Below are 115,343 nucleotides of genomic sequence, written 5' to 3'. Positions count from 1 at the left end.
GTCTGGACGTCGGTTGATTGAGATAGATGTCTCGAATGCCGGACGGGGGATAGAAACCTCCGTCCGGTGAGTGAGACTGGTCCACACCGTAGAAGTGAGAGAAGCGAGGTCGGATGATGCGTACGCGTCCGCTGAAGGTGGCGCTGCTGGGCTGTGGAGTGGTCGGCTCAGAGGTGGCGCGCATCATGACGACGCACGCCGACGACCTCGCGGCGCGGATCGGCGCACCCGTGGAACTGGCCGGGGTGGCCGTCCGGCGGCCTTCGAAGGTCCGGGAGGGAATCGACCCGGCCCTCATCACCACCGACGCCACCGCCCTCGTCAAACGCGGTGACATCGACGTCGTCATCGAGGTCATCGGCGGCATCGAGCCCGCCCGTACGCTCATCACCACCGCCTTCGAGCACGGCGCGTCCGTCGTCTCCGCCAACAAGGCGCTGCTCGCCGAGGACGGCGCGACCCTGTACGCCGCCGCCGAGCAGCACGGCCGGGACCTCTACTTCGAGGCCGCCGTCGCCGGTGCGATCCCGTTGATCAGGCCCCTGCGCGAGTCCCTCGCCGGCGACAAGGTCAACCGGGTGCTCGGCATCGTCAACGGCACGACCAACTTCATCCTCGACAAGATGGAGCGCTCCGGCGCGGGCTACTCCGAGGCGCTCGACGAGGCCACGGCGCTCGGATACGCGGAGGCCGACCCGACCGCCGACGTCGAGGGTTTCGACGCCGCGGCCAAGGCCGCCATCCTCGCCGGAATCGCCTTCCACACGCGCGTACGCCTCGACGACGTCTACCGCGAGGGTCTGACCGAGGTCACGGCGGCCGACATGGCCTCCGCCAAACGCATGGGCTGCACCGTCAAGCTCCTCGCGATCTGCGAGCGTGCCGCCGACGGGCGGTCCGTCACCGCGCGGGTCCACCCCGCGATGATCCCCCTCAGCCACCCGCTCGCCTCCGTCCGCGAGGCGTACAACGCCGTCTTCGTCGAGTCCGAGGCCGCCGGGCAGCTGATGTTCTACGGACCGGGCGCGGGCGGTGCGCCGACCGCGTCCGCGGTCCTCGGCGACCTCGTCGCCGTCTGCCGCAACAAGCTCGCCGGGGCCACGGGCCCGGGGGAGTCCGCGTACACCCAGCTGCCCGTGAGCCCCATGGGCGACGTGGTGACGCGGTACCACATCAGCCTCGACGTGGCCGACAAGCCGGGCGTCCTCGCCCAGGTCGCGACGGTCTTCGCCGAGCACGGGGTGTCCATCGACACCGTCCGCCAGCAGGGTAAGGACGGCGAGGCGTCGCTCGTCGTCGTGACCCACCGGGCGCCGGACGCGGCCCTCTCCGGGACCGTCGAGGCGCTGCGCCAGCTCGACACCGTGCGCGGTGTCGCCAGCATCATGCGTGTTGAAGGGGAGTAACCAGCAATGACCCACCAGTGGCGCGGCATCATCGAGGAGTACCGGGACCGGCTTCCGGTGACGGACACGACACCGGTCGTCACACTCCGTGAGGGTGGTACGCCGCTCGTCCCGGCTCAGGTCCTCTCCGAGCGCACGGGCTGCGAGGTGCATCTCAAGGTCGAGGGCGCGAACCCCACCGGTTCCTTCAAGGACCGCGGGATGACCATGGCGATCACCCGTGCCAAGGAAGAGGGCGCGAAAGCGGTCATCTGCGCCTCCACCGGCAATACGTCCGCGTCGGCCGCCGCCTATGCCGTACGCGCCGGAATGGTCTGCGCGGTCCTCGTGCCGCAGGGGAAGATCGCGCTCGGGAAGATGGGGCAGGCGCTCGTCTACGGCTCCCGGATTCTCCAGGTCGAAGGGAACTTCGACGACTGTCTGGATCTGGCCAGGAATTTGTCCGAGAATTATCCGGTGGCCCTGGTCAACTCGGTCAATCCGTACCGTATCGAGGGCCAGAAGACCGCGTCGTTCGAAATCGTCGACGCGCTCGGCGATGCCCCCGACATCCATGTGCTCCCCGTCGGCAACGCCGGGAATATCACGGCGTACTGGAGGGGGTACCGCGAGTACGCGGCGGACGGGATCTCCACTCACACGCCCCGGATGTGGGGTTTCCAGGCGTCCGGCTCCGCGCCGATCGTCCGGGGCGAGGTCGTCAAGGACCCCTCCACCATCGCCACCGCGATCCGGATCGGGAACCCCGCCTCCTGGCAGCAGGCGCTCGCCGCGCGCGACGAGTCCGGCGGCTTCATCGACGAGGTGACGGACCGTGAGATCCTGCGCGCCTACCGGTTGTTGGCCTCGCAGGAGGGCGTCTTCGTGGAGCCCGCCTCCGCCGCGTCCGTAGCCGGTCTGCTGAAGGCCGCCGAGGCCGGCAAGGTCGATCCCGGCCAGCGGATCGTCTGCACGGTCACCGGCAACGGGCTCAAGGATCCGGACTGGGCCGTCGCGGGCGCGCCGCAGCCCCTCACCGTCCCGGTGGACGCGGTGGCGGCGGCGGAGCACCTCGGCCTCGCCTGAGCCTGAGCCGGATCTGGAACCGGAGCCGGAGCCTGATCCGGGCTCTCGGTTTCGCCTGAGCCCGGGTCGGAGTCGGTCCGGTAGGGGATCCGGGCTCTCGTTTGAGCCGGATTCCGGACTGATATTCATGTATTCATGGCTGGAATGAGGGGGCCGGGCCCGGATCCCTCGCCAGGACCGTTGAAACCGGAATCGGAACCGGAATTCGCGGCCCGGCCCGCCGGGACCGGGCCGCAGGGGATTCCGCCGGACACCGCCCCACCACCTCGTGGAATCCCACCCCGCCCGCGCCGCTGTGCGGCCGAGGGAAGCCTGCCGCGCCCGTACCCCGGTGGAAAGCATGCCAAGCCGGGCATCGGCGCACGTAGGGGCACAGGAGGCTCGCGACACGCATCGTGCGCCTCCTGTGCGCCCTATGTCGCCACAGAACTTTCCTTCGATAGGCTGTACCGAACCCGCCCCGCCGCATATGCCGCGGTGTAGTCGCCGTTACGGCCCACGGGTGTTCCCGCCTCTCGAATCCCGCAGTCAGAACCCCGTAGCCAGAACACAGCCAGAATCAAGGAGTGTCATCGAGCGATGGCCGGTCCAGCGTTCCGCGCCGCCGCCGTACGGGTGCGCGTCCCCGCCACCAGTGCCAACCTCGGCCCCGGCTTCGACGCCTTCGGGCTGTCCCTGGGGCTGTACGACGATGTCGTCGTCAGGGTCGCGGACTCCGGTCTGCACATCGACATCGCGGGCGAGGGCGCGTCGACGCTGCCCCGCGATGAGAACCATCTCCTCGTACGCTCCCTGCGTACGGCCTTCGACCTGCTGGGCGGTCAGCCGCGCGGTCTGGAGGTCGTCTGCGCCAACCGCATCCCGCACGGCCGTGGCCTCGGATCGTCGTCGGCCGCCATCTGCGCCGGCATCGTCGCCGCCCGCGCCGTGACGATAGGGGGCGACGCCAGACTCGACGACACCGCCCTGCTGGAACTGGCCACCGAGATCGAGGGCCACCCCGACAATGTCGCCGCCTGTCTGCTCGGCGGCTTCACCCTCGCCTGGACCGACAGGGGAGCGGCGCGCGCCATCAGGATGGACCCCGCCGATTCCGTCGTTCCGGTGGTTTTCGTACCAGAGAAGCCGGTGCTCACCGAGACGGCCCGCGGACTTCTGCCGCGTACCGTCCCGCATGTGGACGCCGCCGCGAACGCCGGTCGCGCCGCCTTGCTGGTCGAGGCTCTGACCAGGCGTCCCGAGCTGCTGCTGCCCGCCACGGAGGACCGGCTCCACCAGGAGTACCGCGCCCCGGCGATGCCGCAGAGCGTGGACCTTGTCAACCGACTGCGCGGCGACGGCGTCCCTGCAGTCATCTCCGGTGCGGGCCCCACGGTGCTCGCGCTGGCCGAGGAGAGTGCGGCCGACAAGGTCGCACGGCTCGCGGGCGAGGGGTGGGCGGCCAACCGTCTCGCCTTCGACGCCGTGGGCGCGAGCGTGCTGCCGCTCGTCCCGCCCGGTGTCGCGCCGTCCGGAGCCGGATCGCCCGAAGGGGAGCCGATCTCCGAGTGAGCCGAGTTCGGAGTGGGGCGACTTCTCGGGATTCCGCGCGAATCACCGCGCTTCTCGAGGAATCGCGGCGATTCGCGGGGACACAAGATTGCCGGTGAAGGAGAGGGGGAATGTTTGTTGGAGCCGGTAGTGTTAACCTCAAGTCTGCAACCGAAGCCTTTGTGGCTCGGAGCTTTGCGTCCCGAATCGGGATCACCATTCTTCCGGGAGCCTCCCCAACTGCCTGAGCAGCCTGCCTGAGCAGTTTCGAGCACGCTCCGGAACCGGCACGACACCTCCCGCTCCGCCATGGAGTGGGCCGAGCAGGGGGATCTCGGGCCGGACTTGCATGTATCTCTGCTTCTCCGCCGTATCAGACCCGGCGGGGACCACCGCCCCGGCACGGTCACACACCAGGACCGCCGTCGGACAGCACAACCGGTCGCCGAGCCAGATGGCCGACGCCCGCTCCAGGGAAGGACCCTTCGTGAGCGACACCACCGATCTGATGGGCGTGACTGCCGACAACAACGTCGACACCTCCGCGCCCGCCGCAGGTGCTGCCTCCGGCACCACGTCACGGCGCCGCCGTTCCGGCACCGGCCTCGACGGCATGGTCCTGGCCGAGCTGCAGCAGGTCGCGTCCGGCCTCGGCATCAGGGGCACCGCGCGTATGCGCAAGAGCCAGCTGATCGAGGTCATCAAGGAGGCGCAGGCCGGCGGCGGAGCCGCCACGGCCAAGGCCGCCGAGACCAAGGCCCCGGCGGCCAAGAGCGCGGAGGCCGAGACCAAGCCGAAGCGCCGCGCCACCTCCAAGGCGCGCACGGGCGACGCGTCCGCCGTCGCCGACGCCACGCCCGCGGCGGCCGAGAAGGTCGTGACCCAGCAGCAGATCGACATCCCCGGCCAGCCGGCCAGCGACGACCAGCCGGCCGTCGAGCGCCGCCGCCGTCGCGCCACCGCGCAGGCGGGCAGCCCCGAGGCCCAGGCCGAGGCCCCCGCCGAGGCGCAGGACACCAGGACGGAGGCCCAGCCGGACGCCAAGGCCGAGTCGGCCGTCGCCGCCTCCGCGCAGGCGCAGGACGGCGACACCCGCAAGGACCGCGGTGAGCGGGGCCAGCGCGGCGACCGCCGTGACCGCCAGCGCGAGCGCGGCGACCGCGACCGGGACCGTGACCGCGGGGACCGGGGCCGGGGCAAGAGCGACGACCAGCAGGGCGGCCAGCGCCAGCAGCAGGGCGGCCAGCAGCAGCGCCAGGGCGGCGGCCAGCAGCAGGACGACGACGACTTCGACGGTGGCCGCCGTGGCCGTCGTGGCCGCTACCGCGACCGCCGCGGCCGCCGTGGCCGCGACGACTTCGCGAGCGGCGAGCCGCAGGTCGCCGACGACGACGTCCTGATCCCCGTCGCGGGCATCCTCGACATCCTCGACAACTACGCGTTCATCCGCACGTCCGGCTACCTGCCCGGACCGAACGATGTGTACGTCTCCCTCGCCCAGGTCCGCAAGAACGGCCTGCGCAAGGGCGACCACGTCACCGGCGCGGTCCGTCAGCCGAAGGAGGGCGAGCGCCGCGAGAAGTTCAACGCGCTGGTCCGGCTGGACTCGGCGAACGGCATGGCGGCCGAATCCGGCCGTGGCCGCCCGGAGTTCAACAAGCTGACCCCGCTCTACCCGCAGGACCGGCTCCGTCTGGAGACCGACCCCGGCGTGCTGACCACCCGGATCATCGATCTCGTGTCGCCGATCGGCAAGGGCCAGCGCGGTCTGATCGTGGCCCCGCCGAAGACCGGCAAGACCATGATCCTCCAGGCCATCGCCAACGCGATCACGGTCAACAGCCCCGAGTGCCATCTGATGGTCGTCCTCGTCGACGAGCGTCCCGAAGAGGTCACCGACATGCAGCGGTCGGTCAAGGGCGAGGTCATCTCCTCGACCTTCGACCGTCCGGCCGAGGACCACACCACCGTCGCCGAACTGGCCATCGAGCGCGCCAAGCGTCTCGTCGAGCTGGGCCACGACGTGGTCGTCCTGCTGGACTCCATCACCCGCCTGGGCCGTGCGTACAACCTCGCGGCCCCCGCCTCCGGACGCATCCTGTCCGGTGGTGTCGACTCGACCGCGCTCTACCCGCCGAAGCGCTTCTTCGGCGCCGCGCGCAACATCGAGGACGGCGGCTCGCTGACCATCCTGGCCACCGCGCTGGTCGACACCGGCTCGCGCATGGACGAGGTGATCTTCGAGGAGTTCAAGGGCACCGGCAACATGGAGCTGAAGCTCGACCGGAAGCTCTCCGACAAGCGCATCTTCCCGGCGGTGGACGTCGACGCGTCCAGCACCCGCAAGGAGGAGATCCTGCTCGGCAGCGACGAGCTGGCCGTCGTCTGGAAGCTGCGCCGGGTGCTGCACGCGCTCGACCAGCAGCAGGCGATCGAACTGCTGCTGGACAAGATGAAGAAGACGAAGTCGAACGGCGAGTTCCTGCTTCAGATCCAGAAGACCACTCCGTCCGTCGGCGCCAACGGCGACTGACATGCGGTGATCGGTACGCGGCTGTGCCCCGCCACCCCAAGGGTGGCGGGGCACAGCCGTTCTCTTTGTGGCTCGGTTCTCCCCCGGACTCCGTCCGGGGGGACCCCCACGGGGAGCTCCCGGCACCCGCGCGGCCCTTCAGTCGACTCGCCCCGGGTGAGAGTTCAAAGGCCCTTCTCACCGCCCCGTACGCCCCCGAAACCGCAGGTGAACGCCTGGGGACGGCACCTCGACCGTGCCCCGTCCGGCACCGCTCCCAGCCGCTTTCTCGCCGCTTTCTCACGGAGTTCTCACACCCGGATGCAACCCTTTGCGGCGCAGGCTCGTCTCTCCAGTGGCGGAACAAAGATTGACATATGCAGACAATCCGCACCTGGCCGACAGCGAGGAGTAGAGGAGTAACGGCACGCGGACACGGAAGCGGACAACCTGACGGGAACCGAGGAGACCATGGCCGGGCAGAGCAGAGGTGGGGGCCGGATACGGGACGGCCGACGTGGGCCGCGACGCTCCAGGGGGCGCCGGGCGGCGGTCTTCGTCGCATGGTCGGTGGCCGTACTGCTGCTGATCGGCGCATCCGGACTCGGCTATGTGTACTTCAAGCTCAACGGCAACCTCCGCGGCATCGACATCAACGCCCAGCTCGGCAATGACCGGCCCAGCAACGTCGACAACGGCTCGATGGACATCCTGGTCCTCGGCTCGGACTCCCGCTCCGGAGCCAACGCGAAATACGGCAGGGACGAGGGCGGCGCACGCTCCGACACCGCGATGGTCGTCCACGTCTACGAAGGCCACCGGAGCGCGAGCGTCGTCTCCATACCCCGCGACACCCTCGTCGACCGCCCGCAGTGCACCGACAGCGACGGCAAGAAGGTCCCGGGCGAGCAGCGCGCCATGTTCAACACGGCGTACGAGGTCGGCGGGCCGGCCTGCGCGGTGAGGACCGTCGAGAAGATGTCCGGCATCCGCATGGACCACTACATCGAGGTCGACTTCACCGGATTCAAGAAGCTGATCGACGAACTCGGCGGAGTGGAGGTCACCACCACGGAGCCGATCAAGGACCGCGACAGCCGTCTGGACCTCGCCCCCGGCACCCACACCCTCGACGGGGAGCAGTCACTCGGCCTGGTGAGGACCCGCAAGAGCGTCGGCGACGGCAGCGACCTCGGACGGATACAGCTCCAGCAGGCGTTTGTGAAGGCGTTCATCGGCCAGGTCAAGGACATCGGCATCCTCTCCGACCCCACCAAGCTCCTGGGCGTCGCCGACACGGCCACCCAGGCGATCACCCCCGACTCCCAGCTCGACTCGGTGGCGGAGCTGATGAGCTTCGCCCAGAGCCTGAGCCGTCTCGGTCCCGAGGACGTGGAGATGGTGACCCTGCCGGTGGAGTACGACCCGGCGGACCCCAACCGCGTCGTTCCGATCGAGGCCGCCTCCCGGCAGGTCTGGACGGCGCTCGCGCAGGACCTCCCGATACCTCCGTCCGCGCTCAAGGACTCCGCCGGCGACAAGAGCGACGCCGGGATGGCCGTCCGGGGAGCCAACGTACCCGCGCAGACGAGGCAGACCCCGTAGACGGCCGGGGAATAGTTCCGCCCCGACCCCGGTTTTGGGAGATACGGCCGGTCCTGGCAGACTGGTACGTCGGCCCCGGTTCACGCACGAGCACTCCGCTCCTGCGACCCGGCGCCCTCCCGGAACTAGGAGAGACCTTGAAGCGCGACATCCACCCCGAGTACGTCGAGACCCAGGTCAGCTGTACCTGTGGCGCCTCGTTCACCACTCGCAGCACGATCGGCACCGGCAGCATCCGCGCCGAGGTCTGCTCCGAGTGCCACCCGTTCTACACGGGCAAGCAGAAGATCCTCGACACCGGTGGCCGCGTGGCCCGCTTCGAGGCCCGCTTCGGCAAGGCCGCCGGCTCCGCCAAGAAGTAGCGAGCCGACTGCGCCGGTCCTCGGCCGCCCCTGCACCGGGCGGCTGGGACCGGTGTTTTTGTCGCTGGGGGTCCGGGCCGCGCGGCCCCTGCCGCTGACGCCACAGCCCCAGGGAAGGCACGACGCCGTCCCCGCAGTCACTTCGTTCAGAACCAGGAGCCCCCGATGTTCGAGGCGGTCGAGGAACTGATCGGCGAGCACGCCGATCTGGAGAAGAAGCTCGCCGACCCTGCCGTCCACGCCGACCAGGCGAACGCGCGCAAGCTGGGCAAGCGGTACGCCGAGCTGACACCCATCGTGGGCACGTACCGCTCCTGGAAGCAGACCGGGGAGGACATCCAGACCGCGCGCGAACTCGCCGCAGAGGACCCCGACTTCGCCGCCGAGGTCAAGGAGCTGGACCAGCAGCGCGAGGAGCTGACCGAGAAGCTGCGGCTGCTGCTCGTACCGCGCGACCCCAGCGACGACAAGGACGTCATCCTTGAGGTCAAGGCGGGCGCGGGCGGCGACGAGTCCGCCCTCTTCGCCGGCGACCTGCTGCGGATGTATCTGCGCTACGCCGAGCGCGTCGGCTGGAAGACCGAGATCATCGACGCCACCGAGTCCGAGCTGGGCGGCTACAAGGACGTCCAGGTCGCGGTGAAAACCAAGGGCGGCCAGGGTGCCACCGAACCCGGTCAGGGCGTCTGGGCCCGGCTGAAGTACGAGGGCGGGGTGCACCGCGTCCAGCGGGTGCCCGCGACCGAGTCCCAGGGCCGTATCCACACCTCCGCCGCCGGTGTCCTGGTGACGCCCGAGGCCGAGGAGATCGACGTGGAGATCAACCCCAACGACCTCCGTATCGACGTCTACCGCTCCTCGGGCCCCGGCGGCCAGTCCGTCAACACCACCGACTCCGCCGTGCGCATCACCCACATCCCGACCGGTGTCGTCGCCTCCTGCCAGAACGAGAAGAGCCAGCTCCAGAACAAGGAGCAGGCCCTGCGCATCCTGCGCTCCCGGCTGCTCGCCGCGGCACAGGAGGAGGCCGAGAAGGAGGCCGCGGACGTGCGCCGCAGCCAGGTCCGCACGGTCGACCGCTCCGAGAAGATCCGTACCTACAACTTCCCGGAGAACCGCATCTCGGACCACCGCGTCGGATTCAAGGCGTACAACCTTGACCAGGTCCTGGACGGCGATCTGGACGCCATGATCCAGGCGTGCGTGGACGCCGACTCCGCCGCGAAACTCGCCGCCGCGCAGTAAGCGCATGTGACCTTCCGTACGAACCGGGTGGAGGACGACCAGTGAACCTGCTGCTTGCCGAGGTGGCCCAGGCCACCCAGCGGCTGGCCGACGCGGGCGTGCCGTCGCCGCGCTTCGACGCGGAGGAGCTGGCCGCGTTCGTGCACGGCGTGAAGCGGGGGGAGCTGCACAACGTCAAGGACGAGGACTTCGACGCCCGCTACTGGGAGGCCGTCGCCCGCCGCGAGGCCCGCGAACCGCTCCAGCACATCACCGGCCGCACCTTCTTCCGCTATCTGGAACTCCAGGTCGGTCCGGGCGTCTTCGTGCCCCGCCCGGAGACCGAGTCCGTCGTCGGCTGGGCCATAGACGCCGTACGCGCGATGGACGTCGTCGAACCGCTGATCGTCGACCTGTGTACGGGATCGGGCGCCATCGCCCTCGCCATGGCGCAGGAGGTTCCGCGTTCGCGCGTCCATGCCGTGGAGCTCTCCGAGTCCGCGCTGGACTGGGCCCGGAAGAACGCGGAGGGCTCCCGCGTCACCATCCACCAGGGCAACGCGCTCACCGCGCTCCCGGAGCTGAACGGCCAGGTCGACCTGGTCATCTCCAATCCGCCGTACATCCCGCTCACCGAATGGGAGTACGTGGCCCCCGAGGCCCGTGACCACGACCCCGAGATGGCGCTCTTCTCCGGCGAGGACGGCCTCGACACCATCCGCGGCATCGAACGGACCGCGCACCGCCTGCTCCGTCCCGGCGGACTGGTCGTCGTCGAGCACGCCGACACCCAGGGCGGCCAGGTCCCGTGGATCTTCGACGAGGAATCCGGCTGGGCCGACGCCGCGGACCACCCGGACCTGAACAAGCGGCCGCGGTTCGCGACGGCGCGCAAGGCGACACCGTGACGCCGCCGGGGCCGACGACGCCGGGGCCGACAACCAGGCCGTCGAGGCCGCCGTCCGTGTGCGGTGCGGGCCGCCGGCGTACGGCCCGCATGACACACGGACGGCGGCGCGCCACCCCGCTGGGGGTCCCCCGGGACGGAGCGCCGGGGGAAAATCGAGTGCTCGAAAACAGAGAGGCTTCCTGATGGCCCGGCGATACGACTGCAACGACGCGACCGACCGTACGACCGGCCTGCGTGAGGCCGCGTCCGCCGTCCGCCGGGGTGAGCTGGTCGTGCTGCCCACCGACACCGTGTACGGGCTCGGAGCGGACGCCTTCAGCTCCGAGGCCGTCGCCGATCTGCTGACCGCCAAGGGCCGGGGCCGCAATATGCCCACACCCGTCCTCATCGGCTCCCCGAACACCCTCCACGGCCTCGCCACGGACTTCTCCGAGCAGGCGTGGGAACTCGTCGACGCGTTCTGGCCGGGCGCGCTCACCCTCGTCGCCAGGCACCAGCCGACCCTCCAGTGGGACCTCGGGGACACCCGCGGCACCGTCGCGATCCGGATGCCCCTGCACCCGGTCGCCATCGAGCTGCTGACGGAGGTGGGCCCCATGGCCGTGTCCTCCGCGAACCTCACCGGGTACCCCGCGCCCGAGAACTGCGACGCCGCCCAGGAGATGCTCGGCGACGCCGTCTCCGTCTATCTCGACGGCGGTCCTACGCCCGGCATCGTGCCGTCCTCGATCGTCGACGTCACCGGCGAGGTCCCGGTCCTGCTGCGCGCGGGCGCGCTCGATGTGGACGAGCTGCGGAAAGTCGTACCCGACCTCGAGGTGGCCCCTTGATCGCCCCTGAGGGGCGTGGCATAGGCACGGACGACAGTTTCCGCATCCTCCACGTCAGCACCGGCAACGTCTGCCGCTCGCCGATCACCGAGCGGCTGACCCGCCATGCCCTCGGCGTCCGCCTCGGCGATCTGATGACCAGCGGTCTGATCGTGGAGAGCGCGGGGACGTGGGGGCACGAGGGTGCGCCGATGGAGGCCAACGCGGAGATGGTCCTCGCCGACTTCGGCGCGGACGCGACGGGGTTCGTGGGCCGTGAACTGCTCGATGAGCATGTGATCCGCGCGGATCTCGTCCTCACCGCCACACGGGACCACCGGGCGCAGGTCATCTCCATGGGCCACTCGGCGGGCCTGCGTACGTTCACGCTGAAGGAGTTCACCCGTCTCGTACGGGCGATAGACCCGGCCACGCTGCCGGACCCGCGGGACGAGGGGGTCGTCGAGCGCGCGCGTGCGCTGGTGAGGGCGGCGGCGGCGCTGCGGGGGTGGCTGCTCGCGCCCAGCCCCGACGCGGACGAGGTCTACGACCCGTACGGAGCGCCGATCACGTTCTTCCGCTCGATCGGCGACGAGATCAACCAGGCCCTGGACCCGGTCCTCACGGCCCTCACGGGCATCCCCACCGGCTCCCACTCCTGACCCGCCCCCGCAGCGGTGTCGTCCTCCGTTGTCGGACGCGCTGCCTGCCGCTTTCCAGTCCCTCCGGCGCACCTCGGCACCTCCGGCGTTTGAGGAGCGTGGATTCGGGGGCAGCACCCCTGACAGGGGTCTGCGTCGGGGCGCGAGCGGTGGTGCATTTCAGCCCCTCCGGCGTTTGAGGAGCGGGGGTTCGGGGGCAGCGCCCCCGACAAGGGCCCGTGCCGGGGCAGGGCGGGTGGTACGAGGCGGTGCCCGCGGGCAGCCGTGCCGCCGAACGGACCTGCGGTCCAGGCGGGCCGTACGAGCCGCTGCGGGGCTCGCCCACCCGGCCCGCACCCGCAACCGCGCCCCGCGCATTCGCGTACAGCAGAGGCGTCCCACCCGCCCCCGCCCTACATTGGAATCGCAGCGACCCTCCGCGCACGGAGCCCACCATGCCCACAGCCCCGACGGCCCCCGTAGGTCCCACAGACCGCACCGCCCCAGCAGCCCCCACAGACCCGACGGACCCCACCGCCCGTACAGCTTCCGCGGCCCCCGCAGGCCCCAACACCCCCACTGCCCCCACGGGCCCCGGGGCCCGCCCCGCGTTGGACGCCCTGCGGCGGCAGGATCCCGAGGTCGCCGAGGTGATCCTGGGGGAGACGGCACGGCAGACCCACACCCTGCAACTGATCGCCGCGGAGAACTTCACCTCGCCCGCCGTCCTCGCCGCACTCGGCTCGCCGCTGGCGAACAAGTACGCCGAGGGCTATCCGGGCGCCCGCCACCACGGTGGATGCGAGTTCGCGGACGCCGCCGAGCGGATCGCCGTGGACCGGGCGAAGACCCTGTTCGGGGCCGAGCACGCCAATGTGCAGCCGCACTCCGGATCGTCCGCCGTCCTCGCGGCCTACGCGGCGCTGCTCAAGCCGGGCGACACCGTGCTCGCGATGGGGCTCTCGTACGGCGGTCATCTCACCCATGGCTCACCCGCGAACTTCTCCGGCCGCTGGTTCGACTTCGTCGGCTACGGCGTCGACGCCGAGACCGGACTCATCGACTACGACCAGGTCCGCGCCCTCGCCCATCGGCGCCGGCCCAAGGCGATCGTGTGCGGTTCGATCTCCTACCCCCGCCACCCGGACTACGCGCTCTTCAGGGAGATCGCGGACGAGGTCGGCGCGTATCTGATCGCGGACGCGGCCCATCCGATGGGGCTGATCGCGGGCGGAGCGGCCCCCAGCCCGGTCCCGTACGCGGATGTGGTGTGCGCCACAACCCACAAAGTGCTGCGCGGACCGCGCGGCGGCATGGTTCTCTGCGGGGCGGAACTCGCGGAACGCATCGACCGCGCGGTGTTCCCGTTCACCCAGGGCGGCGCCCAGATGCACACCATCGCGGCCAAAGCGGTCGCCTTCGGCGAGGCGGACACACCGGCGTTCACGGCATACGCCCATCACGTCGTCGCCAATGCCCGCGTCCTCGCCGACGGCCTGGCCGCCGAGGGCTTCGCGGTGCTCACCGACGGCACCGACACCCATCTGATCAGCGCGGATCCCGCCCCGCTCGGTGTGGACGGCAAGACCGCGCGCGGCCGTCTCGCCGCGGCGGGGCTGGTCCTCGACACCTGCGCCCTGCCGTACGGGGACGGACGCGGCATCCGGCTGGGAACCGCCGCCCTGACCACCCAGGGCATGGGCGAACCGGAGATGGAACGGATCGCCGCACTGTTCACCGCCGCGATCCGCGAGGAGGGTGATGCCGCGGTGACGCGGGCGACGGTCGCTGCGGAAGTGACGGAGCTGGCAGGTAGATTTCCTCCGTATCCGGGTTAGCCGGGGGCGTGCGCAACCGTCATCGGCTTCCGGATGTCCTCACCCATGGGGCCACCACGGCTAGGGTGTGGGGCTGAGATGGCCGGCGAATTCTGGGGCAGCCCGTGCGTGATTATCTCCTGACGCTCTGTGTCACGGCCGCGGTGACCTATCTGCTGACGGGTCCGGTGCGCAAGTTCGCCATCGCGACCGGAGCGATGCCGGAGATCCGCGCCCGTGACGTACACCGAGAACCGACACCGCGACTCGGTGGCATCGCCATGTTCTTCGGGCTCTGCGCGGGACTGCTGGTCGCCGACCATCTGCAGAATCTGAACAGCGTCTTCGAGCTGTCGAACGAGCCGCGGGCGCTCCTCTCCGGCGCGGCCCTGATCTGGATCATCGGCGTCCTGGACGACAAGTTCGAGATCGACGCCCTGATCAAGCTCGGCGGCCAGATGATCGCCGCGGGCGTCATGGTCATGCAGGGACTGACGATCCTGTGGATCCCCGTCCCCGGCGTCGGCACGGTCTCGCTGACCTCCTGGCAGGGCACCCTGCTCACCGTGGCCCTCGTGGTGATCACCATCAACGCGGTCAACTTCGTGGACGGTCTGGACGGTCTGGCCGCGGGCATGGTGTGCATCGCCGCCGCCGCGTTCTTCCTGTACTCGTACCGGATCTGGTTCGGGTACACGATCGAGGCCGCCGCTCCCGCGACCCTGTTCACCGCGATCCTGATGGGCATGTGCCTGGGCTTCCTGCCGCACAACATGCATCCCGCGCGGATCTTCATGGGCGACTCGGGGTCGATGCTGATCGGTCTGGTGCTCGCCGCCGCCGCGATCTCGGTGACCGGACAGGTGGACCCGGACGCCCTGAAGATCTTCGAGGGCGGTACGCGTGAGGCCACCCACGCCGCGCTGCCGGTCTTCATTCCGCTGCTGCTGCCGCTGACGATCATCGCGATCCCGGTCGCCGACCTGGTGCTGGCGATCGTGCGCCGGACATGGAACGGGCAGTCGCCGTTCGCCGCCGACCGCGGCCATCTGCACCACCGGCTGCTGGAGGTCGGGCACTCGCACAGCCGCGCGGTCCTGATCATGTACTTCTGGTCGGCGCTGATCGCCTTCGGGGTCGTCGGGTACTCGGTGCACTCGACGTCGCTCTGGATCGTGATGATGATCGTCGGGCTCAGCGCGGTCGGGCTGGTGCTGCTGCTCCTACCGCGCTTCACCCCGCGCGCACCCCGCTGGGCCGAGGCGTTCGTACCGCCGCGGTACCGCCGTCGCAAGCGCCGGCCGACCCCGCCGGAACCGGCGCCCCAGGCCGCGCACGGACCGGTCTCCGAGGACGCGGCGCTCTCCCCGCTCCAGGAGTCGGAACGGGAGCCGATGCGGGTCCCCGCGGGTGTCAACGGAGCCACCGCGCTCGGTGCGCGTTCACGTTTGTCGGACCGCAGGAAGGCCGGAACGCCGGGCTGACGACCCCCGTTCTCCGTTGCGATACCAGCGCGATACCAGCGCAATACCAGACGAATCGCTGCCCTTTCGTGCACACACGCGCACGTTGGCCCTCATGTGTGATAGTTGGCACACCCCTGGGTAAAGACCTCTTCAAATAGTTTGTGATACCGTTCACGAGAACCGGCGACAGAGCCGAAAGACCGTAGTGCGACGGTCTGTTGGCCCCGAGGACCCAACTCGGATCCGGATTACGCTCGTCCATGACGACACCACTGCCCCCACCAGCAAGCGGAGCTGCCGCCATGCCGTCCAACGACGCGCGCACCCTGATTCACACCGCCGTACCCACAGCCGCAGCCGGCGTCGTCGCCGTCGCTGTCGGCGCGGGTTTCGCCGGTGGCAAGGGTGCGCTCGGGGCGACGGTCGGCACCCTGGTGGTGATCCTCTTCATGGGGATCGGGCTGGTCGTCCTCCAGCGGACGGCGAAGTCGCTCCCGCACCTGTTCCAGGCCATGGGGCTGATGCTCTACACGGCCCAGTTGCTGCTGCTGTTCATCTTCATGGCGGCCTTCAAGGACACCACCCTCTTCGACTCGAAGGTCTTCGCCCTCTCGCTGCTGGCCACGACCCTCGTCTGGGTCGCCGCACAGGCCCGTGCCTACATGAAGGCCAAGATCCTTTACGTGGATCCCGAGAGCGCGAAGGGTGACGAGCCCCGGAGGGCGGGTTCGCCGACGTGAAAGGTAGGGGCGGAATAAATTGCCTTTCATGTTCCTGCTATCGTCCGGTGCCAACTGCGGCATTGCGGGCGCGGGCATCTGAGCTGACGCCCGCTCATCCGCGCGGCTCGCTGCCCGTCCGCCGCCCCCACACCCGTTACACCAGTCCCGTGCCGAACTGCGGCCGCGCGCCGCGCCGACACCACGAGGTTGCCGTACCTATGCGCCACGCTGAAGGAGCCCGCGGTGAGTGCTGAAGCCCAGATGCTCGCCTTTGAGGCGGACTGTCAGATCTTCTCTGACACCAAATGTGGATTCCCCGCCCCCGGCCTCCACACCTTCATGTACGAGCCCCTCTTCACGGTGGGCGGCTTCGAATTCGACAAGCCCATGCTGCTCGCCTTCACGAGCACGCTCGTCGTCGTCGGGTTCTTCTGGGCGGCCTTCAACAAGCCCAAGGTGGTGCCGGGCAAGCTCCAGCTCGTCGGCGAGGCGGGTTACGACTTCGTCCGCCGCGGTGTGGTCTACGAGATCATCGGCAAGAAGGACGGCGAGAAGTACGTCCCGCTGATGGTGTCGCTCTTCTTCTTCATCTGGATCATGAACCTGTGGTCGATCATCCCGATCGCCCAGTTCCCGGTGACCTCGCTGATCGCCTACCCGGCGGTGCTCGCGATCATCGTGTACATCGTGTGGCTCAGCATCACCTTCAAGAAGCACGGCTTCGTGGGCGGCTGGAAGAACATCACCGGCTACAACAAGGAACTCGGGCCGATCCTTCCGCTGGTCGTCGTGCTGGAGTTCTTCTCGAACCTCCTGATCCGCCCCTTCACCCACGCGGTGCGGCTGTTCGCGAACATGTTCGCCGGCCACCTCCTGATCGTGATGTTCTCCCTCGCGACCTACTACCTGCTGAACGGCATCGGCATTCTGTACGCCGGCACCTCGTTCATCCTCGTGATGGCCATGATCGTCTTCGAGCTGTTCATCCAGGCCGTCCAGGCGTACGTGTTCGTCCTCCTGGCCTCCAGCTACATCCAGGGCGCGCTCGCCGAGCACCACTGAGCCTCAAGCCTCCGTACCACACCCACACCCAGACGTCCGGTGGCCAACCCCCACCGGGTCCTTGAAAGAGAAGGAAGAACCGGCATGTCCGCTCTCCAGACCCTCGCCGCCGTCGAAGGAAATGTCGCCTCCATCGGATACGGTCTCGCCGCGATCGGCCCCGGCGTCGGTGTTGGCATCATCTTCGGTAACGGCACCCAGGCCCTCGCCCGGCAGCCCGAGGCCGCCGGTCTGATCCGTACCAACCAGATCATGGGTTTCGCCTTCTGTGAGGCGCTCGCCCTCATCGGCATCGTCATGGGCTTCGTCTACTAAGACGGCGACCGGACAGCCCACACTTATTCACGGAAGGCACTGATGTGAGCGCTCTGTTCAATATCGCGGCAGCGGGGGAGGAACAGCCTCCGCTCATCCCGCATCCCGACGAGCTCGTCATCGGCCTGATCGCTTTCGCCATCGTCTTCTTCTTCCTTGCCAAGAAGCTCCTCCCGAACATCAACAAGGTTCTGGAACAGCGCAGGGAGGCCATCGAGGGCGGCATCGAGAAGGCCGACGCGGCGAAGAGCGAGGCCGAGAGCGTACTGGAGCAGTACAAGGCCCAGCTCGCCGAGGCCCGTCACGAAGCCGCTCGGCTGCGCCAGGAGGCGACCGAGCAGGGCACCGTGATCATCCAGGAGATGCGGGCCGAGGGCCAGCGCCAGCGCGAGGAGATCATCGCCGCCGGTCACGCCCAGATCGAGGCCGACCGGAAGGCGGCGTCCGCCGCGCTCCGCCAGGACGTGGGCAAGCTCGCCACCGACCTGGCCGGCAAGCTCGTGGGCGAGTCCCTCGAGGACCACGCCCGTCAGAGCCGGACGATCGACCGCTTCCTCGACGAGCTCGAAGGCAGCACGTCGAAGGCCGAGGTCATCCGGTGAACGGAGCGAGCCGCGAGGCGCTGGCCGCCGCACGGGAGTCCCTCGACGCGCTGACGGACAACACGTCCGTCGACGCGGCGAAGCTCGCCGCGGAGCTGGCCTCCGTCACTGCTCTGCTCGACCGCGAGGTCTCGCTGCGTCGGGTCCTGACCGACCCGGCGCAGGGTGCCGACGGCAAGGCCGAACTGGCCGGGCGGCTGCTGCGCGGACAGGTGGGCGGCGAGACCGTCGACCTCGTCGCCGGAATGGTCCGCTCCCGCTGGTCGCGCTCGCGCGACCTGGTCGACGCGGCCGAGGAGATGGCGGCCGTCGCAGACCTCACCGCGGCCCAGAAGTCGGGCGCGCTCGACGACGTCGAGGACGAGCTGTTCCGATTCGGCCGGATCGTCGACTCCAACCCCGCGCTGCGGGCCGCGCTGACCGACAAGTCCGCGACGACCGCCGCCAAGGGCGAGCTGCTCCGCGGCCTGCTGGGCGGCCGGGCGAATCCGGCCACCGAGCGACTGGTCGTCCGTCTTGTTACCGCGCCCCGGGGACGTAGCCTGGAACAAGGACTCGAATCCCTGTCCAAGCTCGCCGCGGCGCGCCGGGACCGGACGGTGGCGGTGGTCACCTCGGCGGTACCGCTCACCGATCAGCAGAAGCAGCGCCTCGGTGCGGCGCTCGCGAAGCTGTACGGCCGGGCGATGCACCTGAACCTGGACGTGGACCCCGAGGTCCTCGGCGGGATCTCGGTGCGGGTCGGCGACGAGGTCATCAACGGCACCATCGCGGACCGTCTCGACGAGGCGACCCGCAGGATGGCCGGCTGACGGCCGCCACCAACTGAACACGGCACCACAAGCAGTGACAGCGGCCCGGTTGGGCCGTGCAGAAATTGCAGAAGATTCCTGGGGGTCGCCCCCAGACCCCATTGAGAAACTTCGGGCCCAACAAGGAGAGCAGGGAACCCAGATGGCGGAGCTCACGATCCGGCCGGAGGAGATCCGGGACGCGCTGGAGAACTTTGTCCAGTCGTACAAGCCGGACGCGGCCTCGCGCGAGGAGGTCGGTACGGTCAGCGTGGCCGGCGACGGCATCGCGAAGGTCGAGGGACTTCCCTCGGCCATGGCGAACGAACTGCTGAAGTTCGAGGACGGAACCCTCGGCCTCGCCCTCAACCTGGAGGAGCGCGAGATCGGTGCGGTCGTCCTCGGCGAGTTCAGCGGCATCGAGGAAGGCCAGCCGGTCACCCGTACCGGTGAGGTCCTGTCCGTAGCCGTCGGCGAGGGCTACCTGGGTCGCGTCGTCGACCCGCTCGGCAACCCGATCGACGGCCTCGGCGAGATCGAGACCGAGGGCCGCCGCGCCCTCGAACTGCAGGCCCCCGGCGTCATGATCCGTAAGTCGGTGCATGAGCCCATGCAGACCGGCTACAAGGCCGTCGACGCCATGGTGCCGATCGGCCGCGGCCAGCGTCAGCTGATCATCGGCGACCGCCAGACCGGCAAGACCGCCCTGGCCGTCGACACGATCATCAACCAGCGCGACAACTGGCGCTCCGGCGACGTCAACAAGCAGGTGCGCTGCATCTACGTCGCCATCGGCCAGAAGGGCTCCACCGTCGCGTCCGTGCGCGGCGCGCTGGAGGAGGCCGGCGCCCTGGAGTACACGACCATCGTCGCCGCCCCGGCGTCCGACCCGGCCGGCTTCAAGTACCTGGCGCCCTACACCGGCTCGGCCATCGGTCAGCACTGGATGTACCAGGGCAAGCACGTCCTGATCATCTTCGACGACCTGTCGAAGCAGGCCGACGCCTACCGCGCCGTCTCGCTGCTGCTGCGCCGCCCGCCGGGCCGTGAGGCGTACCCCGGTGACGTCTTCTACCTGCACTCGCGTCTGCTGGAGCGCTGCGCCAAGCTCTCCGACGACCTGGGCGCCGGTTCGATGACCGGTCTTCCGATCGTGGAGACCAAGGCCAACGACGTCTCGGCGTTCATCCCGACCAACGTCATCTCCATCACCGACGGACAGTGCTTCCTGGAGTCCGACCTGTTCAACGCAGGTCAGCGCCCGGCTCTGAACGTCGGTATCTCCGTCTCCCGAGTCGGTGGCTCCGCCCAGCACAAGGCCATGCGGCAGGTCTCCGGCCGACTGCGCGTGGACCTCGCCCAGTTCCGTGAGCTGGAGGCGTTCGCCGCCTTCGGTTCCGACCTGGACGCGGCCTCCAAGGCGCAGATGGAGCGCGGCAAGCGCATGGTCGAGCTGCTGAAGCAGGCCCAGTACCAGCCGATGCCCATCGAGGAGCAGGTCGTCTCCATCTGGGCCGGCACCACCGGCAAGATGGACGACGTCCCCGTCGAGGACATCCGCCGCTTCGAGGCCGAGCTGCTGGAGCACCTGCGCCGTGAGCGCAAGGAGCTGCTGAGCAGCATCGCCGAGGGCGCGAAGATGTCGGACGACACCATTCAGTCCGTCGGCGACGCGATCGCCGCCTTCAAGCGTCAGTTCGAGACCTCGGACGGCAAGCTTCTGGGCGAAGACGCGCCGGTCAGCACGGGCAAGTGACGACGGAAGGGACCTGACTCATGGGAGCCCAGCTCCGGGTCTACAAGCGTCGCATCAAATCCGTCACCGCGACCAAGAAGATCACCAAGGCGATGGAGATGATCGCCGCCTCGCGCATCGTCAAGGCGCAGCGCCAGGTGGCGGCCTCCACTCCGTACGCGACCGAGCTCACCCGCGCTGTGACGGCGGTGGCGACCGGGTCGAACACGAACCACGCCCTCACCACCGAGGCGGAGAACCCGGTCCGTGCCGCGGTCCTGCTCATCACGAGCGACCGCGGTCTGGCCGGCGGCTACTCCTCGAACGCCATCAAGGCGGCGGAGCAGCTCTCGGAGCGCCTCCGGAGCGAGGGCAAGGAGGTCGACAGCTACATCGTCGGCCGCAAGGGAGTCTCGTACTACGGCTTCCGTGAGCGCAAGGTCACGGATTCGTGGACCGGCTTCACCGACAGCCCGACCTACGCGGACGCCAAGAGGGTCGCGGGTCCGCTGATCGAGGCCGTCCGCAAGGACACGGCCGAGGGCGGCGTCGACGAGCTGCATATCGTCTTCACCGAGTTCATCTCGATGCTGACGCAGAACCCGGTCGCGAACCGGATGCTGCCCCTCAGCCTCGAGGCGGCCGCGGAAGAAGGCGGGACCAAGGGCGAGATCCTGCCCCTGTTCGACTTCGAGCCGTCGGCGGAGGACGTCCTCGACGCCCTGCTGCCGCGCTATGTCGAGAGCCGGATCTACAACGCGCTGCTCCAGGCGGCGGCCTCCAAGCACGCCGCCACCCGCCGCGCGATGAAGTCGGCGACCGACAACGCCGGAGAGCTGATCAAGAGCCTCTCCCGGCTTGCCAACGCGGCCCGCCAGGCCGAAATCACCCAGGAAATCAGCGAGATCGTCGGTGGAGCCAGTGCCCTGGCCGACGCGACCGCGGGGAGTGACAAGTAAGTGACGACATCAACCGTTAACGCGGCGTCGGCCGTTGCCACGGGCCGCGTCGCCCGGGTCATCGGCCCGGTCGTCGACGTGGAATTCCCCGTCGACGCGATGCCGGAGATCTACAACGCGCTGACCGTCGAGGTGGCCGACCCGGCCGCCGACGGTGAGCTGAAGACCCTGACCCTCGAGGTCGCGCAGCACCTCGGTGAAGGCGTGGTCCGGGCCATCTCGATGCAGCCTACCGACGGTCTGGTCCGCCAGGCCCCGGTGACCGACACGGGCACGGGCATCACCGTGCCCGTCGGCGACTTCACCAAGGGCAAGGTGTTCAACACCCTCGGCGAGGTTCTCAACGTGCCCGAGGCGAACGCCGAGGTCACCGACCGCTGGCCGATCCACCGCAAGGCCCCCAGCTTCGACCAGCTCGAGTCCAAGACCGAGATGTTCGAGACGGGCATCAAGGTCATCGACCTGCTCACCCCGTACGTCAAGGGTGGAAAGATCGGTCTCTTCGGTGGCGCCGGTGTCGGCAAGACCGTGCTGATCCAGGAAATGATCTACCGCGTCGCCAACAACCACGACGGTGTGTCGGTGTTCGCGGGCGTCGGTGAGCGTACCCGTGAGGGCAACGACCTCATCGACGAGATGAGCGAGTCGGGCGTCATCGACAAGACCGCGCTGGTCTTCGGCCAGATGGACGAGCCCCCGGGCACCCGTCTCCGCGTCGCGCTCGCCGGTCTGACCATGGCGGAGTACTTCCGCGATGTGCAGAAGCAGGATGTTCTCTTCTTCATCGACAACATCTTCCGGTACACCCAGGCCGGCTCCGAGGTGTCCACCCTGCTCGGCCGTATGCCGTCCGCGGTGGGTTACCAGCCGAACCTGGCCGACGAGATGGGTCTCCTCCAGGAGCGCATCACGTCGACGCGCGGTCACTCGATCACCTCGATGCAGGCGATCTACGTCCCCGCGGACGACCTGACCGACCCGGCCCCGGCCACCACGTTCGCCCACCTCGACGCGACGACGGTTCTCTCCCGTCCGATCTCCGAGAAGGGCATCTACCCGGCCGTGGACCCGCTGGACTCCACGTCCCGCATCCTGGACCCGCGCTACATCGCGCAGGAGCACTACGACGCCGCCACGCGCGTCAAGGGGATCCTGCAGAAGTACAAGGACCTCCAGGACATCATCGCGATCCTCGGTATCGACGAGCTGGGCGAAGAGGACAAGCTCGCCGTCCACCGCGCCCGTCGCGTGGAGCGCTTCCTGTCGCAGAACACCCACGTCGCCAAGCAGTTCACCGGCGTGGACGGCTCGGACGTGCCGCTCGACGAGTCGATCGCCGCGTTCAACGCGATCTGCGACGGTGAGTACGACCACTTCCCCGAGCAGGCGTTCTTCATGTGCGGTGGCATCGAGGACCTCAAGGCCAACGCCAAGGAGCTGGGCGTCTCCTAGACGTCCACCGTATGACCGGTCGTGTGACAGGGGGGCGGGCCCGTCCCGCCCCTCTGCCATACGCCCACCCGGCCTCCGGCCGGACCGGGGTCGGGCGTTTCGCGCTCCGCGGCCCCACTAGACTTATGACCCAACACCCGGCGGAACCGCCGGGTGGTGACCCGAGGAGCCACCCTTGGCTGCAGAGCTGCATGTCGAGCTGGTCGCCGCTGACCGCCAGGTCTGGTCCGGCGAGGCCACCCTGGTCGTCGCGCGCACCACGTCCGGCGACATCGGCGTCATGCCCGGTCACCAGCCGCTGCTCGGTGTGCTGGAGTCGGGCCCGGTGACCATCCGTACCAGCTCCCCCGAAGGGGCCGGAACGGTCGTCGCCGCCGTGCACGGCGGATTCATCTCCTTCGCCGACAACAAGCTGTCGCTGCTGGCGGAGATCGCCGAGCTGGCTGACGAGATCGATGCCCAGCGCGCCGAGCGTGCGCTGGAGCGTGCCAAGTCGGACTCGGACGCCGCCGCGGAGCGGCGTGCCGATGTACGGCTGCGCGCGGTGGCGGTGCGCTGAGCGCCCCGCCGACAGTCGTAACCCTCAGCCGCGGCCCGGTTTGGAATCCTCCAGACCGTGCCGCGGCTGAGGCAGTGCAGGTGCATATGGGATCGCGATTCGGTACGAGGACGATGCGAGGAGGTCGGTGAAGATGTTCCTCGCTGTGCTGGTGGGCGTTCTGGTCGTCGTCGCACTGGTGGCGCTCGGGCTGTTCGTCTTCGGTCTTCGCCGTCGGCTGATCCAGCGCTCCGGTGGCACCTTCGACTGCTCCCTCCGGTGGAACGTCCCGGAGGAGGCCGACGTCCCCGCCGGCAAGGGCTGGGTGTACGGGGTGGCCCGCTACAGCGGTGACCGGATCATGTGGTTCCGTGTTTTCTCGTACGCTCCGAGGCCCCGCCGGATTCTGGAACGCTCGTCGATCGAGGTCGTCGCCCGCCGTACGCCCGAGGGCGAGGAGGAGCTGGCGCTGCTCTCCGACGCGGTCGTGCTCGGCTGTCTCCACCAGGGGACCCGCCTGGAGCTGGCGATGAGCGAGGACGCGCTGACGGGCTTCCTGGCCTGGCTGGAGGCCGCGCCGCCCGGCCAGCGGGTGAACGTGGCGTAGGGCTGCGTGCCGCCTGCCGTGCGTCGCCTCTAGGGGGTCCGGCCGTCCGCTCCCCTCCGTCCGCCCCCCTGCCATCCGCTGAGCACCGCTTCCTCCGCGTGTCTGTCGGGTCTGTCGTGCCGTTCCGGGCCCTGGCGTGCTGTCCGGGCCTGTTCCCCGCGTACGGGAGGAGGGCGACCGGTCCCGCCGCGCTCCGGAGATACGGCGGAGGGCTGTCGCCGCTCTGCGGACCGCGCGAGACCCGGCGAGGCACCGGGCGCGCGGGAACGTACGGCGCGGCGCGGCGAGGGCGCGCGGGCACGCGAAAGCGGCCGGGGAGAAGGTTCTCCCCGGCCGCTTCACCTATCGGTGATCAGTCGTGACTCCGGTCGACTACTGGAGTCCGTTGCTGACCGCGCCGACCAGCTCACCGTTGCTGGTGTCGCCGCTGAACTCCCAGAAGAACGCGCCTCTGAGGTTCTGGCTCTTCGCCCAGCTCATCTTGGTGCCGATGGTCGCCGGGGTGTCGTAGCCCCACCAGTTGCTGCCGCACTTGGCGTAGGCGGTGCCACCGATGGTGCCGGTGGCCGGGCAGGTGTTCTTGAGGACCTTGTAGTCCTCGAAGCCCGCTTCATAGGTGCCCGGGGCCGCGCCGGTGGCGGTGCCTCCTGGCGTGGCCTGGGTCACTCCGGTCCAGCCGCGACCGTAGAACCCGATGCCGAGGAGCAGCTTGTTCGCCGGCACACCCTTCGCCTTGTACTTGGCGATCGCATCGGCCGAGTTGAAGCCCGCCTGCGGGATGCCGGTGTACGAGTTGAGAGGCGAGTGCGGGGCCGTCGGGCCCTGCGCCGCCCAGGCGCCGAAGAAGTCGTACGTCATCACGTTGTACCAGTCGAGGTACTGTGCCGCGCCACCGTAGTCCGCGGCGTCGATCTTGCCCCCGGCCGACGCATCCGCGGTGACGGCGGCGGTGACCAGGTAGTTCGGGCCGAACTTCGTGCGGAATGCCTGCGCCATGGTCTTCATCACGGCGGGGCCGCTGCTGTCGCAGGTCAGTCCACAGGCGTTCGGGTACTCCCAGTCCAAGTCGATGCCATCGAACACATCGGCCCACCGAGGGTCCTCGACCAGGTCGTAGCAGGACTGGGCGAAGGCCGCCGGGTTCTGCATGGCCTGGGTGAAGCCGCCGGACCAGGTCCAGCCGCCGAAGGAGTAGAGGATCTTGATGTGCGGGAACTGCTTCTTCAGCTTGCGGAGCTGGTTGAAGCTGCCGCGCAGCGGCTGGTCCCAGGTGTCGGCGACGCCGTCGACGGACTTGTCGGCGGTGTACGCCATCTCGTAGTCGGACCACGAGTCACCGATGGTGCAGCGGCCGCCCTGGACGTTGCCGAAGGCGTAGTTGATGTGGGTGATCTTCGCCGCGCTGCCGGAGGTGACCAGGTTCTTCACGAAGTACTGGCGGCCGTAGACGCCCCAGTTGGTGAAGTACCCCATCTTGATCTTGGCGCCGGGGTCGATGACGCCCAGAGTGCGGACGGGTGTCGCGCCGCTCTCCTTGCCGAGCTGGTTGGCGGTGTCGCGCGCCCTGATCGTGTACACGTAGTCGGTGGCCTTGGTGAGGCCGGTGTTGGTGTACGTGGTGCCGGTGACCGTGGCGACCACGGAGCCGTCGCGGATGACGTCGTAGTTCTGGATGCCCTTGTCGTCTTCCGCGGGGGTCCAGGTCAGCGTCGCCTGGGTCTCGGTGATGCCGCTGGCCACCGGGGTGCCGGGCGGGCCGGGCGGGAGGTCTCCGGGCGGACCGCCGTCACAGGTGGCGTTGTTGAGCAGGCAGTTGGACGGGGAGCCCGGACCCTGGCCGTTGAAGCCGAAGGTGACCGTGCCACCCGGAGGCAGCGGGCTCGCCCATGACTTGTTCTTGGCCGTCCACCGGTTGCCGACGTTGGTCACGTCCGCGTCCCAGGCGGAGAGGACCCGTGTGCCGGTGGGGAAGTCCCACTCGAGGTTCCACGTGCTGATCGTGGTGTCGCCGGTGTTCTTGATCGTCCACTTGCCGTCGAAGCCGGTGCCCCAGTCGGAGCCCCTGGTGAAGGTCGCTGTGGCCGAGGTCGCCGCCTGGGCGGGTGTGGCCAGTGCGACCATGGCGGCCAGCGGGACGACCAGGGCGGTGAGGATCGCGATGATCTTCGATCTTCTGGTGACTTTTGATCTGAAGCCGTGCATTGGTGGGGGTTGAGTGCTCACGGGTGCTCCTTGTGAAGGTCCGGACAGTGGGGTAGGACCGTGCACCGCACTCTGCGTGGCTCACCGCAGCGTGTGTAGCGGTGAGAGTAGGAAGGTCTGGACCAATCGTCAATAGGTCTGGACCACTTACGTCAAAGGATGATGGAAGGGCCGAGGGAGGCTCGGATCAGATGCCCAACTCCTGTGCCAGCACGGCGGCTTGGACCCTGCTGCGCAACTCCAGCTTCCCCAGCAGACGGCTGACATGCGTCTTCACCGTCGCCTCCGCCATCCGCAGCCGGACGGCGATCTCCGCGTTCGACATCCCCTCGCCCAGACAGGAGAGCACCTCGCGCTCGCGCCGGGTGAGGACGTCGAGCATCGTGGGATCGGGTGCGTCGGGGGAGCGCACCGGCCGGGGCGACGCGAACTCGGCGATCAGCCGACGGGTCACGGCCGGGGCGATCAGCCCTTCGCCGCGCGCCACCGTGCGTACCGCTTCCAGCAGATCCCCGGCGTCGGTGTTCTTCAGGAGAAAGCCCGCGGCTCCCGCCCGCAGCGAGCCGAAGACGTACTCGTCCAGATCGAAGGTGGTGAGGATCAGCACGTCCGAAAGCTGTTCGGAGACGATCTGACGGGTCGCCGAAACCCCGTCCAGCCGTGGCATCTGAATGTCCATCAGCACGAGATCGGGGCGGAGTTCACGGGCCAGCAGGACGGCGTCCTCGCCGTCCACGGCCTCGCCGACGACCTCGATGTCCGGTGCGCTGCGGAGGATGAGGACCAGTCCGGCGCGTACCGCGCTCTGGTCCTCCGCCACCAGGACGCGTACGCGCCGCGGTTCGCCCGGATCGTCGGCGCGGGGCGCTTCCTGGATCATGCCGATGGCTCCTTGGTCATGCCGCTGGTTCCTTGCTCATGCCTCTGGTTCCTTGTCGTCCCGTACGGGCAGCACCGCCCGTACGCGCCAGATCTTCTCCGGACCGTCGGGCGCTCCCTCGGCCGGGCCCGCCTCGAACTCTCCGTCCAGCAGGACCACCCGCTCGCGCATGCCGACCAGACCGGCCCCGGAGCCGGGCGCGCGGGGGCCGGGCCGGGAGCCGAACGGGCTGGTGACGGTGACCGTCAGATGCCGGCCCGCGGCATGGCTGAGAGTGATGACCACCGCGCCCTGTCCGGCGTGTTTGAGCGCGTTGGTCAGGGACTCCTGGACGATCCGGTACACCGCGAGTTCGACGGGAGCGGGGATGACGGCGCCGTCCCGCCCGGTCCTCTCCTCCCTCCTGGCTCTGCCGTCCGGTCCGGCCTTCCCGTCCGGAGCCGGACCCGTATCGCGGCGGTCGTCGAACGTGAAGGTCAGACCGGTGCCGACGGCGTTCGCACGCGCCTGCGCGACCAGCGACTCAAGGCCCGAGAGCGTGGGGCGGGCGGCCGGCGCGTTGTCGTCGGAGTTGTCCCGGAGCAGTCCGATCAGGCGTCGCATTTCAGCCAATCCCGCGACGCTGTTCTCCCGGATGACCTCGAGCGCGCTCCGGGTGGTCGCCGGATCGTCGAGGGAGAGCGCGGCGGTGGAGTGGATCGCGATCGCGGACAGGTGGTTGGCGACCATGTCGTGCAGTTCGCGCGCCATCCGGGAGCGCTCGGCGGTCACCGCCTGCGCCCGGTCCATCTCGGCGAGCAGCGCGGTCTGCTCGGCCCGCAGCTTCGCCGCCGCGGCCGCCTCCCGGTGGTTGCGGGTGACCGCGCCTGTGGTCGCCGGGGCGAAGGTGATCAGACCGATGAGCACACCGAGCATCAGCCCCGCCGGATCGCGCAGCAGCGCCAGCAGACTCACGGCCGAGGCGACCGAGAACAGCCCCGTGATCACCGGGATCCGGCGTGCCGCCGCGGGCGGCCCGTAGACCACTGATACGTACACGACATCCGTGAACAGCACGACCGTGGCGAGATTGCCGACCGTGAACTGATCGGCGACCAGCGCGAGCGTGCCGATCAGCAGACCGGTCATCGGCAGAACCCGGCGGAACGCCGTCTGGACGCAGATCACCGTCAACGGCACCAGCGTCGCCCAGGCGGGCAGCACCTGCCGGCTCCCCTGCACGTAGAGCCCGAGTGACCACAGCAGCAAGCCGCCGAGCAGTCCGACGGCGGCGATGAACACGTCGTCGCGGTGGGGGCGGGGAAGCATCACCACACCATCAAACAGGGAGACGGCCCGCCACCGCCTCACCGGGCGGAGTGAGCCGCCGCTACATCGAAAGATGCACCGCGAATCGTCTCCGGCGACGACGAGCGGCGGTCCGGCGGCCGGGAAGCTGGAAGCGGTGAGAGGAGACCGCTGTGATCGTCGCGTTGATCGTGATCTGCGAGGTCGGATTCTGGGTGCTGCTGGCGGCGGGGCTCGCGGCGCGCTATCTGCTGAGGATGCCGCGTCTGGGCTTGGGCCTGCTGCTGTGCGAGCCCCTGCTGGAGGTCGTACTGCTGGCCGCGACGGCGATCGACCTGCGGAACGGGGCGCAGCCGGGCTGGGCGCACGGCCTGGCCGCGCTCTACATCGGCTACACGGTCGGCCACGGCCACCGCACGGTCAAGTGGCTCGACGGCCATGCGGCCCACCGCTTCGGGGGCGGGCCGCCGCCGGTGAAGCCGCCGCGGTACGGCGTGGCGCGCGGCCGGTACGAGATCAAGGTCTGGCTCGGCACGGTGGTGGGCGCGGCGGTCGCGTCGGGGCTGCTCTGGCTCGCGATCTGGTACGTGGACGACGCGAGCCGCAGCGGTTCGCTGGAGAGCTGGATGTACCAGTCGTGGAAGATCGCCGGTATCCACGGTGTCATCACCCTGACCTATCTGGTCTGGCCAAGGCAGGACCCCGGGGGCGGAGACGGCGGCGGAGCGAAGAGCGGCGGGGGCAAGGTGACCGTCGAACACCGCTGAACCGGCCGGTACGGCTCCGCCCCCCCCCGGCGGGCCCGCGGTTCTGGTGATCCGGAGCGGCCGGCCGCCGTCCGGCCGCCGTCCGGCCGCCGTCCGGCCGCCGTCCGGTCCGCGGAGCCGGCGGGGCCGTCGCGCTACCGCAGATGCGCGCCGCACTGGCACGCCTTCCGGCGTCTGCCCGCCTTGACGATGATGTACGCGGCCGCGGTGACGGCCGCCGCGACGACGAGTTCGCCCACCGCCACGGTCGGCTCGTCCATCGGTGTCATGGCGGCGACTACGACGCCCTGGACGCCCTGGAGGAAGAGGTAGACGACGAGTATGCGCTGAAAAATGGTCATGAGGCGTGAACGTAGTGCCCCGCGGGTTGTGTGACGAGCCTTCCGCCGGATCTGCGTGACGCCGCCCGCCCGGTGGCGAACAGTGCCCCCGCCCGGTGGTGAACAGTGCCCGCTACCGCTCCCCGCCCGGCACCCACAGCACATCGCCGCGCTCCTTGTTCGCCACCCTCGCCAGGATGAACACCAGGTCCGAGAGCCGGTTGAGGTACGTGGCCGTCAGCGGGTTCATCGTCTCGCCGTGGACCTCCAGTGCCGACCAGGTGGAGCGCTCGGCCCGCCGGACCACCGTGCAGACCTGGTGCAGCAGGGCCGCGCCCGGGGTTCCTCCCGGAAGGATGAAGCTGCGCAGCTTCTCCACCCGCTCCAGGAACCGGTCGCAGTCCGCCTCCAGCCGGTCGATGTAGAACTGCTCGACCCGCAGCGGCGGGTACTTCGGCTCCGCCACCACCGGTGTGGAGAGATCGGCGCCCACGTCGAAGAGGTCGTTCTGCACCCGGACGAGGACTTCGACGACATCGTCCGGGAGCTTCCCCAGCGCGATCGCCGTGCCGAGCACCGCGTTCGCCTCGTTGGCGTCCGCGTACGCGGCGATCCGCAGGTCCGTCTTGGGCACCCTGCTCATGTCGCCGAGCGCCGTGGTGCCCTGGTCGCCGGTACGGGTGTAGATACGCGTCAGATTGACCATGAACCCCAGAGTAGTTACGCCCCGGCCCTGCGGGAGACACCTGTGCCGACCGTCACGGTCCGGGCCGCGAGGCCGGGGGCGGCCGGCCTGCCCCGGAGCGTGGAAGCCGTCGCGTGCCCGCCGGTGTACGCGTCCCGTGTCGCGTCCGCCGAACGGCGGAACGGCATGACCGGCGGCGTCCGGTCGAGCCGGTCCGGGCGCGCTGTCGTCGGCGGCGTCGGCCGGGACCGGGGCATGGACGGGCGGTCGGACGAGCGGCGCGGGTGTGATGTCCGTCATCTGAGACGTGACGCGTGTCTCTTCGGCGTCATATGGCCCGCCACGAGCGCTAATCTCCGCCCGAGAGGTGAAAAATCAAACAGCTGTTAAGGGGTGCGGAAGTGGCCGGGAAGCTCGCCGTCATCGGAGCCGGACTCATGGGGTCCGGTATCGCGCAGGTCTCGGCCCAGGCGGGGTGGGACGTCGTACTGCGTGATGTCACCGACGAGGCCCTGACCCGCGGCAGGAACGGCATCGAGGCGTCGTACGACAAGTTCGTCTCCAAGGGGAAGCTCGAAGCTGCCGAGGCCCAGGCCGCCTTGGCGCGCATCACCACCACGACCGAGCTGGACGCCGTCGCCGACGCGGACATCGTGGTCGAGGCGGTCTTCGAGAAGCTGGAGGTCAAGCACGAGATCTTCCGTACGCTCGACGGGCTCGTCCGCGACGACGCCGTCCTCGCCTCCAACACCTCCGCCATCCCGATCACCAAGATCGCGGCCGTGACGGAGCGTCCGGAGCGCGTCATCGGCGCGCATTTCTTCTCGCCCGTGCCGATGATGCAGCTCTGCGAGCTCGTACGCGGCTACAAGACGAGCGACGAAACCCTCGCCACCACACGGAAGTTCGCCGAGTCCGTGGGCAAGACCTGCATCGTCGTCAACCGTGATGTCGCGGGGTTCGTCACCACCCGGCTCATCTCGGCGCTCGTCGTCGAGGCCGCCAAGCTGTACGAGTCGGGCGTCGCGTCCGCCGAGGACATCGACACCGCCTGCAAACTGGGCTTCGGCCATGCCATGGGCCCGCTCGCCACCGCCGACCTGACCGGTGTGGACATCCTGCTGCACGCCGCCTCCAACATCTACACGGAGTGCCAGGACGAGAAGTTCGCCCCGCCGGAGCTGATGCGCCGGATGGTTGACGCGGGTGACATCGGCCGCAAGAGCGGGCAGGGCTTCTACACGTACTGAAGGAGCGCCGATTTCCTTCGGTCACCCTTAGGGGTGAATTCGGTATCGGTTCGCTTACAACTAGCAACTGTGTCGGTTCTTTCGCCGTCAGTTGTTGAAAGACCGAAGTGTCGCCAGTGCCGGCAGAGGCGCCAGCGCGGCAGGAGACGCAAGCCACAGGGCAATGAAGCACTCTTGGGGAGCGCATATGCACATCAGGGGCGACCACACCGAGCTGGTCGTCGGGGGCCGCCTCGACGTCCGCAGCGCGGCGGACGCCCGTACGGTCCTGCACTCGGCCGTCGACGACGGAGACGGTGATCTGGTGCTCGACCTGACCGGTCTCGACTCCTGGGACGCCACCGGGCTCGGGGTCATCATGGGCGCCCACCGCCGGGCCGGCCGATGCGGCCGAAGGCTCGTACTGCGCGGGGTGCCACCGCAGATGCAGCGTCTGCTGGTGGCCACCCGGCTGCACCGGATCCTCGCGATCGAGGGCGGCCTCGCCGCTGAATCGCTTCCCCGCGTCTGAGCTGGGCCCGGAACCGGAACCCGGACCGGAATGCGTACCGGAACGCGAACCGGCTCCGAGCCCGGCCCGGCCGGAGCGCACCGGGGTCGTCAGGGGGTGTCAGGGGCGCGTACAGGGGTCGTACAGGGCGCGTACCGGACCAGGGGCCGCCACCGGTCGGCCGACCGGCTGAACCGGAGCGGGGTGCGAACCGTATGACCTGGGGCGGGAACCGTACGACGCTCGCAATTCTCACGGGATCGTGATGTCGCGGACGGGGTGATACCCCCCTGCTTGGGGGATACGCTGCCAGCGTCTAGGGTTCGGTTCCACCCGTCGCTTCGGCGCGCCCACACCGCGCCGCACGACGGGAGCGCCGGACACGGACCGGAGCGACAGCGGGCCGTGCGGAGAGACCGGGAGGGGATGTCCGCACACCTTGCTCCGCCATGGATCCACCGTGAATCCCGGCGGGGACGAACCTGTGCGACAGCGCATCTGGGGGCTTGAACCATGGAGAAGGACAGTTTTGGCGAGGACGCGGGCCGACCACGCGCCGAGCGTGATCCGGGCACGCCGGACTTCGGACGGCCCAGCGCCTCGGAGGCATCGCCCGCCCGCACCGTTCGGATCGTTTCCGGGGACCTCCTGCTCACCGTCAACCCGGTCGACGGAAGCGAGATCGAACCCTGCCCGCCCGGCGGCGCCCCTGAAGACCAGGGCTGGCCGTCCGGACCCCGGCGGCGCACCAAGGCCGAACGCGCCGAGGCGGAACGCCTGTCCCGGCCGCCCGCGCCCGCGGGACCCGCCGCGCCGCGGCTCGCCCTGCTGGAGCGCGACGACGCCCGTGAGCGCCTGATCCGGCTGCTGGGCCGCGGCCGTTCCGTTCGGCTCACCGGCCCCGCGGGCTCCGGACGCACCGCCCTGCTCGATCTCGTCGCCCGGGACTGCGCCGACCTCGCGCCCGACGGGGTCGTACGCCTCAACGGACTGCACCGCACGGCGACCGAGTTGCTGTACGAACTGTTCGCGGCCGTGCACAAGACCCCGCGATACCGGCTCGGCCGCGCCGAACTCCTCACCCGTGTACGGGAGATCGGCGCCGTCGTCGTCCTCGACGATCTGGAGTTCGGCGGGACGGCCCTCGGTGAACTGCTGGACGCGGCGCCCGAGTGCGCGTTTCTGCTCGCCGTCACCCCCGACGTCCCCGAACCGGCCGCCGGCGCGCACCTCGAGGAGATCGGACTCGACGGGCTCAGCCGCGCCGCCTCGCTGGAGCTGCTGGCACGCGCCGTCGACCGCCTCCTCACCGAGGACGAGACGAACTGGGCCGGAGACCTCTGGTTCGAGTCCGAGGGCCTGCCCCTGCGGTTCATCCAGGCCGGCGCGCTCCTGCGGCAGTGCGACGAACTGCGCTCCGACCCGGACGCCGTCGAGGACAGCTCGCCCTTCGAAGGCGCCAGAAACACCGATGTGGCGCTGCCGACGCTGGGTCAGGGAGCCGCGCCCGCCGCGCTTCTGGCCTCCCGGCTCAGCCCGTCCGCCCGGCAGACCCTGCGCTTCGCCGTCGCGCTCGGCGGCGAGGTCCCGCACCAGGCGCATCTCCCCGCCCTCATCGGAGACACCCACGCGGACGCCGCGCTCGGCGAACTGATGGGGTGCGGGCTGCTCTCACCCGTCGGCGGACGCTACCGGCTCGCCGCCGGCGCGGCGACGCAACTGACCGAGAAGGGGTATGCGGACGAGGCCGCCACGCACGCCCGGACCGCCGCCCGGCACTACGCCTGGTGGGCCGGGCACCCCTCCGTCGCCCCCGAGAGGGCCGCGGGCGAGGCGGACGCCGTCCTCGCCGCCCTGACGACCCTCGTACAGAGCCAGGAGGCGGGACGGGCCGCGGCCGCCGTCCTGCTGGCCCGCACCGCAGCGCCCGCGTTCGCCGCCGGGCTGCACTGGGGGGCCTGGGAGCGGGCGCTGCGCGTCGGATCCGAGGCCGCCCGAATAGCGGGCGAGGTGGCCGAGGAAGCCTACTTCCACCATGAGCTGGGCGTTCTCGCGATCTGCGGTGGGAATCCGGACCGGGCGCGCGCCGAACTGGAGGCGTCGATCGGCATGCGCGGGGCCCTCGCCGACAAGAAGGGCACCGTCGCGGGACGGCGGGCCCTGGCCCTCGTCGCCGACCGGGAGAACGGCCGCGTCCCCGCCGGCGATGTGACACCCGCGGCTGCCGCTCGGAACGAGCGGGCCGATTCGGCGTCCACTCCGCTCGCGCTGCCGCCCGGACCGCTGACGGGCATCGGACCGCCCTCCGAGGGCGAGCCGCCGACGGCCGAACAGCTCGTGCCCGCGACCCTCGTTCCGCACGGCGGGCCGTACGATCCCGGACCGTACCCCGCCGAGCCGTACGCCGACGGGCCGTACAACGCCGACGCCGACGGACCGTACGCCGGCGGCCCGAAGGCCCGCCGTCGCCTCCCCCTCCTCCGCGGAGCCCGGCGCAATCTCGCCGCCGCCGGCGTGGGCGCGCTGCTCGCGGCCGTCCTGGGCACGGCGGCGACGCTCGCGGCCACCTCCGACAAGAGGGACGCACCCGGCACACGGGTGGGAACCGGACAGTCCGCGAGCGAGGACGACAGCGAGCAGACGCTGGACGCGGAAGAGCCCGTCTCCCAGGACCTGCCGCCCACCGAACCTGCCCGTGTCCCGGCCCGTGTCGGCGTCGGCTCGACGGCACCGGGCTTCCAACCCCCGGCCCGACCGTCCCGGACGGCCGGGAAGCCGTCACCGGGCCCGTCGCGGCCCCAGAAGCCGTCGCCGGACGCACCACCGGGCGCCCCCGGCACGGGGAAGCCGCCGACCTCGACCAGGCCACCCGGCACCGGCTCCCCGACCAGCGAGTCGCCGTCCGGCTCGCCGTCGGACACCCCTTCCCTCTCGCCGAGTTCCTCCGCCGCCTCCGCCTCCCAGACCAGCAGCACGGAGCCTACGGCCGAGCCGACGACCGAACCCGCCTCGGAGCCCCCGTCGGCGGCGTCGCCCGTCATCTGACGACGTCACGGAAGACGGGTACGGCCCCGGAGGCTTCCGCCGTCCGGGGCCGTACCCGTTCCGCCTGTGACATCCCCCTACGCCGTGGACCTGGGACGGCCCGTGCGTGCGGGGCGGGCGCTCAGAAGAGCCTGAGCTTGTCGTCCTCGATGCCCCGCAGCGCGTCGTAGTCCAGCACCACGCACCCGATCCCTCGGTCCGTCGCCAGCACCCGCGCCTGCGGTTTGATCTCCTGCGCCGCGAACAGCCCCTTCACCGGAGCGAGATGGGGATCGCGGTTCAGCAGTTCCAGATAGCGGGTCAGCTGCTCCACGCCGTCGATCTCGCCCCGGCGCTTGATCTCCACCGCCACGGTCGCGCCGTCCGAATCCCGGCAGAGGATGTCCACCGGGCCGATCGCGGTCGGGTACTCGCGGCGGATGAGGCTGTAGCCCTGGCCCAGCGTCTCGATGCGGTCGGCGAGCAGCTCCTGAAGATGCGCCTCGACACCGTCCTTGATCAGGCCGGGGTCCACCCCCAGCTCGTGCGAGGTGTCATGGAGGATCTCCTCCATGGTGATGATCAGTTTCTCGCCCGCCTTGTTGACGACCGTCCAGACACTGTCGTCGCCCTCCTTGAGCGTGCACGGAGGCGACATCCAGTTCAGTGGCTTGTACGCACGGTCGTCCGCGTGGATGGAGACGCTGCCGTCCGCCTTGATCAGGATCAGACGGGGAGCCGAGGGCAGATGGGCTGTGAGCCGGCCCGCGTAATCCACGGAACAGCGGGCGATGACAAGGCGCATGGTCGGCCACGCTACTCGACGTACGCCGCCGCGCGCGATTCTCCCTGCGTCCGGCCGTCGTCACACAGTACTGCCCCTGGCTGAGGCACTTCGGGCCGTCCCACTTGTCCCTGTTCGTTTCTGGCTGGTTGTATGCCCAATCTTCTGGTGCGGCCACCTTGGCGCGCTTAACGTGGATGCGGGAGGTTGCCGGTCGCACACGCTGCGTCGTCATGCGTCATACGCATGTCGGTGTATTCGGTGTGCTCCGGCGACTTCTTCCCTGCCCGCAAGGCCCCGGCACCGGGGCCGCGAGAGGAGAACCCATGTCGCTCGACGTCTCACCGGCGCTCTTGGAACAGGCCGAGCGAGGCGAGGTCGACGAAGCAGCCTTCGTCGACTGCGTCCGGACCTCCCTGCCCTTCGCATGGGAGATGATCAGCTCTCTGGTGGCACAGCTGAAGGTCGACGGCGGCGACTTCGCCGACAACCAGACGCCCCCACCGGACGAGCAGGCACGTGGTCAGCTGCTGCGCGCACTCGCGAGTGACGCGATTCGCGGTGCGCTGCAACGGCACTTCGGGGTGCGTCTGGCATTCCAGAACTGTCACCGGGTCGCGGTGTTCCCGCTGGACCCCTCGGTGGACGAGCGGCTCGCCCGCTTTACTTCCGTAAGGGCCCAGCTGCTCAATCAGTCGCCCGAAATGCGCGACTGCTGACGCCTGTTGCTGCCGCTCCGCATCTCGGGAGGTGCGATTGACGCGGAGCGGCAGCGCACGCGGGCGGGAGCGTCCGGCTCCCGCACCGGTCCGGCCGCGCGCCGGGCTCAGGTCAGCAGGGGCAGGACCTCCCGGGCCAGCCGCCGTACGTTGTCCTCGGTCGACGTCAGATCGCCCGAGCCCTCGGCGAGCAGCGCGAAGCGCCGGATTCCGGTGCGCTCGGCGGTGGCCGCGAGCCGGTCGGCGGCGAACCGCGGGGGACCCACCGGGTGCAGCCCGCAGAGCAGTTCCGTGTACTGGCGGGGGTCGCGCATCACCCGATGGCGGCCGTCGACGGTGACATGGGCGCCCAGCCCCTGCTTGAGCCAGCCGGGCATGGCCTTCAGCAGCGTCTCCCTGGCCTCCGACCGGTCATCCGCGAGCTGGACCAGTCCGGCCGACACATGTCCGGCGTCCTCGACCGTCTCGGGGGAGTGGCCCGCCGCGCGGGCGTGCCGCCTCCACATGCCGATCATCTCGGCCTTCTCCTCGTCGCCGCAGTGCATTCCGAGGAGCATCGGCAGACCGCGCTCGGCGGCCAGCCGCACGCCCTTGGGGGAGGTGCAGGCGACCACGACCTCGGGCTGCCGCGGACCGCCGATCAGCTCGTCGGGCCTCGGCACGACCGGGACCTCGCGGAAGGCGAACCGCTCGCCGTCGGCGCCGACGCCCGGCTCCCGCAGCCAGCGCAGCAGCAGGTCCAGCGATTCCGGGAAGCCGCTCTCGTACGCTTCGAGACCGGAGCCGAAGACCTCCAGATCGACCCAGGGGCCACCGCGGCCCACCCCGAGGGAGAACCGCCCTCCGCTGGTGAGGTGCAGCAGCGCCGCCTGCTCGCCGAGCGCCACCGGGTGGACGCTGGGCAGCACGCTCACCGCGGTGCCGACGCGGAGCCGCCGGGTGCGGCCGAGCAGCAGCGCGGCCAGAGTCACCGCCGACGGACAGACGCCGTACGGCACGAAGTGGTGCTCCGCAAGCCACACCGAATCCAGCCCGGACTCCTCCGCGACCTCGGCGGTCCGCACTGCCCGGTGCAGTGCCTCCCCCTGTCCCTGGCCCGGGAATTGGGCCGCCAGAACGAACAGTCCCACGCGCATCGCCTTTGCCTCCTTGCGGCCGACGCGTCACTCCCCCTATCGGCATTAACGTCTGACACGTGCCAAAGGCACGGGCGATAGTGAAGTTCTTGCGATTTTCCGGTAACTGCCCCCAGTAGGTGTCACCGTCTCACGCTGTGCGGTAGGTGTACTCCACACTCCGGCCCGTAGGCTGGACTCGAAAGGAAACGTCCACACTTGCCCCGTGAGGTGCCGCGTGTCCCCCCGCCGCAACCGCCCCAAGGGCGGCGACAAGAACCCCGATCAGACCGGTGAGCCGGGCGACCGGTACGGCGGCTTCGGCCGTACCGAGTCCTGGCAGGGGGAGGAGTGGTCGGTCCGCCATGTCGCGGGCGCAAGTGCCGCGGGCAAGCGGTACCGCTGCCCCGGCTGCGATCAGGAGATCCCGTCCGCGGTTCCGCATGTGGTGGCGTGGCCGGCGCACGGCGGGGTGGACGACCGGCGCCACTGGCACAAGGCGTGCTGGAACGCGAAGGACCGCCGCACCACACGGGTGCAGCGGTCCCGGAACGCCCCCAAGTACTGAGGGCCTACACGTCCCGTGCGTTGAGCGCCGCGTACGCACCGCCCAGCGTCACCGCCGTGACGCCCAGCATGATCCAGACCGGCTCCCAGCCCTGCGGACCCGAGGTGACCACGGAGTTGTCGTAGAGGACGCCTAGCTGGCTGGGGATCGAGTACTCGAAGAGGGCCTGCTGAAAGTCCACGAGCGATTCCGAGAACATGAACATCGCCAGCACGAGCGGCAGCAGCACCACACCGATCATGATGGTGATCGCGCCCGCGGAGTGCCGGATCAGCGAACCGACGGCCAGCGAGAGCAGCCCGAGGATCGCGACGTAGAGGCTGACGCCGATGGTCGAGCGGAACCACTGGGCGGTGCTGGGGGTGCCCTCGCCGAGCATCGCGACCTGGAGCACGGCGACGAGCGATGTCGTCACCGCGGTGACGACGAAGACGAGCAGGAAGAAGACGATCGCCTTGGCGGTCAGCACCCGGGCGCGGCTCGGGCAGGCGGTCAGCGTGGTCCTGATCATCCCGGTCCCGTACTCCGACGCGATCGTCAGCACGCCCAGGGTCATCACACAGAGACTGCCGAGCAGGACGCCGAAGAAGCCGAGGAAGAGGACCTCGTCGCTCTCCAGTTCGCCGTCGGAGGCCGAGACGGCCACGGCGGCGAGGAGCCCGATGCCGACGACCAGCACGATCATGACACCGAGCGTCCACATCGTGGACCGCACCGACCGGATCTTGGTCCACTCGGAGGCGAGCGCGTCGCCGAGGTGGGCCTTGCGGATCGGGATCGGGGAGGAGTACGAGACGGCGGCGGGCGCGCCCGGCTGCTGGTACGGGGTGGTCATCGGGCGTCCTCGGGCTTGGTCAGGTCGGCGGCGGGGGCGGGGGAGGGCGCCGGGGGAGGGGGCGTCGGGGGCGTCGCGGGCGCGGCGGTCGGGGTGGGCGCGGCGGTCGGAGCAGGGCCTGCGGGAGAGGCCGTGGCGGGCGTGGGGCCCGCGGCGGGGCCCGCGGGGGGACCGGCCATCGGGCCCGGAGCGGCCGGAGCGGTGTACGGGTTCTGTCCCGGCGGCGGCGGGGCGTACCACCCCTGCTGAGGCACATCCGGAATCTGCGGCTGAGGCTGCCCCCACGGCTGCTGCGTGGGCTGCGGCATCAGCCCCGCCTTCTGGTCGTCCGTCGAGCGGTAGTCGACCGCGCCCTGCGTCATCCGCATATACGCCTCTTCCAGCGATGCCTGGTGCGGCGACAGCTCCCACAGCCGTACATCCGCGCCGTGCGCCAGATCGCTGATGCGCGACAGCGGCAGCCCGGTGACGCGCAGCGCCCCGTCCGTCTCCGACAGGACCTGCCCGCCGGCCTCGGTGAGCGCGGCCGACAGCTTCTCGCGCTGCTGCGGTTCGTCCCGCGGCGTGCGCACACGGGCGAAGTCGGCGGAGTTGGCCGAGATGAAGTCCCTGACGCTCATGTCCGAGAGCAGCTGTCCGCGACCGATCACGATGAGATGGTCGGCGGTCAGGGCCATCTCGCTCATCAGATGGGAGGAGACGAAGACGGTACGCCCCTCGGCCGCGAGCTGTTTCATCAGGTTGCGGACCCAGAGGATGCCCTCGGGGTCGAGCCCGTTGACCGGTTCGTCGAAGAGCAGCACCTGCGGATCGCCGAGCAGTGCCGCCGCGATCCCGAGGCGCTGCCCCATGCCGAGAGAGAAGCCCTTGGAGCGTTTTCTGGCCACTTCCTGGAGCCCGACGACCCCGAGCACCTCGTCGACGCGCCGCGCCGGGATCCCGGAGAGCTGCGCCAGCGACAGAAGGTGGTTCCGCGCGGTGCGACCACCGTGGACCGCCTTGGCGTCCAGCAGCGCCCCGACCTGGCGGGGCGCGTTCGGCACCTGCCGGAACGGCCGCCCGCCGATCGTCACCGAGCCCTCGGTCGGATTGTCGAGCCCGAGGATCATACGCATCGTCGTCGACTTGCCCGCGCCGTTCGGGCCGAGGAACCCGGTCACGGCACCGGGACGCACGTGGAAGGAAAGGTTGTACACGGCCGTCTTGGCGCCGTAGCGCTTCGTCAGGCCGATCGCCTCGATCATTCTCCAGCCCCATCGACTTCTTGTCGTCGGGGCCCAGGCTGATGCCGTACGCCCCCCGTAAGGCTTGAGAGGATATCCGGCGCTTGACGGTTCCAGCGAAGCAGTAACGATCGACTCACGATCGCGGCGGCGCCGGGTCCCCTCCCGCCGTCGGCTCGATTCCGCCGTCGACTCCCGGCGGATATGGCGCTAAGCGTCCCGCTTCTTGATCACCAGATACGCGCCGATCATCGCCGCCACCACCCACAGCGCCATGATCCCCAGCCCCGCCCACGGCCCGTACGGAGCCTTGGAGCCGCCCATGGCCTCGGGGACCACCTGCATGATCTTGGAGCCCGCCTGGTCGGGGAAGTAGCGGGCGGCCGTCTTGACCTTGGGGACCGCCGAGAGGATCTGCGAGACCAGGAAGAAGAACGGCATCAGGATGCCGAGCGCGAGCATCGAGCTGCGGAGCATCGTCGCCACGGCCATCGAGAACAGCGCGATCAGCGCCATGTAGAGGCCGCCGCCGATCACCGCCCGCAGCACGTTGTCGGCGCCGAGGGTGGTGCGGTGGTCGCCGAGGAGGGCCTGGCCGAGGAAGAAGCTGGCGAAGCTGGTCGCCATGCCCACGGCCAGGGCGAGGGCGGTGGCCACCGCCATCTTGCCGAAGATGAAGGTGGCGCGCTGGGGGACCGCCGCCAGGGAGGTGCGGATCATGCCGGAGGAGTACTCCGTGCCGACGACCAGGACGCCGAAGACGACCATCGCCAGCTGCCCCAGGATCATCCCCGAGAAGCTCGCGAACGTCGGATCGAACGTGAGCCGCTCCGTCGGCGAGAGCTGGTCGAACGTCGCGTTGAACACCGCGGAGAGCGCGGCGCCGATGGCGACCGTGACCACGAACGCCGAGGCCAGGGTCCATGTCGTCGACGACACCGTACGGATCTTGGTCCACTCCGACTGGAGGACCGCGGGCACCGAGGCCATGGTCAGGCTCCCTTGCTGCTCTGGTAGCTCTCGCCCCACCGGGGAGCTTGCTGCCGCTCCGGCGGCAGCGCGGTACCGGACGTGCCGTGGGCGTGGTACTCGACCGACGCGGCCGTCATCTGCATGAACGCCTCCTCCAGCGACGCCCGCTGGGCGCTCAGCTCATGCAGGACGATCTGGTGCCGCGCCGTCAGCTCGCCGAGCGCCTCGGTGGTCGCGCCGTCGATCTCCAGCGCGCCGCCGCCCGACTCGACGGCGACGTACCCCTCCGTGCGGAGCACATCCAGCAGCCGCTCCCGCTGCGGGGAGCGCAGCCGTACGTAACTGCGGGAGTTCTGCTGGATGAAGTCCGCCATCGAGGTGTCCGCCAGCAGCCGGCCCTGGCCGATCACGATCAGGTGGTCGGCGGTCAGGGCCATCTCGCTCATCAGATGGGAGGAGACGAAGATGGTCCGCCCCTCGGCCGCGAGCTGCTTCATCAGATTGCGGATCCAGTGGATGCCCTCGGGATCGAGCCCGTTGACCGGCTCGTCGAACATCAGGATCTCCGGGTCGCCCAGCAGCGCGGACGCGATGCCGAGGCGCTGGCCCATGCCGAGCGAGAACCCCTTCGACTTCTTCCGCGCCACCGCCGTCAGTCCGACGACGTCCAGAACCTCCGACACCCGCGATACGGGAATCCGGTTCGACTGCGCCAGACAGAGGAGATTGTTGTACGCGCTCCGCCCGCCGTGCATCGCCTTCGCGTCCAGCAGAGCGCCGATGTACTTCAGCGGCTCCTCCAGCTCCCGGTAGTGCTTGCCGTCGATCCGCACACTTCCACCGGTCGGGTTGTCGAGATCGAGCATCATGCGCATGGTCGTCGACTTGCCGGCGCCGTTCGGCCCCAGAAAGCCGGTGATCATTCCCGGCCTGACCTGGAACGAGAGACGGTCGACGGCGACCTTGGCGCCGAAGCGCTTGGTGAGGCCCTCAAGCTCGATCATGCGGCAACGCTAAATGCGCGAAGAGCCCCCCGCCACTTGAGCGACAGGGGGCTCGACACCACTTCTCGACCGGAGGGCTTTCCGCACGGCTACCCGTACATCCCACCCGCGCGGCTTCCCGCAGATCTTCCCGTACCAGCGCCTCCGGGATCAGCCGGACGCGGTCAGCGGAACGGGCTCAACGGGACGGGCTCAACGGGACTGCTGGGCCGGAACACCGCGGGAGATCGGCTCGTCGTCGGCGGGGGCGCCCGCCGCGGCGACCGCCGCACCGGTCAGCGTGGCCAGCATCTCGCGGACGTTGGTCAGCTGCGCGTTGATCGAGTCGCGGCGGTTGGTGAGCGCCGCCAGCTCGCGCTCCGACTCGCTGCGGATCCGGTCGGCCTTGGCGTTCGCGTCGGCCACGATGTCCTCGGCCTGGCGCTGCGCGGTCTCCACCGTCTGACGGGCACGGCGCTCCGCGTCCGTACGGAGCTTCTCCGCCTCGAGCCGCAGCTGCTCGGCGCGGTGCTCGATCTCCGCCAGCCGCTTCTCCGCCTTCGCCTGACGCGATGCCAGATCCCGCTCCGACTGCTCGCGGCGCTTGGCCAGGTTCGTCTCGAAGTCCGCGGCGGCCTGGGCGGCCTTGGCGCGCGTCTCCTCGAAGAGGGCGTCCGCCTCCTCGCGCTTGGACTGCGCGTCCTTCTGCGCCTCGGTACGGAGCTGGGTCGCGTCGCCCTTCGCCTTCTCGACGATGCGGACGCCCTCGTCCTCCGCCTTCTGCTTGCGCTCGGAGGCGAACGACTCGGCGTCGTTGCGCACCTGCTGGGCGGCGGACTCGGCCAGCTCACGGTGCTGCTCGGCGGCGCGGCGGGCCTCCTCGCGCAGGTCCTTCGCCTCCTCCTCGGCGAGACGGAGGATCTTCTCGACACGCGCACCGAGACCGGCGTACGACGGCTCCGCGTCGGTCACCTGCGCCTGGGCGTTCTGCGTTTCGAGGTGGAGCTCCTCAATGCGCTTCTCCAGCGCGGTGATTCGGGCCAGAGCACTATCACGGTCGGCGACGAGTTTGGTAATGCGGTCGTCCACCTGACCGCGGTCGTAACCACGCCGCACGAGCTCGAAGCCGAAGGGGGAGGATGTGTCGCTCATGGGGTTCCTGTCGAATGAGACCGGTGAGGTGATAGAGGGAATCCTAGGGGCCGAAGCGGCGAGTCATCGAGTGGATGCCGGTTTGATCTGGAGAATATGCAGCCTTTTGAGTGGCTAGCCGTCCGAAGACTTGCCACTCGAACGGGTAACACCGGCTGTGGCACCGGCTCTGACGCCCCCTCCGGAGCCGCCGGGCCCATTGGAGGATGACTTGCCGCCGGAGGTCGGAGCCTCGAAGGACTCCAGCGCCTCCAGTACATCCTGCACTCGGGAGATCTCCGTCTGGATGTCCTCACGCCGCCGCACCAGCACATCCAGTTCCCGCTTGCCGTCGCCGACCAGTCGCCGGGCCTCCGCCTCGGCGTCCGTCCTGATCCGCTCGGCCTCCCGGATCAGTTCGGCCTTCTTCTGCTCGGCCTCCTTGAGGAGACCTTCCGCCTTCTTCACGGCGGCGATACGCACCCGGCTGGCCTCCGAAGTGGCCTCCGACAGCAGCTCCTTGGCCTTCGCGGCGGACTCGGCCCGCTGCTCCGTCGCGGCCTTCACCAGCTGATCGACCCGCTCGCCCGCGATCCTCATCTGCTCGGAGGACTCGCGGCGGGCACGGTCGTGCAGCTCCTCGACCTCGGTCTCCACCCGGATACGCATCTCGTCCATGCGCTCCCTGATGGCGGCGTCGTCCCGCCGCGCGCCGACCAGCAGCTCATCGGCGTCCGTACGGGCCCGCTCCACCAGGGAATTGCCCTCGACCGTGGCCTCGGCGACCAGCCGCTCGGCCTCTTTGCGGGCCGCGCCCACCATCGCGTCTGCCTGCTTCTCGGCCTCCAGAGCGGCGCGCAGCGCCTCCTCCTGAGCCTTGTTCATCAGCTGGTCCGCCTGCTCCGCCGCGTCCCGGCGGCGCTTGGCCGACGCCTCACGGGCCTCGTCGACCGTCCGGTCGGCCGCCGCGCGCGCCTCGGAGCGCAGCCGCTCGGACGCCGTCTCCGCGTCCGTCCTGAACTGCCGGGCCTCCGCCCTGATACGCTCCGCGGCCTGCTGCGCGGAGCCCACGGTCTCGGCCGCCTCGCCGCGCATCCGCTCCGCCTCGCCGGCGGCCTCGGCGATGAGCTGGTCGGCCTGCTCGGCCGCGTCCGCGCGACGCTTGTCCGCGGACTGCCGTGCCTCGTCGAGGAGTTGCTGCGCCTCGCCCCTGATCCGCTCGTTCTCGCCCGTCGCCTCACCGATCAGCCGGTCCGCCTGCGCCGCCGCCTCCGAACGGATCCGGTTGGCGTCCTCACGCGCGTCCGCCCTGGTCCGCGCCGCGTCCTGCTCGGCGGAGGCGACGGCGTCCGACGCCTCCGTACGCATCCGCTGGACATACTCCGCGGTGTCCGCGCGCAGCCGCTCCGACTCCCCGATCGCGTCGTTGACGGTCCGTTCGGCGAGCGCGTTCGCCGCCTCGGTCTCCTCCTGGGCGCGGGTCCGCAGCCGGGCCGCGTCCTCGGCGGCCCGCTCCAGCGCGGCGTGCGCGTCCGCGCGGACCCGGTCCGCCTCCTCCTGCGCCTCGGTCCGGGTGCGCTGGGCCGCGTGCTCGGCGGCCGAACGCAGCCCGGTGATCTCCGCGTCGGCCTGCTCGTGCAGACCCTGCACCGCGTCCCGTACCTGCTTGGCGGTCTGCTCGGCCGCCGCGACCATCTCGGTGGCGCGCCGGTCGGCCTCCTCCACCAGGCGCTGCGCCTCGGCCTGCGCCTCCTCGACCCGCTTACGGGCGGACGCCAGCAGGTCCTCGACCTGCTCACGGGCCCGCTCACGCTCCTGGTCCGCCTCCCCGCGCGCGGAGTCGAGGATCCCCTCGGCCTCCCGGCGACGGCGTACGGCCTCCTCCTGGGCGGCGGCCAGCGCCTCCGCGGCCTCCGCTGCCACCCGGTCGGCCGCCGAAGCGGCCTCGCCGCGCATCCGGTCGGCGCTCTCCTGCGCCTCGCTCTTGAGCCGCTCGGCTTCCTTCGACGCGTCGCCGCGGAGCCGCACCGCGATGTTCTCCGCCTCGGCACGGACCGCCGAAGCGTCCTGCCCGGCCTCGGCGCGCAGCCGCTCGGCCTCCTGCCCGGCCTGGTCCTGAAGCGTACGGACCCGCTCGGCGGCCTCGGCGCGCAGCCGGTCGATCTCCTCGGCCGCCTCGCGGCGGATGCCCTCGCTCTCGGCCCGCGCGTCCACGAGGTGCCGCTCGGCGGACTCGAGACGGGACTCGGCCTCGCCCTGGATCCGCGCCACGTGCTCCGCGGCTTCCTCCTGGCGGGCCGCGACGGCGCGCTCGGCCTCCTCGCGCAGCCCGTCCGCGGCCTGCTCGGCGGCGGCCCGCATCCCGTCGGCCTGCTCCTCCGCCTCCGTACGGATCCGCTCGGCCTCGCCGCGGTTGCGCTCCAGCGTCTCCTCGGCCTGCCGGCGCAGCGCGGTGGCGCGCTCGATGGCCTCGGTGCGGACCCGCTCGCTGTCGGTGCTCGCGCCCGAGCGCAGCTCGTCGGCGTCGGCGCGGGCCTTGGTCAGCAGGTCCTCGGCGGTGCTGGCCGCCTCCTCGATCTGCTGGACGGCCTCACGGCGCGCCTCGCCGCGGATCCGCTCGCCCTCGGCGACCGCCTCGGAACGCAGCTGCTCCGCCTCGCCGCGCAGCCGCCGGGCCTCCTCCTGGAGTTCGACGGTCTTGGCGCGGTACTCCTTGGTGTCGTCCTTCGCGGCGCCCTTGAGCTGGTCGGCCTGCTCGGCGGCCTCGCCGCGCAGCCGGTCCGCCTCCGCCTCCGCCTCGCGGCGGATCCGCTCGGCCTCCTCGGCCGCCTTGCGGGTGTTCTCCCGCGCGTCCTCGGACGCCTTGTTGAGGACTTCCTCGGCGGTACGGGCCGCCTTCGCGAGCTGGGCCGCCGAGTCCTCGGCCGCGATGGTACGGGCCTTGTCGGCGGCGGCGGCGAGCTGCTTCTCCGCCTCGGTACGGGCGTCGGCGAGCACCTGCTCGGCCTCCGCCTTCACCGCCTCGGCCTCCGTGGTGGCCTCGGCGACCAGCCGGGCGATCTCCGCCTTCGCGGTGCGGTTGCGCTGCTCGTTGACGGACTCGACGGACGCCTGCTGCCGGGCCGCGGTCTCCTTCGCCTCGGTGACCAGCTTCTCGGCCTCGGTGCGGGCCTCGCGGAGCTTCTCCTCGGCCTCCTGCACCCGCTGTTCGGCCGTCCGGCTCAGCTCGGCGGCCTGCTGGCGCGCCTGGTCGGACTCGGCCGTGGTCGAGGAGCGGAGCTGCTCCGCGTGCTGGGTGGCCTCCTGCGCCTGGGTCGACGCGGCGTTCAGCAGCCGCTCGGCGTCCTTGCGGGCCCGCAGCAGGATGGATTCGGCCTCGGCGCGGGCGGACTCCGTCTCGGAGCCGACGCGTGAACGGGCCTCGTCGGCGGCCCGCTTGGCCTCGGCGCGGGCCTGCGCCAGCGACTTCTCGGCCTCGGCGCGGGACTCGTCGAGGAGGCGGCGGGCCTGCGACTCGGTACGGGCGCGCAGCTGCTCGGCCCAGGCCACGTTCTCGTTGACGTGCGCCTCGACGGTCTGGCGGCGCTCGGCCAGCTCCTGGTCGAGTCGCTGGCGGCGCTGGTTGGCCTCGGCGTGCAGCTCGGCCTGGAGCCGGGCCTGGTGCTCGGCGTGCTCCTGGAGGAGACGCTGGGCCTGGGCGCGCACCTCGCGCAGTTCGCGCTCCGCGTCGGAGCGCATCTGATCGGCCTGGATCTGGGCGTTACGGAGCATCTGCTCGGCCTGGTAGCCGAGGTCTGCGTTGTCGTACGCGGGGCGGGACACGAGGTTCCGGCGCGCTTCGTGGAGCTTGGCGCGCAATACCTCGACCTGGTAGCCGAGGTCCTCGGCGTGCTGGACGGCCTTCTCCCGCTCGGTCTTCAGCCTGTCCATCTCGGCTTCGAACCGCGAGAGGTGGTCGTCGTCAGCTCGGTGGCTCTCCTGGCGTTCGTAGCCCCGCACTGCGCGGTCCCATCCGTCCCCTGGTCGCAACTGTCTCCACACACAAGCACCGCCCGCCCGGCGAACGGCCCCCCGGGGAATGGTGGCAGAACAATATGAGAGGACGCGGCGCGGCCCCGACCCGGCCCCGGCCCGGAATCGCCTACTCTACCGGGCCGGGAATCCGGAGGTCAGTGCTCCGTTGCAGAGGTGACGAGTTCGGTGAGAACGCCGTGGCAGTCCTTGGGGTGGAGGAAGGTGATCCGGGAGCCCATCGAGCCGATCCGCGGCTCGTCGTAGAGGACCCGTACGCCCTTGTCCCGGATCGACTGCGCGTCCCCGTCCACGTCAGCGGTCCCGAAGGCGATGTGGTGGACCCCCTCACCGTTCTTGGCCAGCCATTTCCCCACCGCGGAGTCCTCACGGGTGGGCTCCAGCAGCTGGAGGTAGGAAGCGCCGCCGTCGGACGTTTCGTTGATCTTGAGCATGGCCTCGCGTACGCCCTGCTCCTCGTTGACCTCCGTGTGGAAGACCTCGAAGCCGTACGTGGACCGGTAGAACTCGACGGTCGTGTCGAGGTCGAAACAGGCGATCCCGATGTGGTCGATGCGCGTCAGCATGAAACCAGTGCACCCCCACACCCGTGGTTACGCAACGTGCGCGCGATCACACCCGACGCCCGGTGACCCAAAGCGGTACCGCTCAGTACATTGAGGTAAACCCTCGTTCACTCCTCAGCCTCCGCGCTGGAAGGGGATCGTCTCGAATGTCAGGAACGACCGGTACCACCTCAGTGATCGTCGCGGGCGCCAGGACGCCCATGGGACGGCTCCTCGGCTCGCTCAAGTCCTTCTCCGGCGCGGATCTCGGCGGCTTCGCCATCAAGGCGGCCCTGGACCGGGCGGGTATCGGACCCGATCAGGTGCAGTACGTGATCATGGGCCAGGTACTCCAGGCGGGTGCGGGGCAGATTCCGGCACGCCAGGCCGCCGTCAAGGCGGGCATCCCGATGAACGTGCCCGCGCTGACCGTCAACAAAGTCTGCCTCTCCGGGCTCGACGCGATTGCCCTCGCGGACCAGTTGATCCGTGCGGGTGAGTTCGACGTGATCGTCGCGGGCGGCCAGGAGTCGATGACGAACGCGCCGCATCTGCTGCCGAAGTCGCGTGAGGGCTTCAAGTACGGCGCGGTCGAGATGCTCGACGCGATGGCGTACGACGGTCTCACCGACGCCTTCGAGGGCATCGCCATGGGCGAGTCCACGGAGCACCACAACACCCGGCTCGGCATCGCCCGCGCGGAGCAGGACGAGATCGCGGCGGCGTCCCACCAGCGGGCCGCCGCGGCGCAGAAGAACGGCGTCTTCGAGGCGGAGATCACGCCCGTCGAGATCCCGCAGCGCAAGGGCGAGCCGGTCGTCTTCTCGAAGGACGAGGGCATCCGGGCGGAGACCACGGTCGAGTCGCTGAGCAAGCTGCGGCCCGCGTTCGCGAAGGACGGCACGATCACCGCGGGCACGTCCTCGCAGATCTCCGACGGTGCGGCGGCGGTCGTCGTCATGAGCAAGGCGAAGGCCCAGGAGCTGGGCCTCGAGTGGCTCGCGGAGATCGGCGCGCACGGGAACGTCGCCGGCCCGGACAACTCCCTGCAGTCGCAGCCGTCGAACGCGATCAAGCACGCGCTGTCCAAGGAGGGCATCGGGGTCGGGGACCTCGACCTCATCGAGATCAACGAGGCGTTCGCCGCGGTCGCCGTGCAGTCGATGAAGGACCTCGGGGTGTCCCCGGAAAAGGTGAACGTCAACGGCGGCGCGATCGCCCTCGGTCACCCGATCGGCATGTCCGGCGCGCGGGTGGTGCTCCACCTGGCGCTGGAGCTGCGGCGGCGCGGCGGCGGTGTCGGGGCCGCGGCTCTGTGCGGCGGCGGCGGGCAGGGCGACGCGCTGATCGTCCGCGTCCCCGCCAAGAGCTGAGAGCACGGCCCGGAAGGCACCCGACGGTTGATCCGAGGGTGCCGGACGGCCGGTCCGGAGGGTACCCAACGGTTGAGGAGCAGCGGTATGACGGTGGACGTCGCCCAGCTGGTGGCCCAGGCGAGGGAGGGCAGGCCGAGGGCCGTGGCCCGGCTGATCTCCCTCGTGGAGGGGGCGTCCCCACAGCTGCGTGAGGTGATGGCGGCGCTGGCGCCGCTGACCGGCGGCGCGTATGTGGTGGGCCTGACGGGCTCGCCGGGCGTCGGCAAGTCCACCACCACGTCCGCGCTGGTGGCCGCGTACCGCAGGGCGGGGAAGCGGGTGGGCGTCCTGGCCGTCGACCCGTCCTCGCCCTTCTCCGGCGGGGCCCTGCTCGGCGACCGTGTCCGGATGTCCGACCACGCCTCGGACCCCGGTGTCTACATCCGCTCCATGGCCACCCGAGGGCATCTCGGCGGCCTTGCCTGGGCCGCGCCCCAGGCCGTCCGCGTCCTCGACGCGGCCGGCTGCGAGGTGATCCTGGTCGAGACCGTGGGCGTCGGTCAGTCCGAGGTCGAGATCGCGGCCCAGGCCGACACGTCCGTGGTGCTGCTCGCCCCCGGCATGGGCGACGGGATCCAGGCCGCGAAGGCGGGGATCCTCGAAATCGGCGATGTGTACGTGGTGAACAAGGCGGACCGCGACGGCGCGGACGCGACGGCCCGCGAGCTGAACCACATGCTGGGCCTCGGCGAGGCCCGCGCCCCCGGCGACTGGCGTCCCCCGATCGTCAAGACCGTCGCCTTCCGCGCCGAAGGCGTCGACGAGGTCGTCGAGGCGCTGGAGAAGCACCGGGCCTGGATGGAGGAGCACGGCGTCCTCGCGGAACGCCGGCGCCGCCGGGCGGCCGGCGAGGTCGAGACGATCGCGGTCACGGCCCTGCGGACGCGGATCGGCGACCTGCACGGCGACCGCAGGCTCGGCACGCTCGCGGACCGGATCGTCTCGGGCGAACTGGACCCGTACCGGGCGGCGGACGAACTGATCGCGGGCCTGACGGAGGGCTGAGCCCTGAGCGGCCCTTCGGCGGGCGGCGTTTTCCGGCGTCGGCTGCCGGGGCCGGTGGCGCGCGTCGGCCTGTCGGCGGCCGCGGCCCGGTGGCGCGCGTCGAGGTCCGCGTGGCGCGGGGTTCTCCCTGGGCGGGTGAGCCGGAGGGGGGCGCGGGTGTCGAGAGGGAGCGCGCGCGGAGGTCCCGAGGTACGAGGGGTCGAGCACGGTCGGCCGTCGGCGCACGCTCAGAGCGCCCCGGAGGTGAACGAGCCACAAATGAGGGGCCGAGTGTGCTGGAGGGGCGCGCGGGTGTCGAGAGGGAGGGCGCGCGGAGGTCCCGAGGTGCGAGCGGTCGAGCACGGTCGACCGTCGACACACGCTCAGAGCGCCCCGTGGGGGTCCCCCCGGACGGAGTCCGGGGGAGAACCGAGCCCTCAAAAAGGGGTGCCTGCCCGTAGGGGCCGGGTAACAGCCTTCGGCGGTCTGTTCCCGGCCCCTACGGAGCCCCTGTCCCGGCGGATGACTCTGCCTCGGCCGACGGGGGCCGTGCCTCGGGCTCGGCCGCAGTCGCTTGCCTCGGGGCACGCAAGGGCCCGGCCTCCGGGCCTCGGGTTCCCGCGCGGGCCGGCCCCTGGTCCGGCCCGCGCGGGCCGCCGGGCGGTACCCCCCGGTTCCGCCGCTTCATGTGGGGAACGTCAGTCGTCGTCCTGCGGGGCCGTGCCAAGAGCGCCCCGGAGGCGAACCGAGCCCAAAAAGAAGCGAGCGTCAGTCGTCGTCCTTCGGGGCCGCCGACGCCTTCCCGGTCCGGGAGTCGACCGTCACCTCGTGGAAGCCGCCGTCCTCGGCCCGGACCTCGACCTCCCAGTGGGCGTCCTCGAAGTCGATCTCCGTGACCGTGCCGGACCGGAAGGCGAGGGCCGCGTCGGCCGCCTGCTGGGCGTTGACCTGGGGCTGGGGGCGGGCGGACCCGTCATCGCCGTCCCGGTCACCGTTGTCGCCGTCGCCCTTCCGCTCTGCCTTGTCGGTGTCATCACGGTCACCCCGGTCGTCACTGTCGTCGCTGTCGTCACTGTCGTCGTCCGGCTGCGATCCCAGCACCTGGCCGGAGAGCGCGTCCACGCGGACGTCGTGCTCCGCGCCGTCCGCGGCGCGGATCTCGATCTCCCACTCGCCCTTGCCGTCGTCCTCGCGTTCGGCGGACTCCACGGAACCGGGCGTCTTCCCCAGGGCGGCCTTCACAGCCTGGTCGACGGTGATTCCGGCGGCGGGAACGGGATCGGCTCCGGGGGAGGCGACGGCCGTGTACGCGCCACCGGCGAGCAGGGCCGCAGCGGTCACGGCGATGACGGTCTTGCGCTTCATGAGGATGGCCTCCAGGGACGGGTGCGGTCGGCGAAGACCACTCTTCCGGGGGGACCCTGAACGCAGCCTGAAGTCACCTGAAAGGATCTTCAGGTGGAGTTTGCGACCCTGAAGGCATGCGATTGCTGATCGTGGAGGACGAGCGGCGGCTCGCCCTCTCCCTGGCCAAGGGCCTGACCGCCGAGGGCTTCGCCGTGGACGTCGTCCACGACGGCCGCGAGGGCCTGCACCGGGCCTCCGAGGGCGTGTACGACCTCGTCCTCCTCGACATCATGCTCCCCGGCATGAACGGCTACCGGGTCTGCGGAGCACTCCGGGCCGCCGGGAACGACGTCCCGATCCTCATGCTGACCGCCAAGGACGGCGAGTACGACGAGGCGGAGGGGCTGGACACCGGCGCCGACGACTATCTGACCAAGCCGTTCTCGTACGTCGTCCTCGTCGCCAGGGTCAAGGCCCTGCTCCGCCGGCGCGGCCGGTCCGGAGGCTCCCCCGTGCTCACCGTCGGTGAGCTGCGCGTGGAGACCGCCGCCCGGCGGGTCTTCCGCGGGCAGGAGGAGGTCACCCTCACCGCCAGGGAGTTCGCCGTTCTGGAACAGCTGGCCGTACGCGCCGGAGACGTCGTCAGCAAGGCGCAGATCCTCGAACACGTCTGGGACTTCGCCTATGACGGCGACCCGAACATCATCGAGGTCTACATCAGCGCACTGCGCCGCAAGCTCGGCGCGGCGCGGATCCAGACCGTGCGGGGCGCGGGCTATCGGCTGGTGGCCGTGCCATGAGATCTGTACGTGCAAAGGCCGCGCTCGGGGCCACCGCGGTCGTCGCCGTCGCGCTGATCGCCGCGGGCGCGGCCGTGCTCTTCGTCCTGCGGACCCATCTGGTCGACCAGGCCGGCCTCCAGGCCGAGGTCGCCGCCCGTTCGACGGCCTCCCAGATCGCCCGCGGGGTCTCCGCCGACCGGCTCGAACTGCCGTCGGAGGAGGACCGGCCCGTGCAGGTGGTGGACGAGAACGGGCGGGTCTTCGCCGTGAGCGAGGAACTGGAGAAGATCTCCGGCACCGGCAGCACCGACGTGACGCCCGATCCGCGGCCCGCCGGCGACGGCGAAGAGGACGGAGACGGGGACGGCGACCGTGACGACGACCCCGACCGGGGCGAGGTCGCGCCCGGTGGGCCCCGGTTCAGCAACGGCCGCGCGACCGTGGACGGCGACACCGGCTCGTACCGCTTCGCCGCCGTCGAGGCCACCACGGGCGCGGGCCTCACCGTCACCGTCTACGCGGGCGCGCCGCTCTCCATCGAGGAGGAAGCCGTCGCGTCGGCACGCGAGGCCATGCTCGCCGGGCTGCCGGCGCTGCTCGTCGTGGTGGGCTCGGTGACCTGGCTGGTGACCCGGCGGGCGCTGAAGCCGGTCGAGGACATCCGTGGGGAAATGGCCGAGATCATGGCGTCCGAGGACCTCTCGCGGCGCGTTCCCGAGCCGGGCACCCGTGACGAGATCGCCCGGCTGGCGCGTACGACCAATGAGACCCTGGCCGCGCTGGAGTCCTCCGTCGAACGGCAGCGCCGGTTCGTCGCGGACGCCTCGCACGAGCTGCGCAGCCCCATCGCCTCACTGCGCACCCAGCTCGAAGTGGGGGAGGCCCACCCGGAGCTGCTGGACGTGCCGGGCGCGGTCGCCGACACCGTACGGCTCCAGCAGCTCGCCGCCGATCTGCTGCTGCTGGCCCGGCTGGACGCGGGGGAGCGGCCCGGCCGGGCCCGACTCGATCTCGCCGAGCTGGCGCACGAGGAGGTGGACCGGCGGACCGGCGGCCGGGTGCCGGTGACGCTGGACACGGCCGGGGAGGCCGAAGTGACCGGCTCGCGGGGGCAGTTGGGGCGGGTCCTGGGCAATCTGCTGGACAACGCCCAGCGCCACGCCCGGACCTCGGTCGTCGTCTCGGTGCGGAGGGAGGGGGACCGCGCCGTGCTGACCGTCGCGGACGACGGCGACGGCGTCCCGGAGCCCGAGCGGGAGCGGATCTTCGAACGGTTCGTAAGGCTCGACGACGCGCGCAGCAGGGACGCGGGCGGCGCGGGGCTCGGTCTGTCCATCGCCCGCGATGTCGCCGAACGGCACGGCGGCGGTCTCACGGTGGGAGGGGCGCCCGGCACGGGCGGCGCGCTCTTCGAGCTACGGCTGCCGCGGGCGTGACGGCCCCGGCCCGTCCCCGGCCCGTCGCCGTTCTGTTCCTGGTCCGTCGCTGTCGCCCGCCGAGGCCGGCCCACCGCCGTCCGCTCCTGGGTCGTCCCGGCCCGCCACCGGACCGTTCCTGTCCGTGGACTGTTCCTGCCCCGGTCCGTCGCTGCCGCCCACGGGGGCTGGCCCGGCCGGTCGTCCCGGACCGTTCCCGGCCCCGCGGGTCAGCCCTTGAGCCGCCGCCCCCGCAGATGGTCCGCCACCGGTGCCAGCGACGAGCGCAGATCCGCCAGCGCCTCCGGCGACATCAGGTCGATGAAGTGCTTGCGTACGGACGCGACATGGTGCGGCGCGACCTTCCGCATCGTCTCCGCGCCCTGGTCGGTGAGGACCGCGTACAGTCCGCGCCGGTCCGACTCGCAGTTCTCCCGGCGGACGAGGCCCGCGTTCTCCATACGGGTGATCTGGTGGGACAGGCGGCTCTTGGACTGGAGCGTGGCCGCGGCCAGGTCGCTCATCCGCATGCGCTGTTCCGCCGACTCCGACAGGTTGACCAGGATCTCGTAGTCGTTGTTGGTCAGGCCGAACGGCTGAAGATCCTTTTCGAGCTGGTGCATCAACAGTCGGCTGACGTCCAGATGCGTACGCCAGGTGACCTGCTCGTCATCGGTGAGCCAGCGAGTGGCCGTCTCGGTCTCCATATATGGATTCTACCTAAGAAGTTGAAAGACGTACGAACTGGGATGGTGATTCTCGGCACCGAACCGCCGGGGTCCGGCGCGCGGAAGCGCAGTGTACGCAGTGCGCCGGGCGCGCAGACGTTCGACGTCACACTCCGCAGAGTAGCGTTCACAGGCCGAAACGACGCTGGAGGTCCCCCAGCTGGCCGGGAAGGCGCGGTGCGGATCCGTGTTGACCGGGAACGCCCGAGCCGCCGCCCGGCACCCCGGCCTGCGCCGGAGGCGCGCCCGTCGCCGTCTCCGCCATCAGCGCCTCGGACGACTGGAGCAGCACGGTCCCGGCACCGACGAAGTCGAACTGGTGCTCCTCCCCGGAGGCCCCGCCGATTCCCGTCAAGGCGCGCAGTCCCCCCATCACGCCGGTCATATAGCCGTGGTCGTAGTGGTGGCAGGGGGACGGGCAGTCGGCCCAGCCCACCAGCGCCTGCGGATCCACCCGGATCGGGGGTTCCATGAACACCACCGGTCCATTGGACGCGGCGACGAACTTCCCGGTTCCGATCAGCGTCAGAAAGCCCGGCACGATCGACTGCTTCAGCGCCAGCGTCGGCTGGTAGGCCAGCAGGTTCCCGGACCGGATCGTCAGATTCCCGTCGTCCAGGTCGAAGGAGTTCACATCGAACGCCCGGTCGGCGAGCAGCATCTTGCCGCTGCCCTCCGCCACCACCCAGTCACTCGCGTGCAGCGGTGAGTGGAACGAGGTCCGCAGCAGCCGGTCGAACCGGCCGTGGCCGATGCCGTTGAACTCGATCTGCCCGTAGTAGGCGATCATCTTCCCCTTCTGGAGGAACCACTGGCTCCCCTTGAGGTCCACACAGAAGGTGTACGGGTTGACGTTGTCGTCGCTCGGCAGCGACATCGGGTCGAGAACCACAGGGCCCGTCACAGCTTCTCCTCCGATGCCTGGACATACACCGCGCCATTGCCGCTCAGCTCCAGCTGGAACGCCTCGCCCGAGCCGCGCCCCACCATGTCGCGCCAGCCCAGCGCGGTGGAGAGCTTGTTCTGTACGTCACCGTGGTGCGCGACATACGCCTGCGGGTCCACATGGACCGTACGGCCGGGGGTGATCGGCAGCTGGATCACACCGCCGTGCGCCATCACCGCGACAGCGCCATGGCCGCGGAGGGTCGTGGTGAACAGCCCCTGGCCGGTCACCTGACCGCGCACCATGCCCATGACCCCGCCCTGCGAGCCCATGAACATCGTGTTCTGCTCCAGCGTCCCGTCGAACGCGAGCAGCCGGTCGGCCTCCACGTACAGGGTGTCGCCGGAGAGGTCGATCACCTGGATGTGATGACCGCCGTGGCCGAACATCACCGTGCCGCTGCCCTCCACCGTCATCAGCGGGGTCGCCTCGCCGGCGGCCCGGCGGCCGATCATCGAGGCGAATCCGCCCTGACCGCCCACGGTGTTGGGGGTGAAGGACACCTCCCCCTTGTACGCGATCATCGCGCCGCGCTGACTGAACATCCGCTGGCCGGGAATGACCGTCGCCTCGACCAGCTTGGAGTTGATCTCACGGAAAGGCATCTCAGACGTCCCCTCCGATGGTGTTGCGCTCACTGGGCTGTACGTACACGAGGCCGTCGCCCTCGAAGCGGATCTGGAACGCCTCGCCGCCGCCCTCGCCCATGAGGGTGCGGAAGGTCACACCGGACTGGAAGTTCTGCTGGAGGTTGCCCTGGTGGGCGATGTACGCGCCGGGGTCGACCGAGAGGGGGTACTGCGGGGTCACCCGCAGAACGACGGCCGGGCCGTCCGACATGATCGCGGCCTGGCCGCTGCCCTCGACCGTGGTGGTGAACAGGCCGTTGCCCGTCGCCCCGCCGCGCAGGCCGGTGAAGCTGGTGCCGGTGCGCAGGCCCGAGTCGGCGGCGAGCAGATTGCTCGACTCGACGAACAGCTTGTCGCCGTGGAGCGCCACCAGGTTGATCTCGGACGCGCGGTCGGCGAAGTAACAGACGCCCTGCCCCTTCACCTCCATCATCGTCATCTGCTCGCCGGTGAGACGGCGGGTGACCATCCCGCGGATGCCCTCACCGCCGCCGGACAGCTTCTTGAAGGCCATCTGGCCGTCGTAGGCGACCATCGACCCGTTCTTCGCTTTGACGGCGTCGCCGGTCATCTCAACCGCGAGCACCTTGCTCCCCTGGAGCCGGAACGTTGCCACGAAGCGACGGTAACCGCCGGGACGGTGGCCGGAACAGGTGCTCAACCGGTAATCCCGGCCGCGGGGAGGGGCGCCGACGGGCGCGGAGGGCCCCAGGACCCCACCCCGGACAAAGGCTTGGCAAAGAGGGCTGCCAGAATGAGCCCACCGAGCTTGTGAGCACATTCACAAGATCGGCTCGCGCCGCTTCCGTGCCCGCCGTCCGGCAGGCCGGTCGCGTCACCCGTTCCGTACCGTCCCACCGAAGGTGCAACCGTGGACATCAAGACCGCCTCGTCCCTCCACCGACTTCGTCTGATCTCCGCGATCGAGGGCGTCTCCTGGCTCCTCCTGATCGTCGGGATGGTGCTGAAGCGCACGACGGACTTCAACCCGGTGCCGACCCTGGGCATGGTCCACGGAATCCTGTTCATCGTCTATGTGCTGCTCTGGGCCGACGCCTGGAACCGCACGAAGTGGGATCTGAAGACCGCGGCTCTGTACTTCGCGTTCTCGATCCTGCCGGGCGGCTTCCTCATCGCCGAGCGCAAGCTCAAGCGCGCCGCCGAGGACGAGGTGATCGCCGCGCGTGCCCGCCGCGAGGGCACGGTCAACGCGTAGCCCCTCCGGGGAGCGGCAGGCACCCGCGGGTCTCGGGGGCGGCGGGTGCCTGCCCTGTGCGGTGTGTGCCCGCGTGCCCGGCCGCCGGGAGGGGACGGGACGGGGACGGCGGCGGCCTCGGCTGTACTTCCGGGGCCCTGTCTCCCCCGAGCCCTGTCCCCGGAGTCCCGCCCCACGGCCGTACGCCCGGAGCCGTACGCCCGGAGCCGTGCCTCCGGGGTCCGGAGCGCCGCTCGTCGGCTCGTCACCCGGAGCGCACCTCGTGACACGCTCCGGAGCCCGCCGCTCCGCCCGCCGGGAGACCGAAGGGCGAGACAGGGCTGACCACAAAATGACCACTCGGTAGGGTCGGAGCCGTGCCCAAGCCCCTCAGCCTCCCATTCGATCCCATCGCCCGCGCCGACGAACTGTGGCAGCAGCGCTGGGGGCCCGTCCCCTCCATGGCCGCGATCACCTCGATCATGCGGGCGCACCAGATCCTGCTCGCCGAGGTCGACGCCGTCGTCAAGCCGTACGGGCTGACCTTCGCGCGGTACGAGGCGCTGGTGCTGCTCACCTTCTCCAAGGCCGGTGAGCTGCCGATGTCCAAGATCGGCGAGCGGCTCATGGTCCATCCGACCTCCGTGACCAACACCGTGGACCGGCTGGTCAGGTCCGGTCTGGTCGACAAGCGGCCCAACCCCAACGACGGGCGCGGCACTCTCGCCTCCATCACCGACAAGGGCCGGGAGGTCGTGGAGTCGGCCACCCGCGACCTCATGGAGATGGAGTTCGGGCTCGGCGCGTACGACGCCGAGGAGTGCGCGGAGATCTTCGCGATACTGCGGCCCCTGCGGGTCTCCGCTCAGGATTTCGACGAGCGCTGAGGAGCGGAAGTGGCGTGGCGGGACCCTTGTACGACCCGGCCGCGAGGTGGTATCGCCACCCGGTTAGGCTCAGCGCCATGAAACAAACCGTGCTGACCCGCTACCGGGTGATGGCGTACATCACCGCCGTCTGGCTGCTGGTGTTCACCGGCGCCATCGTGCTGAAGTACGGCTTCGACACCGGCGACACCATGCTGATCTCGCAGATCCACGGTGTGCTCTTCATCATCTACGTCATCTTCGCCTTCGACCTGGGTTCCAAGGCGAAATGGCCCTTCGGCAAGCTGCTGTGGGTGCTGGCGGCCGGCTGCATCCCCGTGGCCTCCTTCTTCGTGGAGCCGAAGATCACCCGCGAGGTCCAGTCGCTGATCGAGTCCGGCGCGGAGCCGGCCCAGGCTTGACGCGTCACCCCACCGCCGCGGCGCGCACGGCCCGCGGCGGTTCTTCATCGACATTTACTAGGACGTCCTAGTAAATTGGTGGGATGGACGCTGACGCGATTGAAGAGGGCCGCCGACGCTGGCAGGCCCGCTACGACAAGGCCCGCAAGCGCGAGGCGGACTTCTCGACGCTCTCCGGGGATCCCGTGGAGCCCGTCTACGGGCCCCGGCCCACCGATGTGTACGAGGGCTTCGAGCGCATCGGCTGGCCCGGTGAGTACCCCTTCACCCGAGGTCTGCACCCGACCGGCTACCGGGGCCGTACCTGGACCATCCGCCAGTTCGCCGGCTTCGGGAACGCCGAGCAGACGAACGAGCGGTACAAGATGATCCTGGCCGCGGGCGGCGGCGGGCTCTCCGTCGCCTTCGACATGCCCACGCTCATGGGCCGCGACTCCGACGACCCGCGCTCGCTCGGCGAGGTCGGTCACTGCGGGGTCGCCATCGACTCCGCCGCCGACATGGAGGTGCTGTTCAAGGACATCCCGCTCGGCGATGTCACCACGTCCATGACGATCAGCGGGCCGGCCGTGCCCGTCTTCTGCATGTACCTGGTCGCGGCCGAGCGGCAGGGCGTCGACCCCTCCGTACTGAACGGCACGCTCCAGACCGACATCTTCAAGGAGTACATCGCCCAGAAGGAGTGGCTGTTCCAGCCCGAGCCCCATCTGCGGCTGATCGGCGACCTGATGGAGCACTGCGCGCGGGGCATCCCCGCGTACAAGCCGCTCTCGGTCTCCGGCTACCACATCCGCGAGGCGGGGGCGACGGCCGCCCAGGAGCTGGCGTACACGCTCGCCGACGGCTTCGGCTACGTCGAGCTGGGACTGAGCCGCGGGCTCGAAGTGGACACCTTCGCCCCCGGTCTCTCCTTCTTCTTCGACGCGCATCTCGACTTCTTCGAGGAGATCGCCAAGTTCCGGGCGGCCCGGCGGATCTGGGCCCGCTGGATGCGCGATGTGTACGGCGCGAAGACCGACAAGGCCCAGTGGCTCCGGTTCCACACCCAGACCGCCGGGGTCTCGCTGACCGCGCAGCAGCCGTACAACAACGTCGTGCGCACGGCGGTCGAGGCGCTCTCCGCCGTCCTCGGCGGCACCAACTCCCTGCACACCAACGCGCTCGACGAGACCCTCGCCCTGCCGAGCGAGCAGGCCGCGGAGATCGCCCTGCGCACCCAGCAGGTCCTGATGGAGGAGACCGGCGTCGCCAACGTCGCCGACCCGCTGGGCGGCTCGTGGTACGTCGAGCAGCTCACCGACCGGATCGAGGCCGACGCCGAGAAGATCTTCGACCAGATCAAGGAACGGGGACGCCGGGCACACCCCGACGGGCGGCACCCCATCGGGCCCATCACCTCCGGGATCCTGCGCGGCATCGAGGACGGCTGGTTCACCGGCGAGATCGCCGAGTCCGCCTTCCGCTACCAGCAGGCGCTGGAGAAGGGCGACAAGCGCGTCGTCGGCGTCAACGTCCACCACGGCTCGGTCACCGGCGATCTGGAGATCCTGCGGGTCAGCCATGAGGTCGAGCGCGAGCAGGTACGGGCCCTGGGGGACCGCAGGACCCGCCGCGACGACGCTCTCGTACGGTCCTCACTGGACGCGATGCTCGCGGCGGCCCGCGACGGCTCCAACATGATCGGCCCGATGCTGGACGCGGTGCGCGCCGAGGCGACGCTGGGCGAGATCTGCGACGCCCTGCGCGAGGAGTGGGGCATCTACACCGAACCGCCCGGCTTCTGACGGACGGCCGTCGCGCGTACGGTGGCGGGGTGACGGAACTTCCCGCCCCCGTACGCGGTGTCCCGGCCCGGATCAGAAAGGTCGGCTGCGGGGGCGATCTCTTCGCCACGGTCACGCTCGACTCGGAGCCGGGAGACGGGTGACCCCCGCGACCGGCAGGGGTGTCCGCGCGGGCCCGAGGGGTTCCGGTGGCGCGACCGGCCCTCGGCGGCCGAGCGACTAGCAGCCGAGCGACTAGCGGCCGAGTGACGCGAGGCCCGACAGCAGCAGCCCGGTGAAGCCGCGTGCCCATGCCGCGTCCACCGGCTCCGCGCTGACCAGCGTCCGGTGCACGACCGCGCCCGCGATGACGTCGAAGATCAAGTCGGCGTTGTACGCGGCCGCTTCCGGATCGTCCTCGTACGGCAGCTCACCGCGAGCCTGCGCCCGCGCCCGGCCCTGGAGCACCAGGAACTTCTGGCGGTCGACGATCGCCGCGCGGATACGGTGGCGCAGCGCCTCGTCCCTGGTCGCCTCGGCGACCACCGCCATCAGCGCCGTCCTCGTCTCCGGCCGCTCCAGCAGCGCCCCGAACTGGAGCACCACCCCTTCGACGTCGGCGGCCAGGCTGCCGAGGTCGGGGAGGCACAACTCGTCGAAGAGCACGGCGACGGCGTCCACGACGAGTTCGTTCTTGTTCGCCCAGCGCCGGTACAGCGTCGTCTTGGCGACCCCGGCGCGCGTGGACACATCGCTCATGGTCAGTTTCGACCAGCCCAGCTCGACGAGTGCCGACCGCGTCGCGTCGAGGATCGCGCTGTCGGCCTCCGCGCTCCTCGGGCGGCCCGTACGACCGCCGGGGGCGCCGGAGGCGTCGGGGACGTCGGGTGCGTCATGGGAGCGGGTGCGGCTCTGCATGACGGCGACCATACCGGCGGGTAAGCACTTTGTTGTGAGCCAGTTCACCGGGGGAATCTCACACCGTGCGTGCCGCTGCCGTTACGCTACGACCCGTAGCGAAAGCTGTGACCGGCTCCGCGACAACCACCGGCGCAGGGTGGGGACCCCGCGCCACACCATCGGGGTGCGGTTCGACCGACCGCACTTTTCACATGCGCGGCCGGAGGGGGGAGGATGTACTCATGCAGCCTAGGAACATGTCCATGAGCGGCGTCGTCGATCTCGCCGCGTTGAAGGCGGCCGGTGAGGCCAAGGCGAAGGCGGAGGCGGCCCGTGCCGAGGCCGCCCGCCAGGGCGGCGGCGGTGCCGTCGCTCCCTCCAGTCTCGTGATCGACGTCGATGAGGCGGGCTTCGAGGCCGACGTTCTCCAGCGGTCCGCCGAGGTCCCGGTCGTCCTCGACTTCTGGGCCGAGTGGTGCGGACCCTGCAAGCAGCTCGGCCCTCTGCTGGAACGCCTGGCCCTGGAGTACAACGGCCGTTTCGTACTCGCCAAGATTGATGTCGACGCCAACCAGATGCTGATGCAGCAATTCGGCATCCAGGGCATTCCCGCGGTTTTCGCGGTGGTGGCCGGACAGGCGCTGCCCCTCTTCCAGGGTGCGGCCCCCGAGGCGCAGATCCGTCAGACGCTGGACCAGCTGATCCAGGTGGCCGAGGAGCGCTTCGGCCTGACGGGCATCACCGTCGACCAGAGTGCCGAGGGAGCACAGCCCGCCGCGGCGGCCGTGCCCGTCGGGCCGTACGACGCGCTGCTGGAGGCCGCCGTGCGGGCGCTGGACGCGGGCGACTTCGCCGGCGCGGTGCAGGCGTACAAGAACGTCCTCTCCGACGACCCCGGCAACTCCGAGGCGAAACTGGGCCTCGCCCAGGCCGAACTGCTGGGCCGCGTCAAGGACATGGACGAGCAGAAGGTCCGCCGGGAAGCCGCCGAGAACCCGGCCGATGTGGCGGCGCAGATCGCCGCGGCCGATCTGGATCTGGTGGGCGGTCATGTCGAGGACGCTTTCGGCCGGCTCGTCGAGACGGTGCGCCGGACGGCCGGCGAGGACCGTGACGCGGCACGGCTGAGGCTGCTCAAGCTCTTCGAGGTGATCGGAGGCGACGACCCGAGGGTGACGTCGGCCCGTTCGGCGCTGGCGCGGGTGCTGTTCTGAACCGACTTGTGAACAACCTGGCCCGATCGGTCGACTAGGGCTGTTCCGCGGTGAATTGCGGCGGTGATGCTGATGAGGCATCACCGCCGTTTTGGCGTGTTCGGAAGGGAACCGGACTGCCCTTTACCAAAACTTGATAAATTGTCGATCTGTTACTCGCAGTAAATCAAGTGCATTCTTCTGTCCGTTTATTAGCGGCATTGGCCCCTTCTGGCGGCGTGCGCCGTTGCACCCTGTGTGGCCACTCGGTCCCGGTCGGCGGCGACTCGGCCACCGGATCGCTACTAGCGAGTAACGAGCCCCCTTGTGTCGGGGCCGTGAATGGACCACGATCGGCGACGCTCGGTCCGATACCGCACCAGCCCGGCTCCCCGCCGTGCGCGGTACTCGGGTCCCCACCGGGCCGGCCGGCCGCAGTGCGCCGGTCGCGGACAGGGGGGTTCCCGCCGGACGGCGGGGCCTGTCCGACGAGGTTGCGCGTGACGCTTCAGGCGCGATCAGTGGTTGTCGCTCGGGAGTGAACGCCGGTGTTGTGGACGCGGTAAGCGGCCGACGGCGCGGGTGCTCTCCTGCCCGAGGACGTAGCGCTTCTCCCACCTCAGGACGGACGGATCGGTCCGTACCCGAGGTGTACGTCCGAGAAGGAGGAAAGTCATGGAGTCTGTGGCTCGTGGCGGAACCAGATGGAAGCGGTTCGCCCTTGTCATGGTGCCGAGTGTGGCCGCGACGGCCGCGATAGGCATCGGCCTGGCACAGGGGGCGCTCGCCGCGTCTTTCAGCATCTCAGGCCAGGAGTTCAAGGTCCGTGCCGACAAGCTCGTCGGCACGAACTTCGTTCAGTACGGAAGTGTGGCCCACGGCAAGAACCTTGAGGGCGAGGACTTCGCGGCGCCGGTCGCCGTGTCGGGCTTCAAGACGGCCGAGATCACCAATATGTGCCAGTCGGTCGTCACCCCGAAGGTGCCCTTCCTCGGGAATGTGAGCCTCCAGCTCACCGCCGGAGGCAAGGGCTCCGACCCGGTGTACGCCGAGGACATCTACCTCGATGTCTCGGATCTCGAAGCGAACGCCGAGTTCGAGGACATCGACATCGGCGTCGCCGCGGGCTCGCTGAAGAACCCCGGCGTTCAGCCGGGCACCCAGGCGAACCCGTACGGCTTCTCGCAGCGGGCCAAGTCGGCGACGCTGACCGATGTCCGGCAGAAGGCGTGGGCGACCACGGCCGGCACCTTCAAGCTGCCCGGTCTGAAGATGAAGCTGCACAGAGGCGTCAAGGAGTGCTTCTAGCGGAGCCCCGCTCCCGCTGGCGCTGCGACCGAAGGGGTCTTCCGGTCGCCGCGCGGTGTCCGGTGCGGTGCATCGTGCGAGGCGGAGGTCCGCGACTCGTACGCGCCGTACTCGCGCGGTCCGGCAACGCCGCGCGGGGTTCCCACCCTGGCCGTAGGGCCTGCCTCCCGGGCCGCAGGGCCGGGAGGGAGCCGGGTATCGCGGGCCGGTGAACGTATCCGGTCGCAGCACCAGCACCAGCACCAGCACCAGCACCAGCACTCCGGACGGGCCGGGGCCGTCGGGCCGAGGCCCCGCCCGTTCCGCCCCCTCACCACCGTTCTCAGAGCACCACCCTTGCAGGGAGCTGTTTTCCATGAGCGCCGAGTCCACTGGTCCCCGCGGATTCACTTACTGGCGGCTGCGTTTCCGGGCGTGGCGTGGCAGCCGGCCTTTCTGGGCCGGCCTGTTCACCCTGCTCGGCGGTGTCCCGATCGCCTATCTGCCGTACGCCGACATCCGGCTCGGCAATCTCACGATCGCCATGGCCACCACGGCGGGAGCGGCCTCGCTGATCATCGGCGTCCTGCTGATCACCCTCGGTCTGACGATGTGGTTCCACTCCGTCGTCCGGGTGTTCGCGGGCGTCGCCTCCATCGTGCTCGCGCTGATCTCCCTTCCGGTCGCCAACTTCGGCGGATTCCTGGTCGGCTTCGTGCTCTCCATGGTCGGCGGTGCGATGTCGATCTCCTGGATGCCCGCCGCGCCGACGCCCGACCCGGCCGAGCCGGCCGACACACCGGGCCCTGAGGGCGACAGATCCGACTCGGGTGTTCCCGAGCAGCGATCGCGGGAGGAGCACGAGGGACACGACCACGACACGAACGGGACCGAGACGACTGCCCAGGCCAACGGAGGGAGGACCAGTGCAGGGTGATGCCAGGCCGCCGATGACGGCCGGGGACGCCGGGGAACGGGTCAGGAGAGGACCGCGACACGCGGCCCCCCGGCAGTCGCTGCTGACCAAGCTCCAGAGGCCCGCGGGGAAGGCGATCGCGCTGGCCGCGATGCCGACCGCCGTATTCGTGGGCATGAGCCTCACACCCAAGCTCGCGATCGCCGACGAGGGGGACATACCTTTCGCCCCCGGTCCGTGTGTGACCCGCTCGGACGAGCCGGCGGAGTCGGAGTCCCGGCCCCCCGAGCCGACGGAGTCGGCCAGGCCGTCCCAGACGCCCACACCCACGCCGAGCAGGTCCACGGACGACGGCGGCGACAGCGATGGCGAGGACAGCAAGGACAGCGAGCGCGGCGCGCGCGGCAAGAACAGCCAGGACGGCAAGAACAGCCAGGATGGCAAGGACGGCGAGGACCACGACGGAGAGGGCGCCAAGGGCGACGCCGCCCGGCCGGGTGAGGCTCCATCAGCGCGTGAGGCGGGCGGCGGGAAGCCCGCGAAGGAGGCCGCTCAGGACAGGCCGGACCCGAAGCCGGAGGAGGCCGAGACCAGGCATCCGCTGGACCCGCTGGGCATCGGTGAAGCGATCGAGGACCTGTTCGACGGCCCCGACGATGAGCAGACGCCCACGCCGGGCCCGGCCGGGAACCGGCCCGAGAAGCCGCCCGAGAAGCCGGCCGATCCCAAGACGCCGGCCAAGTCCAAGTCTGCTGAACCCGACGGGAAGCCCGCCAAGCCCGCCAAGCCGGCCGAACTCGGCGGGAAGCCGGCCGAGTCGGCCGAACTCGGCGGGAAGCCCGCCGGAACGGCGGACGGCGGCACGGGCGCGAGGTCGGACGGGGCGGCGGACCGGACCGAGGAAGCCGAAGCCATCAAGGACGCGGCTCGGAAGGCGGGGGTCGAAGTCGAGGAACTCGACGAGGACGCCAAGGGACTCGACCCCAGGAAGGACGAGGACATACCCGAGGGCGCCAAGCCGAACTTCCCGTGCCCCACCGCGGATCCGGAGGCCCTGGAGGAAGCGGATCTCGAACAGGGCATCCCCGCGCTCCCCGACGACCCCTGGACCCTGAAGAGTTCGAAGCTCACGCTGAGGGGCCTGGACTACAAGGGCATCGTGAAGGTCAGGACGGGCGGCGGCCAGACCAAACACGCGCTGAAGTTCACCGCGACCAGCGTGGACATCAAGGACCTCCACCAACTGGTCGTCGGCCCCGAGGGCACGACCGGGCACGTCGAGTCGAGAAGAGGTTCCACCTCGACCATCCGCGATGGCACGGTGACCATGTACACGGAGGAGCTGAAGGGCAACCTCTTCGGTGTCATCCCGGTCACCTTCAGCCCCAGGACGCCGCCGCCGCTCAACGTTCCGCTGGCCATCTTCACCGATGTCACGGTGAAGCAGGCGGGCCAGTTCGGCGGAACGCTGACGATCCCCGGCCTTCACAACTATTTCACCGGCGGCTGACCCCCCTCGAAGGGCCGCCACGGACCGTGGGCCGTATCCCTGTGCGGAGGGGTGCGGTCCACGGTCACGTCGCTCCGGGCGAGCACAGGGAGTTACGTACCGTCGTCGGCCAGGCGGCTGGTAGGACAGCAAGCCAGCGGGCCTGGCGGCCCGGCGCGCGCGGCGTCGGGTACGGCGGCCCGTGGCCTCAGCCCTGGGCCCCCAGATGATGCACCCGCACCATGTTCGTCGTACCGGGAACGCCCGGAGGGGACCCCGCCGTGATGATCATGATGTCGCCCTCGTTGTGCCGCTGGAGCTTGAGCAGCTCCGCGTCCACCAGGTCCACCATCGCGTCCGTGTTGTTCACATGCGGGACCACGAAGGACTCCACGCCCCAGCTCAGGGAGAGCTGGTTACGGGTCTCGGGGTCCGAGGTGAAGGCCAGGATCGGCTGGCAGACGCGGTAGCGCGAGAGCCGCCGGGCCGTGTCGCCGGACTGGGTGAAGGCGATCAGGGCCTTGCCGTCGAGGAAGTCGGCGATCTCGCAGGCCGCACGGGCCACCGAACCACCCTGAGTACGCGGCTTCTTGCCCGGCACCAGCGGCTGGAGGCCCTTCGACAGCAGCTCCTCCTCCGCGGCGATCACGATCTTCGACATCGTCTTGACGGTCTCGATCGGGTACGCGCCGACCGAGGACTCCGCGGAGAGCATGACCGCGTCCGCGCCGTCCAGGATCGCGTTGGCGACATCAGACGCCTCGGCGCGCGTGGGCCGGGAGTTGGTGATCATCGACTCCATCATCTGGGTCGCCACGATCACCGGCTTGGCGTTGCGGCGGCACAGCTCGACGAGCCGCTTCTGGACCATCGGGACCTTTTCGAGCGGGTACTCGACGGCCAGGTCGCCGCGGGCGACCATCACCCCGTCGAACGCCATCACGACGTCCTGCATGTTCTCGACCGCCTGCGGCTTCTCCACCTTGGCGATGACGGGGACCCGGCGGCCCACCTCGTCCATCACCTTGTGGACGTCCCTGACGTCCTCGGCGTCCCGCACGAAGGAGAGCGCCACCAGGTCGCAGCCCATGCGCAGCGCGAACCGGAGGTCCTCGACGTCCTTCTCGGAGAGCGCCGGGACGTTGACGGCCGCGCCGGGCAGATTGATGCCCTTGTGGTCGGAGATCACACCGCCCTCGACGACGATCGTCTTCACGTTCCGGCCGTCGACCTCGACCACGCGCAGTTCGACATTGCCGTCGTTGATCAGGATCTGGTCGCCCTTGGCGACGTCGCCGGGCAGCCCCTTGTACGTGGTGCCGCAGATGCTCCGGTCGCCTGCCACGTCCTCGGTGGTGATGGTGAACTCGTCACCCCGCACCAGCTCGACCGGGCCCTCGGCGAACGTCTCCAGCCGGATCTTGGGGCCCTGGAGGTCGGCGAGTACGCCGATCGCGCGGCCCGTGTCCTCGGCGGCCTTCCGGAGGCGGTGGTACCGGTCCTCGTGGTCGGAGTGGGTGCCGTGGCTCATGTTGAAACGGGCCACGTTCATCCCGGCCTCGATGAGCGCTTTCAGCTGCTCGTACGAGTCGACGGCGGGGCCCAGTGTGCAGACGATTTTGGAACGGCGCATAAGGCGGATCCTATCGGTTTGTTTCGACTCGGAATATTCCTTCTGGCGGAATGTACAAATGGGCGGACGGTCGCTCAGTCGAGTGAGCTGATGGTCACCAGTGCGAACGCCTGGCGCGCGATCTCCAGCTCCTCGTCCGTCGGAACCACGGCCACCGCGACCCGTGCGTCCGGCGTCGAGATGATCCGCGCCTCCTCGGAACGCTCCGCGTTCAGACCGGCGTCCAGCGTGAGCCCCAGCTCCTCCAGTCCAGCCATCGCAGCTTCCCGCACCGGAGCCGCGTTCTCACCGACCCCCGCCGTGAAGACGACCGCGTCCACCCGCCCGAGTACCGCGTAATAGGCGCCGATGTACTTCTTCAGACGGTGGATGTAGATGTCGAAGGCGAGCCGTGCCCGCTCGTCGCCCGCGTCGATACGGCGGCGGATCTCCCGCATGTCGTTGTCGCCGCAGAGCCCCACCAGGCCGCTCCTCTTGTTGAGCAGTGCGTCGATCTCGTCCGTCGACATCCCGGCGACCCGCTTGAGGTGGAAGGTCACCGCCGGATCGATGTCCCCGGAGCGGGTGCCCATCACCAGCCCTTCCAGCGGTGTCAGCCCCATCGACGTGTCCACGCACCGACCGCCCGCCACCGCCGACGCCGACGCGCCGTTGCCCAGGTGCAGCACGATCACGTTGACGTCCTCGGGCGACCTGCCCAGCAGCTTCGCCGTCTCCCGCGAGACATACGCGTGGGAGGTGCCGTGGAAGCCGTAGCGGCGGATCCGGTGGGCGTCCGCGACCTCCACGTCGATGGCGTAGCGGGCCGCGGACTCCGGCATCGTCGTATGGAACGCGGTGTCGAAGACGGCGACCTGCGGCAGCTCGGGACGGAGCGCCCGCGCGGTACGGATACCGAGGATGTTGGCCGGATTGTGCAGCGGTGCCAGCGGGACCAGCCGCTCCACCTCCGCCAGCACCTCGTCGTCGATCACCGTCGGCTCGGTGAACCGGCTCCCGCCGTGCACCACCCGGTGGCCGATCGCCGCCAGTTCGGGGGAGTCGAGACCGAGGCCGTCGAGCGCCAGTTCATCGGCGACGGCGTTCAGCGCGGCCTCGTGGTCGGCGATCGGGTCGACCCGCTCGCGCCGGACCGCGCCGCCGCCGTTCAGTGGGGTGTGGACCAGCCGGGACGTCTTCTCGCCGATCCGCTCCACGAGCCCGACGGCCAGCCGCGACGCGTCGCGCATATCGAGCAACTGGTACTTCAGCGACGAGGAGCCGGAGTTGAGGACGAGGACGCGGGTCGCGGTCATGGGGCCTTCTGTGAGTGCGGGGTCGGGTACGGACCGGGTGCGGACGTCTGTACGGGGCAGGGTGCGGCGGGGCCGAGTGCCTCGGGAACGGGGGCGGCGGGGGCGGGTGCCGGGCCGGCAGCTTCGAGATCGGGTACGGGCGTCCCTGCGAGGCTGGGCGCGAGCGTTCGTACGAGGCCGGGCGCGGGCGTCATACGGGCTCGGCCCGCGCCGTTCCCGCGGGCTGCCCGGCCACCGCCTCCGGCTGGGCCTGGATCGCCGTGATCGCGACCGTGTTCACGATGTCCCCGACGAGAGCGCCGCGCGACAGATCGTTCACCGGCTTGCGCAGCCCCTGCATCACCGGACCGACCGCCACCGCGCCCGCCGAGCGCTGTACGGCCTTGTAGGTGTTGTTGCCGGTGTTCAGGTCCGGGAAGATCAGCACGGTCGCCCGGCCCGCGACCTCGGAGTCCGGCAGTTTGGTGGCCGCGACCGTCGGCTCGACGGCCGCGTCGTACTGGATCGGGCCCTCGATCAGCAGCTCCGGATGCGTCCTGCGCACCAGTTCGGTCGCCTCCCGCACCTTGTCCACGTCCGCGCCCGAGCCCGAGGTCCCGGTCGAGTACGAGAGCATCGCGATCCGCGGCTCGACGCCGAAGCGCGCGGCGGTGGCGGCGGACTGGACGGCGATGTCCGCGAGCTGCTCGGCGTCCGGATCCGGGTTGACCGCGCAGTCGCCGTACACCAGCACCTTGTCCGCCAGGCACATGAAGAAGACGGACGACACGATCGGGGCCGCACCAGGAGCCGCCGCCCCGGCGGACGACTCGTCGCGCGCCTCGCGGGTCTTGATGATCTCGAACGCCGGACGGATGGTCGCGGCCGTGGAGTGCACCGAGCCGGAGACCATGCCGTCGGCCAGACCCAGGTCGACCATCAGGGTGCCGAAGTAGTTCACATCCGCCACCACGTCGTACGCCAGCTCCACCGACACACCCCGGTGGGCGCGCAGCTCCGCGTACCGCTCGGCGAAGGTCCGGCGCAGCTCCGAGGCGTTCGGGTCGATCAGCTGGACGGCGGAGAGATCGATGCCCAGGTCGGCGGCCTTCTTGCGGATGACCTCGGCGTCACCCAGCAGGGTCAGATCGCAGACGTCGCGCCGCAGCAGCACATCCGCGGCGCGCAGCACCCGCTCCTCCGTGCCCTCGGGCAGCACGATCCGCCGGCGGTCGGCGCGGGCCTGTTCCAGCAGCTCGTGCTCGAACATCATCGGGGTGACCCGGCCGCTGCGGGCCACCGCCAGCCGGGCGAGCAGCTCGCCCGTGTCGACATGGCGCTCGAACAGACCGAGCGCGGTCTCGGCCTTGCGCGGGGTGGAGGCGTTCAACTTGCCTTCGAGGCCGAAGAGTTCGGTCGCGGTGGGCCAGCTGTTGCCGGGCACCGAGATCACCGGGGTGCCGGGCGCGAGCCGGGACGCCAGGGTGAGGATCTCGTCGCTCGGCCGCTCGTTCAGTGTCAGCAGCACCCCCGCGATGGGCGGGGTGCCGGCCGAGTGCGCGGCCAGCGCGCCCACCACCAGATCGGCGCGGTCGCCGGGGGTGACCACCATGCAGCCGGGGGTCAGGGCGTTCAGGAAGGTCGGCAGCATCGCCCCGCCGAAGACGAAGTCGAGCGCGTCCCGCGCGAGCCCCGAACCGTCGCCGAGGAGCACCGTGCCGCCCAGGGCCTGAGTGATCTGGGAGACCGTGGGGGCGGCGAGCGCGGGCTCGTCGGGCAGTACATAGCAGGGAACCGGAAGGCGGGACGCGAGCCGCTCGGCTATCACCGTACGGTCATCGGGGGCGACCCGGTTGACGACCATGGCGAGGATGTCGCAGCCCAGGACCTCGTAGGCGCGATGGGCATTGCGTGCCTCGGCCCGTACGGACTCCGGAGTCTGCCCCCTCCCGCCGACGACCGGAATCACGGACGCGCCGAATTCATTGGCGAGTCTCGCATTGATCGCCAACTCGTCCGGAAGCTGGGTCGCGGCGAAGTCCGTGCCGAGGACGAGGACGACCTCGTACGCGCGCGCCACCTGGTGGAAGCGCTCGACCAGCAGGGAGACCAGCTCGTCGGTGCCCTTCTCGGCCTGGAGCGCGGACGCCTCGTGGTAGTCGAGCCCGTACACCGTCGCCGGGTCCTGGGTCAGCCGGTAACGGGCCCGCAGCAGCTCGAACAACCGGTCCGGGCCGTCGTGCACCAGGGGGCGGAAGACGCCCACCCGGTCCACCTGGCGGGTGAGGAGCTCCATGACTCCCAGCTCGACGACCTGCCGGCCGTCCCCGCGGTCGATCCCGGTCACGTACACGCTGCGCGTCACGCGTGCTCTCCCGTCCGCCCAGATCCGGACGTGTACCCGTACGCGTACACGTCACTCGTACACTTCGCTCGCACGCGTCACCTGTATGCGCGTCGCTCGCACAGAACCTCATACAGAAACCGCCGGTCGGCGGCCTTCACCTCTTGACAGTACCTCCGTGGACGGCTAAAGAGCCCGCCGGGTAGGGGTCGGGGGCGGTGGGGTGCGCGAGGCGGGGCGCGGACGGGGCACGCCGGGCTGCGGAAAGGCGTACGGAACCGTTACGGGAAGCGCACGGGAGGCGTCCGCAGGGTGTGCCGGGGGCATCCGCAGGGTGTGCCCGGGGGTGTCCGCAGGGTGTGCGGAAGGTGCGGGGGAGGAGGTCGGAAGCCTTGGCACGATTGGGGGCGCGGGCCCTCCGAGCGCATGGAACAATTGACTACTGGCTCACCTGTCCCACTGACGAGCAGGAGACACAGCGCGATGCGTATCGGAGTTCTCACCGCAGGGGGCGACTGCCCCGGACTGAACGCAGTGATCCGGTCGGTCGTGCACCGGGCTCTCACCGGGCACGGCGACGAGGTCATCGGATTCGAGGACGGTTTCAAGGGGCTGCTCGACGGCCACTACCGTCCCCTCGACCTCAATGCCGTCAGCGGCATTCTCGCCCGCGGCGGCACGATTCTGGGCTCCGCCCGGCTGGAGCGCAACCGGCTCCGCGAAGCGGCCGAGAACTGCGGAGAGTTGCAGCGCCGGTACGGCATCGACGTACTCATCCCGATCGGCGGCGAGGGCACGCTGACCGCGTCCCGGATGCTCTCCGACGCGGGAATGCCCGTCGTCGGCGTACCGAAGACCATCGACAACGACATCTCCGCGACCGACCGCACCTTCGGCTTCGACACCGCCGTCACGGTCGCCACCGAGGCCATCGACCGGCTGAAGACCACCGCCGAATCGCATCAGCGCGTGATGGTCGTCGAGGTGATGGGCCGGCACGCGGGCTGGATCGCCCTGGAGTCCGGCATGGCCGGCGGAGCACACGGCATCTGTCTGCCGGAACGGCCCTTCCAGGTCGAGGACTTGGTGAAGATGGTGGAGGAACGCTTCTCCCGTGGGAAGAAGTTCGCCGTCGTCTGCGTCGCCGAGGGCGCGCACCCGGCCGAGGGCTCCATGGCCTACGGCAGGGGCGAGATCGACCAGTACGGCCACGAGCGCTTCGAGGGCATCGGCAACCGCCTCGCCTCCGAACTCGAGCACCGGCTCGGCAAGGAGGCCAAGCCGGTGATCCTCGGGCATGTGCAGCGCGGTGGCGTGCCGACGGCGTACGACAGGGTCCTCGCGACCCGGTTCGGCTGGCACGCGGTGGAGGCGGCGCACCGGGGCGACTTCGGGCGGATGACCGCGCTGCGCGGCACCGATGTGGTGATGGTGCCGCTGGCGGACGCGGTGACGCAGTTGAAGATGGTCCCGACGAGCCGGATGAACGAGGCGGAGTCCGTCTTCTGACCCCGTTCGTCCCTCTGCCGTCGGCCTCGCCGCGGTTGGTCCCTCTGAGGGGCCGGCCTGTGGCGGTCCGGCCTCTGTCCGTGCGGGCCCTGTCCGTGCGGCCCCTGTCCGTGCGGCCCCTGTCCGTGCGCGCGTGAGCCGGTGCCTCCGCGCCTCTGCCGGTCCGTCCGTGTGCCTGCCGGTCTGGCACTTTTGCCTGTGCGCGCGTGCGCGCGTAGGCCGGCGCGCACGGGCGTCCGTATGCCTGCCCGGCCGTCCGCAGGGCTTCCGCCGTCCGCCGGGCTCCTGCCGCGTACGAGTGGCCTTGATCGATCCCCCCGTGAACGATCAAGGCCATTCGCGTGCCTCCGTCCTCGTCACCTCCGGCCGGTCACGCCGGGAGGCTGGAGAGGGCTGGATCTAGGGCCGGTTTCCCGCTGAATTTTTCGGTCCGGATGGCGCAGATCACTCTTGAGCCTGCCGCCCGCGATCGCAAGGCTGTTCGTGTCCGGGACATGTCCCAGACCTGTCCCAGCACGTCAGCGGAGGGTCAGTGGAGGACGGAGAACGACGGATGGCACCCGAGGGGAACACGGCTCCCGATCCGGAAGAGGCCCGCAACGCCGCGGAGTTCGTGGCGAGATTGCAGGCGCTCAAGGACTGGTCGGGCTTGACCTACCGGGAGTTGACGTCCCGGGCGGACGCGGTCGGCGAGGTGCTGCCGCGTTCGACCGTCGCCAATATGCTCAGCCGCTCCACCGTGCCGCGCGAGGAACTCGTGGCCGCGTTCGTGCGGGCGTGCGGCTGCGGGCCGGGGTCGATGGAGACCTGGCTGAGGGTGCGCAAGGAACTGAGCCGCCGGGAGCGGCAGTCGGTGGAGGTCCCGGAGTACCAGGATGTGGAGAGCCCGGTTCCGACGGAGGACGGTACGAGCCACGGACCGGCTCGGCCACCCTCGTCGACCGAGCCGCCACACACGTCCCGGCGGATTCCGCTCACGGCGTGGATCGCCGCGGCCGTCGCGCTGTCCGTGATCGCGGTCGCCGTCGTGGTGGGGCTCGCCCTCCGCGACGACGATTCGGGTTCGGCCTCCGGACCTCCTTCCGTCTCCGGCCCCGCTTCCGCTTCCGCTTCCGGGCCTGCTTCCGGTTCCGGAGCCACCCCGTCCCCGAAGACGAAGGGGACGGCCCGGTCCGCGGCCCCGCCGGCGCGCGAGCCCGTCGCGGTTCCGCTCACCACCCCGTCCCCCGGCCCCGTCCGTATCAAGGCCGTCCACTCGGGTCTCTGCCTGGCCGAGCGCGGCGAGCAGAGCGGAGCGCTCTACCAGATGCCGTGCGCGACCGGCTCCATCCCGGACTTCTCCCTGACTCGTCTGCCGGAAGGCTGGCGGATCGCCACCCAGCACCCGGTGTTCGGTCCCGGGTGCAGCGGAGTCATGGAGAAGTCGGCCGAGGCCGGGGCCCCCGTTCACGACCAGGAGTGCGGACTCCGCGGCTCGGCCGAGGTGTTCACGATCGAATCCGTGGGCGCCCCGGCCGGCGAGTTCCGGCTGCGGCCCGTGCACAGCGGTCTGTGCGTGGGCGTCGAGGGCGCGGTCGAGGAACCGGCCGCCGCGATACGCCAACTGGCCTGCACCAAGGGGGGCGAGGGGCAGCGGTTCGCACTGGAGCGCGTACCCGCCCCGGCCGGTTCCTAGTGTTGCTGGGGAGGCGGTCGGCGGGTGGTCGGCCCTTGAGCGCGGAGTGGCCGATCCGCTCGGCGAAGGGCAAAGCCGGGCCAACCGCTTTGTACGCGCCTGTGGTTCGCCCGCCGAACCCGCTCCGGCTCGCCTCCGTTCGCGGTTGCTGTAGCAGTACAAGGTCTGGCAGCCTGGCGAAGATCATGCGGATCCGCCGTCGTGAGGGTGCCGACCAGCGCATTCCGGCCTTGGGTAAGCCTGGGCCGCATGTCGGACTGCCATCGCGAAATCTCCGCGTCAGCGAAGTGAGCAGGAGAAAGGGCAACATGGCGAAGAGCACGCAGAGCACAGACGCGGCTATAGCCGCCTATGGAGACGGGCGGGCGGTCGGCTCCGAGTTCGACGTGATCGTATGCGGCGCCGGCGCCGCCGGGTCGACGGTGGCAGGGATGCTCGCGGAGGACAGGGATCTCCGCGTTCTCCTTCTCGAAGCGGGCCCCGGCGACGACGACCAGCGTGTTTCCGATCCCGATCGCTGGCCCGAGAATCTCGGCAGTGAACGCGACTGGGGCTTCATCACGGAACCGGGCGCTCAGCTAGAGAACCGGCGTGTGCTGTATTCGATGGGCAAAGGTCTCGGCGGGGGATCGAGCATCAACGTCGGGGTGTGGTCACGCGGCCACCGACGGGACTGGGAGGACTTCGCCAGGGAATGCGCGGACCCGCGTTGGAACTACCAGTCGGTCCTCGGCGCCTACCGTGAAATCGAAACGTGGCACGGCGACCCCGACCCCGGGCGACGGGGGGAGGCGGGCCCCATGCAGGTCCGGCCGGCGCAGCCGCTGCATCCGTTCTTCTCGGCCATGCTCGTGGGAGCCGAGTCCAACGGCCTCAAAAGGTACGGCAGTCCGAACGGGGAACTCGCCGAACGAGGCAGCGGCTGCGCGGTCCGGGACGAGATCGTCCACAACGGGACGCGGCTCTCGCCCTTTCGCGCGTTCGTCGGCCCGCGCCTGAGCCAGCGGAACCTGACGGTGCTCACGGGGGTACTGGTCACGCGGGTGCTGTTCGAGGGCGACCGCGCGGTGGGAGTCGAAGCCGTGTCCGACGGCCGTGTCCACCGCTTCCGGGCGGCGCGGGAGGTCGTGCTCAGTCTCGGTGCGGTGCAGACGCCCAAGATCCTCATGCAGTCGGGAATCGGGCCCGCCCGGCACCTCGAGTCGTTCGACATCGATGTCCTCGTGAACTCGTCCGGTGTGGGCGCCGGTCTTGACGACCACCTGATGTTCGGCTGCGTATGGGAGGCCGGTGCACAGGAGATGCCCCCGCCGCCCAGAGCCCAGGCCGTGTGTTTCTGGGGCGAGGACGGCCATGACGAAGCACCGAAGTTCGTCATGTACTCGGGTGCGGCCGCGTTCATGAGTCCCGAGGCGGCAGCACGGTACGGCAGTCCGCACCCGGCATTCACCTTTCTGCTGGGCATGCGTTTGAGGTCGCGCGGATCCGTCCGGCTCAGCGGTTCCGGCCCGGCGGACGCGCCCGTGATCCAGACCGGCTACTTCGATGATCCCGACGACCTGCGTGATGCGGTCGGGGCCTACCGATTCGCCGAAGCGATCACCGACACCGATGCGATGCGCCCCTACCGGGGCACCGGCGTGATCCCCTCGAACGCGTCCGACGACGAGGTGGCCGCCTATATCCGTACCGCCGCCGGTACGTTCTGGCACCAGTGCGGGACCGCGCGAGCGGGCAGCGGCGACGAGGCCGTCGTCGACTCCGAACTTCGCGTACGGGGCGTCGAGAACCTCCGTGTCGCCGATGCGTCCGTGCTGCCCCGCGTCCCGTCCGGGAACACCATGGCGCCGTGTGTGGTGGTGGGGTACCAGGCCGCGCGGTCACTTCGCGGCTGACGGGAAGTCCCGACGTCGGTGACCACTGAGCCCCCGGCCGCGGCGAATTCGAGGGGTCGTTGCAACACTGCTGGTCAGCTGGCCAGGTCCGGTAGCTTGGCGAGGCGCTCGGCTGGGGTTTCCCAGCCGAGCGTTCCGCGTGGGCGGCTGTCGAGTTCGGCGGCCACCGTCACCCGGTGTGCGGGGCGTGGGCGACGAACCAGATGGCGCGCGCGGTCGTCGTGCCCGAGTTACGGAAGACATGCGGTGTGACCGAGTCGAAGGCGATGGAGTCCCCGGCCCGCAGGACGTACTCCTCCTCCGTCCCGATCCGGATGGTCAGCTCGCCCGCCGTCACCACGCCGTACTCGAAGCCCTCGTGTCCGGCCGCGTGATCGTCCTCGTCCGATGAGCCGCCCGGTTCGTACACGATCTCCAGGAAATCGACTTCGGTGTCCGAGGTGGTGGTGAGCCGCTCCCAGCGGACGCCGTTGCCGAAGTCGATGGCCTGACGGCTCTGGACCCGCTGGATCTGGGCCCGGTACGAGGGAGGGAGCCTCCGCAGGGAGCCGAACACCCCGGAACCGGAACCGGACCCGGACCCGGACCCGGAACCGGACCCGGAGCCGGACCCGGATCCCGGCGCGGGAACGGGAGGCCGTCCGTTCCCGTCGGCGATGGTCGCCCGGTCGGCTGCCTGATCGATGGCCCGGTCGACGGCTCGGTCCGCCGCCCGCCCGGCAGCGCCGTAACCCTCGGGGCCGGCTTCCGTGTCCGCCGAGTCGGGTTCCTGTCGCAGAAGGAAGTCCGTGGACACGTCCAGCGCGCGGGCGAGGCTGTAGAGGACGCCCACCGAGGGGGCCGTTCTGCCCAGCTCGATCTGCGACAGGAGGCTCGCCGAGCAGCCGATCTTCCTCGCGAGTCCGCGCACGGACTCCCCGCGTTCCCGGCGGGCGGCCCTGAGCCTGGTTCCGAGCGCCGTGGTGCGCGACTCCGCGGATGAGGGGGACGTCGATTGAGTCACGGGTGTCAGTCTAGACGGCACAGACGAATGTGTAGTCATGCTGAACGATCTGCGCCTAGTGACTTACCTCCAACCGTCTCGTAGGCACATGGTGGGGCGTATTGACCGTTTTCATATAATTTGTTCCTCGCCTCGGTTGTTCAGTAATGCTTGACACTTTGTTCAGTTGATTCGTACGCTCCGAAAAAGGGGCCGTGAGGCATGCCACACGTGGCACGGGTCGAGCGCGGTTCAAGGCAAGGCAGAGGAGAACGTGGTGGCTCGTACTCTCATCCGGAACGCCGACATCATCAGCGTGGACCCGGCGATCGGAAACCTCCGCGACGCGGATCTGCTCATCGAGGGCACCTCGATCGCCGCCGTCGGGCGCGATCTGCCCGCCGACGGGGCGGAAGTGGTGGACGGCCGGGGCACGATCGTGATGCCGGGCATGGTCGACACCCACCGTCACCTCTGGCAGACCGTGCTGCGGAACATCGCCGCCGACTGGACGCTGAGCCAGTACTTCGCGGGCGTACGGGTCCAACTCGGCGGACACTTCCGGGCCGAGGACGTGTACGCCGGCAATCTGGCCGGAGCCTACGAGGCGCTCAACGCGGGCGTGACCACCGTCCTCGACTGGTCGCACAACATGAACACCCCCGAGCACGCGGATGCCGCGGTCGAGGCGCTCAAGGAGACCCACGGCCGATTCGTCATGTGCTACGGCAACTCCAATGACGAGTGGCTCCCGGTGAGCAACAAGCCGACGAACGCGGCGGACGCCCGCCGCGTGCGCTCGCAGCACTTCTCCTCCGACGACCAACTCGTCCGGATGGGCCTCGCGTTGAGGGGACCTCAGTACGCCACCGAGGACATCACCCGCGACGACTGGGCACTCGCCCGTGAACTCGGCGTTCTCATCTCCGTGCATGTCGGTGACGGCGCGTGGGGCCGCAACCGCCCGGTCGCCTGGCTCGCCGAGAACGGACTGCTGGGCCCCGATGTGGTCTGCGCGCACTGCAACTCACTCGCCGACGACGAGTTCCAGATCATGGCCGACTCCGGCTGCTCGGCCGCGATGACCCCCGAGATCGAGATGCAGATGGGCCACGGCTGGCCCGCCACCGGCAGGCTCCTCAAGGTCGGCATGGCGCCGACGCTCGGCATGGACATCGCCACCTGCAACAGCGGCCATCTCTTCCAGGTAATGCGTACCGTGCTGCTCGTGGAGCGCGCCTTCGCCCACGCCGAAGCCGACCGGCGGGGCGAGACCCTGGAGGAGCGGCTGCCAGTGAACACGAACGACGCGATCGAGTTCGCCACGATCAACGGCGCGAAGGCGCTGGGGCTCGACCACCGGATCGGCTCCCTGACCCCGGGCAAGGACGCCGACATCGTGCTGATCCGGGCGGACGGCATCGAGATGGCCCCGATGAACAACGCGTCCGGAGCGGTCGTACTGGCGGGCCACCCCGGTCTGGTGGACTCCGTCTGGGTCGCGGGCCGGCGGGTGAAGTCCGGTGGGAAGCTCGTCGGCGTCGACGAGAGCAAGGTGGTGCAGCTGGTGGACCGCTCCCGCGACTTCGTCCTGGCACAGGCGGGCGTCGAGCCGGGGGGCCGTTTCCACCCGTCCCGTTACGAGGGCTGAGCGGACGTCAGGAGCCGCGGAGCCCTCCGGAAGCCGCAGAGCCCCTCCGGAAGCCGCGGAGCCCCTCCGGAACCGGGGGGCTCCGCGGCTTCGGGCTTCAGGCCACGGGCCGACGGGTGTTCGCGCAGGGTGGTGCCCGCGTCGAGCGGATCCCGTGGGACGCACCACAGCACCCCCGCGAGCGCGGTCGGCTCACGCGATCCGGGCGCACCGACGCCCCGCCCCGAGAAGAGCACCGTCTCCGACGATCCCCGACCCCGTACCGGGCGCGGAACCCGTACGAGACATGGCCGGGCGTCATCCCAAGGGCCCTCACGCATCCGGCGGGCGGCGGACGCGTCGAACGACGCCATGGGGGCATGCAGCACGCGTACACGCGTAGGGCTCGTAGGGCTTGCGGGGCCTCGGCGTAAACGGTCTCTTCGCACCGGCAGCACCTGTCGCAGGAAAGCCGGGCCGTTTCATTTCCGTTTGGTAGCGTCCCGCCGCACACGCCGGGAACACGGCGCGGACACCGGGCGGCAGGGGCGTGATGAGGGGGCTGGAGAGCCTGCGAAGAGGGTTGGGGCCGTGGGGGATCGCGCGCTGGATCATTCCGTCGACCGCGCTGGCGGTGCTGGTGGGCACCGGCACGGCCGTCCGAGGCCAGATCAGCCACGACAGCCGGTTGGCGGCCAACCGGGCCCAGCTGAAGAACGCCTGCCAGGGACTGCTGCCGCAGGACCGGCTCCGGCCGTTCCTGCCGGACGACAGTCCGGGACGGCTGGTCGAGTACGGCACCGCCCTCGACCCCACCCAGGAGAGCCGGGCCGTCCTGGACTGCCGGCTCTCGTGGGACGGCGGACCCGCCGGCACAGACAGGGTGGAAGTACGGGTGCGCGCCGAGGCGCTGCTGCGGGTGCGGGAGGACACCCCGGAGGATTCGGCGCAGGAGGGAACGGCGTTCCCCCTGTCACTGCCCCCGAGCGCGGTCGGCGACTCCGAGACCGACGAGGACGAGGCGATCGCCACCCTGCTGGTCACCTGCCCCGCCGGGCTCGCCCGGCGCACCGCGCGGACCAGGGACCTCCAGGTCACGGTGACCCTCCCGCGCCTCGAACGGGCCCCGAAGGAGAGACGGGCCGAGGCCCGGCTCTCCCGGCTGGCCGCCGCCCGTACCGCCGTCTCCGTCGCCGACTGGATCAGCGAACGACAGCGCTGCGGCGGCCCTCCGCTGACCGTGGGCGGCCCCGAGCGCACCCGGGCCGACGCGGCGCTGTGCGCCTGGCTCGACCCGGCGGAGCTGGGGCTTCCGGGAGCGTGGCAGGCGGGGGAGGCCCGGCCGTACCGGACCCGTAACGGCTCCTGCGAGACACGGCGTACGGACGCCGAGGCCACACCGGGACGGCTGACGATCGCCTCGGTCAGCGCGCAGAGCGCGATCGGGGCGCGGGGCCGCCAACTGCACGAGCTGTACGCACCGGTGGCCCCGCACAAGGAAGGGGGGACCGTGTGGATCGGCGCGGACGAACTCGACGTCGCCGTCTGGGCCGAGGCGGTCTGCGACGGTCAGCCTGCCTACCACCGGGTCGCGGTCGTCCCGGAGATCCCTCCGGACGCCAACGGCCACACCGTCCTCACCGGGGCGGAGCGGCGGCGACTGGCGGAGCGCGCGCGGGCCTTCCTCGTACGCTATCTCGCGGCGGACGGCGCCTGGCCGAGCCGGTCGCGCTGCCGTGACACCAGGTTCGTCGGGGACCGCCCGTGACCGCCCCGGCAGCCCCGTCGTCCCCTGCCTTACCGCCCGACCCGGAGCGCTCGGGCGTCCGCGTCTCCGTCCGCCGGGCCGTGGCGGCCGCCCTGACGCTGCTTCTGCCGCTGATCGCCTGGTTCGGACTCGGCGGGGAACTCGGCGGCGGCATCGAGGGCTGGATGAGCGACCGCGCCCTGGGGAACGCCTGCGACGGGCTTCTGCCCGCGCGTGAGACACGGGCCGTCCTCGGCCAGGGCCATCTGGCGGAGCAGCGGAACGAGATCCGCGACGAGGGCGGCACCGGCGACGCGGGGCGCTCGCTGTACGTACGGTGTGTGATCACCCGGATCGCGGAGAACGGGGCCGAACACCCCGCCCTTGAGGGGTCGATCGAGGTGACCGTCCACGGCGTGCCCACGCCGGAGGGCGACCGCGACGGGCGCGACGGCGGCCTCTACGGGGGTGCCGACGCCGACCGGCCCGTGCCGCTGGGCCACGGCTGGAACGGGTTCTTCGACGGCCGGAGCAGGGATGACACCGCGTGGGCGAGGGCGACCGCGGCCGTACTGCTCGACTGCCCCGACCGCCCGGACCGTACGGAACGACCGGCCCCTCCGGGCGAACTCCTCATCACGGTCGACGGCGATGTGGAGGGCACCGCGGTCGACAACCCGCATGACCGCGCGGGACTCGCCCGCATCGCCACCGTCACCGCGAGGAGTTCCGCCGAACGCTTCGGCTGCGCCGCCCCGCTGGGCCGCTCACCTGTGACGGTGCCGCTCCCCGTCGGCGAGGACGAGGACGTGGACCCCGCCGACGCCCACGGCACCTGCGCCGGCGTCCCCGCGCTCAAGGGGGCCCGCGTCTGGGAGAGCGTGCGGGGCGACACCCCGCGCGAGCACTGCGAGGTGGGCCGCGGCGAGCGGTCGGGCGCGTACGAACTGGACGCCTACTACGGTCCGTACGCCGAGGAGATGCGGCTGCGGATGCTCTCCGACACGCAGTACGACGGCGCGTACACGACGAGCGCGGTCTGCCCTTCGGGAGAGGAGCCCGCGCTGTACATGGTCCGCCTGCGCCACGAGCACGAGCGGAACGACGCGTACCAGCGCGCGGCGCTGCGGTCGTTCGCCGCCCGCTCGGCGAAGGAGCGCGCCTGCACCCGCCCCAAGACGCCGACCCGGCACCGCCTCGCACCGGCCCCGGTGGCACCGCCGGAACCGACCGCCCGGCCGGAACCGACCGCCCGGCCGGAGGCGTCCGGGTCGGGGCGCCCGGTGGAGTCGACGGCGTCGAGGACCGTGAGGCCGCGTCGGGTGTTGAAGACAGCCAAGGCTTCTTCACAGCCCTTTTCGCCGTCAGCCCAGGTAGGGCCGGTCCCGGTGTTCGAGGTAGTGCTGGAGGCGGAGCCGCTGGGTGTGGTGCATGGGGAGGTCCGGGAGGTCGCCCGGAGTGACGAACCGTAGCTCTGTGGACTCGTCCGAGATCGTCAGTTCCCCGCCGGTGACCCTCGCGGTGAAGCACACGTTGAACTGGCGGCGTACCTCACCGTCTGTGTACGCGATCACATGACGGGGGTCGGTGTACATGCCGATCAGTCCGGTGACTTCCACGTCGAGGCCGGTTTCCTCCTTCACCTCGCGTACCGCCGTTCCGGGGAGCGAGTCGGTCATCTCCATGCCGCCGCCGGGCAGGGCCCAGAGATCGTTGTCCCGTCGGCGCTGGAGCAGGATCCGTCCGTCGGCGTCGGTCACGACGGCTGAGGCGGCGACGACCAGAGTGTTCGGCTCGGGGGCCTCGGGGTCGTCGTAGTACTCGGTACGGGGCATGGGTCACTCCTCCTGCACGGGGGTGGCCGTGGCCCACACCGCGTCGAAGCTGTGGGCGTATGTGTCGAAGATCCCGCCGGTGCCGTTGCGGCGGAGGTGCCAGACGGGCGCGCCGTAGGCGTTCACTCCCCAGACGTGGGCGTTGACGAGTATCTGGTCGTCTGCCCGGAAGAGGGAGTTGTAGAGCGTCGTTGCGTGGGTCCGCAGTTCGATGCCGGGTACGTCGGCCAGGGGCCGGTAGTGCATCAGCACCAGTCGGCATCGCGACTCGATGCCGTGCCCGAACCGCTCCTCCTCGCCGCGCTGCCGGACGTTCTCGCTGTCGGCGTCCCCTATGGCGATCCGTACGGTGCAGCCTTCGGCGGCGCGCTCGCGCAGAAGATCGTTCAGCCGTGGGTACGCCTCGTGCAGGAAGACGGCCGCGTAGACGAGTACGTCGATGTGTTCGCGCGCCTGGGCGAGCATGTCGGTGAAGGTCGACACCGGTACGTCGGCGCGCTGGTCGTACAGCGCGACCAGCTCGGGGCTTACCGCGCGTGCTGCGCGTGCCTGCCGGAGCGAAGGCCAAAGAGCGTGCACGTCTTCTCCCAAGGTCTCAGCCGCCAGCAAGGCCGTTGCCCGGCGCGGTGTGCGGCCCAGATTGACCCAGCGTTCAACGGACTTGGGGTCCACTTCGGCCTTCGCCGCGAGGGTGGCGTAGGTCCACCCTCCTGCTGCCATGGCGGCTCGTAATCTCTCGTTCGGCATCGCAGTCTCTCCCTGGATTCGAGGACGTTGCTAGGGACGTTCTACCGCGTACGGGACGTCCCTAAATGGGTTTTGGGGGAGGTATCCCCGTCCCGGCGACCGGCGTGATCCTCCCTGCATGAGCGACGAGACAGTCCCCGAAGTGGGCACGCTGGCGCTGGACGCGAAAACGGGGCGGGTCGGCAGGGTGATGGGCCATGTGGGGACCTACGTCCAGCTGCGAAGGCCAGGCGGCGGCCTCGAATGGGAGGCGAGTCCGCAGGACGTACGCCCGGTCGACGGGTACGCACGGCTCCGCGCGCGGGTCGCCGAGCGCAACGCGAACAGTGGGGGTGCGCTGTGACGCGTTCGATCATCCGCCGGATCCGCTGGACGATGAGCCCCGACCCTGCTCCGGACGCACCCGAGATGATCCATGAGCTGAGGTGCGCCACCTGCGGGGCCGTGTCCGGCGCAGAGGGCGACTTCGAAGCCGTACGCGACTGGGCCTTCGCGCACACCGGGGGCAACCCCTCGCATCGGCGGTACCGCGAGACCGTGACGCGCGCCTGGCGGATGACACCCGCCGAGGGGGAGTGCCTGTGAGGCAGCGGTTGTTCAGCGTCCTGATCGTGGTCTTCTGGACGGCGGTGATCGTTCCCCTCGCCGTGATCAGCGACCCCGGAGCCCCCTGACGCTACCCCTGACTGGAGGGTTGGCGTTACGCGAAGGAAGCGCACGCCGAGCTGATCACCGTGATGGAGAACGTCGGCATCGACACCTCGGAGGTGCACGCGACAGCGGACGCGGCTCCGGACGGATCGGGCGTCCTCCGTCTCGTGCTTCCCGCAGAGACGGCCTGCGCACCGGCGCAGATTGCCAGAGCGGGGCAACAGTGGGTTGGGACAGGAGGAGTGAGATGGCGGTGGGCGAAGGAGTACGTTCGACGCTGGTCGGCGGTCTTGCACGCTTTCCAAGTCTGTTGATGGGGGATGGGGAGTGCGCGGGGGCGTTCGCCTGCGTTCATGGGCAGCCGGTCGTGGGAGCGGCTGCGCCCGCGGTCTCCTCTAAACGGCCGTGAACGGCGCTGAAGGAGAAGGAAACTGAGAAGATCGGCTGGGCCGGGCTCGCTAGCATCTTTGCTCTCGAAGGGGGAGCCGTGGCAGTAGTCCGCAAGAGATCACGACGCATTGTTGTCCACGGCACTGCCTTCCGCTGGCAACTGCGAGGCATGCCGACGTACGTCCAGGGGCTGGCCTGGGCACCGCGCACGTTCGCGGTCGAGCATACGGACACCCCGGGGACGACGCTCGTTGTCACCACCGACCAGCCGCATCCGAGTAATTGGTTCGGACGCGACGCCAAGGCGGTACTGCCGTCCGACGTTGCCGAGGCCATCGGGCTTGCTCTTCGTGCAGGGTGGGTCCCAGCGGCTCCGGGCTGCTCATTCCACCTCGACTGGTCGCCCGGATTTACGCCGTCGCTTTGAGCGCGGGGCCTGAGCTGCGGAAACGCACGCCATGATGGCCCGCCGAGGGCAGCGACGCCGTTGCACGCTGCCAGCCGCCGTCGTTTAGCGCTCGATCTGGCACGACGCCCTGGATGCCGACCAAGCGTTCACTCGACAGACGGTTCTAATGAGAACGTTGCCTCCAGAACTTCAAGCTGCGTACCGCCGCGGCACCACGCTGGTAGCTGACTGACAAAGCGATTCGTACAGGGGAGCGGAAGTCCAGAAGCCGAACCCGGTCGTGATCGGGAGCAACGCCATACGGGAGAATCGTGTCGAGGGCGATGGGTGTACTACCGCTTATGAGTACGGAATTGATCACGGCTTGCGCTCGGTAGGCGCCAAGTTCAGCCTCCCCCCAAGCTGTGCAATCGATAGGAGGAAGCGCTGGACTGCCGGTGTCACTCACACCGAGCACCCACGTCTGGTAGCCACCTGGGTTGCCGAAGAAGTGCTGCTCGGCGTAGCAGAAGCGCCTCGCTCCCAACGCTGGCCACGGCCCATCACCGTCCGCCGACGGCGCTGGCAGAGCCGAAAGGCGGGTCCGGCCAAGTCGAACCTTATGGGGGCCCACGGAGAGTGACGGGCGGAGTAGAGGGCTGCATGTGGTCAGCCCGTACATCAATACCTCGTCATCCTCGTTGCACCAAGTGACGAGATAGCCCAAGGTGCCCAACGCCCATGTCCGTACCATGAGTTCGACGTCGCTCTGACTGGGAAGGTCATCTTCGCCAACGGCGTAGACGCCGACATGCTGCTTGTGACTCCACGCTGGCTCGCCGAAGAGAGCCCTGACGTAGTCGTCCCGCACGAAGGGGGCCAGCCTCCGGTAGGCATTGATCAGACTGCGGCGCTTGCCCAACGTGGCGCGCCACCATCCTCTGGCAACGCCAGACAGCGTGTAGAGGGCGGTAAGAACGGCGGCCAGGGTCCACACGTTCAACTTGGTGTCCAGCTCAGGAAGGAAGCTCACCACGAAATCCTGCGCGAGAACCTGAGCCCTCTGGCCCGCAAGGTCCGCGCTTGCAGCTGAACCGTAACCAGGGCCCAAGTCAGTGACCCGGCCCGTGCCTCATGCAGGTAATTTTGGGCCATCGAAACCTGACTTGTCGGGACAGGTCCTGGGGCATCGCTGGACATGCGGCGCACCTCAACGGTGGTTTGTCCGGCCGGGCGGAGCCGCTGTCACCGGTTCGCCTACGGGAGCCAGCGGTACTGGAGTTCGGGGCGGCCGATCTGGCCGTACCGTGGGCTGCGGGCCGCACGGCCCTGGGCGACCAGGTGTTCCAGGTAGCGGCGCGCGGTGATGCGGGATATGCCCACCGCCGTTCCCGCCTCCGCCGCCGTGAGGCCGGATGCCGATCCGCGCAGCGTACGGGTGACCGCCTCCAGCGTTGGACCGCTCAGCCCTTTCGGCAGTGCGCCGCCGCGCGGAACTCCGCGTACCGGCGGAGGCGGTCGCGGAGGGTGGCGAAGGTGAACGGCTTCAGTACGTACTGCACCACCCCGAGCGACACCCCCTCCCGTACGATCGCCAGATCACGCGCGGAGGTGACGGCGATGACGTCCGCCGAGTGGCCGGCCGCGCGCAGGGACCGGACCAGTGCCAGTCCGTGACCGTCCGGGAGATAGAGATCGAGCAGCAGCAGATCGACCCTGGCCCGCTCCAGCACCCGCACCGCCTCCGACCGTGAGTGCGCGACCCCGGCCACGCGGAAGCCGGTGACCCGGCCGACATAGAGCGCGTGCGCGGCCGCGGCGACCGGGTCGTCCTCGACGACGAGGACGCTGATGGTCTCCGGCTCCTCGCTCATGGGGGTACCTCCGCGGTGTGGAGCGGCGATCGTACTGTGTTCCTGCGGGTGTTCCGGTTCACGTTCGCCCGCCGGGTTGGTACGCGGTGCCGGGTGGACGTGCAGAACCGGGACCCCGACCGGGGCGGCCCGTACCAGACCGCCCGTCAGACCGGTGTCCCCGCCCGCAGCGGCAGGCGGACGGTGAACTCCGCGCCGCCGTCCGGGCCCTCGGCCAGGGTCACCGTGCCGCCGCCGCGGTGGGCAGCCTGGCGGACGAGGGCGAGGCCCAGGCCGCGGCCGGTGCCGCGGGTGGACCAGCCTCGGTGGAAGATCTCGTCCGCGAGGCCGGGGTCGACGCCCGCGCCGGTGTCGTGGACCCGTATCAGCAGTTCGTCGGCTTCGGCGCGCGCGGTGACCGTGACCCGTGGCCGTGAGACCCGGACCGTCAGGGGATCGCCGCCCCCGAGCGCCGCCTCCGATGCCGCGTCCACCGCGTTGTCGATCAGATTGCCCAGGATCGTCACCAGATCCCGCGCGGGCAGCGACGGCGGAAGCACCCCGTCGTCGATCCGGCTGTCCCGCGCCAGGACCAGCTCGACACCGTGCTCGTTGGCCTGCGCCGCCTTGCCGAGCAGCAGCGCCGCCAGCACCGGTTCGCCGACCGCGCCCACGACCTGGTCGGTGAGGACCTGGGCGAGCTCCAGCTCCGCCGTGGCGAAGGTCACGGCCTCGTCCGTACGCCCGAGTTCGATCAGCGAGACCACCGTGTGCAGCCGGTTCGCGGCCTCGTGCGCCTGCGACCGCAGCGCCTGGCTGAACCCGCGTTCGGAGTCCAGCTCGCCCGACAGCGCCTGGAGTTCGGTGTGATCGCGCAGGGTCACGACCGTGCCGCGCTGTTCGCCGCCCACCACCGGTCTGGTGTTCACGACGACGACCCGGTCCGCGGTGAGATGCACCTCGTCGACGCGCGGTTCGGACGCCAGCAGCGCGTCCGTCAGCGACCGGGGCAGCCCCAACTCGGCCACCGCGCGGCCGACCGCGTCCTCGTCCAGGCCGAGCAGTTCGCGCGCGCCGTCGTTGACCAGTGCGATCCGCCGCCGCCCGTCGAGCATCAGCAGCCCCTCGCGCACGGCGTGCAGCGCCGCCTCGTGGTAGTCGTACATCCGGCTCAGCTCGGCCGCGTTCATCCCATGGGTGTGCCTCCGCAGCCGGGCGTTGATCACATACGTACCGACTCCGCCGAGCGCGAGCGCCCCGCCCGCCACCAGCAGCAGCCCCGCGACCTGACCGCGGACCCGCTCGCTGATCCGCTGGATCGTGATGCCGGCGCTGACCAGACCCACGATCCGACCGTCGTCGTACACGGGCACGACCGTCCGGATCGAGGCCCCGAGCACCCCCCTGTGCTTCTCGCTGTAGATCTCGCCCTTCAGCGCCCGCTCGGTGTGCCCCAGGTACTTTCTGCCGATCTGGTCAGGTTCCGGATGCGTCCAGCGGGTGCCGTCCGGGGCCATGATGGTGATGAAGTTGACGCCCGCGTCCCGGCGCAGCCCCTCCGCGTACGGCTGGAGCGCCCGTGTGGGGTCGTCCGTGCGCGCCGCCGCGATCACCGAGGGCGAGCGGGCCACGGCGGTCGCCGTCGCCGTGGACTGGAGGCGGGCGGTGTCCTCCGCCTGTGAACGGTCGGTGAGGTACGCGAACAGGGCGCAGCCCGCCACGATCGCCGTGACCAGGACGACCTGCATCGCGAAGAACTGTCCCGCGAGGCTGCGCGGGCGGGGTAGGCGCATGGGCATCAGTCTGCCCGCCCCGGTCTCTCCCTCCCGTGTGAACGGCTCCGCCGCCGAAGGTCCGGGCCGCCGGGGGCGGTTCGTGTGCGCGGCGCGGCCGTCGGCGGTCCGCTACGCGGAGGTCCGGCGAGTGTCCGGCCGTGAACGAAAGGAACGCAACAGTGACCCCGGTCACAGGGTGATGGATATTCACGGCAATCCATACGGGACATGGACCGGCTTCACTGAGGAGGACCCGTGACCGCTGCTGTCGCAGGCAGAAGGGACCGTACGCACTATCTGTACCTCGCCGTCATCGGCGCGGTGGTGCTCGGCATCGTCGTGGGCTTCGCCGCCCCCGGATTCGCCGTAGAACTGAAACCCCTGGGCACGGGGTTCGTGAATCTCATCAAGATGATGATCTCGCCGGTCATCTTCTGCACGATCGTGCTGGGCATCGGGTCCGTGCGGAAGGCCGCCAAGGTGGGCGCGGTCGGCGGGCTCGCGCTCGGCTACTTCCTGGTGATGTCGACGGTCGCCCTGGCCATCGGTCTGCTCGTCGGCAATGTGCTGGAGCCGGGAGCCGGACTGCAACTCACCGAAGCGGCACGCGAGGCGGGCGGCAAGGCTGCCGACGGCGCGGGCGGCGAGTCCACCGCGGACTTCCTGCTCGGGATCATCCCCACGACCATGGTCTCCGCCTTCACCGGGGGCGAGGTGCTCCAGACCCTGCTGGTCGCCCTGGTGGCCGGATTCGCGCTCCAGGCCATGGGCACGGCGGGCGAGCCGGTGCTGCGCGGAATCGGGCACGTCCAGCGGCTGGTGTTCCGCATCCTGGCGATGATCATGTGGGCGGCTCCGGTGGGCGCGTTCGGGGCGATCGCCGCGGTGGTCGGCGAGACCGGTCTGGACGCGCTGAAGTCGCTCGCCGTGATCATGATCGGCTTCTATCTGACCTGCGCGCTCTTCGTCTTCGTGGTGCTCGGCGCGCTGCTGAGGCTGGTCGCCGGGGTCAATCTGCTCTCGCTGCTGAGGTATCTGGGCCGGGAGTTCCTGCTGATCCTGTCCACGTCGTCGTCGGAGTCGGCCCTGCCGCGGCTGATCGCGAAGATGGAGCACCTGGGCGTCAGCAGGCCCGTGGTCGGCATCACCGTGCCGACGGGCTACTCCTTCAACCTCGACGGCACCGCGATCTATCTGACGATGGCCTCGCTCTTCGTCGCCAACGCGATGGGCGACCCGCTGAGCGCCTCCGAGCAGATCTCCCTGCTGCTCTTCATGATCGTCGCGTCCAAGGGCGCGGCCGGTGTCACGGGCGCGGGCCTCGCGACACTGGCGGGCGGGCTGCAGTCGCACCGTCCCGAACTGGTCGACGGCGTGGGCCTGATCGTCGGCATCGACCGCTTCATGAGCGAGGCGCGGGCGATGACGAACTTCGCGGGCAACGCGGTCGCGACCGTGCTGGTCGGCACCTGGACCAAGGAGATCGACAGGGCGCGGGTCGGCGAAGTGCTCGCCGGGCGGCTGCCGTTCGACGAGAAGACCCTGCTGGACGACGCGCACGGCGGGCATGAAGCCGGCGGAGGCGGTCATGGGGCTGGTCACAGCGGTGACGGCGGCGGTCACAGTGGTGACGGCGGCCCGGCCGGTGACGGCGCGTCGGGTGCCGGAGCCTCGGGCGCTCGGGGGATCGCCGTACCGGAGCGGCGCGAGGACGGGGAGATGGACACGAAGTCGGATACGGAGGCGAGCGTAGAGGTGAGCGCGAAAGCCTGAGCCTCGCCGTGGGTTCGACGACCGCCTCGACGGCCGCCCGCGCCCCGTCCTCACCACGCCCGCCCTCCGCTTCCCCCATGGCGGAGGGCGGGCTTGTGCGACGCCGATGTCAGCGGGGCCTGATAGAACGCAACGGAGCATCATCACCGACATCAGACCTTTCAGTACGGGAGAGCAGCGATGGGCACATGGGGCAGCGGGAACTTCGACAGCGATACGGCCGCGGACCATCTCGGGGACATCACCGGGCGGCTCTTGACGGAGGTCGCCGAGGCCATGGCGGGAGATCCGGTGGCGCTGGAGCCGGACGACTACTGGGGCGTCGCCGTGCCCTGCAATCTGGAGTTGCTGCATCTCCTCGCGTCACAGGGCCATGTAGGCGCGGAGCTGCCCAAGGCCGAGGTGGTCGCGGGCTGGAAGGACACCTTCATGGCCGTGTGGGAGGGCAGCATCGACGATCTGGGGCCCGCGCCGGGATTCAAGGACGAGCGCCGGGCCGCGCTGACGCGGACCTTCGACCAGCTGGCCGCGCTCGCCGCGGACCGGGAGCGCGAATAGCTGGAGCGCGGATAGTGAGCCGCGCCCGATGTGCTTGCTTCTGCGGTGGTTCCCGATAAGTTCAGGCGCACAAAAATACCCCCGGCTTCCATTGACAGTCGGGGGAATTCGCTGCGTATATTGGGTATTTCTCTGTCTATCGACACAAGAGACATAGAAAAACCACTGGTTGCACCATATCGCGTCAGGAGCTGAATTGTCAACCGAGGAATTGCGGAACGAACAGCAATTCGTCTCCGTTCTCTACGAGCGCCTCGACGCACTCCGCGAGCGGGCCGAGGCCGCGGTCCGGCAGACCGTCGGTCAGGTCGGCACCGGACTCCAGGCGAGGGTGGAGCGCGATGTGAGCACCGCCGAGCACACCGCGCACCTCTCCGCGCTGAACGCCGTCGACTCCGGACTCTGCTTCGGAAGGCTGGACCTCCAGGACGGGACAAGCCATCACATCGGGCGCATCGGAATCCGCGCGGACGACGCGGAGCTCACCCCGATGCTCATCGACTGGCGCGCCCCCGTCGCCCGCCCCTTCTATCTCGCCACCGGACATGAGCCCATGGGGCTGCGCCGTCGACGGCACATCACCAGCAAGGGACGTACCGTCACCGCGCTCCATGACGAGATCCTCGACCTGTCCGACGAGACCCGCACCGGATACGAGGATCCGGACGGCGACGCCGTGCTGCTCGCCGCGCTCGGGGCGGCGCGCACCGGGCGTATGGCCGACATCGTGCAGACCATCCAGGCGGAGCAGGACCGCGTCATCCGCGCCTCGCGCCACGGGATCCTCGTCGTCGAGGGCGGGCCGGGGACCGGGAAGACCGCGGTGGCGCTCCACCGGGCCGCGTATCTGCTCTACGCGCACCGGGAGCAGCTGGCGCGCCGGGCCGTGCTGATCGTCGGGCCCAACCCGGCGTTCCTCGGCTACATCGGCGAAGTCCTGCCCTCGCTCGGCGAGACGGGTGTGCTGCTCGCGACCATGGGGGAGCTGTTCCCCGGCGTTCGGGCGACCGGCACGGACACCGTCGCCGCCGCCGAGGTGAAGGGCCGCGCGGACATGGCTCAGGCGCTCGCCCGGGCCGTACGCGACCGGCAGCGGCTGCCCGAGACCGTCCCCGACGGCGACTACGAGGCCGAGGGCACCGTGCCCGAACCGGCGCTGCTGATCGACCACGAGGAGTACGGCGTCCTCCGGCTCCACCGGGAGATGGCGTACGAGGCCAGGGACCGGGCCCGTGACACCGGGCTGCCGCACAACCTCGCCCGGCCGCACTTCGCCTTCCGCGTCATCGACGCGCTCACGAGAGAACTCGCGGACCGGCTCGGCGCCGACCCGCTCGGCGGCCCCGGCCTCCTCGGGCCCGACGATCTCGCCCAGCTCGGGAAGGAGATCGCCACCAGCGCCGCCGTGCACGCCGCGATCGACGAACTCTGGCCCTCGCTCACCCCCCAGCAGCTCGTCTCCGGCCTCCTCGCCGAGCCGGAGGAGTATGTGGACCACCCCGACGACCTGGCGATCCGGCGCACGGGCGGGGAGTGGACGCCCGCCGATGTGCCGCTGCTGGACGAGGCCGCCGAACTCCTCGGCGTGGACGACAGCGCCGAGCGCGCCGCCGCCGAGGCCGAGCGACAGAAGCGGATCGCCTACGCGCAGGGCGTGCTCGACCTCTCCGAGGGCTCCCAGACGTACGAGTTCGAGGACGAGGAGTCGGAAGTCCTCGCGGCCCACGACATCATCGACGCCGAGCGGATGGCCGAACGCCATGAGGAGGCCGACCACCGCAGCGCCGCCGAGCGGGCCGCCGCCGACCGGACCTGGGCCTTCGGGCACATCATCGTAGACGAGGCACAGGAACTCTCCCCGATGGCGTGGCGGCTGCTGATGCGCCGCTGCCCCACGCGCTCGATGACCCTGGTCGGCGATCCGGCCCAGACCTCGGAAGGACCGGCGGGCAGGCCGGACGCCGACGCCGGATCAGGGGCGGAATCAGTGGCGGGATCACGGGCAGGCGCCTGGCAGCGGATCCTCCAGCCGTACGTCGGCGACCGCTGGACGCACACCCGCCTCGGCGTCAACTACCGTACGCCCGCCGAGATCATGGAACTCGCGGCGGCGGTACGGTCCGCCTCCTACCCGGACTTCGAGCCGCCGCGCTCGGTGCGCTCCACCGGTGTCGAGCCGTGGTTCGAGCGCGCGCCCAAGGGCGGACTCGACGCGGCGGTCCTCACCGCGGTCATCCGGGAGACCCCCGAGGAGGGAAGGCTCGCGGTCATCGCTCCGAAGGAGGTCATCCGGAACCTGCCGAGCCTGGCGCATCTGAGACCCCTCGACCTCACGAAGAACGTCGTCCTGCTGGAACCCGGCGAGGCCAAGGGACTCGAATTCGACTCCGTGATCGTCCTCGACCCGCGGTTCTTCACCCACAGCGATCTGTATGTGGCGATGACGCGGGCGACCCAGCGCCTCGGCTTCATCCACCAGCTGCGGCTGCCCCCGGCGCTCCGGGAGTGGCGACGCCGCCGGAGCGAGGGACGGCCGGGCGGAGCCGCGGCCGACGGATGACGGATGACGGGCCACGGCTGACGGGTGACGGGTGACGGGTGACGGGCGAGCGTGGGGAAGCGACGGGCGACCGGCGAGGGGCGAGGGGCGACGGCGGGGGAAGCGATGCCCGGCCGTCGACGGCCGGGGGAGGGCTTCGGGGTTCCGCGCGGACGGAACCCCGGCCCCCGCCGCACCCCGCCCCACCGCCCGCCGCGGCGGGCACGGCACGACCGCCCCCGCGCCTCCCGGCGGCCGGAACGGTCAGGCAGGCCGCAGCCACACCGTCGCCAGCGGCGGCAGCGTCAGCGTCAGACTCGATCCGCGCCCGTGCGACGGCTCCGGATCCGGCTTCACCGGCCCCTCGTTCAGCACGTCCCCGCCGCCGTACCGCGCCGCGTCCGTGTTCAGTGCCTCCGACCACACCGGGATCCACTCGGGAACGCCCAACCGGTACTCCTCCCGCACCACCGGCGAGAAGTTGCTGACCGCCAGCAGCGGATTGCGCGCGGCGTCGAAGCGGAGAAACGCGAAGACGTTGTCGTCCGCCGCGCCCCCGTCCACCCAGGCGAAGCCCTCGGGGTCCGTGTCGCGCTCCCACAGCGCGGGCGTCCGTGCGTACACCATATTGAGGTCGTGGACCAGCTGCCGCACGCCCCGGTGGTCCGCCTGGGCCGCGTACGAGGGGTCCAGCAGCCACCAGTCCGGTCCATGGGCCTGGGACCACTCCGCGCCCTGGGCGAACTCCTGCCCCATGAAGAGGAGTTGCTTGCCCGGATGGGCCCACATGAAGCCCAGATACGCCCGGTGGTTGGCGCGCTGCTGCCACCAGTCGCCGGGCATCTTGCTCACCAGCGACCGTTTGCCGTGCACGACCTCGTCGTGGGAGATCGGCAGGATGTAGTTCTCGCTGTAGGCGTACACCATCGAGAAGGTCATCTCGTCGTGGTGGAACCTGCGGTGCACCGGCTCGTGCTCGACATAGCCGAGGGAGTCGTGCATCCAGCCCATGTTCCACTTCATGCCGAAGCCCAGACCGCCGAGACCGTCCGGGCCCACATGGTGGGTGGCGCGGGTGACGCCGTTCCAGGCCGTGGACTCCTCGGCGATGGTGACCACGCCCGGACAGCGCCGGTAGACCGTGGCGTTCATCTCCTGGAGGAAGGCGACGGCGTCCAGGTTCTCCCGGCCGCCGCGCTCGTTCGGCGTCCACTCGCCGTGCTTGCGGGAGTAGTCGAGGTAGAGCATCGAGGCGACGGCGTCCACCCGCAGCCCGTCGATGTGGAACTCCTCGCACCAGTAGACCGCGTTGGCGACCAGGAAGTTGCGGACCTCCTTGCGGCCGTAGTCGAACTCCAGCGTGCCCCAGTCGGGGTGCGCGGCACGAGAGGGGTCCGCCGGCTCGTACAGCGGGCGGCCGTCGAACTCGGCGAGCGCCCAGTCGTCGCGTGGGAAGTGGGCCGGCACCCAGTCCATGATCACGCCGATGCCCGCCCGGTGCAGCGCGTCGATCAGATGGCGGAAGTCGTCCGGGGAGCCCATCCGCGAGGTGGGCGCGTAGAAGCCCGTGACCTGGTAGCCCCAGGATCCGCCGAAGGGGTGCTCGGCGACCGGCATCAGCTCGACATGGGTGAAGCCCAGGTCCTTGACGTACGAGGGCAGCTGAAGCGCCAGCTGGCGGTAGTCGAGCCCCGGCCGCCAGGACGCGAGATGGACCTCGTACACCGAGAAGGGGGCCTCGTGCGCCGGGCGGTCGCCGCGGCGGGCCATCCACTCCTCGTCGTGCCACTCGTACCGCGACTGGGTCACGACCGACGCGTTCGCGGGCGGGACCTCGGTGCGCCGGGCCATCGGGTCGGAGCGCAGGGTGTGGGAGCCGTCGGGGCGCATGATCTGGAACTTGTAGAGCGCGCCTTCGCCGACGCCCGGCAGGAACAGCTCCCATACGCCCGACGAGCCCAGTGAACGCATCGGGTAGCCGGTGCCGTCCCAGTGGTTGAACTCCCCGGCGATCCGCACTCCGCGCGCGTTCGGCGCCCACAGCGTGAACCGGGTGCCGGTGACGCCCTGATGGGTCATCGGATGTGCGCCCAGCGCCCGCCACAGCTCCTCGTGGCGGCCCTCGCCGATCAGATGCAGATCGAGATCGCCGAGCGCGGGCAGGAAGCGGTAGGGATCGTGCGTCTCGACCTCGTGCGCGCCCTTGCCGCCGTCCCCGTCGTCGTACGTCACGAGCAGCCGGTACTCCGGGGCCGAGCGCATCGGCAGCACACCGGAGAAGAGACCGTCGCCGTCCTCGTGCAGATCGGCCCGGAGCCCCTTGGCGAGTACGGTCACCGAACGGGCGTACGGACGCAGTACCCGCAGTTCGACACCGCCGCGGCCGAGGTGCGCGCCGAGCAGGCCGTGGGGGTCGTGGTGGCCGCCCGACAGCAGCCGCTCCCGGTCGTCGGCGGGGAGGGGCGGGGCCTTCAGTACGCCATGACGGGCGCCCGGCCTCGCGGCCCGGCCGGGGCGGTCAGTCAGGTCGATCAGGTCGGGGCGGTCCGGTTTCGCCGCCTGGTCCGCGCCGTCGGGCCGGTCCGCCTGGCCTGCCCGGTCCGCGGCGTCGGCCCGGTCCGCCTGGCCTGCCCGGTCCGCGGTGTCGGGTCGGTCGGCGGTGTCGGGTCGGTCGGCGGGCTCGGCGAGGTCGGTCCGGCCGGCCTTCGTCTTCGCCGCAGTCCCGGCGGGGGGTCTCGTGGTGTGCGCCGCCCCGGACCGCGCCGGCCGGTCGTCCCGCACGGCCGGGGCCGGGGAGGGGGAAGAAGATCGCGCGGCCGCCGTCACCGGGGGCGCGGTGGGGGGCGTCGCCCCGGCCCTCGCGGCGGGCTGCCGCCCGGCGGGCCCGAGGCCCGTCGGAGGGGTCGTGTGCTGCGCGGGCGCGTGGGAGTCGGTGGAGTCACGGAAGGGGGGTCGGGCGGCGGTCACGGGGAAGGAGCCTCCTTCGGGCGCGGGTGGGGGGAGTTCGCATCAGTGAGGTGTGAGCGCGGCCAGCCGTTCGATCGCCGCCATGGGCACCGGGAGCCAGTCGGGGCGGTGCCGGGCCTCGTAGACGACCTCGTACACCGCCTTGTCCGTCTCGTACGCGCGCAGCAGTTCGGGCTCCGCGCGCGGATCGGCCCCCGCCGCCTCCGCGTATCCCTCGCAGTACGCCGCCCGGCAGCGCTCGGCCCAGGAAGGGTTCCAGGGGCGGTGGGTACGGGCCGCGTAGTCGAAGGAGCGCAGTATTCCCGCGATGTCACGGACCGTCGGCTGGGGTCTGCGGCGCTCGTCGAGCGGTCGGGCGGGCTCGCCCTCGAAGTCGATGACCGACCAGCCGCCGTCGCGTCCGGAGCCGGGGGACGGGGGCGCGTACAGCGCCTGGCCCAGATGCAGATCACCGTGCACCCGCTGGGCCCGCCAGATCCGTCCCTCGCGGCCGAGTGCCGCGAGCGCGTCGAAGGCCGTACGCAGCCGCGGCACGTACGGCAGCAGCGCGGGCACCGCCTCCGCGGCCTCGTCCAGCCGCCGTCCCATCGCGGCCGCCAGCTGCTCCCGCTGCGCTCTGCGCAGGGTCACCGTGGGCAGTTCGGCGGCCAGCGCCGTGTGGACCTCGGCGGTCACCCGGCCGAGCGCGCGGGCCTCGCCGGTGAAGGACCGTCCGGCGGCCAGCGCGTCCAGGGCGAGCCGCCAGCCGTCCTGCGAGCCGCGCAGGAAGGGCTGGAGGACGCCGAGGGTGTACGGGTGCGGCTCGATCGACTCGTACCAGGCGACCGGCGCCGGGACCCGGGCGCACCCGGCGCGGGCGAGCGCGAGCGGCAGCTCCAGATCGGGGTGGGGGCCGGGCTGGACGCGCCGGAGGACCTTGAGGATGTACGCGTCCCCGTACACGAGGGAGGAGTTGGACTGCTCGGCGTCCAGCGGCCTGGCGGCGAGGCCGCCGGGGACCGCGGGGGCCTCCTCGAACCGGTCGAAGCGGAGCGTTCCGAGCGTTCCCGGAGTGCGCAGGCGTTCCAGGACCAGCTCGGCGAGACGGGGATCGTGGAGCCCCTCGTACACCGCCCGTCCCGCCAGCGGGCCGTCGGACGGGCGGCCGATCAGGGCGGGGGCGAGGTGGGGCGGCAGGGTCTCGCGGACGCCGAGGAGGAGTTGATAGCAGTCCTCGGACCGGTGCGCGGGGTCGGCGGTGATCCGCGTCGGTCCGCCGGCGGGGCCGGGCCGCTGCTGTACGCCCACGAGCAGGTGCAGCAGTCCGGGACCGGTGCCCGCGACGGGCAGCAGTTCGGTCACGGAGACGAGTGAGAAGCCGGTGACGGGCCGGCCCTTCCCGGCGAACCAGCGCTGGCGTGGCAGCCAGGAGTGCAGGAGAGGGGCGAGGGAGGGCAGGAGTGGGGCGAGCGGGTGCCGGGCGACGGGAGTCCGGATGGAAGCAGCCTCCGACATGGCATCGCGTCCTTTCCCCGAGATACACCCTAATGCGCTGTTTGCGCAGAGTGTCCCGGATCATGACTGCGACTGTCGGGCGGCGCGCGGGGACGGGGGCGAGAGTGCCCGATGAGGGCGGTGGAAACGCTCGCCGGGAGGTACGGCTGAATGTGCGTGGGCCGGGCGTGTCGGCGGGCCTCGTCCCCCCCCGTTTGCCGGGTGACGCCGCCTCCGTATGCCGGGTGTTTCGGCAGGTGGCGCCGCTGCCGTGTGCCGGGGTGCCCCGCCCCCGTGTGCCGGGCGGTGAACGGAACCGGCCGTGCTCCGGGCGTGGGTCAGGGCCCGTCCGCGCTCTGGGCGGGGACGGGCCGGAACATGACGGTATGCGGCGAATCTCTGTGAAAGTGGAGTAAAGGTTGGAAATCCGCCGCCTGTGGGGCGGGGGATGCCGGGTGGTGCCGGACCGTCACACCGGTCCGGCACCACCCGGGCGCGTGTCAGGCCGGAGCCGTCAGCTCGTTCCGCAGCCGGAACCAGTAGAAGCCGTGTCCGGCCAGTGTCAGCAGATACGGCCGCTGGCCGACCGCGGGGAACTTCACCCCGCCGATCAGCTCGACCGGCCGCCGCCCGCTGAACTCCCGCAGATCCAGCTCGGTGGGCTGGGCGAACCGCGAGAAGTTGTGGACGCAGAGCACCAGATCGTCCTTGTACTCGCGGGCGAACGCGAGCACCGCCGGGTTCGTGGACGCCAGTTCGGTGTACGAGCCGAGTCCGAAGGCGGGATTCTGTTTACGGATCTCGATCATCCGCCGGGTCCAGTGCAGCAGCGAGGACGGGCTGCTCATCGACGCCTCGACATTGGCGACCTGGTAGCCGTAGACCGGATCCATGATCGTCGGGAGGTAGAGCCGGCCGGGGTCGCAGGACGAGAATCCGGCGTTCCGGTCGGGTGTCCACTGCATCGGGGTCCTTACGGCGTCCCGGTCGCCGAGCCAGATGTTGTCGCCCATCCCGATCTCGTCGCCGTAGTAGAGGATCGGCGATCCGGGGAGGGAGAGCAGCAGCGCGGTGAACAGCTCGATCTGGTTGCGGTCGTTGTCCAGCAGCGGCGCGAGCCGGCGGCGGATGCCGATGTTGGCCCGCATCCGCGGGTCCTTGGCGTACTCCGCGTACATGTAGTCGCGCTCTTCGTCGGTGACCATTTCGAGGGTCAGCTCGTCGTGGTTCCGCAGGAAGATGCCCCACTGGCAGTTCTCGGGGATCGCCGGGGTCTTGGCGAGGATCTCCGAGACCGGATGGCGGGACTCGCGCCGTACGGCCATGAAGATCCGCGGCATCACCGGGAAGTGGAACGCCATATGACACTCGTCGCCGCCGCCGTCGAAGTCGCCGAAGTAGTCGACGACGTCCTCGGGCCACTGGTTGGCCTCGGCGAGGAGCACGGTGTCCGGGTAGTGCGCGTCGATCTCCTTGCGCACCCGCTTGAGGAACTCGTGGGTGCGGGGGAGGTTCTCGCAGTTGGTGCCCTCCTCCTGGTACAGATACGGGACCGCGTCCACGCGGAAGCCGTCGATGCCCAGGTCCAGCCAGAAGCGGAGGGCGGAGATGATCTCCTCCTGAACCGCCGGGTTCTCGTAGTTGAGATCGGGCTGGTGGGAGAAGAACCGGTGCCAGTAGTACTGCTTGCGCACCGGGTCGAAGGTCCAGTTCGACGTCTCGGTGTCGACGAAGATGATCCGGGCGTCCGCGAACTGCTTGTCGTCGTCGGCCCAGACGTAGTAGTCGCCGTACGGCCCGTCGGGGTTGCTCCGGGACTGCTGGAACCACTCGTGCTGATCACTGGTGTGGTTCATGACGAAGTCGATGATGACGCGCATCCCGCGCTGGTGCGCGGCGTCGACGAACTCCACGAAGTCGGCGAGGTCGCCGAACTCCGGCAGTACGGACGTGTAGTCCGAGACGTCGTAACCGCCGTCCCGCAGGGGGGACTTGAAGAAGGGCGGCAGCCATAGGCAGTCGACCCCCAGCCACTGGAGGTAGTCGAGCTTCGCGGTGATGCCCTTGAGGTCGCCGACGCCGTCGCCGTTGCTGTCCTGGAAGGACCGCACGAGGACTTCGTAGAAGACCGCCCGCTTGAACCAGTCGGGATCGCGGTCCTTGGCGGGGGTGTCCTCGAACAGGTCGTGGACGGGTTCGTTGACGGTCATGATGTGGGTGACCCTCCGATCGGCGGGGACGGTCGCAGAACGGCGATATGCGCGGGCACCAGGCCAGGCTCCAGGCGCACATAGACGGCTCTGCCCCAGTGATAGGTCTCGCCGGTGAGCTGATCGCGCACCGGGGCGGTCTCGTGCCATGCCAGGCCGAGCCGCGGCATGTCCAACGAGACCGTCGCCTCCTGGGTGTGGTGGGGGTCGAGGTTGGCGACGACGAGCACGGTGTTCGAGCCCGAGCGTTTCGAGTACGCGATCACCGCGTCGTTGTCGGTGTGATGGAAGTGGATGTCCCGCAACTGCTGGAGCGCGGGATTCTGGCGGCGGATCCGGTTGAGCACGGTGATCAGCGGAACGATGGTGCGCCCCTCGCGCTCCGCCGCGTCCCAGTCCCGTGGGCGCAGTTGGTACTTCTCCGAGTTCCGGTACTCCTCGCTGCCCTCCCGTACCGCCGTGTTCTCGCACAGCTCGAAACCCGCGTACACGCCCCAGGTCGGTGAGAGGGTCGCGGCCAGCACGGCCCGGACCTCGAAAGCGGGACGGCCGCCGTGCTGGAGGAAGGAGTGCAGGATGTCGGGCGTGTTGACGAAGAGATTCGGGCGCATGTATGAAGCGGTCTCGCCGGACAGCTCGGTCAGATACTCCGTCAGCTCCTGCTTGGTGTTGCGCCAGGTGAAGTACGTGTACGACTGCTGGAAGCCGACGGCCGCCAGGGCGCGCATCATCGCCGGCCGGGTGAACGCCTCGGCCAGGAAGATCACATCCGGATCGGTGCGGCCGATGTCCGCGATCACCCGCTCCCAGAAGACGACGGGCTTGGTGTGGGGGTTGTCCACCCGGAAGATCCGTACACCGTGTCCCATCCAGAAGCGCAGCACCCGCAGGGTCTCCTCGACCAGACCGCGCATGTCGCTGTCGAACGCGATCGGGTAGATGTCCTGGTACTTCTTCGGCGGGTTCTCGGCGTACGCGATCGAGCCGTCGGCCCGGTGGCTGAACCACTCGGGGTGCTCGGTGACCCAGGGGTGGTCCGGCGAGCACTGGAGCGCGAAGTCGAGGGCGATCTCCATGCGCAGGGCACGGGCCGTCTCCACGAAGTGGCCGAAGTCCTCGAACGTGCCGAGATCGGGGTGCAGGGCGTCATGGCCTCCGTCGGCGGAGCCGATGGCCCAGGGCACGCCGACATCGTGCGGGCCGGGGGAGAGGCTGTCGTTCGGGCCCTTGCGGAAGGTGGTGCCGATGGGGTGGACGGGCGGCAGATAGACCACGTCGAAGCCCATCGCGGCGACCGCGGGCAGCCGTTCGGCGGCGGTCCGGAAGGTGCCGGAGACCGGGGGCGCGCCCTCGGTGACGACCGCGCCCTCGGAGCGCGGGAACAGCTCGTACCAGGAGCCGTACAGGGCGCGGCGGCGCTCCACGAGGAGCGGCAACGGCTCTGAGCCGGTGACCAGTTCGCGCAGGGGGTGGCGGGCGAGCGCGGCGGTGACGTCCGAGGCGAGGGCCTCGGCGAGCCGGGCCGGGGGAGGGAGGGTCTCGTCGCGCAGGGCGTCGGCGACGGCGAGCACGGACTCGCGGCCGTCGTTCTTGGGCACGCCGTCGGCGGCGCGTTCGAACAGCCGGGCGCCCTCCGCGAGTACCAGCGCCGTGTCCGCGACGTCGCCCGCGGGGATCTTGATCTCCGCCTGGTGGAGCCAGGTGGCGATCGGGTTGCTCCACGCCTCCACGGTGTAGCTCCACCGCCCCTCGGCGTCCGGGGTGACCTCGGCCCCCCAGCGGTCCGTGCCGGGAGCCAGCTCCCGCATGGGCGTGAAGGGGCCTGGGTGACCGTTCGGGTCGCGTAGGACGACATTGGCGGCGACGGCGTCGTGTCCTTCGCGGAAGACGGTCGCGCTGACGGTGAAGGTCTCGCCGACCACGGCTTTCGCGGGCCTCCTCCCGCAGTCGACTTGGGGACTGACGTCCAGGACGGGAATGCGACCGATCATGGGCTCACCTGAGGGCTGTGCGGGCTGGACAGGTTGAGAAGAAAAGAGTGCTGTGACGTTTTTGTGGAAGTTTCCCGCTATTTGTAACTGCTCGGTCGACGACTGACGTGCTGAGGGCATGGCCGCTCCTGTCCGCGTTCACTCGGTGGGCGGATAGAACTGGGCGGATGACGGTCGACGAGGTGGTGTCACGGTGAGGGTGCCGTGCGCTGCCGTGCACTGCCGTGCGGGGCGCGGCGTGGTGCCGTTCCGTGTGGCCCGTGGTGCGCATGGTGTGTGTGGTGCGCGCGGTGTGCGGGTTTGCCGCACGGCGCGCTGTACGTGACGCTCGCGCGATGCGCACCGGTGGCTCGGGTACGCGTACCGGATGAGCCTTCCCACGGGGGTGGGGCGGGCAATCCGGGGGTGTGGTCCCTGCTCGGGGGTGAACAGGCGCACAAGTGAGGCCGCGGATGCGCCTGCTGTGCGCCGCCGTGCCTGCCCTCGCGCCGGCCCCCGCGCCCGGCTCGTCCCAGGCCCTGGGGGTTCTTTGCGCCGCCGTGAGCCGTCGGCGTGTGTCGGGCTCCGGGCCGGGCGGGCGGACCGGACGGGCGGACCGGGCGGGCCGGGTGAGCGGGCCCGGTGCGTCGGCGTGTCGCTCTTCGCGAGGCGGGGCGGGGGCGCCGCGCCGGATTCGGCGCGTTGCGATGGCCGGCCGGTCTCGGCGTGTCGGCGGCGTGTCGGGGCTCCGCCCGAGCCCCGCGTAGCGACTTCGGCGGGGCCGCACGTGCGGGCCTCGCCTGTTCAGGCGTCGCCCGACGTTTCGCGCCTCGGATGCCCGCGGGGCCGGACGCGCGGCGAGCGCGCCCGGCCCGTTCGCGGCACCGCCGACGGTCGACCGGAACCGGAACCGGAACGTGACTTGTCCGGGCGTGTCGAACTCGTTCGTGAACTCGCCGGACCGGCGGGTGTCCTCATCGCCTGTCAGGGGCAGGGGCAGGGGCAGGGGCAGGGGCAGGGGCGTCCGGTGGGGTGCTGAGCGCGCCCATCGGTATGGCGACGGCGCGGATTCCGGCGTGCCCGGCGCCGGAATCCGCGCCCCCTCTTTCCCCTCCCGAAACGGGCCGCGCCTCCGGCCCGCCCGGCTCAGCGCACCGGATTACCGGACTATCCGTCCACCGGTGCAAACTCCCAGCTCGGCTCATCGGGCCGCGCTCCGGTCAGAGCATTCACGCGTCCACCTCCGTCCACATGTGCCACGGCTGCCGCGCCACCCACTCGCCGACGGGCGCGGGCTTCACCGAGAGGGCGGCGGCCGAGCATCCCCGGTCGCCCGCCATCAGGTCCGGCTCCAGCCCGCTGCCCATGTAGTGGTAGAGCCCCGACACGCCGGACGCGGACTCCGTACCCAGGATCTGCGAGAGCCCCTGTTCGAACACGGCGGGCTCCAGCGGCACATAGCGCACCGGACGGCCGAGCCCCAGCGTGAAGCGCTCCGCCAACTCGGTACCGGTCACCGTCTCACAGCCCCCGATGTCGAAGACGCGGCCCGCGATCCCGTCCACGGTGAGCGCCGCGAAGACCGCCTCCGCGAGGTCCTGGTGAGAGATCCACGCCGTCGGCGCGTCGGCCGGCAGCGGATACGCCAGCACGCCTTCGCCGACCAGCGCCGGGCCGTTCCAGGGACTGAACAAATTGTCCAGATAGACCGGTGGCCGTACGACCACCAGCTCCACGCCGCTGCGCGCCAGGGCCTCACGGAACACGGTCTCCGCCAGACGACGGGTCTCGAAGGCGACGACATTCGTGGTCCGGTCCGGGATACGCGTATTGGTGTTGTAGACGAGCCTCCGTACCCCGGACTCCCGTGCCGCCTTCGCGATGTGCTGCGCGTAACGCATGACCTTCTCCGCCTGGTACACCAGCGGCAGCACGACCGCCGCATGGGTCGCGCCCTCGAAGAACTGCCGCACATCCTCGTAACGCCCCAGGTCACCGCAGCCGAAGGAGACCCCCGGCAGTTCCGGTCGATCCGCCTCCGGTCTGCGGCTCAGGGTGCGGACCTGGTGGCCGCGCTCGACGAGCAGCCGCGCCGTGGCACCTCCCTGGAAGCCGGTCGCGCCCACGACGGCGACGCGCATCGGAATGTGATCGGACATGAGTCTGATGAGCCCTTCGATAGGGTGGGGTCGCTGCCTGTACGGCCCTACAAGGCTGGCGGCGGCGGCTTCGGCCGATCAATTAACAAACCGGGTCGGAGGTTGAAGGATCGTCCAATGGACTCTGTTGAGACTGCTGCGACCGAAGGCGACGACCTCCTCAGCGAACTGCTGAAGCCCCTGCGCCTGACCGGAGTGTTCGACAGCCGCTGGCACGTACGTGCCCCGTGGGCCATCGAAGGGGATGCCGAAGAGAGCTGCGCCGTGCTCCACTTCATCACCCAGGGCGATTGCTGGATCACCGCGGACGGGCGGAACCCGTTCCAGTTGCACGCCGGTGACCTGGCGGTCTTCCCCACCGGAATCGCCCACCGGCTCTCGGACCACCCTGAGCGGCGCGGCGGTGTCGCGCTCGGCGCGATGCTCCCCGAGCGGGAGCCCGGAACCTCCGGGGAGATCAGGATCGAGGGCGGCGGACAGGTGAGCAGACTGCTCTGCGCGGGACTGCACTACGACGCGTCCGCGGCCACAGGGCTCTATCAGGCGCTCCCCTGGGCGCTGGTGCTCGACTGCTCCCAGGTCGACAAGGAGCCCCTGCTGCGCGACACACTGCGCCTGCTCGCCGCCACGGACCGTCCCGTGGGGCCCGGAGACCGCCTGGTCACCCTGCGTGCCTTCGAAATGGCCCTCGTACTGGCGCTGCGGCCCCTGCTCCGCGAACTGGCGGACAACCCCTCGGCACTGCCCGTGCTGCGCCACCCGGGGATCAGCAAGGCGATGGTGATCATCGCCACTCGGTTCGCCGAGCCATGGACCATCGAATCGCTCGCCCGGGAGGTCGGCATGTCCCGTTCCGCTTTCACCGCGGCCTTCCGGGAGCTGGTCGGCGAGGCGCCGGCCCGACATCTCACCGGGCGGCGGATGCAGGAGGCGACCCGCCTGCTCGGGGAGACCTCGCTTCCCCAGTCCGCGGTGCCGCAGCGAGTCGGCTACCAGAGTTCGGTCGGGTTCCATCTGGCGTTCAGGAAGTGGTACGGCATGACTCCTGGGGAGTATCGGGCAGGACGCCCCTCAGCTGCATGACTGGCCGGTTCTTAATCACCGCTGGACGGTCGTTCATTGCCCAGTGTCCATAGCTGGAGCGAGGCTCACCTTTGTCGGGGGACGTTCCGTTTGAGGAGAAACGTTGATCAGGTCTGGCCGGAACTACCTCGATTCGCTGTGCGACGGGCGTGAGGTGTGGCTCGACGGCGAGCGCGTCAAGGACGTGACCAGCCATCCAGCCTTCCGTAACGCCGCGGCCTCCATCGCGCGCCTCTACGACCTGGCCCATGACTCCGAACACCGGGATGTGCTCACATCCGACGGTGTCCATCGCGCCTATGTGGTGCCCCGCACCCATGCCGACCTGGTCGCACGCCGCGAGGCGTACAAGGTGTGGGCCGAGGCGAGCTTCGGATTCCTCGGCCGCACACCCGACTACATGGCGAGCGGGGCGGCGGGCTTCGCCGCGATGCCGCATCTCTTCACCACCGGCGACTTCGACGGATCCGACAACGTTCTCGCCTACCACCGCAGGCTCGCCGAGAACGATCTCTACTGTGCCTTCACCATCACCAATCCGCAGATGGGCACGGGCACGGGCGGGAACGGGGGCGGCCAGGCCGTCCGGGTCGTCGGGGAGCGCGACGGCGGGATCGTGGTACGCGGCGCGAAGATGATCGGCACGGGCGCGGTCTTCTCGGACGAGGTCATCGTCGGCACCATCGAACCGCTTCCCGCGGGCGCCGTCGATCACGCTCTGTGTTTCTCCATCCCGACCGACACGCCCGGACTGAAATTCATCTCGCGGACGTCGTACGAGGGAAACGCCCGCGCGGTCTTCGACAATCCGCTCTCCTCCCGCTTCGACGAGAACGACTCGCTGCTGGTCTGCGACGACGTCTTCGTCCCGTGGGAGCGCGTACTGACGTACCGGAACGTGGACGCCACCGCCGCGATGTGGTGGCAGACCCCCGCGTATCTCAACGTCGTCCACCAGGCGGCCACCCGCTTCTGGACCAAGCTGGAGTTCCTCACCGGTCTGGCGATCCTGCTGACCCGCACCAGCGGTACGTACGAGGTGCCGGCCGTCACCCAGTCGATCGGGCGGCTGCTGGGGATGGTCGCCCAGGCGAAGGCGTTCGTCCTGGCGGCGGAGGCGTCGTACGAGCACGTCGACGGCGGCTGCGGCGGGGTCATGCCCGGCACCGAGATCTCCTTCGCCCAGCGGATCATGGCCGGTGAGCTGTATCCGCGCGCCGTCCAGGAGATCAAGCTGCTCGCGGGCGGTTCGATCATCCAGCTCCCCGCGTCCGCCGAGGACCTGCTGCACCCCGAACTCGGGCCGGTCGTGGACACGTATCTGGCGACGCCCGGCGCACCCGCGAAGGACCGGATCAAGCTGCTGAAGCTGGCGTGGGACGCGCTGGGCTCGGAGTTCGCCGGACGCCACGAGCAGTACGAGCGCTTCTACCACGGCGCGCCGCACGTCTATCTGACGATGCAGACCTGGGCGGGCGGCGCGGAGAACTGCGAGCGCCTGGCCCAGAGCTGCCTCGACGGCTACGACCTGACCGATTCCTCCCGGTACACCGGGACTCTCAGGTGACCACGGCAGGTCCCCAGGGCACCCCTTCCGACGGCGTGCGCCGGGGGAGCGCACCCGGACGCCCCGCCGCCCCGGCTCGGGAGAGCGCCTCCCCGCCGTCCCGAGCCGGCACGACGGCCCCTGCGGGGGCGGGGGCCGGGGCCGACACGCCCGGCCCCGGGGCGACCGGCGGCACGCCGGCCACGCCCGCCCCCGTTGGGGCCGGAGCCGCCACGCCCGCCCCCGCGGGGCCCAGAACCGGGGGCCACGGTCTCCTGAACCCCGCTTCCGCCGTCCTCGGCGACCCGGAGACGTCCGGCGGCGCGCCGTCCTCCGGTGGTCCGACGGCCCCCGGCCCCGCGCCGGTCACCGCAGAGGCGGGGGCGCGCCCTGACGACCCGGCGCCCCCCTGCCGACCTGCCCCCACCGACGGCGACCCCCTGGCGCGTACGGCGAAGGACCCCGCTCCGCGCCGTCCCGCCGCGCCTGGCGGCGAGCGCAACGCCCCCGTGCCCGTTGGGGTGCCAGACGACCTCGCCGCGCCTGGCGGCGAGGACCACAGTCCCGTGCCCACCGGCGTGCCCGACCCCACTCCGCGCCATCCCGGCGCGTCTCGCGGCGCCCGCCGCCACCCCGCGCCCGCCGTGTCGCTGCGGCCACGGGCCGCCCTCGCATTGCTCGCGTCCACTCAGCTACTGCTGATCATGGACACGGCCATCATCAATGTCGCACTGCCCTCCGTCGGCGAAGACCTCGGATCCGGCTCCGCCGGGCTGTCATGGGTGGCGAACGCCTTTCTGATCACCTTCGGCGGTCTGCTGCTCCTCGGCGGCCGACTGGCCGACCTCCTCGGACACCGCAGGATGTATCTGACCGGCCTCGGGACGCTCGCCGTGGCCTCGGCGGCCGGCGGGCTCGCCCAGAGCGCGGGGACGCTGATCGCCGCCCGCGCCCTCCAGGGCGCGGGGGCCGCCCTCGCCGCCGCGGCCGCGTTCGCACTGCTCCTCAACCTCTTCCCGCACGGGCCCGCGCGCCATCAGGCGCTCGGCGCGTTCGCCGCCATGGGCGGGCTCGGCGGAGTCACCGGAACGGTTCTCGGCGGGGTGCTCACCGACATCCTCGGCTGGCGCTCCACGTTCTGGCTCAATGTGATCGTCGGGCTGGTGCTCGGCGGTGCGGCGTTGCGACTGCTGAACGGGGGCAGTCGCAGCGCCGCACGGGGCTTCGACCCCGGCGGGGCGCTCACCGCGACCGGCGGCCTCGGTCTGGTGGCGTACGCGCTCGTCGGCGCCGGCGAGGCGGGCTGGACCAGCCCCCGCACCCTCGCCGCGGGCTCCGCCGGGCTCGCCCTGCTCGCCGCGTTCGCCGTCATCGAATCGAGGACCGCGCACCCCCTGGTGCCGCCCGCCGTGCTGCGGCGGCCCACGCTGCGGGACGCGAACATCCTCAGCGCCCTCGCCCAGATGGGCCTGTTCCCGATGTTCTTCCTCGTCAGCCTCTATCTGCAGAACGTGCTCGGCCAGTCCCCGCTCGTCGGCGGCCTCGGACTGCTGCCGCTCTCCCTCGTCGTGGTCGCCGTCGCGCCGGGAACCGGAACACTCATCGCCCGGTTCGGACCGCGCACCACCATGACGCTCGGCTTCGGACTGCTCTGCGCCGGCCTGGGCTGGCTGGCGCTCGCACTGACGGCCGAAGGAACCTTTTTCTCCACCGTTTTCGCGCCCAGTCTCGTCATCGGCGTAGCCCTGCCGCTCGTCATGGTCACCACCAATGTGGCCGCCACCGCCGACGCGGGGCCCGAGGAGACCGGGCTCGCCTCCGGACTTATCAACACCAGCCAGCAGTTCGGCTCGGTGCTCGGACTCGCGATCCTCGTGGCCGTCGCCACCGCCGGCCACGGCCCCGGACCGGAGGCGCAGACCACCGGATTCCGCAACGCCCTGCTCGTGGGCGCGGCCTTCGCGGCCCTCGCCGCGCTCCTCTCCGTACGACTGCGGCTGCCCCTGCCGGGTACCCCCGCACCCGTACCCGAGCGGGCATCCGTACCCCTGCGGGCCGCCGCGCCCGCATCCCACCGGCCCGACCAGGCCGCGGGGGCCGCCACCGGCCCCGACCGCGTGTCCTTACCCGGCCCTGCGACCGGCTCCGGGGCTCCGCGCCCGGACCGTGTGGGCGGCACCCCCGAGTGATGGTGCGCGGCAGAGCGTGCGACGCCGCCCGGCGTCGTGGGCGGCTGGGGGCCGTCCGGCACGAGTAACTGCGTAACCCACCTATTGAATCGATTGCCTCGACGCGTCCGAGGGGGGTCCACGATGACCTTGTACGACCTTGTCGAACCCGGTCTCGCACAGCGCGGTGAACCGCGCTACCGCATAGCCGAGATACGCGCCGCCGATCCACTCGGGGCCGACGCCCTGCTGGCCACCGTGCCCGCGATGAACGCCGCCGCCGACGTCCCCGCGCTCACACGCGCGCTGCGGACACTCGTGCCCGATTCGGAACAGGTCGCGGGCTACGGCGTCACCGACGGCCTCGCCGCCATGCGCGACCTGGGGATACTCCTCGGCTCGCTCAAGAGGCACGGAGTCCAGCCCGTCGCCGCCGTCCCCGAAGTCCTTCCCGTACTCCGGGAACTGGGCCGCCTCACCGACATGGTTCCACGCGACACGGTGCACCACTACACCACCTGGAACCCGCTCGGCCACCGCCAGCGCATGTACACCGGCGACAAGATGGAGGGCAGCCTCCAGGACGCCGTCCGCATGGTCTTCCCCGGCCTCGTCGCCTCGCTCGACGCCTGCGCGGACCTCGCCCGCCGCGAACCGTACGACCCGGGCTTCGCCATCGCCCTCGACCGCACCGCCCACCACGTCCAGGCCATGGTCGACTCCATCGACTTCACCATCGCCCAGGTCACTCCGGTCTTCTTCGCCACCGAACTGCGCTCCTACTTCGAGGAGATCGACATCGCCGGCGTCGACTACCTCGGCCCGGCCGCCGCCCAGGTGCCGCTCTGGCTCGTCGATCTGACGCTGTGGCAGTGCGACCGGAGCCATCCGTCCTACGACACGTTCCTCGCCGACTCGGTCAGCTACAGTCTCCCGTCCTGGCGTGCCCACTACGCCGCCCACCAGGGCTGCACCTCCGCCGTCTCCAAGCTCTCCGCCGCGATCAGCTGGGAGGCGGCGGGCGACCGGATGCCCCCGCAGCTCGCCCGCTCCGCACTCTCCCTCGCGCGGGTGCTCCGCATCCTCAAGGCGTTCCGCGCCCGGCACATCACCATCGCCCGCAAGGCGTACAGCGAGGAGGTGCGGCTGTACGACAAAGGCAGCGGAGGCGCCCCGATCGAGCTGCTGCGCTCGGTGCTCGACCTCACCCGCGACAACGAGACCCTCGTGCGCCGGGCCGCCGCCCCACAGCGCGCCCCCCAGCCCGACGCACAGTCCGCGCCCCAGCCCGACGCGCAGTCCGCCTCCCAGCCCGACGCACAGTCCGACGCACAGTCCGACGCGCGGTCCGACGCGCAGGGAGAGCCGATCCCATGACCCACTTCATGATCGCCGGTGGCGGGATCGCCGGACTCACCACCGCGCTCGCCCTGCACGCGGCCGGGTTCAGAAGGGTCACCGTCGTCGAGGCCGCCCGCGAGCTGCAGCCGGTCGGCGCGGGGCTGAACATCATGCCCAACGCGGTACGCGAACTCGACGCCCTCGGACTCCTCGAAGAGCTGGAGGACCGCGCCCTGCCCACCCGTGAGCTGCGCTACTACCACCGCAGCGGCGGGCTCGTCTCCCGCGAGCCGCGCGGACGCGGCGCCGGGTACCACTGGCCCCAGCTCTCCATCGCCCGCGGCGAACTCCAGCTCGCGCTCGCCGCCGCCGTACGCGACCGTCTCGGCGCCGGCGCGGTCGTCGGCGGCGTCCGGGTGAAGTCGGTCGAGCAGCTGCCGGGGGTCCGTCCGCGCGTGCAGCTGGAGCACCGGGACGGCGCACGCCGGGGCAGCGCCTCGCTCGAACCGGACGTGCTGATCGGCGCGGACGGCATTCGCTCGGCCGTCCGCGCCTCCCTCAACCCCGGCGAGGGCGAGCCTCCCTGGAACGGGATGCTCGTCTGGCGCGGCGTCTCCCGCGTGCCCGCCCGGCAGATCGGCGGCTTCATGTTCATCGCCGGCGACGACCGGCAGAAGGCCGTCGTCTATCCGATGACCGCCCCCGACGCGGCATCGGGGACGGTACGGGTGAACTGGGCGCTCGCGATGCCCGCCGACTCAGCGGATCTGGATCTGGATCTGGATCTGGAGCCGGAACAGGAGTCGGAGCCGTGGCCGGAGTCCGCACAGTCGCCCGAGCACTCGGGGCTGCCGGACTCGGGGGACTTCCCCGGCACTCCCGGCCCGCCCGACGCCTCCGGCCCGGAGGGCTCTCCGAAGGCCACCTTCCGCGGCGACTGGAACCGGGCGGTCCCCGTCGAGAGGTTCCTCCACCACTACAAGGGCTGGGAGTTCGGCGGCGTCAGCGTCGAGGACATCCTGCGGGCCGCCGACGGCGCGTACGAGTACCCCATGGTCGACCGTGAGCCCCTCGCCCGGTGGTCCCACGGCCGTACGACCCTGATCGGCGACGCCGCCCACGCCATGTACCCCATCGGCTCCAACGGGGCCACCCAGTCCATCGTCGACGCCCGCGCCCTCGCCCACGCCATGGCACGCTTCCCCGACCCGGTGGAGGCGCTCGCCGCGTACGAGGCCGACCGCCGCCCGGCGATGACCGAGCTCCAGCGCGCCAACCGCGGCCTCGGCCCCGAGGTCGTCATCAACCTGGCCCACCAGCGGGCCCCCGACGGTTTCACCGACATCGACGAGGTCATCCCGCCCGAGGAACTCGCCGAGATCGCCTCCCGGTACGCCGCGACCGGGGCGTTCGACCCCGTGTCGGTCAACCTGGGGTCGCCGTACGCGACGACGGTACGCCCGAGGGGGTGACCGAGGAGGTGACCCGAGGGGAGAGCGTCCGCCGGGTCCGGCTCCGGCGGACGCCCCACGGGACGGGTCCGTTCCGCGCCTCCCGTCCCGCCTTTCCCGTATGCCCGCGTCCCGGTGGATCCCGTACGCCCGCGTCCCCGCCTCCCGTACGCGCGCGAACCCGCCTCCCGTACGCGCGCGAACCCGCCTCCCGTACGCGCGCGAACCCGCCTCGTACGCCCGCCCGCGCGACCCGCTGATCGAACGTCAGAACGGAGTTCGCCCACCCGGCCGGGTCCTCCGCCCGGCGCACCCCCCATACAGACGTGCGCCGTGGTCGGGGCGGGCGGGCCGAGGCTAACGTCGTGGGTGACGGAGAGGCGCACACCGTCGCGCGTCCCCTCGGATGCGTACCTCCCCTGCGAAGGTGGGACCCGTGAAGGCCATTCGTCGATTCACCGTCCGCCCCGTCCTCCCCGAACCCCTCCGCCCGCTCAGCGACCTCGCCCGCAATCTGCGCTGGTCCTGGCATACCGAGACCCGTGACCTCTTCCAGACCGTCGACCCCGAGGGATGGCAGGCGGCCGGGGGCGACCCTGTGCGGCTGCTCGGCTCCGTCCCGGCCGCGCGGCTGGCGGAACTGGCCTGGGACCGGCGCTTCCTCCGCAGACTGACCGCCGCCGCCGACGATCTGGACGACTATCTGCACGGACGCAGGTGGTACCAGACACAGAACGACCGGACCGCGCCCACCGCACCGGGACGCCCACCGCACGGCATTGCGAAAGGCACGCCGGGACGTACACCGCACGGCACCGCGGAAGGCATGCCGGGGCACCCGGCGGACGCCGACGGAGCCTTCCCCACCGCGATCGCCTACTTCTCACCCGAGTTCGGCGTCACCGCCGCGCTCCCGCAGTACTCCGGCGGCCTCGGCATCCTCGCCGGCGACCATCTCAAGGCCGCGAGCGACCTCGGCGTCCCGCTCATCGGCGTCGGACTGCTCTACCGGCACGGCTACTTCCGCCAGTCCTTGTCCCGCGACGGCTGGCAGCAGGAGCACTACCCCGTCCTCGACCCGAACGAACTGCCCGTCAGCCTCATGAGGGAGCACGACGGAACCCCCGCCGTGGTCTCCCTCGCCCTCCCCGCCGGGCGCCGTCTGCGCGCGCACATCTGGGTCGCCCGCGTCGGTCGCGTACCGCTGCTGATGCTCGACTCGGACGTCGAGGAGAACGCGCCCGGCGAACGCGATGTCACCGACCGGCTGTACGGCGGCGGCAGCGAGCACCGCCTGCTCCAGGAGATGCTGCTCGGCATCGGCGGAGTGCGGGCGGTCCGGGCGTACTGCCGGCTCACCGGCCATCCCGTGCCCGAGGTGTTCCACACCAACGAAGGCCACGCGGGCTTCCTCGGACTGGAGCGCATCCGCGAACTCGGGGACGCGCCCGAACCGCTCGACTTCGACGCGGCGCTGGAAGCGGTCCGCGCCGGAACCGTCTTCACCACCCACACCCCCGTCCCCGCCGGGATCGACCGCTTCGACCGGGAACTGGTCGCCCGTCACTTCGGCGAGCGCGGCGAACTCCCCGGCGTCCCCGTCGACAAGATCCTCCGGCTCGGCACGGAGACCTACCCCGGCGGCGCGCCCGAACTGTTCAACATGGCGGTGATGGGCCTGCGTCTCGCCCAGCGCGCCAACGGCGTCTCCACCCTCCACGGCGCGGTGAGCCGCGGCATGTTCGCCGGCCTGTGGCCGGGGTTCGACGCCGACGAGGTGCCCATCACCTCCGTCACCAACGGCGTCCACGCGCCGACCTGGGTCGCCCCCGAGGTCTCTCGCCTCGGGGCCCGCCAGATCGGCGCGAGCCGCGCCGAGGACGCGCTCACCGTCGGCGGCTCCGATCTGTGGAACTCGGTCGTGAACATCCCCGACGCCGAGATCTGGGAACTCCGCCGCGAACTGCGCGAACAGCTCGTCACGGAGGTACGGACCCGGCTGCGCGCCTCCTGGCGGCAGCGCGGCGCGGGCGCGGCCGAACTGGGCTGGGTCGACGGCGTCCTCGACCCCGACGTCCTCACCATCGGCTTCGCGCGCCGGGTCCCCTCGTACAAGAGGCTGACCCTCATGCTCCGCGACCGGGACCGGCTGAGGGAACTGCTGCTGCACCCCACCCGCCCGATCCAGATCGTCGTGGCGGGCAAGGCGCATCCGGCGGACGACGGCGGCAAGCGTCTCGTCCAGGAACTCGTGCGGTTCGCGGACGACCCGAGGGTCCGCCACCGGATCGTCTTCCTGCCCGACTACGGCATGGGCATGGCGCAGAAGCTCTACCCCGGCTGCGACGTCTGGCTCAACAATCCGCTCCGCCCGCTGGAGGCGTGCGGCACCAGCGGAATGAAGGCGGCGCTCAACGGATGCCTCAACCTCTCGGTGCTCGACGGCTGGTGGGACGAGTGGTACGAGCCCGATTTCGGCTGGGCGATCCCCACCGCCGACGGCTCGGCCACCGACGAGGACCGCCGTGACGACCTGGAGGCGGCGGCCCTCTACGAGCTGATCGAGAACCGGGTCGCGCCGCGTTTCTACGACCGGGGAGCGGGCGGACTGCCGGAGCGCTGGATCGAGATGGTCCGCCGTACGCTGGCGACCCTGGGCCCCAAGGTGCTGGCGGGCCGGATGGTACGGGAGTACGTGGAGCGGCTGTACGCCCCCGCCGCCCACGCCCACCGGGCGCTGGACCCGGACACGGCCCGTGATCTGGCCGCCTGGAAGGCCCGCGTCCGGGCCGTGTGGCCACAGGTGGCCGTCGACCATGTAGAGGCCACGGAGACGCTGGAAGCGCTGGAGTCGATGGCGGCTACGGAGGCGGCGGCCGGGGAAAGGGTGGCAGGCGGAGCAGCGATGGCGGCCGGGGAAACGACGGAGAACGCCGCCGCCGTGGAGTTCGCCGAGCCGACCGCCGTGGGCACCGCGGAACTCGGCGCGATCCTCGGCCTCCGTGTCCAGGTGGCCCTCGGCGAGCTACGGCCCGAGGACGTCGAGGTCCAGGCGGTAGCGGGCCGGGTCGACCCCGACGACGCGATCGCCGACGCCCGGATGTTCCCGCTGAAGCCGACGGGCGGCCCGGATCTCCAGGGCCGGTGGGTGTACGAGGGCCCGCTCTCCCTCGACCGTACGGGCGCTTTCGGCTACACCGTCCGCGTACTCCCCGCGCACCGGCTCCTCGCGTCCCCCGCCGATCTGGGCCTGGTGGCACTGCCGTCCGGGACACCGGGGGAGGGCGCGGGCCTGCTGATGCGGTGAGCCTGCGGCGCCGCGTGCCGGGTGGGGGCCGCCGGTCGGGACGGTGGTCGCTGACGGTGCTCTCGTGCCTTGCGGGTACGGGGTGAAGCGGACGTGATGGGGGGCGGCAGCCCCCCATCCGTCCCCTCGGCCTGGCGGCCTGGGGAGACCCCACCCCCTCGGCCTGGCGGCCTGGGGAGACCCCACCCCCTCGGCCTGGCGGCCTGGGGAGACCCCACCCCCTCGGCCTGGCGGCCTGGGGAGACCCCACC

The 115,343-nt window shown here is 70.5% G+C and carries 90 protein-coding genes and 2 pseudogenes (1 of these 92 only partly in view); 58 read left to right on the top strand and 34 right to left on the bottom strand.

The genetic code is table 11. The annotated features are described in order from the left end of the window. The 23 genes from lysA to ACWEFL_RS00970 all read left to right on the top strand — a co-directional run. A protein-coding gene (gene lysA, locus ACWEFL_RS01080) for a diaminopimelate decarboxylase (protein ID WP_451705588.1) crosses the window boundary here: on the top strand, positions 1-17 show its 3' portion. The gene continues 1,375 nt to the left of window position 1, outside the view; the window shows 17 of its 1,392 coding nt (coding positions 1,376-1,392); its start codon lies beyond the left edge, outside the window; it ends in the stop codon at positions 15-17. Positions 18-116: 99 nt separating this feature from the next. Next, positions 117-1,406 carry a homoserine dehydrogenase gene (locus ACWEFL_RS01075; protein WP_451706156.1) on the top strand — a complete coding sequence of 430 codons (1,290 nt, stop codon included), beginning with the start codon at positions 117-119 and terminating at the stop codon, positions 1,404-1,406. 6 nt (positions 1,407-1,412) lie between these two features. Further along, a complete protein-coding gene (gene thrC, locus ACWEFL_RS01070) occupies positions 1,413-2,471 on the top strand; it encodes a threonine synthase (protein WP_451705585.1) in 1,059 nt (352 codons plus the stop codon). Positions 2,472-3,050: 579 nt separating this feature from the next. Next, a complete protein-coding gene (thrB, locus tag ACWEFL_RS01065; protein ID WP_451705582.1) occupies positions 3,051-4,022 on the top strand; it encodes a homoserine kinase in 972 nt (323 codons plus the stop codon). 466 nt (positions 4,023-4,488) lie between these two features. Continuing rightward, complete coding sequence (gene rho, locus ACWEFL_RS01060) at positions 4,489-6,534, top strand: transcription termination factor Rho (protein ID WP_451705579.1); 2,046 nt, start codon at positions 4,489-4,491, stop codon at positions 6,532-6,534. Between the two features lie 450 nt (positions 6,535-6,984). Continuing rightward, on the top strand, positions 6,985-8,118 hold the full coding sequence (locus ACWEFL_RS01055; RefSeq protein ID WP_451705576.1) for an LCP family protein: 1,134 nt from the start codon (positions 6,985-6,987) through the stop codon (positions 8,116-8,118). Between the two features lie 137 nt (positions 8,119-8,255). Then, positions 8,256-8,480 carry a 50S ribosomal protein L31 gene (rpmE, locus tag ACWEFL_RS01050; RefSeq protein WP_451705573.1) on the top strand — a complete coding sequence of 75 codons (225 nt, stop codon included), beginning with the start codon at positions 8,256-8,258 and terminating at the stop codon, positions 8,478-8,480. Between the two features lie 165 nt (positions 8,481-8,645). Continuing rightward, positions 8,646-9,725 carry a peptide chain release factor 1 gene (prfA, locus tag ACWEFL_RS01045; protein WP_451705570.1) on the top strand — a complete coding sequence of 360 codons (1,080 nt, stop codon included), beginning with the start codon at positions 8,646-8,648 and terminating at the stop codon, positions 9,723-9,725. A gap of 41 nt (positions 9,726-9,766) precedes the next feature. Then, complete coding sequence (gene prmC / locus ACWEFL_RS01040) at positions 9,767-10,612, top strand: peptide chain release factor N(5)-glutamine methyltransferase (protein ID WP_451705567.1); 846 nt, start codon at positions 9,767-9,769, stop codon at positions 10,610-10,612. A 184-nt stretch (positions 10,613-10,796) separates the two neighbouring features. Further along, positions 10,797-11,444, top strand: a complete 648-nt coding sequence (locus ACWEFL_RS01035; protein ID WP_451705564.1) for an L-threonylcarbamoyladenylate synthase — start codon at positions 10,797-10,799, stop codon at positions 11,442-11,444. Then, entirely contained in the window at positions 11,441-12,085 is a 645-nt protein-coding gene (locus ACWEFL_RS01030; protein WP_451705561.1) for an arsenate reductase/protein-tyrosine-phosphatase family protein, read from the top strand. The genes ACWEFL_RS01035 and ACWEFL_RS01030 overlap by 4 nt, the downstream gene beginning before the upstream one ends. 434 nt (positions 12,086-12,519) lie before the next feature. Continuing rightward, the gene (locus ACWEFL_RS01025; protein ID WP_451705558.1) at positions 12,520-13,902 is read left to right on the top strand and encodes a serine hydroxymethyltransferase; all 1,383 of its coding nucleotides are present in this window, start codon (positions 12,520-12,522) and stop codon (positions 13,900-13,902) included. A 104-nt stretch (positions 13,903-14,006) separates the two neighbouring features. After that, complete coding sequence (locus tag ACWEFL_RS01020) at positions 14,007-15,365, top strand: MraY family glycosyltransferase (protein WP_451705556.1); 1,359 nt, start codon at positions 14,007-14,009, stop codon at positions 15,363-15,365. A 284-nt stretch (positions 15,366-15,649) separates the two neighbouring features. Then, a complete protein-coding gene (locus ACWEFL_RS01015) occupies positions 15,650-16,087 on the top strand; it encodes a hypothetical protein (RefSeq protein ID WP_451705553.1) in 438 nt (145 codons plus the stop codon). A 225-nt stretch (positions 16,088-16,312) separates the two neighbouring features. Next, a complete protein-coding gene (gene atpB, locus ACWEFL_RS01010; protein WP_451705550.1) occupies positions 16,313-17,131 on the top strand; it encodes a F0F1 ATP synthase subunit A in 819 nt (272 codons plus the stop codon). Between the two features lie 84 nt (positions 17,132-17,215). Then, positions 17,216-17,446 (top strand): ATP synthase F0 subunit C, encoded by a 231-nt coding sequence (atpE, locus tag ACWEFL_RS01005; protein WP_137993321.1) that lies wholly within the window; start codon positions 17,216-17,218, stop codon positions 17,444-17,446. 44 nt (positions 17,447-17,490) lie between these two features. Further along, entirely contained in the window at positions 17,491-18,048 is a 558-nt protein-coding gene (locus ACWEFL_RS01000) for a F0F1 ATP synthase subunit B (RefSeq protein ID WP_451705547.1), read from the top strand. Next, a complete protein-coding gene (locus ACWEFL_RS00995; RefSeq protein WP_451705545.1) occupies positions 18,045-18,860 on the top strand; it encodes a F0F1 ATP synthase subunit delta in 816 nt (271 codons plus the stop codon). The genes ACWEFL_RS01000 and ACWEFL_RS00995 overlap by 4 nt, the downstream gene beginning before the upstream one ends. A 142-nt stretch (positions 18,861-19,002) precedes the next feature. After that, the gene (gene atpA, locus ACWEFL_RS00990; protein ID WP_451705542.1) at positions 19,003-20,595 is read left to right on the top strand and encodes a F0F1 ATP synthase subunit alpha; all 1,593 of its coding nucleotides are present in this window, start codon (positions 19,003-19,005) and stop codon (positions 20,593-20,595) included. Between the two features lie 20 nt (positions 20,596-20,615). Then, positions 20,616-21,533: a F0F1 ATP synthase subunit gamma gene (locus ACWEFL_RS00985; RefSeq protein ID WP_451705539.1), complete on the top strand. Its 918-nt coding sequence runs from the start codon at positions 20,616-20,618 to the stop codon at positions 21,531-21,533. Then, complete coding sequence (gene atpD, locus ACWEFL_RS00980; RefSeq protein ID WP_451705536.1) at positions 21,534-22,985, top strand: F0F1 ATP synthase subunit beta; 1,452 nt, start codon at positions 21,534-21,536, stop codon at positions 22,983-22,985. Positions 22,986-23,160: 175 nt separating this feature from the next. Beyond that, positions 23,161-23,544, top strand: a complete 384-nt coding sequence (locus tag ACWEFL_RS00975; RefSeq protein WP_451705533.1) for a F0F1 ATP synthase subunit epsilon — start codon at positions 23,161-23,163, stop codon at positions 23,542-23,544. Positions 23,545-23,677: 133 nt separating this feature from the next. Then, positions 23,678-24,130, top strand: coding sequence for a DUF2550 domain-containing protein (locus ACWEFL_RS00970; protein WP_451705530.1), 453 nt, complete (start codon positions 23,678-23,680; stop codon positions 24,128-24,130). Between the two features lie 372 nt (positions 24,131-24,502). Here ACWEFL_RS00970 and ACWEFL_RS00965 read toward each other — a convergent pair whose 3' ends face one another. The 3 genes from ACWEFL_RS00965 to ACWEFL_RS00955 form a co-directional block, all read right to left on the bottom strand. Next, positions 24,503-26,353: a glycosyl hydrolase family 18 protein gene (locus ACWEFL_RS00965; protein WP_451705527.1), complete on the bottom strand. Its 1,851-nt coding sequence runs from the start codon at positions 26,351-26,353 to the stop codon at positions 24,503-24,505. A gap of 166 nt (positions 26,354-26,519) precedes the next feature. Continuing rightward, positions 26,520-27,212 carry a response regulator gene (locus tag ACWEFL_RS00960; RefSeq protein ID WP_451705525.1) on the bottom strand — a complete coding sequence of 231 codons (693 nt, stop codon included), beginning with the start codon at positions 27,210-27,212 and terminating at the stop codon, positions 26,520-26,522. A 36-nt stretch (positions 27,213-27,248) separates the two neighbouring features. Next, positions 27,249-28,523, bottom strand: a complete 1,275-nt coding sequence (locus ACWEFL_RS00955) for a sensor histidine kinase (RefSeq protein ID WP_451705523.1) — start codon at positions 28,521-28,523, stop codon at positions 27,249-27,251. A 149-nt stretch (positions 28,524-28,672) separates the two neighbouring features. On the opposite strand from ACWEFL_RS00955, the gene ACWEFL_RS00950 reads away from it, so the two are divergent. After that, the gene (locus ACWEFL_RS00950) at positions 28,673-29,266 is read left to right on the top strand and encodes a hypothetical protein (protein WP_451705520.1); all 594 of its coding nucleotides are present in this window, start codon (positions 28,673-28,675) and stop codon (positions 29,264-29,266) included. A 134-nt stretch (positions 29,267-29,400) separates the two neighbouring features. Here the strand turns inward: ACWEFL_RS00950 and ACWEFL_RS00945 are convergent, their stop codons facing one another. Both ACWEFL_RS00945 and ACWEFL_RS00940 read right to left on the bottom strand, forming a co-directional pair. Further along, positions 29,401-29,607, bottom strand: coding sequence for a hypothetical protein (locus ACWEFL_RS00945; RefSeq protein ID WP_451705518.1), 207 nt, complete (start codon positions 29,605-29,607; stop codon positions 29,401-29,403). 112 nt (positions 29,608-29,719) lie between these two features. Continuing rightward, complete coding sequence (locus tag ACWEFL_RS00940) at positions 29,720-30,292, bottom strand: cob(I)yrinic acid a,c-diamide adenosyltransferase (protein WP_451705515.1); 573 nt, start codon at positions 30,290-30,292, stop codon at positions 29,720-29,722. A gap of 380 nt (positions 30,293-30,672) precedes the next feature. Between ACWEFL_RS00940 and ACWEFL_RS00935 the strand changes: the two genes are divergently transcribed. The 3 genes from ACWEFL_RS00935 (at position 30,673) to ACWEFL_RS00925 (ending at position 35,056) form a co-directional block, all read left to right on the top strand. Next, positions 30,673-31,521, top strand: a complete 849-nt coding sequence (locus ACWEFL_RS00935; protein ID WP_451705512.1) for a 3-hydroxyacyl-CoA dehydrogenase family protein — start codon at positions 30,673-30,675, stop codon at positions 31,519-31,521. Between the two features lie 187 nt (positions 31,522-31,708). Further along, on the top strand, positions 31,709-32,032 hold the full coding sequence (locus ACWEFL_RS00930; RefSeq protein ID WP_361147689.1) for an STAS domain-containing protein: 324 nt from the start codon (positions 31,709-31,711) through the stop codon (positions 32,030-32,032). Positions 32,033-32,524: 492 nt separating this feature from the next. After that, positions 32,525-35,056, top strand: a complete 2,532-nt coding sequence (locus ACWEFL_RS00925; protein WP_451705509.1) for an ATP-binding protein — start codon at positions 32,525-32,527, stop codon at positions 35,054-35,056. Between the two features lie 121 nt (positions 35,057-35,177). Here the strand turns inward: ACWEFL_RS00925 and nucS are convergent, their stop codons facing one another. After that, the gene (gene nucS / locus ACWEFL_RS00920; protein WP_451705506.1) at positions 35,178-35,840 is read right to left on the bottom strand and encodes an endonuclease NucS; all 663 of its coding nucleotides are present in this window, start codon (positions 35,838-35,840) and stop codon (positions 35,178-35,180) included. 305 nt (positions 35,841-36,145) lie between these two features. Between nucS and ACWEFL_RS00915 the strand changes: the two genes are divergently transcribed. Continuing rightward, a complete protein-coding gene (locus ACWEFL_RS00915; protein WP_451705503.1) occupies positions 36,146-36,538 on the top strand; it encodes an SCO5389 family protein in 393 nt (130 codons plus the stop codon). A gap of 107 nt (positions 36,539-36,645) precedes the next feature. Here ACWEFL_RS00915 and ACWEFL_RS00910 read toward each other — a convergent pair whose 3' ends face one another. Then, positions 36,646-37,674 (bottom strand): LLM class flavin-dependent oxidoreductase, encoded by a 1,029-nt coding sequence (locus tag ACWEFL_RS00910; protein ID WP_451705501.1) that lies wholly within the window; start codon positions 37,672-37,674, stop codon positions 36,646-36,648. Positions 37,675-37,891: 217 nt separating this feature from the next. On the opposite strand from ACWEFL_RS00910, the gene ACWEFL_RS00905 reads away from it, so the two are divergent. Next, entirely contained in the window at positions 37,892-38,221 is a 330-nt protein-coding gene (locus ACWEFL_RS00905; protein WP_451705498.1) for an ATP/GTP-binding protein, read from the top strand. A 4-nt stretch (positions 38,222-38,225) separates the two neighbouring features. Here ACWEFL_RS00905 and ACWEFL_RS00900 read toward each other — a convergent pair whose 3' ends face one another. The 7 genes from ACWEFL_RS00900 to mce all read right to left on the bottom strand — a co-directional run bounded on the left by ACWEFL_RS00900 (position 38,226) and on the right by mce (position 47,963). After that, a complete protein-coding gene (locus tag ACWEFL_RS00900) occupies positions 38,226-39,056 on the bottom strand; it encodes an ABC transporter permease (protein ID WP_451705495.1) in 831 nt (276 codons plus the stop codon). Next, positions 39,053-40,300, bottom strand: coding sequence for an ABC transporter ATP-binding protein (locus tag ACWEFL_RS00895; RefSeq protein ID WP_451705492.1), 1,248 nt, complete (start codon positions 40,298-40,300; stop codon positions 39,053-39,055). The genes ACWEFL_RS00900 and ACWEFL_RS00895 overlap by 4 nt, the downstream gene beginning before the upstream one ends. Positions 40,301-40,489: 189 nt before the next feature. After that, positions 40,490-41,269, bottom strand: a complete 780-nt coding sequence (locus ACWEFL_RS00890; RefSeq protein ID WP_451705489.1) for an ABC transporter permease — start codon at positions 41,267-41,269, stop codon at positions 40,490-40,492. A 2-nt stretch (positions 41,270-41,271) separates the two neighbouring features. After that, positions 41,272-42,255, bottom strand: a complete 984-nt coding sequence (locus ACWEFL_RS00885; protein ID WP_451705486.1) for an ABC transporter ATP-binding protein — start codon at positions 42,253-42,255, stop codon at positions 41,272-41,274. Between the two features lie 192 nt (positions 42,256-42,447). Further along, positions 42,448-43,386 (bottom strand): cellulose-binding protein, encoded by a 939-nt coding sequence (locus tag ACWEFL_RS00880; protein ID WP_451705483.1) that lies wholly within the window; start codon positions 43,384-43,386, stop codon positions 42,448-42,450. Positions 43,387-43,500: 114 nt separating this feature from the next. Next, positions 43,501-47,364 carry a polarized growth protein Scy gene (gene scy, locus ACWEFL_RS00875; protein ID WP_451705480.1) on the bottom strand — a complete coding sequence of 1,288 codons (3,864 nt, stop codon included), beginning with the start codon at positions 47,362-47,364 and terminating at the stop codon, positions 43,501-43,503. Between the two features lie 170 nt (positions 47,365-47,534). Beyond that, the gene (gene mce, locus ACWEFL_RS00870; protein WP_451705477.1) at positions 47,535-47,963 is read right to left on the bottom strand and encodes a methylmalonyl-CoA epimerase; all 429 of its coding nucleotides are present in this window, start codon (positions 47,961-47,963) and stop codon (positions 47,535-47,537) included. Between the two features lie 146 nt (positions 47,964-48,109). On the opposite strand from mce, the gene ACWEFL_RS00865 reads away from it, so the two are divergent. Both ACWEFL_RS00865 and meaB read left to right on the top strand, forming a co-directional pair. Next, positions 48,110-49,315 carry an acetyl-CoA C-acetyltransferase gene (locus ACWEFL_RS00865; RefSeq protein WP_451705474.1) on the top strand — a complete coding sequence of 402 codons (1,206 nt, stop codon included), beginning with the start codon at positions 48,110-48,112 and terminating at the stop codon, positions 49,313-49,315. 87 nt (positions 49,316-49,402) lie between these two features. Next, entirely contained in the window at positions 49,403-50,362 is a 960-nt protein-coding gene (meaB, locus tag ACWEFL_RS00860; protein WP_451705471.1) for a methylmalonyl Co-A mutase-associated GTPase MeaB, read from the top strand. Between the two features lie 747 nt (positions 50,363-51,109). On the opposite strand, the gene ACWEFL_RS00855 is transcribed toward meaB, so the two are convergent. Next, complete coding sequence (locus tag ACWEFL_RS00855) at positions 51,110-51,706, bottom strand: PepSY domain-containing protein (RefSeq protein ID WP_451705469.1); 597 nt, start codon at positions 51,704-51,706, stop codon at positions 51,110-51,112. Between the two features lie 116 nt (positions 51,707-51,822). Here ACWEFL_RS00855 and ACWEFL_RS00850 point away from each other — a divergent pair, with 116 nt between their 5' ends. Continuing rightward, a complete protein-coding gene (locus ACWEFL_RS00850; protein WP_451705466.1) occupies positions 51,823-52,488 on the top strand; it encodes a response regulator transcription factor in 666 nt (221 codons plus the stop codon). After that, positions 52,485-53,906, top strand: a complete 1,422-nt coding sequence (locus ACWEFL_RS00845) for a sensor histidine kinase (RefSeq protein ID WP_451705463.1) — start codon at positions 52,485-52,487, stop codon at positions 53,904-53,906. Before ACWEFL_RS00850 ends, ACWEFL_RS00845 begins: the two co-directional genes overlap by 4 nt. A gap of 209 nt (positions 53,907-54,115) precedes the next feature. Here the strand turns inward: ACWEFL_RS00845 and ACWEFL_RS00840 are convergent, their stop codons facing one another. From ACWEFL_RS00840 to ACWEFL_RS00825, 4 genes are all read right to left on the bottom strand, one after another. Next, complete coding sequence (locus ACWEFL_RS00840) at positions 54,116-54,592, bottom strand: MarR family winged helix-turn-helix transcriptional regulator (RefSeq protein WP_451705460.1); 477 nt, start codon at positions 54,590-54,592, stop codon at positions 54,116-54,118. 148 nt (positions 54,593-54,740) lie between these two features. Further along, positions 54,741-55,517, bottom strand: coding sequence for an AIM24 family protein (locus tag ACWEFL_RS00835; protein WP_451705457.1), 777 nt, complete (start codon positions 55,515-55,517; stop codon positions 54,741-54,743). After that, positions 55,514-56,164 carry an AIM24 family protein gene (locus ACWEFL_RS00830; protein ID WP_451705454.1) on the bottom strand — a complete coding sequence of 217 codons (651 nt, stop codon included), beginning with the start codon at positions 56,162-56,164 and terminating at the stop codon, positions 55,514-55,516. Before ACWEFL_RS00830 ends, ACWEFL_RS00835 begins: the two co-directional genes overlap by 4 nt. Position 56,165: 1 nt before the next feature. After that, positions 56,166-56,804, bottom strand: coding sequence for an AIM24 family protein (locus tag ACWEFL_RS00825; RefSeq protein WP_451705451.1), 639 nt, complete (start codon positions 56,802-56,804; stop codon positions 56,166-56,168). A 255-nt stretch (positions 56,805-57,059) separates the two neighbouring features. Between ACWEFL_RS00825 and ACWEFL_RS00820 the strand changes: the two genes are divergently transcribed. The 4 genes from ACWEFL_RS00820 (at position 57,060) to ACWEFL_RS00805 (ending at position 60,455) form a co-directional block, all read left to right on the top strand. Further along, the gene (locus ACWEFL_RS00820) at positions 57,060-57,404 is read left to right on the top strand and encodes a DUF3817 domain-containing protein (protein ID WP_451705448.1); all 345 of its coding nucleotides are present in this window, start codon (positions 57,060-57,062) and stop codon (positions 57,402-57,404) included. Between the two features lie 356 nt (positions 57,405-57,760). Next, complete coding sequence (locus ACWEFL_RS00815) at positions 57,761-58,270, top strand: MarR family winged helix-turn-helix transcriptional regulator (protein ID WP_451705447.1); 510 nt, start codon at positions 57,761-57,763, stop codon at positions 58,268-58,270. 77 nt (positions 58,271-58,347) lie between these two features. Then, positions 58,348-58,671, top strand: coding sequence for a DUF3817 domain-containing protein (locus tag ACWEFL_RS00810; RefSeq protein WP_451705445.1), 324 nt, complete (start codon positions 58,348-58,350; stop codon positions 58,669-58,671). A gap of 83 nt (positions 58,672-58,754) precedes the next feature. Continuing rightward, positions 58,755-60,455 carry an acyl-CoA mutase large subunit family protein gene (locus ACWEFL_RS00805; RefSeq protein WP_451705443.1) on the top strand — a complete coding sequence of 567 codons (1,701 nt, stop codon included), beginning with the start codon at positions 58,755-58,757 and terminating at the stop codon, positions 60,453-60,455. Positions 60,456-60,689: 234 nt separating this feature from the next. Here ACWEFL_RS00805 and ACWEFL_RS00800 read toward each other — a convergent pair whose 3' ends face one another. Continuing rightward, entirely contained in the window at positions 60,690-61,352 is a 663-nt protein-coding gene (locus ACWEFL_RS00800; RefSeq protein WP_451705441.1) for a TetR/AcrR family transcriptional regulator, read from the bottom strand. Between the two features lie 224 nt (positions 61,353-61,576). On the opposite strand from ACWEFL_RS00800, the gene ACWEFL_RS00795 reads away from it, so the two are divergent. The 4 genes from ACWEFL_RS00795 to ACWEFL_RS00780 all read left to right on the top strand — a co-directional run bounded on the left by ACWEFL_RS00795 (position 61,577) and on the right by ACWEFL_RS00780 (position 66,240). Next, on the top strand, positions 61,577-62,548 hold the full coding sequence (locus ACWEFL_RS00795; protein WP_451705438.1) for a tetratricopeptide repeat protein: 972 nt from the start codon (positions 61,577-61,579) through the stop codon (positions 62,546-62,548). 654 nt (positions 62,549-63,202) lie between these two features. After that, positions 63,203-63,835, top strand: a complete 633-nt coding sequence (locus tag ACWEFL_RS00790; protein ID WP_451705436.1) for a DUF6230 family protein — start codon at positions 63,203-63,205, stop codon at positions 63,833-63,835. Positions 63,836-64,190: 355 nt separating this feature from the next. Continuing rightward, complete coding sequence (locus ACWEFL_RS00785) at positions 64,191-64,751, top strand: DUF6114 domain-containing protein (protein WP_451705434.1); 561 nt, start codon at positions 64,191-64,193, stop codon at positions 64,749-64,751. Continuing rightward, complete coding sequence (locus tag ACWEFL_RS00780; protein ID WP_451705431.1) at positions 64,741-66,240, top strand: hypothetical protein; 1,500 nt, start codon at positions 64,741-64,743, stop codon at positions 66,238-66,240. The genes ACWEFL_RS00785 and ACWEFL_RS00780 overlap by 11 nt, the downstream gene beginning before the upstream one ends. Positions 66,241-66,427: 187 nt before the next feature. Here the strand turns inward: ACWEFL_RS00780 and pyk are convergent, their stop codons facing one another. The 3 genes from pyk to pta form a co-directional block, all read right to left on the bottom strand. Further along, complete coding sequence (gene pyk / locus ACWEFL_RS00775) at positions 66,428-67,852, bottom strand: pyruvate kinase (RefSeq protein WP_451705429.1); 1,425 nt, start codon at positions 67,850-67,852, stop codon at positions 66,428-66,430. Between the two features lie 74 nt (positions 67,853-67,926). After that, positions 67,927-69,147 (bottom strand): acetate kinase, encoded by a 1,221-nt coding sequence (locus ACWEFL_RS00770; RefSeq protein ID WP_451705427.1) that lies wholly within the window; start codon positions 69,145-69,147, stop codon positions 67,927-67,929. Positions 69,148-69,337: 190 nt separating this feature from the next. Continuing rightward, entirely contained in the window at positions 69,338-71,491 is a 2,154-nt protein-coding gene (gene pta, locus ACWEFL_RS00765) for a phosphate acetyltransferase (RefSeq protein ID WP_451705425.1), read from the bottom strand. 462 nt (positions 71,492-71,953) lie between these two features. On the opposite strand from pta, the gene ACWEFL_RS00760 reads away from it, so the two are divergent. The 3 genes from ACWEFL_RS00760 (at position 71,954) to ACWEFL_RS00750 (ending at position 76,549) form a co-directional block, all read left to right on the top strand. Then, positions 71,954-72,979 carry an ATP-dependent 6-phosphofructokinase gene (locus tag ACWEFL_RS00760; RefSeq protein WP_451705422.1) on the top strand — a complete coding sequence of 342 codons (1,026 nt, stop codon included), beginning with the start codon at positions 71,954-71,956 and terminating at the stop codon, positions 72,977-72,979. Positions 72,980-73,532: 553 nt separating this feature from the next. Next, positions 73,533-74,654, top strand: coding sequence for a helix-turn-helix domain-containing protein (locus ACWEFL_RS00755; protein WP_451705419.1), 1,122 nt, complete (start codon positions 73,533-73,535; stop codon positions 74,652-74,654). A gap of 308 nt (positions 74,655-74,962) precedes the next feature. After that, the gene (locus tag ACWEFL_RS00750) at positions 74,963-76,549 is read left to right on the top strand and encodes a GMC family oxidoreductase (protein WP_451705416.1); all 1,587 of its coding nucleotides are present in this window, start codon (positions 74,963-74,965) and stop codon (positions 76,547-76,549) included. A gap of 169 nt (positions 76,550-76,718) precedes the next feature. Here the strand turns inward: ACWEFL_RS00750 and ACWEFL_RS00745 are convergent, their stop codons facing one another. Continuing rightward, positions 76,719-77,552, bottom strand: coding sequence for a helix-turn-helix domain-containing protein (locus ACWEFL_RS00745; RefSeq protein ID WP_451705414.1), 834 nt, complete (start codon positions 77,550-77,552; stop codon positions 76,719-76,721). Positions 77,553-77,808: 256 nt separating this feature from the next. Here ACWEFL_RS00745 and ACWEFL_RS00740 point away from each other — a divergent pair, with 256 nt between their 5' ends. From ACWEFL_RS00740 to ACWEFL_RS00730, 3 genes are all read left to right on the top strand, one after another. Then, on the top strand, positions 77,809-79,182 hold the full coding sequence (locus tag ACWEFL_RS00740) for an amidohydrolase family protein (protein WP_451705411.1): 1,374 nt from the start codon (positions 77,809-77,811) through the stop codon (positions 79,180-79,182). A 532-nt stretch (positions 79,183-79,714) separates the two neighbouring features. Further along, positions 79,715-80,929, top strand: a complete 1,215-nt coding sequence (locus tag ACWEFL_RS00735; RefSeq protein WP_451705409.1) for a hypothetical protein — start codon at positions 79,715-79,717, stop codon at positions 80,927-80,929. Next, complete coding sequence (locus ACWEFL_RS00730; protein ID WP_451705406.1) at positions 80,926-82,380, top strand: hypothetical protein; 1,455 nt, start codon at positions 80,926-80,928, stop codon at positions 82,378-82,380. The genes ACWEFL_RS00735 and ACWEFL_RS00730 overlap by 4 nt, the downstream gene beginning before the upstream one ends. Here the strand turns inward: ACWEFL_RS00730 and ACWEFL_RS00725 are convergent. Both ACWEFL_RS00725 and ACWEFL_RS00720 read right to left on the bottom strand, forming a co-directional pair. Continuing rightward, positions 82,273-82,743, bottom strand: coding sequence for an NUDIX domain-containing protein (locus ACWEFL_RS00725; protein WP_451705403.1), 471 nt, complete (start codon positions 82,741-82,743; stop codon positions 82,273-82,275). The genes ACWEFL_RS00730 and ACWEFL_RS00725 overlap by 108 nt on opposite strands. Positions 82,744-82,746: 3 nt before the next feature. Further along, positions 82,747-83,490 (bottom strand): helix-turn-helix domain-containing protein, encoded by a 744-nt coding sequence (locus tag ACWEFL_RS00720; RefSeq protein WP_451705400.1) that lies wholly within the window; start codon positions 83,488-83,490, stop codon positions 82,747-82,749. Between the two features lie 118 nt (positions 83,491-83,608). Between ACWEFL_RS00720 and ACWEFL_RS00715 the strand changes: the two genes are divergently transcribed. Together ACWEFL_RS00715 and ACWEFL_RS00710 are read left to right on the top strand one after the other, a co-directional pair. Further along, the gene (locus ACWEFL_RS00715; RefSeq protein ID WP_451705397.1) at positions 83,609-83,833 is read left to right on the top strand and encodes a hypothetical protein; all 225 of its coding nucleotides are present in this window, start codon (positions 83,609-83,611) and stop codon (positions 83,831-83,833) included. Continuing rightward, entirely contained in the window at positions 83,830-84,075 is a 246-nt protein-coding gene (locus ACWEFL_RS00710; RefSeq protein ID WP_451705394.1) for a DUF7848 domain-containing protein, read from the top strand. Before ACWEFL_RS00715 ends, ACWEFL_RS00710 begins: the two co-directional genes overlap by 4 nt. Positions 84,076-85,103: 1,028 nt before the next feature. Here the strand turns inward: ACWEFL_RS00710 and ACWEFL_RS00705 are convergent. The 3 genes and pseudogenes from ACWEFL_RS00705 to ACWEFL_RS00695 all read right to left on the bottom strand — a co-directional run bounded on the left by ACWEFL_RS00705 (position 85,104) and on the right by ACWEFL_RS00695 (position 88,565). After that, positions 85,104-85,952, bottom strand: coding sequence for an ETEC_3214 domain-containing protein (locus ACWEFL_RS00705; RefSeq protein ID WP_451705392.1), 849 nt, complete (start codon positions 85,950-85,952; stop codon positions 85,104-85,106). A gap of 224 nt (positions 85,953-86,176) precedes the next feature. Further along, positions 86,177-86,793: pseudogene (locus ACWEFL_RS00700) on the bottom strand (response regulator). 146 nt (positions 86,794-86,939) lie between these two features. Then, positions 86,940-88,565 carry a sensor histidine kinase gene (locus ACWEFL_RS00695; protein ID WP_451705390.1) on the bottom strand — a complete coding sequence of 542 codons (1,626 nt, stop codon included), beginning with the start codon at positions 88,563-88,565 and terminating at the stop codon, positions 86,940-86,942. A gap of 237 nt (positions 88,566-88,802) precedes the next feature. Here ACWEFL_RS00695 and ACWEFL_RS00690 point away from each other — a divergent pair. The 3 genes and pseudogenes from ACWEFL_RS00690 to ACWEFL_RS00680 all read left to right on the top strand — a co-directional run. Next, positions 88,803-90,113 (top strand): annotated as a pseudogene (locus tag ACWEFL_RS00690) (cation:dicarboxylate symporter family transporter); the annotation flags it as partial. Between the two features lie 387 nt (positions 90,114-90,500). After that, complete coding sequence (locus tag ACWEFL_RS00685) at positions 90,501-90,878, top strand: DUF4259 domain-containing protein (RefSeq protein WP_451705387.1); 378 nt, start codon at positions 90,501-90,503, stop codon at positions 90,876-90,878. A 211-nt stretch (positions 90,879-91,089) separates the two neighbouring features. Next, positions 91,090-93,438, top strand: a complete 2,349-nt coding sequence (locus ACWEFL_RS00680; protein WP_451706153.1) for a HelD family protein — start codon at positions 91,090-91,092, stop codon at positions 93,436-93,438. A gap of 243 nt (positions 93,439-93,681) precedes the next feature. On the opposite strand, the gene glgB is transcribed toward ACWEFL_RS00680, so the two are convergent. The 5 genes from glgB to ACWEFL_RS00655 form a co-directional block, all read right to left on the bottom strand. After that, positions 93,682-95,943, bottom strand: coding sequence for a 1,4-alpha-glucan branching enzyme (glgB, locus tag ACWEFL_RS00675; protein WP_451706150.1), 2,262 nt, complete (start codon positions 95,941-95,943; stop codon positions 93,682-93,684). A 483-nt stretch (positions 95,944-96,426) separates the two neighbouring features. Next, on the bottom strand, positions 96,427-97,878 hold the full coding sequence (locus ACWEFL_RS00670) for a maltokinase N-terminal cap-like domain-containing protein (RefSeq protein WP_451705384.1): 1,452 nt from the start codon (positions 97,876-97,878) through the stop codon (positions 96,427-96,429). Between the two features lie 479 nt (positions 97,879-98,357). Then, a complete protein-coding gene (gene treS / locus ACWEFL_RS00665; protein ID WP_451705381.1) occupies positions 98,358-100,067 on the bottom strand; it encodes a maltose alpha-D-glucosyltransferase in 1,710 nt (569 codons plus the stop codon). After that, complete coding sequence (locus ACWEFL_RS00660) at positions 100,064-102,058, bottom strand: alpha-1,4-glucan--maltose-1-phosphate maltosyltransferase (protein ID WP_451705378.1); 1,995 nt, start codon at positions 102,056-102,058, stop codon at positions 100,064-100,066. Before ACWEFL_RS00660 ends, treS begins: the two co-directional genes overlap by 4 nt. A gap of 1,208 nt (positions 102,059-103,266) precedes the next feature. Beyond that, positions 103,267-104,196, bottom strand: coding sequence for an SDR family oxidoreductase (locus ACWEFL_RS00655; RefSeq protein ID WP_451705375.1), 930 nt, complete (start codon positions 104,194-104,196; stop codon positions 103,267-103,269). A 117-nt stretch (positions 104,197-104,313) separates the two neighbouring features. On the opposite strand from ACWEFL_RS00655, the gene ACWEFL_RS00650 reads away from it, so the two are divergent. The 6 genes from ACWEFL_RS00650 (at position 104,314) to glgP (ending at position 115,092) form a co-directional block, all read left to right on the top strand. Further along, complete coding sequence (locus ACWEFL_RS00650) at positions 104,314-105,279, top strand: AraC family transcriptional regulator (RefSeq protein ID WP_451705372.1); 966 nt, start codon at positions 104,314-104,316, stop codon at positions 105,277-105,279. Between the two features lie 103 nt (positions 105,280-105,382). Continuing rightward, the gene (locus tag ACWEFL_RS00645; RefSeq protein ID WP_451705369.1) at positions 105,383-106,846 is read left to right on the top strand and encodes a 4-hydroxyphenylacetate 3-hydroxylase family protein; all 1,464 of its coding nucleotides are present in this window, start codon (positions 105,383-105,385) and stop codon (positions 106,844-106,846) included. A 545-nt stretch (positions 106,847-107,391) separates the two neighbouring features. Continuing rightward, positions 107,392-109,014 (top strand): MFS transporter, encoded by a 1,623-nt coding sequence (locus tag ACWEFL_RS00640; protein ID WP_451705367.1) that lies wholly within the window; start codon positions 107,392-107,394, stop codon positions 109,012-109,014. 123 nt (positions 109,015-109,137) lie between these two features. Beyond that, positions 109,138-110,370: a monodechloroaminopyrrolnitrin synthase PrnB family protein gene (locus tag ACWEFL_RS00635; RefSeq protein WP_451705365.1), complete on the top strand. Its 1,233-nt coding sequence runs from the start codon at positions 109,138-109,140 to the stop codon at positions 110,368-110,370. Beyond that, positions 110,367-111,806 carry an FAD-dependent monooxygenase gene (locus ACWEFL_RS00630; protein WP_451705363.1) on the top strand — a complete coding sequence of 480 codons (1,440 nt, stop codon included), beginning with the start codon at positions 110,367-110,369 and terminating at the stop codon, positions 111,804-111,806. Before ACWEFL_RS00635 ends, ACWEFL_RS00630 begins: the two co-directional genes overlap by 4 nt. Before the next feature lie 415 nt (positions 111,807-112,221). Continuing rightward, positions 112,222-115,092 carry an alpha-glucan family phosphorylase gene (glgP, locus tag ACWEFL_RS00625; protein WP_451705360.1) on the top strand — a complete coding sequence of 957 codons (2,871 nt, stop codon included), beginning with the start codon at positions 112,222-112,224 and terminating at the stop codon, positions 115,090-115,092. The last annotated feature ends 251 nt before the right edge of the window (positions 115,093-115,343 follow it).

The sequence above is a fragment of the Streptomyces sp. NPDC004838 genome, from assembly GCF_053600955.1.
This window is presented reverse-complemented; position numbering and strand designations above follow the sequence as displayed.

What these genes read in the sequence shown, in the direction of transcription:
- thrB (WP_451705582.1), top strand. Translation starts at nt 3,051, where the DNA reads ATGGCCGGTCCAGCGTTCCGCGCCGCCGCCGTACGGGTGCGCGTCCCC.
- ACWEFL_RS00985 (WP_451705539.1), top strand. Translation starts at nt 20,616, where the DNA reads ATGGGAGCCCAGCTCCGGGTCTACAAGCGTCGCATCAAATCCGTCACC.
- ACWEFL_RS00895 (WP_451705492.1), bottom strand. Translation starts at nt 40,300, where the DNA reads ATGATCGAGGCGATCGGCCTGACGAAGCGCTACGGCGCCAAGACGGCC.
- ACWEFL_RS00810 (WP_451705445.1), top strand. Translation starts at nt 58,348, where the DNA reads ATGAAACAAACCGTGCTGACCCGCTACCGGGTGATGGCGTACATCACC.
- prfA (WP_451705570.1), top strand. Translation starts at nt 8,646, where the DNA reads ATGTTCGAGGCGGTCGAGGAACTGATCGGCGAGCACGCCGATCTGGAG.
- ACWEFL_RS00830 (WP_451705454.1), bottom strand. Translation starts at nt 56,164, where the DNA reads ATGCCTTTCCGTGAGATCAACTCCAAGCTGGTCGAGGCGACGGTCATT.
- ACWEFL_RS01075 (WP_451706156.1), top strand. Translation starts at nt 117, where the DNA reads ATGCGTACGCGTCCGCTGAAGGTGGCGCTGCTGGGCTGTGGAGTGGTC.
- ACWEFL_RS00725 (WP_451705403.1), bottom strand. Translation starts at nt 82,743, where the DNA reads ATGCCCCGTACCGAGTACTACGACGACCCCGAGGCCCCCGAGCCGAAC.
- ACWEFL_RS00940 (WP_451705515.1), bottom strand. Translation starts at nt 30,292, where the DNA reads ATGGTCAATCTGACGCGTATCTACACCCGTACCGGCGACCAGGGCACC.
- ACWEFL_RS00755 (WP_451705419.1), top strand. Translation starts at nt 73,533, where the DNA reads ATGGCACCCGAGGGGAACACGGCTCCCGATCCGGAAGAGGCCCGCAAC.
- ACWEFL_RS00650 (WP_451705372.1), top strand. Translation starts at nt 104,314, where the DNA reads ATGGACTCTGTTGAGACTGCTGCGACCGAAGGCGACGACCTCCTCAGC.
- atpA (WP_451705542.1), top strand. Translation starts at nt 19,003, where the DNA reads ATGGCGGAGCTCACGATCCGGCCGGAGGAGATCCGGGACGCGCTGGAG.
- ACWEFL_RS00715 (WP_451705397.1), top strand. Translation starts at nt 83,609, where the DNA reads ATGAGCGACGAGACAGTCCCCGAAGTGGGCACGCTGGCGCTGGACGCG.
- ACWEFL_RS00685 (WP_451705387.1), top strand. Translation starts at nt 90,501, where the DNA reads ATGGGCACATGGGGCAGCGGGAACTTCGACAGCGATACGGCCGCGGAC.
- ACWEFL_RS00855 (WP_451705469.1), bottom strand. Translation starts at nt 51,706, where the DNA reads ATGAAGCGCAAGACCGTCATCGCCGTGACCGCTGCGGCCCTGCTCGCC.
- ACWEFL_RS01035 (WP_451705564.1), top strand. Translation starts at nt 10,797, where the DNA reads ATGGCCCGGCGATACGACTGCAACGACGCGACCGACCGTACGACCGGC.
- ACWEFL_RS00845 (WP_451705463.1), top strand. Translation starts at nt 52,485, where the DNA reads ATGAGATCTGTACGTGCAAAGGCCGCGCTCGGGGCCACCGCGGTCGTC.
- atpE (WP_137993321.1), top strand. Translation starts at nt 17,216, where the DNA reads ATGTCCGCTCTCCAGACCCTCGCCGCCGTCGAAGGAAATGTCGCCTCC.
- ACWEFL_RS01025 (WP_451705558.1), top strand. Translation starts at nt 12,520, where the DNA reads ATGCCCACAGCCCCGACGGCCCCCGTAGGTCCCACAGACCGCACCGCC.
- ACWEFL_RS00945 (WP_451705518.1), bottom strand. Translation starts at nt 29,607, where the DNA reads ATGACCATTTTTCAGCGCATACTCGTCGTCTACCTCTTCCTCCAGGGC.
- ACWEFL_RS00840 (WP_451705460.1), bottom strand. Translation starts at nt 54,592, where the DNA reads ATGGAGACCGAGACGGCCACTCGCTGGCTCACCGATGACGAGCAGGTC.
- ACWEFL_RS00800 (WP_451705441.1), bottom strand. Translation starts at nt 61,352, where the DNA reads ATGCAGAGCCGCACCCGCTCCCATGACGCACCCGACGTCCCCGACGCC.
- ACWEFL_RS00695 (WP_451705390.1), bottom strand. Translation starts at nt 88,565, where the DNA reads ATGCGCCTACCCCGCCCGCGCAGCCTCGCGGGACAGTTCTTCGCGATG.
- ACWEFL_RS00925 (WP_451705509.1), top strand. Translation starts at nt 32,525, where the DNA reads ATGGAGAAGGACAGTTTTGGCGAGGACGCGGGCCGACCACGCGCCGAG.
- ACWEFL_RS00885 (WP_451705486.1), bottom strand. Translation starts at nt 42,255, where the DNA reads ATGATCGAGCTTGAGGGCCTCACCAAGCGCTTCGGCGCCAAGGTCGCC.
- ACWEFL_RS00630 (WP_451705363.1), top strand. Translation starts at nt 110,367, where the DNA reads ATGACCCACTTCATGATCGCCGGTGGCGGGATCGCCGGACTCACCACC.
- ACWEFL_RS00805 (WP_451705443.1), top strand. Translation starts at nt 58,755, where the DNA reads ATGGACGCTGACGCGATTGAAGAGGGCCGCCGACGCTGGCAGGCCCGC.
- ACWEFL_RS00865 (WP_451705474.1), top strand. Translation starts at nt 48,110, where the DNA reads ATGTCAGGAACGACCGGTACCACCTCAGTGATCGTCGCGGGCGCCAGG.
- ACWEFL_RS00930 (WP_361147689.1), top strand. Translation starts at nt 31,709, where the DNA reads ATGCACATCAGGGGCGACCACACCGAGCTGGTCGTCGGGGGCCGCCTC.
- treS (WP_451705381.1), bottom strand. Translation starts at nt 100,067, where the DNA reads ATGACCGTCAACGAACCCGTCCACGACCTGTTCGAGGACACCCCCGCC.
- ACWEFL_RS00750 (WP_451705416.1), top strand. Translation starts at nt 74,963, where the DNA reads ATGGCGAAGAGCACGCAGAGCACAGACGCGGCTATAGCCGCCTATGGA.
- ACWEFL_RS00890 (WP_451705489.1), bottom strand. Translation starts at nt 41,269, where the DNA reads ATGGCCTCGGTGCCCGCGGTCCTCCAGTCGGAGTGGACCAAGATCCGT.
- pyk (WP_451705429.1), bottom strand. Translation starts at nt 67,852, where the DNA reads ATGCGCCGTTCCAAAATCGTCTGCACACTGGGCCCCGCCGTCGACTCG.
- nucS (WP_451705506.1), bottom strand. Translation starts at nt 35,840, where the DNA reads ATGCGCCTTGTCATCGCCCGCTGTTCCGTGGATTACGCGGGCCGGCTC.
- ACWEFL_RS00655 (WP_451705375.1), bottom strand. Translation starts at nt 104,196, where the DNA reads ATGTCCGATCACATTCCGATGCGCGTCGCCGTCGTGGGCGCGACCGGC.
- ACWEFL_RS00770 (WP_451705427.1), bottom strand. Translation starts at nt 69,147, where the DNA reads ATGACCGCGACCCGCGTCCTCGTCCTCAACTCCGGCTCCTCGTCGCTG.
- ACWEFL_RS01055 (WP_451705576.1), top strand. Translation starts at nt 6,985, where the DNA reads ATGGCCGGGCAGAGCAGAGGTGGGGGCCGGATACGGGACGGCCGACGT.
- ACWEFL_RS00635 (WP_451705365.1), top strand. Translation starts at nt 109,138, where the DNA reads ATGACCTTGTACGACCTTGTCGAACCCGGTCTCGCACAGCGCGGTGAA.
- ACWEFL_RS01015 (WP_451705553.1), top strand. Translation starts at nt 15,650, where the DNA reads ATGCCGTCCAACGACGCGCGCACCCTGATTCACACCGCCGTACCCACA.
- ACWEFL_RS00850 (WP_451705466.1), top strand. Translation starts at nt 51,823, where the DNA reads ATGCGATTGCTGATCGTGGAGGACGAGCGGCGGCTCGCCCTCTCCCTG.
- ACWEFL_RS00960 (WP_451705525.1), bottom strand. Translation starts at nt 27,212, where the DNA reads ATGATCCAGGAAGCGCCCCGCGCCGACGATCCGGGCGAACCGCGGCGC.
- ACWEFL_RS00760 (WP_451705422.1), top strand. Translation starts at nt 71,954, where the DNA reads ATGCGTATCGGAGTTCTCACCGCAGGGGGCGACTGCCCCGGACTGAAC.
- ACWEFL_RS00670 (WP_451705384.1), bottom strand. Translation starts at nt 97,878, where the DNA reads ATGTCGGAGGCTGCTTCCATCCGGACTCCCGTCGCCCGGCACCCGCTC.
- thrC (WP_451705585.1), top strand. Translation starts at nt 1,413, where the DNA reads ATGACCCACCAGTGGCGCGGCATCATCGAGGAGTACCGGGACCGGCTT.
- ACWEFL_RS00880 (WP_451705483.1), bottom strand. Translation starts at nt 43,386, where the DNA reads ATGAGCGACACATCCTCCCCCTTCGGCTTCGAGCTCGTGCGGCGTGGT.
- meaB (WP_451705471.1), top strand. Translation starts at nt 49,403, where the DNA reads ATGACGGTGGACGTCGCCCAGCTGGTGGCCCAGGCGAGGGAGGGCAGG.
- mce (WP_451705477.1), bottom strand. Translation starts at nt 47,963, where the DNA reads ATGCTGACGCGCATCGACCACATCGGGATCGCCTGTTTCGACCTCGAC.
- ACWEFL_RS00900 (WP_451705495.1), bottom strand. Translation starts at nt 39,056, where the DNA reads ATGACCACCCCGTACCAGCAGCCGGGCGCGCCCGCCGCCGTCTCGTAC.
- ACWEFL_RS00970 (WP_451705530.1), top strand. Translation starts at nt 23,678, where the DNA reads ATGTTCCTCGCTGTGCTGGTGGGCGTTCTGGTCGTCGTCGCACTGGTG.
- ACWEFL_RS00720 (WP_451705400.1), bottom strand. Translation starts at nt 83,490, where the DNA reads ATGCCGAACGAGAGATTACGAGCCGCCATGGCAGCAGGAGGGTGGACC.
- ACWEFL_RS00915 (WP_451705503.1), top strand. Translation starts at nt 36,146, where the DNA reads ATGTCGCTCGACGTCTCACCGGCGCTCTTGGAACAGGCCGAGCGAGGC.
- ACWEFL_RS00910 (WP_451705501.1), bottom strand. Translation starts at nt 37,674, where the DNA reads ATGCGCGTGGGACTGTTCGTTCTGGCGGCCCAATTCCCGGGCCAGGGA.
- ACWEFL_RS00790 (WP_451705436.1), top strand. Translation starts at nt 63,203, where the DNA reads ATGGAGTCTGTGGCTCGTGGCGGAACCAGATGGAAGCGGTTCGCCCTT.
- ACWEFL_RS00660 (WP_451705378.1), bottom strand. Translation starts at nt 102,058, where the DNA reads ATGATCGGTCGCATTCCCGTCCTGGACGTCAGTCCCCAAGTCGACTGC.
- ACWEFL_RS00735 (WP_451705409.1), top strand. Translation starts at nt 79,715, where the DNA reads ATGAGGGGGCTGGAGAGCCTGCGAAGAGGGTTGGGGCCGTGGGGGATC.
- ACWEFL_RS00795 (WP_451705438.1), top strand. Translation starts at nt 61,577, where the DNA reads ATGCAGCCTAGGAACATGTCCATGAGCGGCGTCGTCGATCTCGCCGCG.
- ACWEFL_RS00785 (WP_451705434.1), top strand. Translation starts at nt 64,191, where the DNA reads ATGAGCGCCGAGTCCACTGGTCCCCGCGGATTCACTTACTGGCGGCTG.